This is a genomic window from Roseomonas sp. OT10 (genome assembly GCF_020991085.1).
In the GTDB taxonomy this organism is placed as follows: domain Bacteria; phylum Pseudomonadota; class Alphaproteobacteria; order Acetobacterales; family Acetobacteraceae; genus Roseomonas; species Roseomonas cutis.
The window spans coordinates 4,850,599-4,942,500 of the sequence record NZ_CP087719.1 but is presented as its reverse complement, the minus strand read 5'-3'; the positions used below and the strand labels follow the sequence as shown (position 1 = coordinate 4,942,500).

The window sequence follows — 91,902 nt, the reverse complement described above, 5'->3', positions numbered from 1 at the left end:
CCGCCGCGGTGCTCCCTGCCCCCCCGTGGCCCCGCCTGGCTGCGCCGGCGCAGCACGCGGGGCGGGCGGTGCTTCGTTCCGGGGCGTCAGGGTCTCCGTCCCGATCTCGCTGCTGCTGATCAGCGTCCACTGCCCCGTCATGCTGCCGTTCGGCAGGATGGTGTAGATCGCCACGCCAGGCCGGTTCGCCACGGTGAAGCCCACCGCGAAGGTATTGCCCGAGGACATGCCGTAGCCCTCGAAGCGTCCGCCCTCCGTCTCCCAGAGCACCGCCCAGGAGGCGAGGCCCACCTGGCGCAGCGCCAGCACACCCCGATACGCCTCCCCGCCCGGGGAGACCCCCGCCACGTCGTAGAGTCCCGGCCGCTGGGCCTGCGCCGGTGCCGCCGCCAGGGTGGCGGCCAGCAGCCCGGCGCCGAGAAGGGAACGCAACATCAGCCGGAATCTCCCTGCGGCTCGGTCGAGGCGGCGGAGGGCGCCGCGACGCGGGCCCCGGGCCGCGCCACCGTCGCGACCCGCAGCGCATTCGTGGTGCCGGGGGTGCCGAAGGGCACTCCGGCGGTGACGACCACCTCGTCGCCCGGGGTGACGAAGCCCTCGCTGCTGGCGGCCCGCAGCGCGCGGTTGACCATCTCCGTCATCGTATGGACCGGGGGGCTGACCAGGGGGTGCACCCCCCAGACCACGGCCATGCGGCGGGCCGTCGCCTCCGTATCGGTCATCCCGATGATGGGGGCGGAGGGCCGCTCCCGGGCCACGCGCAGGGTGGTGGAGCCGGTGGAGGTGAAGGTCGCGATGGCCTGCGCCCCGATGGTGGCGGCGACCTGGCGGGCGGCGGCGGCGATGGCACCCGCGCTGGTTGCCTCCGGCTCCGGCCGGGCGGCGTCGGTCAGCGCCCGCCAGCCCGGATCCTGCTCCACGCGATAGAGGATGCGGTCCATCATGTTGACCGCCTCGAAGGGGTAGGAGCCGGCGGCGGTCTCGGCCGAGAGCATCACCGCATCGGCGCCGTCGAACACCGCCGTCGCCACGTCCGACGCCTCGGCCCGGGTCGGGGCGGGGGCGGAGATCATGCTCTCCAGCATCTGCGTCGCCACCACCACGGGCAGCCCGCGGGCACGGGCGGCGCGGACGATGCGCTTCTGGATCAGCGGCACGTCCTCGGCCGGGCATTCCACGCCCAGGTCGCCGCGCGCGACCATGACGCAATCGGTCAGCGCCAGGATGCCGTCGAGGTTATCGACCGCCTGGGGCTTCTCCATCTTCACCATGATCCAGGCGCGGCCGGCGGCGATCGCCTTCGCCTCGGCCACGTCCTCCGGCCGCTGCACGAAGGACAGGCCGACATATTCGATGCCCAGCGGCAGCACGAAGTCGAGGTCGGCGCGGTCCTTGGCCGTCAGCGCCGGGATCGGCAGCACCACGTCGGGCACGTTCACGCCCTTGCGGTCCGACAGCGGCCCGCCCACCACCACCTCCGTCTCCAGGTGGTCCTCCCGCGCGCGGGTGACGCGAAGGCGCAGCTTGCCGTCGTCGAGCAGCAGGGAGGTGCCGATTCGCGCCGCCTGGATGATCTCCGGATGCGGCAGCCGCACGCGGCGCACGTCGCCGGGGGTCGGCGAGAGGTCCAGGCGGAAGGCCTGCCCGGTCTGCAGCTGCACCCGGCCGCCCTGGAACTGCCCGACCCGCAGCTTTGGCCCCTGCACATCCGCCAGGATCCCGATCGGACGGCCGACCTTCTGTTCCAGGGCCCGGATCGTGGCGATGTTGGCCGCGTGCCCGTCATGTGTGCCGTGGCTGAAGTTCAGCCGGAAGACATCGGCTCCGGCGCGGAACAGCCGCTCGATCACCTCCGGGGAGGAGCTGGCCGGGCCGAGCGTGGCGACGACCTTGGTCCGGCGTCGCCGGCGCATGGGGATCCTCGGGGCCATCGGGTCTCCCTAGAGCAGTGGGGGCCGGCCGCGCCGCGGGGATCGCGGGCGGGACGGCCGCCTGCGGCTAGAACACCGCACCGGCCCCGGCGCAACCCCCTGGCCGGGCGGCCCCGGTCGGCGGGCCCGGCCTGGCGGGCCGTCGCGGTGCCGCGGGCAGGAGAGGCTAGGCAGGGGAGGAGCACCGGGCTATGGACCAGCGCGACGCGGCAATGGCGCACCGCCTCGCCCCTTCCGCCCGGAACCCTTCCGTTCCCGGTCGGATCGGCGATGGGGTGGGCCGGACCCACGGCACCGATCCTGGCTTTGTCCCGTTCGTCTAGAGGCCTAGGACACCAGCCTTTCACGTTGGCAGCACGGGTTCGAATCCCGTACGGGACGCCATCAGGAAAAACAGCATCTTAGGAACCGTCTGACTGATCCTCTGTTGGACTGTTGGATGTCTGTTGGATCGAGCGCCGCGCCTTCGCGGCGGCCCGGCCGGTGACGCCCGCACACCGCCGCCCATTCCCGCCGGCGGTGGCGTCGGCCAGCAGCCTGCCGAACCGCTCCGCCAACGGCCGGCCGCCGGAAGGCCCCGCGGCGGCGTCGCATCAGGCGTCGTCGTTGCCCTCGAACGGATCGGGCATCTGGGCCGCATCCTGCTGAAGCCTGGCGACCTGTTGCTGCAACTCCTCCACCCTTTCCCAGAGGTCGAGGACGAGTTGCTTGAGGTCGGCCTCCCCGCTCTCCAAGGCCCGCGCCACCTGATCCCGTCCTTGCCAGTCTCCCGGCATCGCACCCCTCCATCCCATCGGCGACGACTGCTAGGCCATCCCACAGGCCCGGGCCAGCCGGGACCAGGCGCGGGCTCCCAGCCCACCGGGAGCGTGCCGGCCCGGGGCCGAAAGGCCATTCCCCGGCCTGGCATCAACCCGCCCCGCAGGACAACAATCGCCCCGCCCAGCTCGCCCTGCCCAGCCTGCCCCGGCCACCGGCGCGCGCCGGCGGGACGCCTTCCGCGTCACGGGGGAGACGCCCAGATTGGGGCAGCAAGGAGCCAGCCCGATGAGCGACACCACCGTGCCCGTCCCCCCGACCCACCCGGAGGAGATGCGGGCCGAGGTGAACCTCCGGATCGGCGGCAGCGTGTCGCTGACGGCGACCGCCCGCATGACGCCCGCCGGGCTGGTGGCCGCCGGCCTGCTCGTTTCGGCGATCCTGCTCTCCGCCGCCACCCTGGTGCGGGCGGGACGCCGGACGTAGTACCGCCCGTCTCCCGATCCGCCGGACGCACGGCATGGAGCTGACGACGCGCTGATGCACTCCCGCCTCTGGTCTCTCGGAACCTTCCTCGTCGCGCTCGGGGTGGCCGCCTATGTCGTCGGCTGGGATACCCTGCTGTGGCTGCCGCGGGTCGCCTGGGACTCGCTGGCCTGGCTGCCGGCCACGGTGATCGACCTGATCCGCTCCTCGCCCGTCACCTTCGGCGTGATCGCGCTCGGCGTGATGCTGATGGCGGCTGCCCGCGTCATCGGGGGGCGCAGGCCATGAGGAGGTAACGACCCGGAGCCCCGCCCTGGAACGGTGGCGTCCTCCGGCCGGGGGCGCAAAGCCATTCTGCCTGGCGGGACTTGCCGTCCCGCGACGGGCCGTCTGGAATGACCCCGCCCCGCTGCCGTCCCGCCTGCCGTTCCGCGTCCTGCCCTGGGTTGCCATGTCCGATACCCCTGCCCCGCCGCGCCTGGCCATTACCGCCCTTGCCACCGTCAGCGCCCTGGGAACCGGGCTGGAGGCGACCCGGTCGGCCCTGCGCGGGCGCCAGGGCGGGCTGCGCCCCTGCACCCTGCCGGGCATGCCGGAGGGGATCTGGGTGGGGGCCGTGGACGGGGTAGACGCGGTGGCGCTGCCGGACGGCCTGTCCCGCTACGACGGCCGCAACAACCGCCTGGCGGAAATGGCCCTGCGCTCGGACGGCTTCGAGGCCGCGGTCGCCGCCGCGCGCGACCGCCACGGCCCGGCGCGGATCGCCGTGGTGCTGGGCACCAGCACCAGCGGCATCGCCGAGACGGAGGCGGCCTATCGCCGGCGCGATGCCGCGGGACGCCTGCCCGCCGGCTTCAACTATGCCGGCACCCACGACCTGCACTCCCTGCCGCGCTACGTCCGCGCCCGGCTGGGGCTGCGCGGGCCCGCCATCTCCATCTCCACCGCCTGCACCTCCGGCGCGCGCGCCTTCCTGGAGGCGGGGGTGCTGATCGCCGCCGGGCTCTGCGACGCGGCGGTGGTGGGCGGGGTGGACACGCTCTGCCGCATGACGCTGCACGGCTTCCATTCCCTGGAGCTGCTGTCGAAGGGGCCCTCCCGTCCCTGCGCCGCCGACCGCGACGGCATCAGCATCGGCGAGGCGGCGGGCTTCGCCCTGCTGGAGCGGGCGGAGGCGGCCCCCGGCGCCCGGCTGCATCTGCTGGGCGCGGGGGCGAGCAGCGACGGGCACCACATGTCCTCCCCCCATCCCGAGGGGCTGGGCGCGGTCGCCGCCATGCAGGCCGCGCTGGACGCCGCCGGGCTGGGGGCGGGGGAGATCGACTACGTGAACCTGCACGGCACGGGGACGAAGGCCAACGACGCGATGGAGGACCGGGCGGTGTCGCGCCTCCTCGGCACGGGTGTGCCCTGCTCCTCGACCAAGGGCTTCACCGGGCACACGCTGGGCGCCTCGGGGGCGCTGGAGGCGGCGATCGCGGCGATCTGCCTGGAGGAGGGGCTGGTCCCCGGCTGCCTGGGCGTGGAGGAGGCCGATCCCGGCTTCCGCTCCGACATCGCCATCGCCAACCGCGCCGCGCCGCTGCGCCGGGTGCTGAGCAACTCCTTCGGCTTCGGCGGCAGCAACTGCGCCCTCGTGCTGGGGCGGGCGTGATGGCGGCACCCGATGCCGTGCCCGGGGCGGTGCGCTGCACCGTGGCCGGGGTGGCGCTGCTGGGCCCCGGGCTGGAGGGCTGGGAGCGCGGCGCCGCCGTGCTGGCCGGGCGCGCACCCTGGGAGGCGGCGCCGCTCGCCCTGCCGCCGCCGGCGCTGCTCGCCCCCACCGAGCGGCGGCGGACCAGCCAGGCGGTGCGCCTGGCGCTGGCCGTCGCGGCCGAGGCGGCCGCCGCCTCCGGCCTGGCGCCGGATTCGCTGGAGACGGTGTTCGCCAGCTCCAACGGCGACGGCGCCGTGGTGGGGGCCATCCTGGAGGCGCTGCACGCGCCGGACGGGGCGATCTCGCCGACGCAGTTCCACAACTCCGTCCACAATGCCGCCGCCGGCTACTGGGGCATCGGGGCGGGGTCCACGCAGCCCTCCATCAGCCTGGGCGGGCATGACGACGCCTTCCCCGCCGGGCTGCTGCACGCCGCGGCCCAGGTCGCGGCGCGGCGGGTGCCGGTGCTGTTCTGCGCCTACGACATGCCGCTGCCGCCGCCGCTGGATGCGGTGCGCCCGACCACCCAGCCCTTCGCCACGGCGCTGGTGCTGACCCCGGCCGGGGGCGAGGGACCGGCGCTCACCCTGCGCCACGACGCCGGGCCGCTCCCACCCGGGACGCCCGCGCAACCCGGCGCGGCATGCCGCGCCCTGGAGGCGGCGAACCCGATCGCCCGTGCCCTGCCGCTGCTGGAAGCGCTGGCGCGGCGGGAGCCGGCGCGGCTGGTCTTTCCGCTGGCCGAGGAGACATGGCTGGTGGCGGAGCTGGCCCCGTGACGGACGGCCCCGTGATGGATGCGGCGGCTATCGCCCGGCTGGTGCCGCACCAGGGCGCCATGTGCCTGCTGGCTTCGGTGGAGGCCTGGGACGCGGAATCCATCCGCTGCGGCGCGACCTCGCACCGCGACCCCGCCAACCCGCTGCGCCGGGACGGGGCGCTGCCCGCCATCTGCGGCGTGGAGTACGCGTTGCAAGCCATGGCGCTGCACGGGGCGCTGACCGGCGGGGGCGCGCAGCCCGCAGGCTACCTCGCCAGCCTGCGCGGCGTGGCGCTGGAGGCGGAGCGGCTGGACGGGCTCGCCGGCCCGCTGTGCGTCTCGGCCAGCGCGGTGCTGCGGGAGGCGGCGGGCTTCGTCTACGCCTTCGAGGTGTCGGGAGAGGGGCGGGTGCTGCTCTCCGGCCAGGCGGCCATCATCCTGCCGGGCGAACGGGCATGAGGCGCGCCCTGGTCACGGGCGGCGCCAGCCCGATCGGCGCCGCGATCTCCCGCCTGCTGGCGGCGCAGGGCTTCGCGGTCATCGTCCACGCCCATGGCGCGCCGGAGCGGGCGCAGGCGGTCGTGGCGGAGATCGCGGCCGCCGGCGGACGCGCGGAGGCAGTGCGCTTCGACCTCGCCGACGCGCCGGTGGCGATGGCGGCGGCCGAGGCGCTGCTGGAGGGTGGGCCGGTGCAGGCCATCATCCACAATGCCGGCACGCATGACGACGTGCCGATGGCGGGGATGTCGGCAGAGCAGTGGCATTCCGTGGTGGACGTGTCGCTGAACGGCTTCTTCCACGTGGTGCGGCCGCTGCTGCTGCCCATGATCGGCACGCGCTGGGGACGGATCGTGGCGATGTCCTCCGTCTCCGCCATCATGGGCAACCGGGGACAGGCGAACTACGCCGCCGCCAAGGCGGGGCTGGTCGGCGCGGTGCGCGCGCTGTCGCTGGAATGCGCCCCGCGCGGGGTGACGGTGAACGCCGTGGCGCCCGGCGTGATCGAGAGCCCCGCCGTGGCCGCCGCGATGACCCGCGAGCAGGTGGCCAAGCTGGTCCCCGCCCGCCGCGCCGGCCGGCCGGAGGAGGTGGCCGAACTGGTCGCGTTCCTCTGCTCCGACCGCGCCGCCTACATCACCGGGCAGTGCATCTCGATCAACGGCGGGCTGGCCTGAGCCCCGTTCACTGCGAACCGGCGCCCGTGGCCCGGGGGCAAGGCTCCGCCTCGCCCCCGTACCCCCACTCCGCCAGGACCCTGCGGGCCCTGGACCCGATCGGCGCTGCCGGGGGACAGCCTGCGACGGGGTCGAGGCGCCGAGGAGCCATGCTCCTCGGCGGGACCGGCCGCAGCACTCGCTGACGCCTTTGACGCTTTTCCAGAGTCCCGCCTGTCCGCGCGCCGTCAGGGTTCAGCCCGCAGGCGGACATCTACCGGAAGCACCAGACTCCCAGCGGGGACCGGGGCCCGCTTGTGGCCCCGGCAGGGGAGGGTCTGGGAGGGGACGGCGTCCCCTCCCAGTCCGCCGCCGGAACACCACAGCACGACGGATCAGGTCATCGCACCGGCCGGATCGGGGTGTGCCCCGGGCCTGGACGGGCTTGCCATAGCCTGCTGCTGCCGCCGCAGTTCGGCCGCAAGGGCGGGGTCGGGCGTCCTGTCGGCGGCCGTGGGGCCCAGGCGCAGCAGTCCGTTGGGGCAGTAGCGTCCGTCATCCCAGCCGGGATGGTCCAGGATGGGGTAGAGGCAGATGCCCTCCACCGGTACGCCGCGGGCGCGGGCGGCGCGGACCTCGCCCGCGACGTAGGCGAGCCAGGCGGGGCGGCGCTCCGCCTCGATCCCCGTCTCCGCCACGAAGACCGGGCGGCCGTAGCGCGCGTGGACCTCCGCCAGCAGGTCGCGGAAGGGGCGGTAGCCGGGATGGCCGATATCGATCGGCGGGCCGCCGTGGATCCACTGGTTGTTGAAGTAGTAGTTGACGCCGACGACATCGAGCAGGTCGGGCCGCCCGCCGATCTGCGGCCAGGCCAGCCCCGCGATCATGTCCCAGCCCTGGAACTGCGCCTGCCGGTGGCCCTCCGCCTGCGGCACCTCCTGCGGGCGCGACGGGTCGTGCAGCACGTGGATCACCGGGTCGGCATGGACGAAGCGCGCGGCGGGATCGACGAGGCGGATCGCCTCCATCGCCGCGATGGCGGCGCGGGCCAGTTGCACCTTCAGCTCGTGCCCCCGCCCGCGCGCGAAGGGGTTGAGATAGGCCACGTCGCCGCCGCCCCAGGCGAAGAAGGAAATCTCGTTCACGGGGGCGTAGAAGGCGGGGCCATCCGGGCCGGGGCCGATCTCGCGCGCCGCGGCGGCGGCGAAGCGGGCGAAGCGATCCACGAACTCCGGCCGCCAGATGTCGATGTCGTCGGGCCAGCCGTAGTGCAGCAGGTCCCAGACCACCTGCGTCCCCCGCGCCCGCGCCGCATCGCGCTGGGCGCGCAGGCTGGACCAGTCGTAGCGGCCGGGCGCGCGCTCGATCAGGTGCCAGCGCAGCCCGTCGCGCACCGTCAGGATGCCCTCGGCGGCGAGGGCGGCGTAGTCGTGCGCGGCGAGGCGGTCGTGCGCCGTGGCCGCGATCATGTCCAGCCGCGCGCGGTCCTGCGCGCGGCGGTGGGTGGAGCACTCGAAGCCGCCCTGGAAGAAGGAGCGGAACAGACAGGGCGTCGGGGCGGGGCGCCGGCGCTCCGCCAGGACCTCCTCGAACAGCGCCTCCCAGCGCGGCACCAGGGCCCGCACGGCATACGCCGCCCGCACCTTCGCCCGCAGCGCGCCGCCCAGGCGCCGGCCCAGCGCCGGATCGTCCAGCAGCCGCAGCAGCGCGTCAGCCACCGCGGGCGGGTCCTCGTGCGGCACGAAGAGCCCCGTCTCCCCGTCCGCGATCTGCTCCAGCGTGCCGTTGTCGGGGGTGGCGACCACCGGCAGCCCGGCCGCGCCCGCCTCGGCGATGACGTGCGGCATCCCCTCCCCGCGTGACAGCCAGACGAAGGCGTCCAGGGCCGAGAGCAGATCCGGCACGTCCGCGCGGTCGCCCAGGAAGCGCAGCACCCCGTCCAGCCCGAGCGCCGCCGCCCGCTGCCGCAACTGCACCGCATAGTCCGGCAGGAAGGCGTCCGGCCCGCCGATCACCAGGAACCGCGCCTCCGGCCGCGCGAGGTGCAGGATCGCGGCGGCGTCGAGGAAGTCCTCCACCCGCTTCTTGGGGTCGAGCCGGCCCAGCCAGCCGATCAGCGGCACGCCCTCCGCCACGCCCAGCGCGGCCCGCATCGGCGCGCGGTGCGCCGGGTCGAAGGCGTCCGTGTCCACCATCGAGGGGATCTCGATCGCGTCCCGCTCCCGCCCCGGCATGCGCGCGGCGGCCGCGTCGCGGATCGTGGCGCAGACGCCGACATAGCGGGCGGTGAGGTGCTTCGGCCCCGCCTCGGCCTCCGACACCAGCCCGCCATGCTCGATCAGCGGCGGGCGGCGGTGCAGCCGCTCCAGCGCCGGGTAGACATCCGCGACGTTCTGGCAGGACACGACGAGGTCGTAGGCCGGCAGCCGCCCGGCGAGATAGGCGACGGTGTCCTCGAAGGAGAGCTGGTACGGCGCCCGGTCCACGGCGACGCCCAGCGCCTCCAGCTGCGCGTGCGTCTGCTCCGGCATCCCCTCCTTGCGGAAGCAGGCCACCACGTCGATCCGGAACCGCCGGGGATCGAGATGCCGGACGAGATGCCGCACCTCCGTCTCCTCCCCGCCGACGACCAGCCAGGCGAAGACGAACAGGATGCGGGTCGGGTCGCTCACCGCGCTGCCCGTCCCCCGGGGGAGGCGCCGCCTCCCCCGCTACCCCCTCCGCCGGGGCCACAGGCTGGCCCCGGACCCCGCCGGGAGTCCGGCTCCGCGTGGCGGGGGATCGCCCCGTGAACTGAACCCGAGGAGCACGCCGTCAGCAAGCGAGGCGGCGTATCCCGCCGGAGGTCATGGACCTCCGGCGATGCGACCCCGTCGAAGGCTGTCCCCGGCAGACTCGATGGGTCCAGGGCCCGCAGGGTCCTGGCGGAGTGGGGGTACGGGGGAAAGGCGGCGCCTTTCCCCCGGGCCACGGCCACCACGCCTACCCCGCCACCCGGAACACGACCTGGAGGAATTCGGGCCGGTCGGCGACGAGGTGGCGCAGGAAGGCGGGCGCCTCGTCGAAGGGCACGATATGGGTGACGAGCTGGGCGCGCAGCTCGGCGCCGCGCTCCAGCAGCAGGGCGACCGTCTCCTGCGCGAGGCGGCGGCGGTCCCACAGCGTGCCCAGGCCGCGGGGGACGCGGCTGATCTGGGCGCAGCGGAGGCCGAGGCCGTTGTGGTGGAATTCCTCGCCCAGCCGCAGCCGGTCGGCGCCGCCCTGGTAGAAGGCGAGGTCGATCACCGTCCCCTGCGGACGCAGGGCGCGCATCGCGGCGTGCAGGCTGGCGGAATCGGCACGGGTCTGGAACACCACCTCGGCGCCGCGCTCGCCGCCGGAATGCCAGCGGGCCTTGGCGTGCTGCCAGGCCTGCTCCTCCGTCATCGCCGTCAGGCCCAGGGATTCCGCGCGCAGGCGGCGAAAGGGGGACGGGTCGGCGATCACCACCTCCGCGGCCCCGGCACGCCGGGCGAAGAGGGCGGTGAGGAAGCCGACGATGCCCGCGCCGATCACCAGCGCCGGACGGCCGGCGAGGCCCGCCCCCAGGGATGGCACCACGGGGCCCAGCAGCTCCGCATCGGCGTGCAGGATGCCGTTGGCGGCGATGGGTCCCATCTGCGCGACCCAGATGCCCAGCAGCGGGTCCATCCCCGGCGGCAGCGTCACCAGCAGGTCGTGGAAGGGATCGGCGGTGTGGCCCGTCTTGTGGGCGTAGGTGGTGGCGACGACGTCGCCCGGGGCGAAGCCCTCCGCGCGGCTCTCGGTGACGCGGGCGCATTCCATGTAGCCGAGGAAGGGCACGGGGAAGCGCTGCGCCGGCTCGCCCGCGACGAAGACGCCGCGCCCGCCATCCCAGCGGGCGTGCAGGTAGGGGTTGGTGTTCTTGAGGAAGGTCAGCTCCGTCCCGGCGGAGAAGCCGGTGAAGAGCGTCTCCAGCCGCACCTGGCCCTCGCCGGGCGGGCCCTCGTCATAGCTGAAGAAGAAGGGATGGCCCGGCCGCTCGATGCCGAGCGAGCGGATGTGGCGGGGCTCAGACATGCTCGGCCTGCCTCGCCGCCACGGCGCCGGGCCGCACGGGCCGGCCGGTGCGGGCGGATTCCACGATGGCCAGCACCACGCGATGGGTCGCCAGCGCCTCGGCGTAGTCGCAGCGGATCGCCGCGCGCGGGCCGCCGCGCACGGCGTCGAGGAAGGCGCGATCCTCCACGCGCACCGGGTCGTCGCCGGCGCCGCGCACGGGGCGGCCGCGGCCCACGTCCACCATGATGTCGCGGTCCGTCATCTCCATCGCCAGCCCGTCGGCGAAGACGTGCAGCCCGACGCGGTGGTTCCAGCGCAGCAGGCAGGTGGCGGCGAAGTTGCCCACCGCGCCGGAGGCGAAGCGCAGGCTGGCGGTGCTGACGGTGGGCACGTCGAGTCCGGGGAAATCGGGGCGCGGGGTGTGGGTGGCCATGCCGAACACCTCCTCCACCTCGCCGGCCAGGTGGCGGGCGAGGTCGATGATGTGCGTCATCTGCTCCACCATCTGCCCGCCGGAGCGGTCCATCCGCCACCACCAGGGCGGCGGCGGGGTGGCGTCGAGCCAGTAGCCCGACAGCAGCCGCGCCGGGTTGCCGCGCAGCAGCGCCCGCGCCTCCTCCACCGTGTCGAGGGAGCGCAGGTGGTAGCCGACGGAGGTGACCAGCCCCGCCCGCGCCACCGCCGCCGCGACGGCCTCCGCCGTGGCGAGGTCGATGGCGACCGGCTTCTCGACGAAGAAGGGCAGGTTGCGCGCGATGGCGGCGCGCTCCGGCGCGCCATGCGCGAAGGGGGGGACGCAGATGTAGAGCGCGTCCAGCTCCTCCGCCGCCAGCATCGCCTCGTGGTCCGCGAAGGCGCGGGCGCCGAAGCGGGCGGCGGCCTCGGTGGCGCGGCCCATGTCGGGGTCCGCGACGGCGGCGATGGCCACGTCGTCGAACCGTTCCAGCACGCCGAAATGGCGGTGGGCGATGCCGCCCGCCCCCACGAAGCCGATGCGCAGCCTGTCCAAGCGGGTCCTGCTCCTGTGCACGGCCGGCGCATGCGCGGCGTAGAGGGCGCGGGTGTCGCGCAGCATGCGCGCGGCGCCGAAATGCTCCGCGTGGCGGCGCCGCGCCGCCTCGCCCGCCGCGGCACGGGCGCCCGGATCGTCCAGCGCGCGGGCCAGGGCCCCGGCCAGGGCGGGCGCGTCGCCGGGGGGCACCAGCCAGCCGGTGACGCCATCCTCCACCGCGTCGGTCGCGCCGCCCACCCGGGTGGCGACCGCCGGCAGGCCGAGGGCCATCGCCTCCAGCAGCACCAGCGGCAGCCCCTCGAAGGCGGAGGGCAGCACCAGCAGGTCGGCGGCGGCCATGAGGTCCGGCACGTCGCCGCGTCCGCCCAGCAGCCGGACCCGCGCCGCGAGGCCGCGCGCGGCGACGGCGCGGGCGACGTCGCATCCCAGCGGTCCCTCGCCCACCAGCAGGGCCGTCGCGCGGGGATGCCGCTCCAGCAGCCCCGGCAGGGCGTCGAGCAGCAGGGCGTGGTTCTTCTGCGGCGTGAAGCGGCCGACCATCAGCAGCACGGGGCCGTCCAGCCCCAGCTCCGCGCGCAGGGCGGCGGGGTCGCGGGCGGGGCGCGGCACGGGGACGCCGTTGGCGATGGCGACGAGGCGCGCGGGGTCGATCCCCGCCTCCGCATGGCTGCGCGCCGCGCTCTCGGAGACGCAGACGAGCGCGGCGAGGCCGTCCGTCGCGGCCGCATGCTCCGCCCGCTGGGCCGGGTCGGTCAGCAGGTAGGGCAGATGCTCCGTGCGCAGGATGGCGGGGACCCCCGCCTCCCGCGCGGCGGCGGCCAGCCCATGCCCCTCCCAGCCGATGCCGGCATGGACATGCACCACCTCCGGCGCCAGGTCGCGCAGCCAGTGGGCGAGGCCGCCCTCCTCGCCGGGTCCGCAGGACTTCACCCGCAGGCCCAGCGACGCGGCGCGCCGCAGCAGCGGGGAGCCGTGCCGGGCCACCACCACCACCTCGTCGTGCAGCGCCAGCCCCTCGGCCAGCAGCAGCAGGTGCGTGCCCACGCCGGAGGGTTCGGCGCTGTCCGTGGCGAGGCAGACGCGCCGCCGGCCCTCGCCGGGCAGGGAGGTGCCGGGCAAGGCGGTCAGGCCTCTCCCACGGCAGGCCGGGCGGGGCGCCCCGCCTCCCGCTCGCGCAGGCGGCGGTAGGTGGCGAGCGCCTGCCCCACCACCTGGTCCATGTTGTAGTAGCGGTAGGTGGCCAGCCGCCCGACGAAGCTGACATCCGGACGCGCATCGGCCAGGGCCTCGTAGCGCCGGAACATCGCCTGGTTGTCCGGGCGCGGGATGGGGTAGTAGGGATCGCCCTCCGCGCTCGGAAACTCGTAGGTGATGCTGGTGCGCGGGTGCCGCTGCCCGGTCATGTGCTTGTACTCGGTGACGCGCGTGTAGGGCACGTCCTCCGACGGCTGGTTCACCACCGCGACCGGCTGCGCCCATTCGCGATCCAGCGTCTCGTGCCGGAAGCGCAGGCTGCGATAGGGCAGCCGTCCGAAGCGGTGGCCGAAGAACTCGTCGATGGGGCCGGTGAAGACCGTGTGCTCCGCGACGGCCTCGCCCGCCGCGTCGCGACCCGCCACGTCGCGGTAATCCACGCCCAGCTCCAGCGCGATGCCGTCGTGGTCGAGCATGTTCTCGAACATCCGCGTATAGCCGTGCAGCGGCATGGCCTGGAAGCGGTCGAGGAAGTAGCGGTCGTCCGTGCCCGTGCGCGTCGGCACGCGGGCGGTGACGGAGCGGTCCAGCTCCGACGGGTCCAGCCCCCATTGCTTGCGCGTGTAGCCGCGGAAGAAGGTCTCGTAGAGCTCGCGCCCGACCTGGGAGACCACCATGTCCTCGGCGGTGCGGATCTCGGCGGGCGGCGCGGCGCGCGCGGCGAGGAAGGCCGCCGCCGCCGCGTCGTCGCCCAGGTCGAGCCCGTAGAGCCCGTTCAGCGTGGTGCGGTTGATCGGCATGGGCAGCAGCCTGCCGCCCACATCGGCCAGCACGCGGTGCTCGTAGGGACGCCAGGCGGTGAAGCGCGAGAGGTGGTCGAACACCTCCTGGCTGTTGGTGTGGAAGATGTGCGGGCCGTAGCGGTGCACCAGCACGCCCGCCGCGTCGTGGTGGTCGTAGGCATTGCCGGCGACGTGCCGGCGCCGGTCCACGACCAGCACGCGCTTGCCGGAGCCGCGCGCCAGCCGCTCGGCCAGGGTCGCGCCCGCGAAGCCCGCGCCGACCACCAGCACGTCATAGGGCTTCCGCCGCCCGGCGGGGCGGATGGCGGGCGCGGGAGGGCCGAGGTCGTTGGCCGGCGGCGCCACGGGCAGGGCGGCGCGCACCGCGGCCTCGTCCAGCAGCCGTGCCATGGCCTCCTGCGTGCGGTCCCAGGAGGTCTCGGCCAGCAGGGCGTCCGCCGCATCGCGCCAGCGGCCGGTGCGCGGCAGGGCGAGGGCACGGCCGCAGGCGGCGACGAACTCCTCCGCCTCGCCGGCGATGGCGACGCCCTCCAGATGCCCGTAATGCCGCGCCACGTCCGCGACCGGCGTGGAGACCACCGGGCAGCCGGCGGCAAGGTATTCCGGCGTCTTGGTCGGGCTGATGAAGTGCGTCGCCTCGTTGATGGCGAAGGGCATCAGCGCCACGTCCCAGCCCGCGAGGTAGGCCGGCAGCTCCGCATAGGGCTTCGGGCCGAGCCAATGGATGTTCGGCCGGCGCGGCAGGGCGGCGGGATCGATCTTCGCGACGGGGCCGAGCATGACGAAGGACCAGTCCGGTCGCGCGCGTGCCGCCGCCTCCAGCAGCGCGAGGTCGATGCGCTCGTCGATCACGCCGTAGAAGCCCAGGCGCGGCGCGGGGATCGGGGCCTGGTCAGGCGGTTCCGGCCGGTCCGCCGCGCGCGCGGTGGCGAAGTGCGCCACGTCGACGGAGGAGGGGAAGGGATGGATGTTGGCATGCCGGCCGCGCCGCGCCTCGTAGAGGCTGTGGCCGCCGGCGAAGACCACGTCGGCGCGCGCCATTAGCGCCGCCTCGCGCTCGCGCAGGCGCGGGTCCGCGAAGCGGAAGCCCGAGAGCTCGTCCATGCAGTCGTAGGCGACGGCGGGCGCCGCGGAGGCCAGGTGCGCGGCGAAGCCGTACATCATCGGCGTGTAGAACCACAGCGCCGGCGGGCGCGGGCAGGCGGTGGCGACGAGCAGGTCGAGCAGCCCGCGCAGCCCTTCCTCGCGCGCCGCCTCGTCCCACCAGTGCGGCAGGCGCGGGCGCAGCGCGATCACGCGGTCCTCGGGGAAGGGATGGAATTCCAGGTAGGGAAGGTGGTGGTCGCAGGGGATGTGCTCCTCGAAGAAGAACACCTTCCGGTCGGCCGCGAAGCGCCGCATCAGGTGCTGCGGGCGCTGGGTGACGAAGTCCCAGCGCAGGTGGGAGAAGCAGATCAGCGGCGGGATGCTGGCGAGAGGTCCGGCCATGGCTGGCGCGTCGGCGGAGGCCGGCTTCTCTGTGAGCAAGGGATTCTCCTCGCGGCCTGGCAGCCAGGGGCGATGCTGCACGGTGCACCGCAGCAACGTTCTTAGCCCGTTCATGGCGAGGCGGGGGAGGCTTGCCCCCCGTCACTTTTCTGGCAACAGCCCGGCGAGGCGGCGCACGCTGTGCGGCCAGGTCCAGCGCGCGAGGACCTCCCGGCGGGGGTCGAGCGTGCCGGCGCGCTCCAGCAGCGACAGGATGCCCTGTCCGAACCCAGCGGCGGAGGCCGTCATGCCCGTCGCGGGCGTGATGAACTGCAGGCCGCAGCACAGTCGCTCGTTCGCCAGGACCGGCAGGCCGGCGAGCATGTACTCCGTCAGGATCGCGGGCGCGCCGTCGGCCTCCCCGCAGACGACGCCGATGCGGGCACGGTTCATCAGGGCGTTGACCTCGGCGAAGGAAACGCCGGGCGGGCCGATGATGTCCAGGTTGAGCCCGAGCGCGGCCGCGCGCTGCCGCAGCGCCTCGCCCATCTCGCCATAGCCGCAGACGCAGAGCGCGCGGATCCCGCGCGGCAGGCCCGCCAGCGCGTCGAACAGGATGTCGTGGCGCTTGTAGGGCTGCGCGGCGGCGACGTAGATCAGGTCGTAGTCCTTCGGCACCGCCAGCGGATGGAAGGTCTCGGGCGAGGCGAACTCCGGCCCGATCGGCATCACCGCCGTGCGCGTGCCGGGATGGAGCGCCTCGACCTCCGCGGACTGCCACGGCGCGCCGGTCAGGATCAGGTCGAACCGCGCGCTGATCTCCCGCGGCACGCGCAGGGCCGGCGCATCGATGGAGTTGTAGATCCTCACGCTCGGCGCGCAGGCATCGAGGATGGCCCCGTCCACCCCCAGCCCGAGGACCAGCAGAATCCGGGGCGGGCCGAAGGCGGTAAGATAGCCGAGCATGTCGGCGGAGGCGAAGGGCGCCGCCTCCGCATCCAGGGCGAAGGCCCGGCGGCGCAGCAGCGGCCCGTCCCGGCGGGCGGGCGCGGCCCCATCCGCGCGCCAGTGATGCCAGATCTCGGCCCGGTCCACGAGGCCCGCCTTGATGCAGGCCAGCGGCAGCCGCTCCAGGTAGCCCCCGGTGACGGCGAGCGCGGCGCGGGCCTCGTCCAACGCCTCCCCGGACAGGGGCGGCTCGTCCGCCGCCTCGGCCTGCCAGCGCCGCCGGGCCGCCTCCATCCCGGCGGGAGGCCCGTGGCGCGGCGGCCAGCCCTCCACGAGGTCACCGATCACGACGATGGAGCGCGAGGCGGGCGGCATGCGCGCCTCATCTGGCCTTGCGGATCGCCGCCGACAGGGCGGCGCCGCAGAAATTCACGGCCGCGCCCCCGCGGCGCTGCGGGGACGCGGCCGTGACGGGATCAGGCGGCCTGGACCTTCGCCTCCCGCTCCCAGAAGCGCAGCTTGCGGCAGGCCGCGACGAAGGCCTTGGCATGCTCCGGCTTGTCCAGCGGCAGGAACCCCGCATCGGGCTCCGTCAGCCCCGCCTTTTCCAGCAGCGGCTTCGCCGCCTTGGCGTGGCCGATGAACTTCGCGTGGGCGTAGGCGTCGTTGAGGAAGTCCTTCGCCGTCGCCTCGCGCGCCAGCAACGCCGCCCCGTCGGCCGAGGGCAGGACCGCGACGGCGTCGTAGAGCACGGACGGGCCGCCATTCACCTTCTGCTGCGCCGGGTGGTGCTGGCCCTTGCTGTCCTTGACGCCGCCGACCTTGGGGGCAACCAGCTCCAGCATCGCCCCTTCCGCCGCCAGCGCGTCCCGGAGCGCCGCCAGCACGGCGGCATCCACGCCGTCGGTGACGAGCGCGCCGACCTTGCGGCCCCGGAAGTCCTTCGGGCCATTGGCGAGGATGCTGAGCGCCGGGGACGGCGCGAGGTCCGTCACGACGGGCCGCGCCGGATCGGCCGGCTTCGGCATCGCCTCCAGCCCCAGCCCCTCCGCGACCTGCTTCGCCAGCGCCGCATCCACCTGCAGCAGGTGGGAGACGACCCGCGCGCGGATCGCCGGCGTCTCCACCTTGCTCAGCTCGAAGACGAAGGCGTTGCGGATGTGCGTCTGCTCCACGGGCGTCTGGCTGAGGTAGAACTGCCGCGCCTGGCTGTAGTGGTCGGCGAAGAGCTCCGCCCGGACGCGCCGCTTCTCCCCCGCCACCTCGGCCGGGAAGGTGCGGTAGCCCTTCGGGCTCTCACGCGGGCCGCCCGCCGCGCCGCCCCAGGAATTCGGCTCGTAGTTGGCCCGGCCCTTGGGGTTGTGCATCGCCATGTGCCCGTCCTGCTGGAAATGGGCGAAGGGGCATTTCGGCGCGTTGACGGGGATATGGGTGAAGTTCGGGCCGCCGAGGCGCTTCAGCTGTGTGTCCAGGTAGGAGAAGTTGCGCCCCTGCAGCAGCGGGTCGTTGGTGAAGTCGATGCCCGGCACGATGTTCTGGGTGCAGAAGGCGACCTGCTCCGTCTCGGCGAAGAAGTTGTCCACCACCCGGTCCAGCACGAGCCGCCCGACGATGCGGACCGGCACGTCCTCCTCCGGGATCAGCTTGGTGGCGTCCAGGATGTCGAAGGGAAAACGGTCAGCGAAGGCGTCGTCGAAGATCTGCAGGCCAAGCTCCCACTCCGGGAAGTCGCCGTCGCCGATCGCGGTCCAGAGGTCGCGGCGGTGGAAGTCGGGGTCGGCGCCGTTGATCTTCACCGCCTCGTTCCACGCCACCGATTGCAGGCCCAGCTTCGGCTTCCAGTGGAACTTGACGTAGGACGACCGCCCCTCCGCATTGACCAGCCGGAAGGTATGGACGCCGAATCCCTCCATGAAGCGGAAGGAGCGCGGGAGCGTCCGGTCGGACATGATCCACAGCGCCATGTTCAGCGATTCCGGCGTCAGGGAGATGAAGTCCCAGAAATTGTCGTGCGCCGTCTGGGCCTGCGGGAAGCCGCGGTCCGGCTCCTGCTTCGCGGCATGGATCAGGTCGGGGAACTTGATCGCGTCCTGGATGAAGAAGACGGGGATGTTGTTGCCGACGAGGTCCCAGTTGCCCTCCTTCGTGTAGAGCTTCACCGCGAAGCCGCGCACGTCGCGGGCCAGGTCCGCCGAGCCCTTGTTGCCCGCCACGGTGGAGAAGCGCACGAAGGCCGGCGTCCTCTCGCCCACGCGCTGGAAGAGATCGGCGCTGGTCAGGTCGGACAGGCTCTCGGTCAGCTCGAAGTAGCCATGCGCGCCGAAGCCCCGGGCATGCACCACCCGCTCCGGGATGCGTTCGTGGTCGAAATGGAAGATCTTCTCGCGGAAGTGAAAATCCTCGAGCAGGGTCGGGCCGCGTGGCCCGGCCTTCAGCGAGTTCTGGTCGTCGCTGACCGGGACGCCCTGCTGCGTCGTCAGCACCGGCACCTCGCCGCCCGCGACCTGATGCGTCTCCCCACCCTCGCCGCGCAGCACCGTCTGATCGGCGATGCTGGCCTCGGTGTAGCCCCCCCGCTCCGTCTTGCTGGCCATGTCGCCTCTCCTTCGTTTCCGATTCGGCACCGTGGCCGGCACCGGAAGGCGACAGCCGGGACCACAACGCGGGCCGGTGTAGTCCGTTACCGGCCGGTTGCACTTTCCCGCGGAGCGTGGCACCGGACACGGGTGCGCTCCCCGGGGGCTGGGGCGCGGCGCGCAACTGGGGCAGGCTGGGCCGGACCGGCTGCCCGGAGGACGACCCCATGGCCCTGCGCTTCGACGAGATCACTGCCCCCACCCCGACGCGGGAGAGCCTGGCGGCCGAGACGGCGGCGCTGAACGCGCGGCTGGATGCCGGGGACCGGGCGGGGATGGCCGCGGAATGGGACCGGCTGCGGCGGGAGTTCGACAGCTGGGCCGCCCTCACCTACCTGCGCTTCTCGCAGGACACGGCGGATGCGGCGGCCAAGGCGGCCCGGGAATACGCCGACGCCCTCTCCCCCGTCGCCACCGACCATTCCACCGCGCTCAAGCGCCGCATCCTGGCCGACCCGGACCGCGTAGCCTGGGAGGCGATCCTGGGCCCCTATGTGCTGGAACTCTGGGAGATGGACGTCACCACCTTCGACCCGGCCATCGCCGGCGACCTGGAGGAGGAGTCGAAGCTCACCGCCCGCTACACGGAGCTGCTGGCCTCGGCACGGGTGACGGTGCGGGGCAAGGCGGTGAACCTCGCCGGCCTCGCCCCCTTCGCCGAGGATCCGGACCGCGCCGTGCGGCATGAGGCGGAACAGGCGCGCTGGGGCTTCTTCGCCGAGCACGGCGCGGAGCTGGATTCGATCTATGACGGACTCGTCCGGCTGCGCCACGGCATGGCGCGCAAGCTGGGCTACGACAGCTACACCCCGCTGGCCTACCGCAACATGCGCCGCACCGATTACGGGCCGGAGGAGGTCGCGCGCTACCGCGACGCGGTGGCGGAGCATGTCGTGCCGCTGGTCGGCCGCATCCTGGAGGCGCGGCGGCGGGAGAACGGCTGGGACAAGCTGATGTTCTGGGACGAGGACCTGGTGGACCCCGCCGGCAACCCGAAGCCGATCGGCGGGCACGACGTGCTGGTGGCCCAGGCGCAGGCCATGTTCGACCGCATGGAGCCGCGCATGGGCAGCTTCTACCGCATGATGCGGGAGGGCGGGTTCCTCGACCTGAAGAACCGGCCGACCAAGGCGGGGGGCGGGTTCTGCACCAGCTTCCCCAGCGTCGGCGTGCCCTTCATCTTCGCCAACTTCAACGGCACCCACAACGACATCGGCGTCTTCACGCACGAGATGGGCCACGCCTTCCAGAACTGGGAAAGCCGCGACCTGCCGGGCATCGACACGCTCTGGCCGACCATGGAAGCGGCGGAGATCCACTCGATGGGGCTGGAGTTCCTCACCCATCCGCAGATGGGGCTGATGGTGGGCGAGGCGGAGGCCGACCGCTTCCGCCGCCTGCACCTGATCAACAGCCTCGCCTTCCTGCCCTACGGCGTCTGCGTCGACCACTTCCAGCACGAGGTCTACGCCAACCCCGAGGCGACGCCCGAGGAGCGCCACGCGATGTGGCGGGACCTGGAGGCGCGCTACATGCCCTGGACCGACTACGGCGACCTCGCCTGGCCGGCCAAGGGCGGGCGCTGGCAGGCGAAGCGGCACATCTACAACTCGCCCTTCTACTACATCGACTACACGCTCGCCCTGTGCTGCGCCATGCAGTTCTGGGTGAAGTCGCGGCGCGACTACCCGGGCACGCTGGCGGACTACGTGGCGCTGTGCGGCCGCGGCGGCTCCGCCCCCTTCCAGGCGCTGGCGGAATCGGCCGGGCTGGTCTCGCCCTTCAAGCCCGGCGCGCTGGGCGAGGTGGTGCGCGAGGCGGCGGCGGTGCTGGGGGTCTGACCGGCCAGGGAGGGCGGCTTCCCCCCTCCCCTGCATGGCTCGCCCCCAAGGCACAGCACCACCCGTTCAGCGAAGCAGGCCGGCCCGTGTCACAGGCGCGGCGGGATGCGCGGAGTCCACGGTGGCGTGGTGCCCGTGGCCCGGGGGCAAGGCCCTGCCTCGCCCCCGATACCCCCACTCCGCCAGGACCCTGCGGGCCCTGGACCCGATCAGCGCTGCCGCGGGACAGCCTGATACGGGGTCACGGCGCCGAGGAGCATGGCTCCTCGGCGGGTACGGCCGCAGCATTCGCTGACGCCCTCTGAAAGCTTTTTTCAGAGTCCCACCTGTCCACATTCCGTCAGGGCTGAGCCCGGAGGCTGACGCCCACCGGAAGCACCAGACTCCCAGCGGGGTCCGGGGCCCGCTTGTGGCCCCGGCAGGGGAGGGTCTGGGAGGGGACGGCGTCCCCTCCCGGTCCCCCGCCGGACCACCACAGCCCGACCGGTCAGGTCATCCCGCCGGCCGGATCAGCCTGCGCCGGCCAGTTGGCTCAGCCCTGCCAGCAGGGCGTGCGCCCGTGCGGCGGGCAGGGGCGGGCTGAACAGGTAGCCCTGGCCTTCGTCACAGCGTTCGGCCAGCAGCATCAGGCGTTGTTCCTCGGTCTCCACCCCTTCCGCCAGGGTGACCATGCCCAGGCTGGCACTGAGGGCGATCACGGCGCGCACGATGGCGGCGCAGTCGCTCCGCTGCTCCATGTCGCGCACGAAGGACTGGTCGATCTTCACCTTGTCGAAGGGGAACTTCCGCAGGTAGCTCAATGAGGAATAGCCGGTGCCGAAATCGTCCAGCGCGATCCCCACCCCCAGGGCGCGGATCTGGTGCAGGGCGTTCAGCGTCTCCTCCGTCTCCTCCAGCACCACGGTCTCGGTCACCTCCAGCTCCAGCCGGCCGGGATGCAGGCCGGAGCGTTCCAGGGCCGAGCGGACGTGCCCGACCACGGCGTTGCCCCGGCTGAACTGGGCCGGGGAAAGGTTCACCGCCACCTTCACCTCGCGCGGCCAGGCGGCCGCCTCGATGCAGGCCCGTTCCAAGGCCCAGGCGCCCAGGGCGACGACCAGCCCGCTCTCCTCGGCGAAGGGGATGAACTCGGCGGGCGAGACCAGCCCCCGCTGCGGGTGGCGCCAGCGCAGCAGCGCCTCGAAGCCGGTGATCTCGCCGCTGCGCAGCCGCAGCACCGGCTGGTAGAACAGCTCGAACTCCTGCTGGCTCAGGGCGCGGCGGAGATCGGCCTCCAGCTGCCGGCGGGTCTGGATCGCCGCCTCCATCTGCGGCTCGAAGAAGCGGATGCGGCTGCGGCCTTCGCTCTTGGCCCGGAACAGCGCCAGGTCCGCCTTGCGCAGCAGCGTGTCCTCGTCCCCGTCCTGGCCCGGCGCCAGCGTCGCCACGCCCAGGCTGACGCTCATCGCGACCGGCCGTCCGTCGAACTCGAAGGGCAGGCTCAGCTCCGCCAGCAGCCGCTCGGCCAGGGCCGCCACCTCGTCGATCCGGCTGACCGCGGCCTGCAGCACCGCGAACTCGTCGCCGCCGAGCCGGGCGACCGTATCCGTCTCCCGCACGCACCGCCGCAGCCGCTCCGTCACCGCGCGCAGCAGCGCGTCGCCGAGCGGATGGCCCAGCGTGTCGTTGACCTCCTTGAAGTGGTCGAGGTCGAGGCAGAGCAGCGCGCAGCCCTCCCCCCGGGCCGCGCGCGCCACCGCCTCGCGCAGGCGCTCGCCGAACATGATGCGGTTGGGCAGGCCGGTCAGCTGGTCGTGGTAGGCCAGGTGCGCGATCCGCTCCTCCGCCTGCTGCCGCTCCGTCACGTCGTCCAGGTTCGCCATCCAGCCGCCATCGGCCATGGGCCAGAGCGCGAGGGACAGGATCCGGCCGTCGTCCACCTCCCATGTGTCGGAGGCCGGCTCGCGGCGCGTCATGGCCAGGCCGAGCCAGCGCGTGAGGCGGCGCCGGTCCGCGGCGGCGATGGCGCCGCCGGCCACCGCCTGCACCCCCAGCGCCCGCAGCGGCCGCCCGATCACCGCCTCCTCGGATGGCAGGCGCAGCATCGTGGCAAGGTGCCGGTTCAGCACCTGCACCCGGCCGGCGGCATCCACCATGCACAGGCCCTGCCGCATGGTGGCGAGCGTGTGCCCGAAGCGCATGTCCTGCAGCTGCAGCGCGCGCTCCGTCGCCGCCTCGGCCGCCATGGCCTGGGCCAGCCGCCGCCCGCTGCGGAGCTGCCGCACCCCCAGCAGGACGATGCCCGCCAGCCCCAGCTCGCCCAGCAGGGCCCCGCCGCCCAGGATCAGCCGCTGCTGCCGCCAGCCCCGCAGCAGCTCGTCCTCGTTGCGGCTGGCCGCGAGGAGCAGCGGCTGGAGCCTCAGGCCGCGCATGGCCACGAGGCGGTTCTGCTGGTCGATGGGACTCTGCAGCCAGGTGATCCGCGCCTCGTCGGAGGGGGGGATACGCGACAGCCCGGGCAGGTGGCTGACGTCGCGGCTGTTGGAGGAACTGAGGGGGGGATGGCGGGCCAGGAGGGTACCGTCGCGCCGGAGCAGGACGATGGCCTCGCCGGGGCTGGTGGCCACCCTGCCGTAGAAGCTCTCGAAGTGGCGGAGCTGGATCGCGCCCATGACGAAGCCAGCGAAGTCCCCGTCCGGGTCCGCGATCCGGCGGGCGAGGTAGATCGTCCAGAATCCCGAGCTTCGGCTCAAAACCGGATCGCTTACATGCGTCTCCGGCCCGCCCTTCTGGCGCATCGCCGCGAAGTACTCCCGGTCGGCGAAGGTGACGTCGGGCACCGGGTGGCGGTTGGACGAGGCCACCGGCCGGCCCTCCTGGTCGAAGATGGCCAGCGCGCCCACCTGCGGCAGGCCGGAGATCCGCTCCTGCAGGGTCCGGCGCAGCTCCGGGGAATTGCGGGCCTCCCGCAGGGCACCGGGCGCCGCCAGCCCCGTCTTGCGCAGCAGTTCGACCAAGCCGGCCTGGACCAGATCGAGCGACTGGAAGACCTGGTCCGTCTGCTCGGCCAGGGCGACGGACAGGCGGTCGAGGTCCTGCCCGGCGGTCGCGACCGTGCGCGTGCGCAGGTCCAGGATCACCCAGGCGGTGCCGAGCGCCACCAGCAAGGCCAAGGCGATCCCGCTGCCGACCAGCCACCGGATGGGCTGGCGCAAGACGACGCCCTCGGTGGCTGGTGGGTCCGTCATCATTCCTGCAGCTGCCCCCGTGCCATCCGGGCCAGGGATACTATCCTCGGTTGTGTCGCGTTCAACAGTTCTGCCACCACGCCGCCCATATCTCCACCCTCCTGTGAGCAAGGGGGAGAGGAAGCGCTCACCTTGGCGTCATACGATCTGCCACCGGGAACACGGAGGCCGCAAGCAGTCTGAGGCTGCAGGCGTCGCCCGATGCCGGGTCGCGCCAGGCCGGTTCCGGCAGGGCATCCAGGACCGGGCCCTGCGCCCCGGCCTCCACCTGCAGCCGGATGCCGCGCGCATCGGGCCGCGCCGCGCGCACCCTCCAGCCCCCGGCCGCCGCGGGAGCGGCCAGCAGATCGCCCGGCCGCACGAAGGCGATGCCGGGCCCATCCGGCAGCGTCGTGGCCAGGGGCGCCAGCGGCAGGGCGCCGAAATGCGCCTGGCCACCGCGCAGGGTGCAGTCCAGCCGGTTGGCCTCGCCCAGGAAACCCGCGACGAAGGCATCGGCCGGGCGGCGCAGCAGCATGGCGGGGGTGTCGACCTGGGCCACCCGCCCGTCGCGCAGCACGGCGACCCGATCGGCGATCTCCATCGCCTCGTCCTGGTCGTGGGTGACCAGGACGCTGGTGATGCCCAGCCGGTCGTGCAGCCCGCGCAGCCACTGGCGCAGGTCCTTGCGCACCTGCGCGTCCAGGGCGCTGAAGGGCTCGTCGAGCAGCAGCAGGGCGGGCTCGATGGCCAGCGCCCGGGCCAGCGCCACCCGCTGCCGCTGCCCGCCGGAGATCTGGTCGGGGTAGCGGCGCTCCAGCTGCGGGATCGCCACCAACTCCAGCAGGCGGCGGACGCGCGCGGCGATCGCCGCGGCAGCGGGACGGGTGGCGCGCGGCCGCACGCGCAGCCCGAAGGCCACGTTCTCGAAGACCGTCATGTGCCGGAACAGCGCGTAGTTCTGCGGCACGAAACCAATGCCGCGCTCGCGCGCCGGCAGGGTGGCGACGTCCGTCCCGCCGATCCGCACCGCCCCGGAATCCGGGAAGTCCAGCCCCGCCAGGATGCGCAGCAGCGTGGTCTTGCCCGAGCCGGAGGGGCCCAGCAGCGCGGCGAACTCGCCGGGGCGGACGGACAGGTCCACCCTGTCGAGCGCCAACGCCTCGCCGAAGCGGCGGCTGACGCCCGTCACCTCCACCCCGCCCTGCGCCTCCGCCGCGGACCGGCCGCCCATGCTACCGTCCAAGGGACTCGCCTCCGCCGAAGGTCGGCCAGCCCTCGCGCCGGCCGGAAGCCGCAGGCGCCGGGGCGGGCACGCCGTCTCCCCGGGCCGCGCGCGCCCTCAATGCGCCATCTCCGCCCGGCGCCCGGAGACACGTTCCAGCACCGCCTTCGCCACCAGGGTGAAAAGCGCCAGCAGGGCGAGCAGCGCCGCCACCGCGAAGGCGCCGGCGAACTGGTACTCGTTGTACAGGATCTCGACGTGCAGCGGCAGCGTGTTGGTCTCCCCGCGGATGTGGCCGGAGACGACGGCGACCGCGCCGAACTCGCCCATGGCGCGGGCGTTGCACAGCAGGATGCCCGAGAGCAGCGCCCATTTCACGTCGGGCAGGGTGACGCGCAGGAAGGTCTGCCAGCCCGTGGCGCCCAGCGTCGCCGCCGTCTCCTCCGCCTCGCGCCCCTGGTCCTGCATCAGCGGGATCACCGTGCGGGCGACGAAGGGGAAGGTGACGAAGACGGTGGCCAGCACGAGGCCGGGCAGGGCGAAGATGACCTGGATGTCGTGCGCCTGCAGCCAGGGGCCGAGCCAGCCATGCGCGCCGAACAGCAGCACGTAGACCAGGCCGGAGATCACCGGCGAGACGGAGAAGGGCAGCTCGATCAGCGTCACCAGCAGCCGCTTGCCGGGAAAGTCGAACTTGGCGACGCACCAGGAGGCGGCGAGCCCGCCCAGCGTGTTGACCGGCACGGCGATGGCCGCGACCAGCAGCGTCAGCCGCATGGCGGAGAGCGTGTCCGGCTCGCTCAGCACCGCCCAGGCGGCCGGGACGCCGCGGCGCAGCGCTTCGGTGAAGACGGCGGCCAGCGGCAGCACCAGGAAGACCGCCAGCACCAGCAGCGCCAGCCCGACCAGCAGGCGCCGCGCCCAGGGCGGGTCCTCCGTGGCGGCCGGGGGGCGGCCCGCCGGCCGGGCCTTCGCGAGGCGCGGCCCCTGCGGGGCGGCATCCGGGCGGGCGGCCGTCATGCGGCCCGCCGCAGCAGCCGCTGCGCCAGGTTCAGCGCCAGCAGCACGCCGAAGGAGATCGCCAGCATCGCCAGCCCCACCGCCGCCGCGCCCGCATAGTCGAAGGCCTCCAGGCGGGAGACGATGATCAGCGGCGCGATCTCGCTGACCATCGGCACGTTGCCGGCGATGAAGATGACGCTGCCGTACTCGCCCACGCTGCGCGCCAGCGACAGGCCGAAGCCGGTCAGCGCGGCCGGCGCCAGGGCGGGCAGCACGACGCGCCACACCGTCTGCGCCCGCGTCGCCCCCAGCGTGGCCGCCGCCTCCTCCGCCTCCGGCGGCAGGTCGCGCAGCACCGGCTCGACCGTGCGCACCACGAAGGGCAGGCCGACGAAGACCATGGCGACGAGCACGCCCAGCGGCGTGTAGGCGACCTTGATCCCCAGCCAGGAGAGCGGCGCGCCGAGCCAGCCGTTGGAGGCGAAGAGCGCGGTCAGCGCCAGCCCGGCGACGGCGGTGGGCAGCGCGAAGGGCAGGTCCACCGCCGCATCCGCCAGCCGCCGCCCGGGAAAGCGCACCCGCACCAGCACCCAGGCCAGCAGCAGCCCGATGGGCACGTTCACCGCCGCCGCCAGCAGCGCGGCGAGGAAGGAGAGGCGCAGCGCGGCCAGCACCCGCGGCTCGGTGACGGAGCTCCAGACCCCGGCCGCGCCCAGCTCCCAGGGGCGCAGCACCAGGGCCGAGAGCGGCACCAGCACGATCAGCACCAGCCAGGCCAGGGTGATGCCGAGCGACAGGCCGAAGCCCGGCAGCACCGCCCGCCGACGCGGCCAGGGGCGGCCCGGCGTGGCGGCGGGGCGGTTCAAGGAGAGCGTGGCCGCGCCGGACGGGGCGCCATCGCCGGGGCCTTCACCGTCCGGGCCTTCACCGTCCGGGCCGGTAGATCCGGTCGAAGCTGCCGCCATCGGCGAAGTGGGTCTTCTGCGCCGTGGCCCAGCCGCCGAACTCGGCATCCACCGTCACCAGCTCCAGCTTCGGGAAGCGCTCGCCGGCCGCGGCCAGCGCCGCCGCGTCGCGCGGGCGGTAGAAGTGCTTCGCCGCGATCTCCTGTCCCTGGCGGCTGTAGAGGTGGCGCAGATAGGCCTCGGCGACGGCCCGCGTGCCCTTGCGGTCCACGATCTGGTCCACCACCGCCACGGAAGGCTCGGCCAGGATGGAGAGGGAGGGGTAGACGATGTCGAACTTGCCCGCGCCGAACTCGGCCAGGGCCAGGTGCGCCTCGTTCTCCCAGGCCAGCAGCACGTCGCCCTGCTCGCGCTGGACGAAGGTGGTGGTGGAGCCGCGCGCGCCCGTGTCCAGCACGGCGACGCGGCGGAACAGGTTCGCCGTGTACTGCTCGGCCGTGGCGTCGGAACCGCCGGGCTGGCGCCGCGCCCAGGCCCAGCCGGCGAGGTAGTTCCAGCGCGCCCCGCCCGAGGTCTTGGGGTTGGGCGTGATGATGGACACGCCCTCCCTCACTAGGTCGCCCCAGTCGCGCAGGCCCTTGGGATTCCCCTTGCGCACCAGGAAGACGATGGTGCTGGTGTAGGGCGCGCTGTTGTCCGGCAGGCGGGCGATCCAGTCCTTCGCGATCAGCCCGCGCTCGGCGATGGCGTCCACGTCGTAGGCGAGGGCGAGCGTCACCACGTCCGCCTGCTGCCCGTCGACGACGGTGCGCGCCTGCGCACCCGAGCCGCCGTGCGACATGCGCACGCTGACCCGCTGCCCGCCGCCCTGCTGCGCCCAGTGCTGGGCGAAGACGGCGTTGTAGTCGCGGTACAGCTCCCGCGTGGGATCGTAGGAGACGTTGAGCAGCTGCACGGACGACTGCGCGGCGGCGGGGCGGGCGACGGTTCCTGCCAGGGGCGCGGCGGCCGCGGCGGCGAGGAGGTTGCGTCGGGTCTGGACAAGCATGGGTCTGTCTCCGGCGAACGGTTCAGGATGGCGGGCGGGGCCGGGTCGGCGCAAGGGCAACCGCCCGGGCTCGCGGAAGCGGGAAGCAATCCTCCGGGCCGCGCGGCCGTGCGGGCGCGCTCCGGGGCCCCGGCGATGCCGCCGGGGGCGGGGCTCAACAGGCCGCCGTGCGCCCGGCGCCGCGCCCGGCCAGGCCGCCCCGGCCGCCGACGCCGCCCGCCTCCGGCCGGTGCCGGGGGACCGCCCGCTCAGGCACGGGCGAGCCGCAGCCCGGCGGCGCCGGCCGCCTCCGCGAAGCGCCCCACCGTCTCCGACAGGCGGGCGGCGAAGGCGGCGGGGGGTGCCGCCGGCACCTCGAAGCCCAGCCCGGTCAGCCGGTCGCGCAGCGCCGGGCGCGCCAGCACCGCGGCGATGGTGGCGTGCAGGTGCTCCGCCTGCTCCGCCGGGACGCCGGCGGGCAGCAGGACCCCGATGAAGGAGAGGTGGTCGAAGCCCGGCGCCACCGTCCCGTGCAGGGTGGGGATGGCCGGCGCCAGGGGCGAGCCGTCCCGCGAGGTGAGGGCCAGGGCCTTCAGCCGCCCGTCGCGCAGATGCTCCAGCGCCACGCCCAGGGTCAGCATCCCCGCCTGCACCCGGCCCGCGGCCAGGTCGGCCAGAACCTGCGGCGCGCCGCGATAGGGGATGTGCTCCACCTTGCCGCCCACGGCGCGGTTGAGGGATTCGCTGGTCAGGTGGTGCGCGGTGCCCCAGCCGGGGATGGCGACGTTGACCTCCCCCGGGCGGGCGCGGATGCGCTCCGCATAGGCGGCGATGTCCGGCAGGCCGGAATCCGGATGGGTCAGCAGGATGTTCGGCGCGGCGATGGCGAGCGTCACCGGCCGCAGCCCGGGCAGCAGCGGCTCCGCCCCCGGCGGCGGCAGCGCCTCGGTGGCGGCCAGGCTGTCGTTGGTGACCAGCAGGGTCTGCCCGTCCGGCGCCGCGCGCAGCACCGCCGTCGTGCCGAGGCGGGAGGCGGCGCCGGACTGGTTCTCCACCACCGCCGGCTGGCCCAGCACCTCGGACAGCGCGGGAGCCAGGAGGCGGGCGAAGACGTCGGGCAGGCCGCCCGCCTCGAAGGGCACGACCAGCCGGAGCGGCCGGGACGAGGCGGCGGCGCGGCCGGCCAGCAGCAGGGCGGGGGCGGCCAGCAGCGCGGCGCGGCGGGAGAGGAGGGGCATGGGGCCAGGCATTCCGGTCAGGCGGCGGCGTGGGCCGGGGCGTCGAGGGCGAGCAGCGCCTCCACCCCCAGCCGGTGGCAGAAATCGCCGAAGCCCTCGCCCTCGCGCCGGTCCCCGGCGAAGGCGGCGAGGAGCGGCTCCAGCCGGGCGGCGATCTGCGCCTGCGGCACGCGCTCGTGCAGCTTGAAGGACAGGCGCGTGCCCGCGAAGTCGCCGCCGACGAAGATGGCGAACTGCCCCGGCACGCGGCCGACCAGCCCGATATCGCCGGCATAGGGACGGGCACAGCCGTTCGGGCAGCCGGTGATGCGCAGGCTGATCCGCTCGTCCAGCAGGTCGTGCCGGTCCAGCGCCGCCTCGATCTCCGCCACCAGCGGGTCGCGCACGCGCTCCGCCTCGGTCAGCGCCAGGCCGCAGGTGGGCAGGGCGGGGCAGGCCAGGGCCCAGCGCGCGAGCGGCGAGAGGTCCTCGTTCAGCGCCACGCCATGCGCGCGCAGCACGTCCTCCACCGCCGCCCGCGCGTTGCGCGGCAGGTCGGAGAGGATCACGTCCTGCTGCGGCGTCAGGATCGGGTTGGCGCCCCAGCGGGCGACGATCTCGCGCAGCGCGCTGCGCAGGCGCACGCCGCCCGCATCCTGGATGCGGCCCGAGGGCACGGGCACGCCCAGCCAGAAGCGGCCGTCGCCCTGCTCGTGCCAGCCCAGCAGCTCCGGCACCTCCAGCCTCGGCAGCGGGCCGGGATCGGCGAGGGGATGGCCGAAATATTCGGGCCGCGCGAGCTGCTCGCGCACCCAGTCCACGCCGTTATCCTCGATCACGTATTTCAGCCGGGCGCGCTTGCGGTCGGTGCGGTCGCCATGGTCGCGGGTGAAGCGCACCACCGCCTCCACGGCGCGCAGCAGGTCGTCCGCCGCGACCACCGTGATGGGCGTGGCGAGGCGCGGGAACGTGTCGGCGCGGTTGTGGGTCAGGCCCAGCCCGCCGCCGATGCAGAGCTGGTAGCGGGTGATCCGGTCGCCCTCGGCGAGCGCGATGATCCCCAGGTCGTTGGTCAGCACGTCCGGCGTGTTGTCCGACGGGTGGGCGAGGGCGATCTTGAACTTCCGCGGCAGGTAGGTGGCGCCGTAGAGCGGCTCGGCCTCCGGCGCCGCGCCGGCCGGCTCCCCCACGGGCTCCTCGTCCAGGAAGATCTCGTGATGCGCCCGCGTGCGCGGCAGCAGGCGGGAGGAGAGCAGGACCGCATCGTCCCGCAGCCGCTGGTGGATCGCGTCGCGGCGGGGCGCCGGGGTGGTGACGACGTTGCGCACCACGTCGCCGCAGGCGGCCAGCGTGGTCAGCAGCATCCGGTTGATGTCACCGATCAGCGGCTTCAGGTTCTCGCGCAACACGGCGTGGAATTGCAGCGCCTGCCGCGTCGTCACCCGCAGCGTGGCGTTGGAAAGCCGGTCCGTCAGCCCGTCCAGGGCCAGGTACTGCTCCGCCGTCAGCACCCCGGCGGGGATGCGGACGCGGGCCATGAAGCTCCATTCCTTGTCCAGCCCGGCCTGCTTGCGCGGGGTCGCCGTGTCACGGTCGAACTGCTCGTAGGTGCCGTGGAACTTCAGGAGGTTGTAGGACGCCTCGCTGATCCCGCCGCGCGCGTCGGGCGCCGCCAGCTCGGCCGCGATGGTGCCGCGCAGGCCGTGGCTGCCGGCCTTGGCCGTCTCGACGCCGGTGGGGCCGGCCGCGGGCTTGCGCGGTTGCGCCATGGAAGCACCATCCACGAATTCACTTGCAGGAGGTACGGCGCCAATCTACGACTTGTCAAACGCACATATCAAATAGTGCGATTTTTATGAGTGATATGTGCGGATCGCCCGCGGCAGCGCTGAGGGGAGACAGGTCGATGAGCGGACAGGGTCAGGCCATCCCGACCGGGCCGGAAGCGTATCGGGCGGCTCCCGCGACTCCCTGCGCCCCCGCCGTGCCGGAGATGTGGGACGTGGACGAGCCGGACGAGCCGCCCGTCCAGCTCGCCCTGGCGGCCGCGATCCTGCTGGTGATGGTGCTGCTCTCGCCCCTGTTCTGAGCGGGCCGGCCCCTACCGCAGCGGGATGTCGGCGGCGACGTGCGCCCGCAGCGCCGGGTCCACCGCCGGCATCACCCCGAACCAGGCGTGGAAGCCGGGCCGCGCCTGGTGCAGCAGCATGCCCAGCCCGTCCACGGCGCGCAGGCCGCGGGCCCGGGCCGCGGCCAGCAGCGGGGTCTCCAGCGGCACGTAGACGATGTCGGCGACCACGGCGGCGGCCGGCAGCGGCGCGAGGTCGATCTCCAGCGGCGGCTGCCCGGCCATGCCGAGCGAGGTGGTGTTGACCAGCAGCGCCGTCTCCTCCAGCGGCGGCGCCTCGGCCACCGCGATGCGGCCCCGCGCCAGCCCGTCCAGGTCTTGCGCCAGCTGCTCCGCCCGTCCGACGGAACGGTTGGCGAGCACCACGCGCGGGCAGCCCTCGGTCAGCAGCGCCGCCACGATCGCCCGCGCCGCGCCGCCCGCGCCGAGCAGCACGGCGGTGCCGTCCGACGCGGCCCAGCCCGGCGCCTGCTCCCGGATGCTTTCCAGGAAGCCCCAGCCATCGGTGTTGGAGCCGTGGATGCGCCCGTCGCGGAAGACCATCGTGTTCACCGCCCCGGCCTGGCGGGCGCTGTCCTCCACCGCGTCGCAGCAGGCGAAGGCGTGCTCCTTGTTGGGAATGGTGACGTTGCAGCCGGCGAAGCCCGCCAGCAGCAGCCCGCGCACGGCGGCCGGCATGTCCTCCGGCGCCACGGCCAGGGGAACATAGGCGCCGTCGATCCCGTGCCGGTCCAGCCAGAAGCCGTGCAGCTGCGGCGAGCGCGAATGGGCGACCGGCCAGCCGATCACGCCCGCCACCCTGCCCTTGCCCGTCAGCCGCATGCGCCCCGCCCTCCCGTACCGTTCCGGGAGCGGGTAGGGCCCCCTTCTCCCCGCCCCGTCAAGGGCGGGCGCCGCCCCGGCCGGGCCGCCGGAGGCCGGGGTCCCGCGGCGCCCGCCGGGCCGGGGCGCGCCGCCGCCTTCCATCTCCCCCCTGGCGCCCGGGCGCGGGGAATGCGACCACATCGGCCGACACGGACAGGGGATGGCCGGCATGACGCGCGCGCTGAGGGTGGCGGTGCAGATGGACCCGATCGGCTCCATCGACATCAAGGGCGACAGCACCTTCGCCCTGATGCTGGAGGCGCAGAAGCGCGGCCACGCGCTGTGGCACTACCACCCGCGCGACCTGGCGCTGCATGGCGGGCGCGTGACCGCCTGGGCCCAGCCGGTCGAGGTGCGGCGGGAGGCGGGCAACCACTTCACCCTGGGCACGGAGGAGGAGCTGGACCTCGGCGCCGTGGACGTGGTGCTGATGCGCCAGGATCCGCCCTTCGACATGGCCTACATCACGGCCACCCACATCCTGGAGCACATCCACCCGAAGACCCTGGTGGTGAACGACCCGGCCAGCGTGCGCAACGCGCCGGAGAAGCTGTTCGTCACCCATTTCCCCGAGCTGATGCCGGAGACGCTGGTCACCTCCGACAAGCGCCGCATCGCGACGTTCCGCCAGAAGCACGGCGACATCATCGTCAAGCCGCTGTTCGGCAACGGCGGCGCCGGCGTCTTCCACTTGCGCCCCGACGACCCCAACATCGCCGCCCTGCTGGAGATGTTCACCGAACGCTCGCGCGAGCCGCTGGTGGTGCAGAAATACGTCCCCGCCGTGCGCCAGGGCGACAAGCGCATCATCCTGGTGGACGGCGAGATCGGCGGCGCCATCAACCGCGTCCCCGCCGAGGGCGAGGCGCGCAGCAACATGCATGTCGGCGGCAAGGCGACCCAGACGACGCTGACCGACCGCGAGCGCGAGATCTGCGCCGCCATCGGCCCCGAGCTGAAGGCGCGCGGGATGATCTTCGTCGGCATCGACGTGATCGGCGGCTTCCTGACGGAGATCAACGTGACCTCCCCCACCGGCCTGCAGGAGGTGGCGCGCTTCGACGGCATCCACCTGGAGGAGATGATCTGGGACGCCATCGAGGCGCGCGTCCCGGCCCCCTGAGGGCGGCGCGGCCCGGACGGGCCGGAGGGAGGGCGGGCCCGGGGTGCCCGGCCCCCTTCAGGTGAAGAGGTAGTCGCCCGCGGCGAGGGCGACGCCGCCGCTGCTCACCAGCAGCCGCCCCAGCGCCACGCCGTCCCCGCCCACCACCTCATAGGCCAGGCTGTGGGGCAGGCTGCCGGCCAGGCGCAGCGTCGCGCCCTCGCCGAAGCCGTCCAGGCGCAGCACGTCCCCCCCGGCACGGCCCGCGCCCTGGAAGTCCACGATATGGTCGGTGGCGTTGCCGAGGCCGAGCGTGCCCGGCGCGAAGACGAAGGTGTCGTCGCCGGCGCCGCCCGCCATGCGGTCCCGGCCCGCCCCGCCGACCAGCGTGTCGTTGCCATGGCCCGCGTTGAGGATGTCGTCGCCCGCGCCGCCCTGCAGCGAGTCGTCGCCGGCCCCGGTGACGATCCGGTCGTTGCCGGCGCCGCCGTCGATCCGCAGGGAGATGGGGGATGGCCCCGTCGCCCGCAGCAGCAGCGTGTCGTCGCCATCGGCGGCAGTGACGATCAGCGCGCCGGTCCCGGCGATGTCCGCCTGGGCCTTGCCCGAGGTGGTCAGGACGAGGGAGACGGGAAAGAAGGGCAGGAGGTTGGTCGGGACGTTCACGGTGTCGAAGCCGTCGAGCTGCCCGGCGGTGAGCAGCAGCCGGGAATGGACCTGCAGCTCCAGCCGCTCCACCCCCGTCAGCGACAGCTCGCTGATGTCGCCGTTGCCCAGGCCGCCCTGCCGGCGGAACAGCTGTACCGGCGCCTGCAGGGTGTCCACCCCCTCGCCGCCGTCGATCCGCGCGCCGGGCGCGGCCGGGCCGAGGTTGAGGAAGCTGTTCGCCCGCACCACGAAGGTGTCGTTGCCGGTCCCGCCCTCGGCACGGTCGCCCGCCCGCACGGTGATGCTGTCGTCCCCCTGGCCGCCCAGGAGGAGGTTCGGCATCCCCCGGTAGTCCTCGGCCGGATTGCTCCCGGCGCCGCCGTCGATCGTATCGTTGCCGCCGCCCGCGTAGATCACGTCCGACGAGAGGCCGGGGAGGCGCGGCCCCCCCGCCGGGAGGACCGTCACGCTGCCGGAGACCCCTCCCGAGGTGATCGTCTCGTCGGCAGCGGTGCCGAGGAAGAGGGCCATCGCAATCCTCCGCTGGATCCGGGCAGGCCGGCCCGGAGGTCAGGCTAGCGGGGCGGCTGCTCGGCCCGCCCTTAAACTCCTGTCATCTCCTTCCCGTGGCCGCCCCACCCCGGCCGGGATGCCGCATCAGGCGAAGACGTAGTCCCCGGCGGCCAGGGCGATGCCGCCGCTGCTCACCAGCAGCCGTCCCACCGCCACCCCGCCGCTCTCGACGTCATAGGCCAAGGCGTTGGGCAGGCTGCCCACCTGCTGCAGGCTCGCCCCGGGCCCGAAGCCGACGAAGCGCAGGACGTCGCCGCCCGCGGCCCCCGCGCCCTGGAAGTCCACGATCAGGTCGGTGGCGTTGCCCAGGGCGAGGTCGCCCGGCGCGAAGACGAAGCTGTCCTCGCCGGCCCCGCCGGCCATGCGGTCGACCCCCGCGCCGCCGGCCAGCGTGTCGTTGCCGCCGCCGCCGCTCAGCGTGTCGTTGCCGCCCTCGCCGTGCAGGGTATTGGCCGAGGCGTTGCCGTCCAGCCGGTTCGCCAGCCCGTTGCCGCCGCCATGCACCGCCGTGCCGGTGAGCACGAGGTTCTCCAGCCCGGCGCCCAGGGTGAGGCCGATGCCGCTCCGCACCGTGTCGATGCCGGCATTCGCCGCCTCGACCACGCTGTCCCCCGCCTGGTCGACGACATAGGTGTCGTTGCCCGTCCCGCCGCGCAGCGTGTCCGCGCCGGTGCCGCCATCCAGCGTGTCGTTGCCCGCGCCGCCGTCGAGCAGGTCGTTGCCGCCGCCCGTGGTGACGCGGTCCGCGCCGCCGCCGGCATGGACCTGCAGGCTCACGGGGGTGCCTCCCCCGGAGGTGAGGGTCAGGCTGTCGTCGCCGTCGGCGGCGTCGATCCGCAGCCGGGTCGGCCCGATGAAATCGGCCGTGGCCGTGCCGCTGGTGGCGAGGGTGAGGGAGTTGGTGTTGCCGAAGCCCTGCGCGGCATTGGTCACCACGGTCGTGAAGCCGTCGAGCTGGGCCGCGGTCAGGCGCAGGTTGGCGTTGCCCGCCAGCTCCAGGCGCTCCACCCCGGTGATGCTCACCTCCGTGATGCTGCCGACGCGCTGGGAGGTCGGGCGTATCGCGATCGAGGCCGGGGCGACCAGCGTGTCCACCCCGCTGCCGCCGTCGATGGACGCACCCGGGGCGGCGGGCAGGACGCCGAGCGGGTCGTTGGGCGCGCGCAGCAGGAGGAAGGTGTCGTTGTCCGCCTCGCCGAAGGCCTGGTCGCCCGCGCCCACGCGCAGGGTGTCGTTGCCCACCCCGCCGCGCAGCGTGTCCGCCCCGGCGCCCCCGTCGAGCGTGTCGTTGCCCGTGCCGCCGTCGAGGAGGTTGGCGCCCGCCCCCGTGGTGAGGCTGTCATGGCCCTCATGGCCGAGCAGGACGAGATCGACGGGCGCCGCATCGGCGGAGGTCAGGGTCAGCGTGTCGTTGCCGGAGGAGCCGTGGAACTCCGGCGCCCCGGTGCCGGTGACCTCCACCGTGGCGGTGCCCGCCGTGACCAGGAAGACGCGCACGGCGCTGATGAGGCTGGCCGGCGCATCCACGGTGTCGAAGGCGTCGAGCTGGGCCGCGGTCAGGCGCAGCGCATGGCGTGGCAGGAGCTGGAGATGCTCGATGCCGGTGAAGCTGATCTCGGTGATGTCGCCCACCAGGGGCGTGAAGGCGCCGGGGACGAAGGACGGCACCGGGCCGACCAGCGTGTCCCGCCCGGCGCCGCCGTCGAGATGGGCGCCGGGGGCGGCCGGCCCCGTGTTGTTGAACCCGTCCGTGCGCACGCGGAAGACGTCGTCGCCATCCTCGCCGAAGGCCGTGTCGCCCGACCAGGCGGTGAGGCTGTCGTTGCCGCTGCCGCCATGGAGGATGTTGGAGCTGCCCTGGCCGCCATCGACGGTATCGTTCCCGCCGCCCGCGAAGATGGTATCGGACCCCGCCCCCGGCGGGCCGCTGCCGAGGGGGAGGCGCAGGACGCCGCCCGATACGGCCGTAGGCGTGATGGTGTCGTTGCCGCTGCCGCCGACATAGGTCGCCACGGAGACCTCCCGTCCTGGGGCCGGCACGCAGGGGTGTCCTGATGCGGCCGGGCGGGGACCCTGCGCCTAATCAATTCGACTTAGCAATAATAACGTTCGGCCCCGGATCGGCAAAGCCCCCGGGGCAACCAGCCCGGGCCGTGCCCCAGGAGGCCGGCCGCTCAGGGCCGCAGGATGGTGCTGCCGGTGGTCAGCCGCGCCTCCAGCGCGCGGTGGGCGTCGGCGGCGTCGCGCAGGGACCATTCCTGGTTGATGCTGATCTTCACCTGGCCCGAGGCCACGGCGGCGAAGAGATCCTCGGCGCTGGCCATCAGGTCCTCGCGCTTGGCGGTATAGGTCGCCATGGTCGGGCGGGTGAGGAAGAGCGAGCCCTTGGCCGAGAGCAGCCCCGGATCGACCGGCGGCACCGGGCCGGAGGCGTTGCCGAAGGTCACCATCATCCCCAGCGGCGCCAGGCAGTCGAGCGAGGCCATGAAGGTGTCCTTGCCGACGCTGTCATAGACCACGGGCACCATGGCGCCGCCGGTGATCTCCTTCACCCGGGCGGGCAGGTCCTCATGGGTCAGGACGACGTGGGCGGCGCCGTTCGCCCGCGCCAGCGCCGCCTTCTCCTCCGTGCTGACGGTGCCGATCACGGTGGCGCCCAGGGCCTTGGCCCACTGGCAGAGGATCAGCCCCACCCCGCCGGCCGCGGCATGGACCAGGATGGTCTGGCCCGGCTGCACCCGGAAGGTGCGGCGGATCAGGTACTGCGCCGTCATGCCCTGGAGCATCATGGCGGCGGCGGTGTCGTCGGTGATGCCGGCGGGGATCCTCACCAGCCGGTCCGCCTTCATCACCCGCGCCTCGGCATAGGCGCCGATCGGGCCGCCGGCATAGGCGACGTGGTCGCCGGGGGCGACCTCCTTGACGCCCTCGCCCACCGCCTCGACCACGCCCGCCGCCTCCATGCCGATCACGGCCGGCAGGGCGGGGGCCTTGTAGAGCCCGTTGCGGAAGTAGACGTCGATGTAGTTCAGCCCGACGGCCGAGTGGCGCACCAGCGCCTCGCCGGGCTTGGGCGCGGGGAGCGGAACCTCCTCCCAGAGCATCTTCTCCGGGCCGCCGTATTCGTGGATGCGCAGCGCATGGTTCATAGGAAGCTGTCCCGGAAGGCCGCGGCTTCGAGCCGCAGCAGGTGGCGCTTGGTCGCGGGGCCATCCCCGCCCGAATAGCCTCCCAGCCCTCCGTCGCTGGCGAGGACGCGGTGGCAGGGGATCAGGATGGGCAGCGGGTTGGCGCCGCAGGCCATCCCCACCGCCCGGGGCGAGCTGCCCAGCTCGCGGGCGATCTCGCCATAGGTCCGGGTCTGCCCGCGCGGGATGGCGGACATGGCCGCCCAGACCCGCTGCTGGAAGGCGCTGCCATGCGGGTTCAGGGGCAGGCGGAAGCCCGCCCGCCGGCCGTCGAACCAGTCGTGCAGCTGCTCCCGCGCCTCGGCCAGCAGCGGCGTGACGGCCTGGTCGCGCCCACGCCCCCAGTCGAGGGCGACCAGGGCATCGTCCTCCTCGGAGAGGGTGATCTCGCCCAGGGGCGTGTGGAGGGAGAGCTGGGGCATGGGCGTTCCGGGATGATTGGCCCCCGACCGCCCGCGACCGTCAAGCGCCGCATCCGTGCAGCCCCGGCTCGTTCGCAAGTCGCAACAGGGGCCGGCGGCCCTCACCCCGGCCGCCGCCACAGGCCGCGGACCACCTCCGCCTCGCCCTGATGCCTCGGACCCTCGTCCAGCCGCACGGTGCCTTCCAGGCATTCCAGCAGCTCCAGCCCGGCGAAGAGCCGCCGCGCCTCCGCCCCCGTCCAGAGCAGCGCCGGATCGCGCGGCCCGCCCGAGCGCCGCCCCTCCTGCGCCGGCGAGAAGCCCTCCAGCGCCAGCAGCCCGCCCGGGGCCAGGGCCGCGGCCGCCCGCCCCGCCACCAGCGCCCGGTCGGCGGGCGGCAGGTGGACGAAGATCCAGGCCACCAGGTCGAAGTCGCCCGCCGCCGCATCCCCCCGGGGCCAGTCCCAGGCGGCCAGATCCGCCACCACGGTCCGCAGCGCCACGCCACGCCGCCCCGCCAGCGCCGCGGCCTTGGCGAGCCCGGCGGCGGACCAGTCCACCGACGTCACCGCCAGCCCGCGCTCCGCCAGCCAGGTGCCGTTGCGGCCCTCGCCATCGCCCAGCGCCAGGGCACGCATCCCCGGCCGCAGCCGCGGCGCGAGGCTTTCCAGGTAGCGGTTCGGCGCCTCGCCGAAGGCGAAGCCGCCCCCGGCATAGCGCGCGTCCCAGGCGGCCGCGTCGCTCATCGGGTGGGCGCGGGGCGCCAGCCCGGCGGCGCCAGCTCGAAGCCGGCGAAGGAGAAGGCCGGCGCGACGGTGCAGGCCGCGAGCGACCAGCCGCCCTTCACCGGCGCCGCCGCCTGCCACCAGCCCTTCGGCACGGTGGCGACCAGCCGCTGCCCGGCGGAGAGGTCCGGCCCCAGCAGCAGCGGCAGCTCGTCATGCCCGTCCGGCGACATGACGAGGGAGAGCGGCACCCCCGCCTGCCAGTGCCAGATCTCGTCCGCATCCACCCGGTGCCAGTGGCTGCGCTCGCCCGCCTCCAGCAGGAAGAGGATGGTGGTGGAGGCCCCGCGCGACCCGTCCGCCGGGGCGTCGCGCCAGATCTCGCGGTAGCGCCCGCCCTCCGGATGCGGCCGCAGCTCCAGCGCCGCCGCCACCGCCGCGGCGGGCTGGGCGGCGTCGCGGAGGTCGAGGCTCACCGGAAGCGGTCCTTGGCCGCCCGGCGCTCCGCCAGCGTCGCCACGTCGGGCGCGCGGAGGAAGGGGTTGGTCGCCAGCTCCTCCGCCAGGGTGGTGGGCACGGTCGGCTCGCCCCGGGCGCGCTGCGCCTCGGCCTGCGCGAAGCGGGCGCGCAGGGCGGCATTGTCCGGCTCCACCGTCAGGGCGAAGCGGCCGTTGCTGATGGTGTACTCGTGCCCGCAGCAGACCAGCGTCTCGGGCGGCAGGGCACGCAGCCGCTGGAGGGAGAGGAACATCTCCTCCGCCGTCCCCTCCAGCAGCCGGCCGCAGCCCAGGCTGAACAGCGTGTCGCCGCAGAGCAGGAGGCCCGGCTCGGCCGCGCCCGGCCCGCGCGGCTGTTGCACGTGGAACGCGACGTGGCCGCGGGTGTGGCCCGGCGTGTCGATCACCACCGCCCGTCCGGCGCCCAGGGCGAAGCCCTCGCCCGGGCCGACGGCGATGTCCAGCGGCGGCAGGCGGCGCGCATCGGCGGGGTTGCCCACCACCTTCGCCCCGGTGGCCGCCACCACCGCCGCCACCCCTTCCACATGGTCGCCGTGATGGTGGGTCAGCAGCACCAGGTCGCAGCGGCCCTCCGGCAGGGCCGCCAGGCAGGGCGACGCCTCGCCGGGATCGCAGAGCGCCACCGTCCCCGTCGCCCGGTCGAGCAGCAGCCAGGCGTAGTTGTCCTCCCGGCACGGCACGGCCTGTACCTCGATCGCCATCGGCGTCTCCTCGCGCGGCCCCCGGTTCCCCCGGCCGGCGGGGCGGGGGGAAATGCCGGGCGGAATGCTCTATATCCACCCCATGAGTTCCGAGGTCCACGGACCGGACGCCTTCTACGCCACCGCCACCGGGCAGATGGTGCGCCGCCTGCTGCGGACCCGCCTGCGTGCCCTCTGGCCCGAGCTGGCGGGGCGGGAGGTGCTGGGAATCGGCCATGCCGGGCCCTACCTGCGGCTGTGGCGGCGCCGCGCCGCCCGGCTGGTGGCCGCCCTGCCGCGGGCCGGGACGGGGCCGGCCGGGATCCTGCCCTGGCCCGCGGACGGCCCCTGCGCCGCCACGCTGGTCGAGGGCGAGCGCCTGCCCTTCGCCGACCTGTCCTTCGACAACGTGCTGATGGTGCACGGTCTGGAGCATGCGGACCACGCGCGGCGCCTGCTGCGCGAGGTCTGGCGCGTGCTGCGCGACGACGGGCAGCTGCTGGTGGTGGTCCCGAACCGGCGCAGCATCTGGGCGCATCTGGAACGGACGCCGCTGGGCTTCGGCCAGCCCTATACCCCCGGCCAGCTCGCGCACCTGCTGGAGGCGGCGCTGTTCGAGGTGGAGCGCCGCGACGGGGCCCTGTTCATCCCCCCCTTCCGCGCCCGTGCCCTGCTGCGCGGGGCGCGGATCTGGGAGCGCGCCGGCCAGGCCCTGGTTCCCAACCTCGCCGGCCTGGCCATCATCGAGGCGCGCAAGGCCGTGCTCGGCGCCATCCCCGCCCAGCCCGCGGCCGTGGAGGCGCGGCGCCGCGTGCTGCTGCCGCATCCCGCCCGCCTGCCCGCGGCCCGCGGCGCCCGCGCGGCCGCCCGGGACGGGGTGGGGACGTTCGAGGGGGAGGACCGGGACTCCCTGGCGTGACGGCGGGCGGCCCCAGGGTGCGCGACAGGTTGACGGGGCGCGGGCCACCCTGGATGCCGATGTCCAGGCGATGATCCAGGGAGCACGATGATGGGCGCCGACTACGATCTGGTGGTGCGCGGCGGCACGCTGGCGACCGCGGCCGAGGTCTTCGAGGCGGATATCGGCATCCGCGACGGCCTGATCGCCGCGCTGGGCCGGGGGCTGGGACGCGGCACGGAGGAGATCTCCGCCAAGGGGATGGTCGTCACCCCCGGGGGCCTCGATTCCCATTGCCACCTGGAGGAGCTGGGCCAGGACGGCTCGGCGCAGGAGGAGAGCTTCGCCTCCGGCTCCGCCGCCGCCCTGGCGGGGGGCACCACCTCCTTCCTGTGCTTCCTGCCGCAGTGGAAGGGCCGCAGCCTGGCGGACAGCGCGCCGGGCTACGAGGCGCGGGCCCGGGCCTCGCGCGCCGACTACGGCTTCCATCAGATCATCACCGACCCGACGCCGGAGGTGATGGAGCGGGAGGTGCCCGCGCTCGTCGCGCGCGGCATCCGCAGCCTCAAGGTCTTCCTGACCTACGACCCGCTGATGCTGACCGACCGGCAGTTCCTGCAGGTGCTGGCGGCGGCGCGGCGGCTGGGCGCCTTCGTCACCGTCCATTGCGAGAACTACGACGCGATCGGCTGGCGGATCGAGGCGCTGCTGAAGGCCGGGCTGACCGACCCGCTGCAGCACGCCTGGTCCCGCCCGCCGGTGGTGGAGCGCGAGGCGACGCACCGCGCCATCGCGCTGGCCGAGCTGGTGGACCAGCCGATCCAGGTCTTCCACGTCTCCTGCGAGGCGGCGGCGGCCGAGATCGCCGCGGCCAAGGCGCGCGGGCTGAAGGTCTGGGGAGAGACCTGCCCGCAGTACCTCACCCTCTCCCATGACGACCTGCAGGGTCCGGACTTCGCCGGCGCCAAGGCCGTCTGCTCCCCTGCCCTGCGCGAGAGGGCGGAGAACGAGCGGGTGTGGCGGCGCATCCAGGACGGCACGCTGGACGTCGTCACCTCTGACCATTGCGGCTTCTCCTTCGCCACCCAGAAGCGGGTCGCCGGCAGCAGCGCCTACGGCACCGGGGCGGCCGCGGCGCGGCCCGACGGCACGCCGATGTTCAACGCCATCCCCAACGGGGTGCCGGGGATCGAGACGCGGCTGCCCGTGCTCTTCTCCGAAGGCGTGTCGAAGGGGCGCATCGACCTGCCCACCTTCGTGCGGCTCAGCTCGGCCAATGCGGCGCGGCTGTTCGGGCTGGCCGGGCGCAAGGGCAGCCTGGCGCCGGGGGCGGATGCCGACCTGGTGCTGTGGGACCCGGATGCCGAGCGCACCATCCGCAACGCCGGGCTGCACCACGCCATCGACTACACGCCCTGGGAGGGCATGGCGGTGAAGGGCTGGCCCGAGGTCACGCTGCGCCGGGGGGAGGTGGCGGCCCGCGGCGGCGAGGTGCTGGCGCAGCCCGGCAGCGGCCGCTTCCTGGCCCGCGGCCCCTACGACCTCGCCCGGCCGCGCGGGGTGGTGCCGGACGGGTTCGACGCCGCCGCCCAGGGCTGACGGGCCGCATCCTCCGGCCCCGGCCCGCCGCGCCACGGCCGGAGCGGCGCCGGAGCCCCCCGCGTCGCGGGGGGCCTACCGGCCTGCCGCCGCCGGGTCGAAGCGCCCGTGGCGGAGGAAGTGCAGCGTCTGCCGGATCACCTCCGGATGGCGCATCATCAGCGTGTGCGTGACGTGCAGCACCAGGTGGTCGGCCATGCCCTCCACCCGCGTGCGCGCCACGCAGACCCGGCCGTCATTGGGCCCCGGCAGCAGCAGCCAGGAGGCGATCGGGTCCAGCGAGCGGTCGCCCGCGATCACCCCCAGCGGGTAGTCCACCGGACCCAGGGCGGCGCGCAGGCTCGCCTCCGGGCAGGTGACCAGTTGCGCCCCGGCCGGGCCGAAGAAGCGCCGGTACAGCAGGTTGCGGCTCAGCAGGTCCGCGACCTCGCTGCCGCCATTGGGCGTGCCCAGCATCACCACGCGGCCCAGGGCCGGCGGCCGGTGCCGGGTGGCGAGGATGCGGGCCAGCAGGCCGCCCATCGAATGCGCCACGATGTGCAGCGCCCCGTCCGGCCGCGCCAGGAAGTCCCGCGCCTCCCGCGCCACCTCCTCGGCCAGGGCCTCCAGCGGCCGGTGCCGGGCGGCGTAGTCCAGGTTCAGCGTCCCGTAGCCGGCCGCGCGCAGCGCACGCTCCATCCGGCCCATCGAGGCGGCGCGGCGCGCGATGCCGTGCAGCAGCAGCACGCGCCCGCCCCCCGGCGGCACCGCATCCGGCATCCGGCTCAACCCGGCCCGCGGGCCGGGGGCGGGTCAGGTGGCATCCTCGTCTCCCTGCCGGTCGCGGACCGGGGCGTTGCCGCCCGGGGACGGCCCCCTGCCCTGGCGCGGCGGAGGACAGGGATGGCGCCCGCGGCGAGGGCGATCAAGTCCATCGGCCGGCGGGTGCGGTGGCGGGCGGCGTCACGTCAGGCCGGTCGCTCCATGCCGCCACACGAAACGATCGGGCGAGGCGCGCGGCAGCCCCTGCGGCACCGGCGCCCGGCCGGCGCGGGACGGGGCCGGCGCGACCAGGCGTTCCGCCTCGGGCGATTCCAGCAGCAGCCTGTTGCCCCAGTACAGCCGTCCCCAGCGCTGGCCGTCGGTCTCCTCGTCCTGGTACTTGCAGGCGAAGCCGAGCCGGAACGACAGGGGCCATGCGCCGCTCTCCTTGTACAGCAGCATGGCGACCCTGGCGTGATGGCTGTGCCCGGGGCGCAGCAGCCTCTCGTAGGGCACCCGCCCCTCCTCCGAGACGATGGGCTGCACCTGGCTGTTGTCCGACAGCCAGGCCCATGCCTCCTGCCGCCAGAGCGTGATCGGGATGGTCCTGGCCGTGATGTTGCGCACGCAGGCGTCCACGAAGAAGACGCTGCCCGGACGCAGCCCGGTCTCGGGCAACGTGGTCCGGTCGAGCGCCGTCGTGATCCGCAGCTCCGTCCTGGAGCGCCGCTGCGGCGCAGGAACCGGCTCATGCAAAAACACGTTCGTCACTCCCTTTCGGTGTCGACGGCGGCCGTGGGACACCGGATGCGCCCGCTCACCGCACCCGGGCCACGCCCTGTGCGGCATCCCGTCCGGCGCGACGCGCGGGACCACCGGCACGCCGGCTGCCCCGTCGACCCGGCCGCAGCAGGGGGGACCGGATCCTCGACGGGACAGGCGGCAGCCTAGCGGCCCGGGGCACGCGGCGTCTTTGCACCCTGTCCCAGCCGGCTTGCTCCTGCGTCCCAAACTCCCACCCCGGCGTGCCGGCGGTGGCGCGGGCGACGCCGGGGGGGCGCAGCCTGTCGGAGACGGCGCTGGCCCTGACCTGCCGCTTCTGTTAGGACGGCGTCGGAATGAAACAATTCTGCTGGACGCCGCCACTCCGCCACCCATGACTCCCGAGATCTTCGACACCGCGCAACTTGCGCCGGAGCAGCAATTCGAAGACTGGATGGAATGGTGGTCGGGCTTCACCGCGCAGACACCCGTCGCCACCGACAAGGGCTTCCGTGCCTCCAGGCGGACGTGGCACCTGGGTGACTTCGGCCTGGCCCGGGTCAGCGCGCCGCCCCTGCGGGTGGTGCGGTCCAGGGACCATATCCGGCGCGATCCCTACGACCACTGGAACATCTGCATCGGCCTGGGCGCCGCGACGCAGCTCACCTACCGGAGCGGCGCCATCATCGTGCCGCCGCGCATCCCCTTCGTCGTCTCCCTGGGCGAGGAGATGGTCAGCGAACGCGCGCAGGATGACCGCGTGCAGCTCTATCTGCCGCGCGACCGCTTCCGGGAGCTGGCCCCGCTGCTGGATTCCTCGACCGCCGATGCCCTCGGCTCGCCCATGCGGGGCATGCTGGCCGACTTCATCCTGGCCCTGGAAGGCCGGCTGCCGGAACTGGCGGAATCGGACCTGCCCCGGCTCACCCAGGCCATCAGCGCCATGGTCGCGGCCTGCATCGAGCCCTCGAAGGGCCGTCTCGGCGCATCGGCGGGGCAGATCGACTTCACCAGGATGGAGAAGATCCGGCGGGTCGCACGCGCCCACCTGCGCTCGCCCGATCTGAGCCCGGACCTGCTCTGCCGCCTGGTCGGCGTCTCCCGCTCGCATCTCTATCGCCTGCTGGAGCGCGAGGGCGGGGTGTCGCGCTGGATCCGGCGCCAGCGCCTGCTCGCCAGCCATGCGCTGCTGAGCGACGTCAGCCAGACCGGCACCATCAGCGCCATCGCCTACGAGTTCGGCTTCGCCGACGCGGCGACCTTCAGCCGCGCCTTCCGGCGCGAGTTCGGCGTCTCCCCGCGCGACGTGCGGACGGCGGCCCTGGCCGGTACCGCGGTCCCGATGACCGACCGGGGGAACCCTCCGGCGGTCCATTCCCTCGACGACCTGTTGCGCGCCGCGTGATGCCGCACGGCCGCGTGGCCCGCCGCGCCCCGGGGCGTCCCGGGGCGCCGGACCGCTTGCATGAAGGCCGACGCCCGGTCTTAAGCAGGGGCGGAACATCCTCGGGCCGCCACATGGATCGCCGCCACGCCTCGGGCCTCTGCTCTTTCCTGCTCCGGGGAGCCCTTTCCCTGCCGCTCCTCCTGGGCGCGCTGGCGGGCTGCGCGCTGCCGGTGTCGGTCGAGCTGGTGGACCAGCGCTCGGAGTACCGGCGGCTGGCGCGCAACGCCATGTCCTCGTGGTCGATCAGCGAGGAGACGCGCAACGTCCTGCGGCGCCGCGCCCTGCTGGAGACCTTCGAGTTCTTCCCCGATGCCGGCATCGCGCAGATGCACGCCCTGGTCGCGGCCGGCCGCGACGAGCCGGGCGAACTCTTCGCCCTGGCGGAGATGTCCTATCTCCATGGGCGCGGCCGGGGCGGGGCGCCGCACCTGCTGGCCGCGGCGCTCTACGCCTACGGGCACATCTTCCCGGCCATCGCCTCCGACGCCACCGACGCCTTCGACCCGCGCTTCCGCCAGGCCCTCGACCTCTACAACCTTGCCCTCTCCGAGGCGCTGACGAGCCCCGATGGCGAGCATGTCGCCCTCGCCGCGGGGCGCTATCCCCTCCCCTTCGGCAGCATCGACATCGCCGTGGACGAGGCCAGCCTGGAATGGGGCAGCGGCCGGCTGACGAACTTCCTGCCCGCCACCCGGCTGCGTGTCAGCGGCCTGCAGAACCTGTACCGCCGCGCCGGGCTGGGGGCGCCGCTGGCGGTCGCCACCCCCGCCCCCTCCGCCCGGACGGACACCGCCCCCGCCGGCGGCGACGTGCCCGAGGCGCAAGCCGATTCCGGTCGCGCCCCGCCACCGCCGCCCGATGCGTCGGACGAGGCGCGCGCCGTGCAGCTGGCCGGCCGCTTCCGCATCCCCGGCACGGCGGTGCTGGCGATGGAGAACCCCACGCAGCAGCTGCGCGGCACGGCGCTGCGCGGCACGCTGAGCCTGCACATGATGTTCGACACCGACGCGGTTCGCATCGCCGGGCGCCGCGTGCCCCTGGAGTACCGTCCCAGCGCCGCCTTCGCGCTGGGGCTGCAGGAGTCGAACCTCTGGTCGCAGGAGTTCCGCGCCTTCCTGTTCGGAGACCTGCTGGACCGGCAGCGTTCGAACCTGATCGCGCTGGCGCCGCACCGGCCGGGGCGGATCCCCGTGGTGCTGGTGCACGGCACCGCCTCCAGCTCCAGCCGCTGGTCCGACCTGGTGAACGACCTTGTCTCCGATCCCCGCATCGAGTCGAACTACGAGTTCTGGTTCTTCACCTATGCCACCGGCAATCCGGTGGCGTACTCCGCGCTGCAGCTGCGCGAGGCGCTGACGGCGTCGATCCGCACGCTGAACAGCCCCGAGGCCGACCCGGGCCTGTCGCAGATGGTGGTGATCGGCCATAGCCAGGGCGGGCTGCTGACGAAGATGATGGCGATCGACCCCGGCGACCGGCTCTGGCAGTCGGTGAGCCACCGCCCGCCGGAGGCGCTGCGGCTGAGCGCGGACTCGCTGGACCTGGTCCGGCGCGCCTTCTTCTTCCGGCCGGTGCCCGGGGTGCGGCGGGTGGTCTTCATCGCGACGCCGCATGGCGGCAGCTTCCTGACGGAGTTCGGCGTCACGCGCCTGCTCTCGCGCCTCGTCACCCTGCCGGCCGCCATCCTCCAGGTCAGCGGCGAGGTCCTGTCCGGCGACCCCGAGGCCGCCGCGCTGGTGCCCAACGGCATGCGCATCGGCAGCCTGCACGGCATGCTGCCCGGCAGCCCCTTCCTGGAAGCCCTGCGGGCGACGCCGCTAGCGCCCGGCGTCACCGGCCATTCCATCATCGCCGTGACCGGCAACGGCCCGCCGGAGCGCGGCAGCGACGGCGTGGTGCGCTTCGAGAGCGCCTACCTGCCCGGCATGGAGTCGACGAAGGTCGTCCGCTCCGGCCATTCCACCCAGTCGGACCCGCATACCGTGGCCGAGGTGCGGCGCATCCTGCTCGAGCACCTCGACCAGGCCTGCCGCACGGCGATCCGCTGCGGCACGCCGGCGGCCGCCCCGGCGGTCGCGGCACGGCAGTAGTGTTACGGCAATCTGTTACAGCCGGCCTTCCCTTCGGCCAGGCGACTTCGATATCGCGAAGCCGCCGCTCCACGGACGGGCGCCTGCAACACTTCTGCCGGGTCCCTTCGATGAGGACACGCGCCGGGCGCTGTTAAGTCTCGCTCCAGCCGCCGGTGGAAGCACCAGAGGCGGAGCATCGAAGGAACGGCATGCCATGACACTGCGTCACAAGATCCTCGCCGCAGCCCTGCTCGCCACCGCCGCATTCGGCCAGGGCGCGATGGCCCAGGGCTCCGCGGCCTACAACCAGGCCCTGCTGGCGGAGCTGAGCCCGGAGAAGCGGGCCGAGGTGCAGGGCCGCGCCACCCAGGGCAACTCCGTGCAGGAGGTGCTGGAGGTGATCCTGCTGAACAACATCAAGCTGCGCTATCCCGCCAACCGCATCGTCGCCCTCGACTTCGGCCGCGGCACCGCCGTGGTGGAGCTTCCGGAGGGGAATGCGATGCGCATCGTCACCTTCAACAAGAGCACCCTGGAGATCCAGGGCTGACACGCGGCGGACGGGCGCCACCCGCGCCCGTCCGCGACATGGATGACCCGGCGCGACCCGGCTCTCCGCCTGCGGGCGGGAGCGGTGGCGCCCGGGCAGCGCCCGCTTGACGGAGAGAGTGCGACACGATGCAGAAGATCTTCGGGGTGGCCGCGGCGGCAGCCCTGCTCGGCCTGTCAGGGGCTGCCTCGGCCCAGACGCCGGTGCCCACCGCCGCGACCACGGCGGGGGAGCTTGGGGCCATCTGCCTGGCGGAGACGACGGGCGTGCCCCGGCTGGAGGCCATTGCCTATTGCCAGGGCTACCTGACGGCGATGGGCCAGTACCATGCGGCGCTGCACCCGGCGGGGGGGCGGCAGGCGCCGCTGTTCTGCCTGCCCAACCCGCCGCCGACGGTGGCGCAGTCGGGCGTCGCCTTCGGGCAGTGGATGCGACAGAACCCGCAATACGGCTCGGAAGCGCCGCTGGACGGGCTGCTGCGCTGGGCCCAGGCCACCTATCCCTGCCCCGCGGCGGCCGCGCCGTCGCGCCGTGGCCGTTGAGGGGGGGCCGAGATGAGGAGCATGATGAGCATCCGCACCACCCGCCTTGCCCTGCCGCTGCTGGCGGCCCTGTCGCTGGGGGCCTGCGAGGGCATGAACGACAGCCAGCGCCGGGTCGGCACGGGCGCCCTGGGGGGCGCCGCCATCGGCGGCATCGCCGGTTCCTTCAGCGGCAATGCCGGCTGGGGCGCGCTGATCGGGGCGGGGGCCGGCGCCGCCGGCGGCTACCTGTGGGACCAGTCGCAGCGCGCCCAGGACCGCGCCTTCGAGCAGGGCTACCGGCAGGGTCGCCAGAACCGCCGCTGAACCCCGCCGTCGGCGACAGCCGCCGCGGCCCATGCGGCGTCTGATACGGACGGGGCGATGCCTTGATCCGTGCCGGCATGGGGGCGCCCGTGGCCCGGGGGCAAGGCTCTGCCTCGCCCCCGTACCCCACTCCGCCAGGACCCTGCGGGCCCTGGACCCGATCAGCGCTGCCGCGGGACAACCTGATACGGGGTCACAGCGCCGAGGAGCCATGCTCCTCGGCGGGACCGGCCGCCGCACTCGCTGACGCCTCTGAATCTTTTCCAGGGTCCCGCCTGTCCGCGCTCCGTCAGGGTTCAGCCCGCAGGCTGACGGCAGCAGCCAGCACCAGACTCCCAGCGGGGACCGGGGCCCGCTTGTGGCCCCGGTGGAGGGGGTCTGGGGGAGGCGGCGCCTCCCCCGGGGGACGGGTCCGCCTTCGCCACGGATCGGGGCCGCACCGTGCCGGTTGCGGCGCCCCGGGCACGCCCGGCCGGATTCCGGCGGGCCGGGGGGATACGGCCGGGGGTGACGTTGACGCTTGCTCGCCCCGTGGGCAAAGAGATCGATCTTCCCCTGTCTCCAGGTTGCAACCGCGATGATTGATACGCCGGCCGATGTGAAGGCATCGATCGCGGTGTTCGTCCATGCCCACTACCCGGACATCTGGCGGGAGATGAGCAAGGTGCTGGCCCGGCGCCTCACCCTGCCTTTCCATCTGGTCGTCACGACCTCCGCCCCGGTGGAGGAGATCGTTCTGCCGCAGACCCCCGCCCTGCTCTCGGCGCGGGTGCTGCCGGTCGAGAACCGGGGTCGGGACATCCTGCCCTTCCTGCGGGCCCTGGAGGTGCTGCCGGACTTCACCTTCGGCCTGAAGCTGCACACCAAGAAGTCGCCGCAGCGCGAGGACGGGGCGCAGTGGCGCGCCGCGCTGCTCGACTCCCTGCTGCCGGGCCAGGGTGGCGGCCGGGCGATCATCGAGCGCCTGCGCGCCGACCGGCGCATCGGCTTCGTCACCCCGGCCGCCTTCTGCCTCAGCGTGAAGCCCTGGATCCTGGTCAATGCCGAGGGCATGGACCGTGTCCTCACCACCCTGGGCGGCGAGATGACGGAGGACGACCTGGAGGACGCCTATTTCGCCGCCGGCTCCATGTTCTGGTTCCGCCACGAAGCCCTGGCCGGGCTGGTGGACGAGCGGGTGACGGCGCTGTTCGAGGCGGAGGCCGGGCAGCTCGACGGCACCACCGCCCATGCGATGGAGCGGCTCTTCCCCGTGGTGGCGCGGCGCCGCGGCTACGTCTCGCTCGCCATGCCGGCGCTGCTGGCCTCGCGCCCGACCATGACCCTGCCGGAGCTGCAGGCCCTGGCCCGGCGCCACGCCGACGTGCCCAGCACCTACTTCCCCGCGCCCTACGTCCCTGCCCTGCCCCCGCGGCGCTCGCCCCTGCGCGGCCTGTTGTCCCGGGCGGGCGGGCGGCACCTGCGGGCGATCGGGCACCGCATCCTGCGCCCCTGGGCACATCGCTGACCGGCGCATGGGCGCGATGCCGCCCGGCCATGCCGGGGCGCCGGCCGGGGTCTGGTCACCCGCGCCCGGCTTCGGCATCTTGCCGCCCTCAGTTGGCCCCTGCGGCGGGACCCGGGCGCCGCAGCCGTGGCAGGCCGCCCGCCGCGGCGGGCCGCCCCCGAGGATGCACGGCCCGGTGGCTCCGGACCGCCTCCCCCGGCGGCACGGGCCCGGGAGCCTGCCGCACGGGACGCCATCCACAGTCGAGGACACTCCATGATCGATAAATTCGTCCGCTCGGTGGCCGAGGCGCTGGACGGGATCCAGGACGGTGCCACCGTGCTGGTCGGCGGCTTCGGGTCCGTGGGGCAGCCCAACGCGCTGATCGAGGGGCTGGCCGAGCAGGGCGCGAAGGACCTCACCGTCGTCGCCAACAACGCCGGCACGGGACACACGGGCTTGGCCCGGCTGATGGAGCTGGGACGGGTGCGCAAGATCATCTGCTCCTTCCCGCGCTCGGCCGGCTCGGTGGTCTTCGAGGAGCTGTACAAGGCCGGGAGGATCGAGCTGGAGATCGTGCCGCAGGGCACGCTGGCGGAGCGGATGCGCGCGGCGGGCGCGGGCGTCCCCGCCTTCTTCACCCCCACGGGCGCCGGCACGCTGCTGGCCCAGGGCAAGGAGGTGCGGGAGTATGGCGGCCGCCCCTGCATCCTGGAGGAGGCGCTGCCCGGCGACGTGGCGCTGGTGGAGGCCTGGCGGGCGGACCGCTGGGGCAACCTGACCTACCGGGAATCCGGGCGGAACTTCAACCCGGTGATGGCCGCCGCCGGGCGGCGCACCATCGTGCAGACCCAGCATGTCTGCGAGGCCGTGGACGGCATCGACCCGGAGGTCGTGGTCACGCCCGGCATCTTCGTCGACCGCGTGGTGCACGTCCCCTACGGCGACCCGCAGGGTTGAGCCGGCAAGCGGAGGAGCGAGACATGTCCGAGACCCTGGGCTTCAAGCCGCTGAGCCGGCCGCAGATGGCGGCGCGCGTGGCGCGGGACATCCCCGAGGGCTGGTACGTGAACCTGGGCATCGGCGTGCCGACCCTGGTGGCCGACCAGATCCCCGCCGAACGCGAGGTGATCATCCATTCCGAGAACGGGCTTCTGGGCATGGGCCCGGCGCCGGAGGAGGGCAAGGCCGATCCCTGGCTGATCAACGCGGGCAAGCAGCAGGTGACGCTGCGCCCGGGCGGCAGCTTCTTCCACCATGCCGACAGCTTCTCGATGATCCGCGGCGGGCACCTGGACCTCTGCGTGCTCGGCGCCTTCGAGGTGGCGCAGAACGGCGACATCGCCAACTGGGCGACCTCGGCCAACGACAGCGCCCCCGCCGTGGGCGGGGCCATGGACCTCTCGGTGGGCGCCAAGCGCCTCTGGGTGGTGATGGAGCACACCACCAAGGACGGGCGGCCCCGCCTGGTGGAGGAATGCTCCTATCCGCTGACCGCCGGGCGCGCGGTGACGCGGGTCTACACCAACCTCGCGGTGATCGACATCACGGAGCAGGGCTTCGTGGTGCGCGAGATGGTGCCAGGGCTGGATTTCGAGACGCTGCAGGCCAGGACCGGCGCGACGCTGCACAAGGCAGGCTGAGAGGGGAGCGAACCATGGCTGACGCTTACATCTGCGACTTCGTCCGCACCCCGATCGGCCGCTATGCCGGCGCGCTGAAGGATGTGCGCCCGGACGACCTGCTGGCCCATACCTTCCGCGCCCTGGTGGAGCGCAACACGGGCGTGGACTGGGCGGCGGTGGACGACTGCTATGTCGGCTGCGCCAACCAGGCGGGCGAGGACAACCGCGACGTGGCCCGCATGGCGGTGCTGCTCGCCGGCCTGCCCGTGGTGGTGCCGGGATCGACGCTGAACCGGCTCTGCGGCTCGGGCCTCGATGCCGTGGGCACGGCGGCGCGCATGATCCGCTCCGGCGACGCGGAGCTGGTGATCGCCGGCGGCGTGGAGAGCATGACCCGCGCGCCCTTCGTCATGGGCAAGGCGGCAACGGCCTTCTCGCGCGACGCGAAGGTCGAGGACACCACCATCGGCTGGCGCTTCGTCAACCCGATGATGAAGAAGACCTACGGCACGGATTCCATGCCCGAGACGGGCGAGAACGTGGCGGAGCAGTTCGGCATCTCGCGCGAGGACCAGGACGTCTTCGCCTACCGCTCGCAGCAGAAGGCCAAGGCGGCGCAGGAGGCGGGCTTCTTCGCCCGTGAGATCGTCCCCGTCACCATCCCCGGCCGCAAGGGCGACACGGTGGTGGAGCTGGACGAGCACCCGCGCCCCGAGACGACGCTGGAGGGCCTGGCCAAGCTCAAGACCCCCTTCCGCAACCCCGGCACGGTCACGGCGGGCAATGCCTCGGGCGTGAACGACGGTGCCGCGGCGCTGATCATCGCCAGCGAGGCGGCGGCCCGGAAATACGGCCTCACCCCGCGCGCCCGGGTGGTGAGCATGGCCACCGCCGGCGTCGAGCCGCGCATCATGGGCTTCGGCCCGGCGCCCGCGACCAAGAAGCTGCTGGCCCGCACCGGGCTGTCGATCGGCGAGATCGACGTGATCGAGCTGAACGAGGCCTTCGCCAGCCAGGCGCTGGCGGTGACGCGCGACCTCGGCCTGCCCGACGACGCGCCGCAGGTGAACCCGCATGGCGGCGCCATCGCGCTGGGACACCCGCTGGGCGCCTCCGGGGCGCGCATCGCCCTGACCTCGGTGAACGCCCTGGAAACGCTGGGCGGCAAGCGTGCCATCGCCACCATGTGCATCGGCGTCGGCCAGGGCATCGCGGCGCTGATCGAACGGGTCTGATCCCGATGGCGGGATGAGCTGACCCGTTGTGCTGTGGTGTTCCAGCGGGGACCGGGAGGGGACGCCGTCCCCTCCCAGACCCTCCCCTGCCGGGGCCACAAGCGGGCCCCGGACCCCGCTGGGAGTCTGGTGCTCCGTGGTGGGTGTTAGCCTCCGGGCTGAACCCTGACGGCGCGCGGACAGGCGGGACTCCAGAAGAAATCCAGAAGGTGTCAGCGAGGGCTGAGGCCGGTCCCGCCGAGGAGCATGGCTCCTCGGCGCCTCGACCCCGTATCAGGCTGTCCCGCGGCAGCGCTGATCGGGTCCAGGGCCCGCAGGGTCCTGGCGGAGTGGGGGTACGGGGGCGAGGCAGAGCCTTGCCCCCGGGTCACGGGCGCACCCCGCGCCGGCACGGATCAGCGCCTCCCGCCATCCGTATGGCGCCGCGGGGCGCGGCCCTGGGGCCGGCACCTATCCTGGCGTCACCAGGCGTGTGACGTCCGCCCCGGCCCGGGTCGCGAAGTGTCCCTCGATCCGGTGGGTTTCCAGGTCCAGCAGGGCGATGCGGTCATTGGCCAGGGAGACGAAGGCCAGGGGCCGCGACGGGTGCAGCGAGGCCGCGCTGGGCTTGGCGTCCAGCGGGATGGCGGCGATCTCCTCCAGCCGCGGGCCCAGCAGCACCATGCGGGCGCGTTCCAGGTCGGCCAGCAACAGCCGCCCGTCCGGCAGGGCATAGAGGCGCAGCGGGTCGCCGCTCACCGGCCTGGTCTCGGTGACGCGCATGCTGTCCGCCGCGATGGCGGCCACCGTGCCGCTGCGCCGGTTGGCCACGTAGAGCGTCCGCTCGTCCGGGCTCAGGCACAGCCCCTCCGGCATGCGCCCGGTGGTGACCGTGACCGGCGCGATGGCGGCGTCACGGGGCCGGACGAGGCTCGCGGTGTTGGAGAGCAGGCCGGTGACGTAGGCGCGCTCCCCGTCGCGCGTCAGCGCGAAGAGATGCGTCTTGATGCCGCCCGCGGCGACGGCGATGGAGGGCTGCCGCGCCTCCGCCGGCTCGTCGAAGGTCAGCAGGGTATTGCGCCCCTCGCTGAGCACGGAGAGCCGCCCGCGCGCGTCGATCGCCATGCCGTGCGGCCGGTTGAAGGGCGCGATGTCGATGCGGTGCGCGATTTTGCGTTCGCGCAGATCCACGACCAGCACGGCATGCCCGCCCTCGGCGGTGGCGGCGGAGGTCTCCACCCCGTAGTGCCCGACGAAGGCGAGGCGGGACTGCGGATCGACCACGAACTCGTGCGGGTACTCGGCCAGCGCCACCTCGCCGAGGCGACGGCCGGATTCAGGATCCAGGAAGCCCAGCGTGCCGGCGTTCTTCTCCATCACCAGCAGCGCCGGGGCGTCGCCCTGCGCCCGGGCAGTGGTCGCGGAGGCCATGGCGGCCGCCGCGCCGGCCAGGGTGGTCCGTCGGTTCAGCATGGGCGGCTCCTGTCGTGGCACGGGTTGCCTCCGTTCGACGCCCGGGGCCCGGAAGGGTTGCCCGCCCCGGCCGATGGCCCGGCTCCCCGCGGCCCGGCCGGCGCCACCTCGCCGCCCCGCCCCCTGCCGCGGGGTGGCGCCGGCGCGGCCGGAGGGTGCTAGGGAGCGTGCCGGACACCGCAGACGGAGACCCCCCAGCCATGACGTCGGATGCCAGCGGCCTGCGAGGGGCAGTCGTGCCCGTCACCCCCTTCCACCAGAACTGCCTGATCCTCTGGGACGAGGCGACGAAGCGCGGCGCCGTCATCGATCCCGGCGAGGCGGCCCCCGTCCTGGCCGCGCTGGAGCAGCTGGGCGTGACGGCGGAGAAGGTGGTGCTGACCCATGGCCACCTGGACCACGCCTCGGGCGCGGCCGAGCTGGCGGAGCGGCTCGGCATCCCGGTCGAGGGGCCGCACGAGGCGGACCGCTTCCTGCTCGACGGCCTGCCGGAGGCGGCGGCGAAGTACGGCTTTCCCGCCCGGGCGGTCACGCCGGACCGCTGGCTGTCCGAGGGCGACACGGTGGAGATCGCGGGCCGGCCCTTCGCGGTGCTGCACGTCCCCGGCCATACCCCCGGCCACCTGGTCTTCTTCGACGCGGCCCAGCGCCTGGCGCTGGTGGGCGACGTGCTGTTCCGCGGCTCCGTCGGCCGCAGCGACTTCCCCTATGGCGACGGCCCCGGCCTGATCGAGGGCATCCGCGGCAAGCTCTTCCCGCTGGGCGACGACGTGCAGTTCCACTGCGGCCACGGCCCCGGCGGCACGCTGGGCGAGGAGCGCCGGACCAACCCCTATGCCGGCGAGGCGGCACGCTAGGGCCCGTTCCGCAGGGCGCCCCGCCCCCGGCAGGATGGCATCATCCTGGCGGCAGCTCGATGTAGCTTTCCCAGGCGGGGGGTTCCCAGGTGGCGCTGTCCCAGGCGGGCCCCTTCCCCCGGCCCCCGTGGGCGGCCATGGCCCGGTCCCGGGCGGCCCGCCAGCCGGTCAGGTCCAGCCGCCGCGCGCCGGGCTCCCCGCCGCCCGGCGGCCCCTCCCCGGGCAGGGCGTAGCCGAGCCGCCGCAGGCCGAGCCCCGCCGCCGCGGCCAGCCCCATGGCGCGCAGGGCGGCCCGGTCGCCGGCCTCCCCCGGCGGCAGCAGCAGCGTGTCCAGCGCCGCCTCCCGGCGCAGCAGCCCGGCGACGACGGTGACCATGGCCGCGAAGCCCGGCCCGGCCTCCGGCACGCCGCCGGCCGGCTGCCCCAGCAGCACCAGCATGCCCGCGCCCAGCCCCAGCGCCGCCAGCCCCTCCACCGCCTGGCGGCGCCGCAATGCGGGCTGGCCCTGGCCATCGGTGGCGATGACCACCCGCACCGGCCGCCCCGCGGCAGCCATCGCCGCGAGCAGCCCGCCGCAGCCCCGGATCTCGTCGCCCGGACGGGCGGAGAGCAGGAGCAGGCCGCCCTCACCCGGCAGCATCGCCTCCAGGGACAGGGTGGCCGGGGGCAGGGCCTCCGGGGTGCCGCGCGGGGCCTTGGTCATGCGGGTGTCCTTTCCGGCAGGCAGCGGGCCCAGGCGGTTTCCAGGCGCGGCCGATCCGCTCTATGCCTGTCCCGGAGACAAGCGGGGAGACGATCCATGGCCGGGGCAGAGCGTGTCACCATCAGCGACGTCGCCCCCCGCGACGGGCTGCAGTCCATCGGGCCCTTCGTGCCGACGCGGACCAAGGTCGCGCTGGTCCAGGCGCTGTACGCGGCGGGGGTGCGGCGGATGGAGATCGGCTCCTTCGTCTCGCCGAAGGCCGTGCCGCAGATGGCCGACACGGCGGAGGTGCTGGCCGAGGCGAAGCGCCTCCCCGGGCTGGAATGCACCACCCTCGTCCCCAACCGGCGCGGCTTCGACGACGCGATCCGCCATGGCGCCGACCGGCTCGGCCTCTTCATGTCCGTCACCGAGAGCCACAACCAGGCCAACCTGAACCGCTCGCGCGCGGCGAGCTTCGAGGACCTCGCCGCCATCGTGCGCGATGCCCGCGCGGCCGGGGTGGCGCTGCGCTTCAACCTCTCCTGCGTCTTCCACTGCCCCTTCGAGGGCGTGGTGCCGGAGGCGGAGGCGCTGGACTGGATCGAGCGCGCCGTGGCGCTGGACCCGGAGATGGAGATCGCGCTCGCCGACACCACCGGCAACGCCGCCCCCGACCAGGTGGCGCGGCTGTTCCACCGGGTCCGCGCCGGCTGGGGCGAGCGCTTCGCCTTCCACGGCCATGACACCTACGGCATGGGCGTGGCCAATGCGGCCGCCGCCTTCGAGGCGGGCTGCCGCGTCTTCGACAGCGCCGCCGGCGGGCTGGGCGGCTGCCCCTTCGCCCCCGGCGCCACCGGCAACGTGGCCACCGAGGACCTCGCCTGGCTGTTCCGCCGCCTGGGCGTGGAGACGGGGCTGGACTGGAACCGCCTCCTCGCCGCCGCCGACCTCGCCGCCGCCGTGCCGGGCGGCCAGCCGGGCGGGCGGCTGCGCGGCGTGCCGGCGGCGCGGCGGATCGCGGCGTAGGGGCAGCCCGGGCCGGATGCCCGCGCCGCCCGATCCGCCCAAGGACGGGTCAGGACCGGCGACGCGGGCGGCTGCGGGCCCGGTTTTTGCTCAGTGCGCCGCACGGGCCTGGCACAGGAACGCCCAATGGCCCTTGCGGCCGCGCGTCCGCGGTGCGCCTGTGGCGGCAGGGCCGCGAGCCTTCGGCCCGGTGGTCCAGAACGCTTCACGGTCGCGGTCATGTCCATGAACCCATCGTACCGGCATCGCCAGGAAGGGACGGGAAGCCTCCGTCGCGCGCTCCACCTCCTGCAGGAACTCGGCACCGCGGACGAGGCGGGGCTGCGGCTGACCGAGCTTGTCGGCCGCACGGGGCTGGAGCCCTCCACCGTCCATCGCCTGCTCGCCTGCCTGGTCGAGGAGGGCTTCCTGCAGAAGTCGGCCGGCAAGCGCTACATGCTGGGGGCCCAGCTCTTCGAGCTCGGCCTTGTGGCCGGCGCCCGCATGGACCGCTTCGCCCCGGCCGAGGAGCCCCTGCGCCGGCTCGCCGCGCGCGTCGGCGCCGTCGCCGCCCTGAACCGCCGCAGCGCCCGGGAGACCATCTACCTCAAGCGGGTGCAGTGCGCGGCGCCACGCCTGGCCGTCGGCGGCACGGTCGGGATGCGCCTGCCCATCGGCATCGGCGCGGGCGGCGTCGCCCTGCTCGCCAGCATGGGCGAGGACGAGGCGGAGGAACTCCTGCGCGCGAATGACGGCCGCTACCGCCGCTATGACCGCCACGCGCCGGACCTGCTGCGCCGCCGGCTGAGCCGGGCCCGGGAGGATGGCTTCGCCGTGACCGAGAGCTTCCGCCACCCCGGGGTGAACGCGCTCGGCCTGGTGATTCCCGTGTCGGCCGGCGTCCCGGAGCTGTCGCTGGGCCTGGCCGGGCCGGATGTCGATCCCCGCCGGCCGGAGTCCCTGGTGCGCGAGATGCGGCGTACCGCCCAGGAGATCGCGGCCGCCTGCCAGCTCTGACCGGGGGCGGGCCCTGCGGCCCCCCCGCGCGTCCTACCAGAAGACGCGGGCAGAAAGGGCCGTCTGGTAGATCAGGCTCAGCAGGTCGCGGGCGATCTGGAAGCTCTTGGCGTCCAGCTTGGGCAGGGCGATCAGCTCGTCCCCCGGGGAGGGGGCGTTGCGCGGCTCCAGGATCAGCTCCCCGCTCGCCTTGCGGATCATCATGGTGGACAGGTCGCCACGCTCGGCGAAGCCGCCGGCGGAGCGGACGTAGTCCGCGATGGTCATGTCCTGGCGCCAGACGACGGCGGTGGGGGAGAGCACCTCGCCCGCCACCAGCACCGTCTGCACCCGGTCGGGGATGACGATGGTGTCGTTGTCCTCCAGCCGGACGTCGGCGCAGCGGCCGGTGCGGTCGGAGACGACCAGCCGCCCCTCCGGCTGGGTGCGCCGGGCGCGCTGGATGTAGGAGGAGACGAGCTGCGCCTCGGTCGCCCGGATCTGCGCCACGCCGGTGGTGGAGGAGACGGCCATGAACAGCTGCCGCTCCAGCCGGTCCATCGCCTCGTTGATGGTGCGGCGCTGCTGCGCGGCGATGCGCGGCCGCAGCAGGTAGACGGAGGCGGTGTCGGCCAGCAGCGGGTCCACCGCCACGTGGTCGAGGAGCTGGCACAGCCCCATGTCGCGATCCGTCACCAGCACGGAGGGGCCGATGCGGCTGCCCTCGATGGTCACGCGCACCGTCTGGGCGGGCGCGTCGGTGATGAAGCTGACCACGTCCTGGTCGAGCAGGGAGACGCTGCGCAGCTGCGCCGTGGTGACGTAGCGCGAATAGGGCTGGCCGCCGCGGGTGCCGCGCACCACGGCGTTGGTCGCCGCCGGCAGCGGGGCGGCGAGCTGGATCAGCTCCTCGCCCGACATGGCGCGGCCGGGCACCTCGAACAGGTAGTTGTTGCGCACGGCGCCGTCGACGCCGACCAGCGCGCCCTGCCTGGCGACGACCAGCGTGTCGCCCTCCTGCAGCAGCATGTTGGGCAGGGTGCCGCGCAGCAGGAAGGCATAGAGGTCGATCGTGGTCACCGTCCGCCCGCCGCGGCGAAGCTGGATGTCGCGGAAGGAGCCGCGCGCGGGATCCACGCCGCCGGCCCGCAGCAGGTAGTCCAGCACGCTCTCCGAGGCGGAGCCGGTGTGGCGGCCGGGGGAGCGCACGAAGCCGGTGACGAAGACGCCGATGCGGTTGGTGTTCAGCAGCACGGCATAGACCTGCACCTGCTGGGTGTAGATCCGCCGCACCTCGCTCTCGACCACCCGCTGCAGGTCGCCGGCGCGGGTCCCGGCCACGCGGATCGGGCCGATGGAGGGCAGGAAGAGGTTGCCGTCGGGGTCCACCTGCCCGACCGCCTCCGCCTCCACCGCGCCCCAGACCCGGACGGAGACGCGGTCGCCGGGGCCGAGCCGGTAGTTCGCGTTGGGCGCATCGGTCGGCGCCGGGGCGGGGCGGTTGAACAGCGCCGCGCCGAAGACGGCGCGCGAGGGGCCTGCGATGCGGTCCGGCTCGCCCAGCGGGCCGGGGACGACCGGGCCGCCCTCGGCCTCCGTCGTCGTGCCCTGGCGGGTGATCGGGACGTCCTGCTGCAGGATGGTGCTGGCGGGGTCGTCCACGTTCACCATGGGGGTGAGGCGCCCCGGGGTGCCGGGCTGCACCTGCTGCTGCCCCGTGCCCTGCGCCGCGGCCGGCAGGGCCAGCGGCAGCGCGGCCGGCAGGCCGGCCAGGATGGCCAGCGCCGCAGCGTGGATCAGCGCACGCATGTGAACCCCCTTCCCCTCCAGGCCCGGCGCCCCCCCGGCACCGGACCCTATGCGTTGGGCCGCCGCGGCCCCATCGCGGCGTGGCCCGGATCCCCCCTCCGCGGCGTCAGGCGGCGTGCTCGCGCACGCCGGCCAGCAGCAGCCAGCCGATACCGTAGACGACGCACAGCACCGCGAACAGGCTGCCCAGCAGGAACAGCACCCGCGGGTACTCGGCATACTCGGCCAGGTTGGGCTGGACCACGCGGGAGACGAAGAGCTGCTGGCGCTGCGACTCGATGCGCGCCTGCTCCAGCGAGGCCGTGGCGGAGGCGAGCTGCTTGTCCGCGAAGTCCCGCTCCAGCATCAGCCGCTCGTAGCCCGCGATCTGCGCGGGCAGCGCCTGGCGCGCATCGGATGTCATCTTGGCCCGGTCCGCGGCGATCTGCCGCTCCAGCGCGTTGATCCGGTTCTGCACGTTGCGCAGCGCCGGGTTGTCGGCGCGCAGGAAGGCGGACTTCTCCGCATGCTCGGCCCGCGCCTCGGTCAGCGCGTTCTCCAGCCGGGCGACGATGGCCTGGCTCGCCTCCGCCTCCCGCCCCGGATCGACGGCGCGCTCGCGCACCCGGAAGTTCGTCAGCGCCTCGCGGGAGGCGAGGACGCGCTGCTCGGCCAGGGCGACCTCCTCGCGGGCGACGCGCAGCGTGTCGCCGCGGGCCCGTTCGCTCAGCCGGTTCACCAGGTTCTCGGACTGGCGCAGCAGGGCCTCTGTCAGCTCCTGCGCGTCCTCGGGCCGGAAGGCGCGCGTCGCCACCGTCAGCGCGCCGGAGGAGCTGTCGTAGCCGATCGTCACCATGCGCCGGTAGTAGCGCAGCAGCTTCTCCATCGGCGGGTCCTCCTCCCAGAGGCGGGCCAGCCGGTCCGCCTCCGGGCGGCGCCAGATCGCCACCACGTCCACCGTGCCCTCCAGCCCGCGCAGCGCGTCCCGGGACTGCAGGAATTCGCGCACCGCCATCGCGTCCTCCTGGCTCGCCCTGAAGCCGGCCGCCCCCAGCATCTCGCCCAGCGCGCCGCTCGGCGCGGTGCCGCTGCCGCCGCGCGAGCGGATCAGGAAGCGCGTCTCGCTCTCGTACTGCGGGGCGGCGACGCCCAGCAGGTAGCCGCTGGCCAGGAGCATCGGCAGCACCACGATGAGGAGGAAGCCGCGGTAGCGCCGGATCAGACGCCCCAGCCGTGACGGCCGCCTGGGCAGCGGGCCGGCACGGCTCGACACCTCGAGGTCGGCCTGCGCGTCAAAGGGTGTTATAGACGGCGATAGCTTCATCGAGATCCTCGTGGAACTCCAGCCGTCCCTGGTGGAGCACGGCGGCGGTGCGGCAGTACTGGCGGAGATGCTCGGCGCTGTGGGAGACCATCAGCATCGCCGCGCGGCTCAGCCGTTCCTGCAGCATGCGGTGGGTGCGCTCGACGAAGCGGGCATCGCCGGCGGAGACGGCCTCGTCGATCAGGTAGCAGTCGAAGTCGACCGCGAAGGACAGGCCCAGCAGCAGCCGCCCCATCATGCCGGCCGAATAGGTGCGTGCCGGCTCGCGGAAATACGGGCCCAGCTCGGCGAAGCTCTCCACCGCCTCCAGCACCTCCGGCACCGGCAGGCCGTAGATGCGGGCGATGAAGCGGGCGTTGTCGGCGCCGCTCAGGCTGGCCTGGATGCCGAAGCCCGAGGCCAGCGGCCAGGAGACGCTCATTTGCCGTATGACGCGCCCTGCGCTGGGCACCTCGACCCCCGACAGGATCCGCAGCAGGGTGGACTTGCCAGCGCCGTTGCGCCCGAGGATACCGACCGCGTCGCCGGGGCGAATGACCGCATTCACCCCTTCCAGCACCGAGCGCAGGCCGGAGCGTGTCGGATAGCTCTTCCAGACATTGTCCAAGACCAGCACCGGGCGAACTCAGAACAGCGTCAGCTGGCGCCGGGCCGACCGCAGCGCGGCCATGCCCAGCAGGTTGGTGGCGGCGATCCACGCGATGATGTATCCGACACTGTAATAGGCCGGCAGCCGAGAGCCGAAGTAGCCGTCCCGGATCATCTCATGGATGTTCACCAGCGGCACCCAGAGCAGCGCCTCGCGCACGTCCGGCGAAAACCAGTGCAAGGCGAAGAACGCACCGGAGATCGGCATCGTCAGGTAGGTGACGGGATGGATGAGCCGGTCGAAGCTCTCCCAGCGTATGCCACCGGCCGCCAACAGCATGGCCAGCCCGTGGCTCAGCAGCAGCATGCAGAGCACGCCCATGATTATCAGCCGGACATCTTCCGGCCACTCGTCCCATACCAGCCCTGCGAAGCCGAGGACCAGCATGATCACCATGGTGATGGAGGCGGCTTCCAGCAGGTTGCGCGCCGTGACGATGTCGAACAGCGTCACCTGCCGGTGGAACAGCAGGGTCAGGTTGGAATGCACGGCGCTGGGAGCGCGGTTGACGATGGCCCGGAAGACGAAGAAGGGCACGTAGCCCACGATGCTGAACATGAAGGGGTTCAACCCCCCCGGCAGGCTGTGGCCGCGGAGGGCATGGATCGTCCCCAGCACGGTCCCCAGCATCAGCGGCTCCAGGAACAGCCAGAGGAAGCCGAGGTTGTGCCGCCCGAAGCGCGTCTGCATCTCGCGCATGATCAGCGCGCCGATCACCCGGACCTGCACGACCAGGGGCGAGCGTTGTGCCGGGCGGCCGACCGGCTGGAGGCTGGCGCTCATCCGGGCTCAGGAGCGGCCCAAGGCCCCGCCGCGCAGCAGCGGCCGCGCCGGCACCCAGCCGGCGACCGGGTCCTGGCAATAGAGCGCGCCGCGCCCTTCCGCGGCGCCGCCGATCTGCAGCTCCCGGCACTCCCGCCCCGAGGCGGCGCTGTAGGCCCGCACCAGCCGCACCACCGCGGCCCGGCCGCTGTCGGGCAGGGTCACGCTCTCCTGCTGGCCCGGGGCGGCGCGACCCGCGAAGGCCGCCAGCGAATCAGCGGGACGGGCGGGCGTCGCCGCCACGGGGGCCGGCGCCGCCGCGGCGGGGGTGCTGCGGAAGGCGTCCCAGGGCATGACCACGTTGTTCTGCCCGCTGCAGGCCGCCAGGCCGAGCGGGGCCAGAAGGGTCAGCAGCCGGATCGTTCCGGCACGCTGCCCGCGGGGGTTGCAGGGGCGGTCATGGTGGTCCATCGGGGCACGCTAGCCCAATCCGCTCCGTCCGACAAAATGATTGCGACATGAAGGATTTGCGAGGCCTCGCCGTCCTGGCCCCGCGCCTGCGGCAATGGCCGCACCTGCCGGCCTTCTGGCCGGAGGCCCGGCTGGTGCCCTGGCCCGCCCCGGCCGCGGCGCTGCTGCTGGCCGAGGACGACGTGCCGCCGGCGGGCTGGGCCGGCCCCGTCCGCCGCGTCACGACCGGTCCCTTCGCGCCGCCCGCCTTCGCCGGCCGCAGCCTGCCGCCCATTCTGTGCGAACCCGACCTGCCCGATCCCGGCGCCATGGCCGTGCCGCCCGGAATGGCGGAGCGCATCCGGGCCGGGCGGCTGGGCGGCCCGCCTGGCCTGCCCGATCCCGGCGGGGCCGCGCTGGGCGGGGCAGGGGGAGCGGAGCCGGGCGCGGTCCTGGCGCTGACCACCGCGGCGGCGCAGGAAGCCCTGGCGGAGGGCCGGCGGGTCCTGCTGGCCCGCGATCCCTGGGCCCAGGTGGCACCGGAAGGCCTCCCCGGGGCCCGCCTCCTCCCTGGCCACTGGTCGCCCTGGACCCTGCTGGACCTGGCCGCGGAGGTCCGGGGGGCGGGCTGGAACATGGCCCTGCTGGCCGGGGTGGCGGGTCGGCCCTGCCCGGGGGCGCCGCTGGCCACCCTGTCCATGCTGCGCTGGGCCGACCCCTTCCGTCGGCGCCCCTGCGACCCTGGCGAGGCGCTCGACCTGCTGCGGCTCTGGCGCGACCGGGCGGAGGAGAACCGGCGGGTCGTCGCCTGCCTCGGCGTCGCCCGCTGGAAGCGCCCGCAGGTGGGCGCGCTGCTGGGGCGGGAGGCAGCGGCGCCGGCCTTCGCCGGCTCGGCCGCCGCGGCGCTGCGCCTGGCGAGGCGGGAGGGCGGCGGCGTCGCCGTCTGGGCCTCCCGCGAGCGTCCCGGGCTGCGCGGACAGGGCGTGCCGGTGCTGGCGCTGGAGGACGGCTTCCTGCGCTCGCGCGGGATCGGCGCACGGTTCCGGCCGGGGGCCTCCTACTGCCTGGATTCTCGGCGCGCCTATTACGACCCCTCGGAGCCCTCCGACCTGGAGGCGCTGCTGCAGGCGGGGATCGACGACCCCGCGCTGCTGGCCCGCGCGGCCCGGATGCGGGAGGCGGTCGTCGGGCGCGGGATCGGCAAGTACCATCTGCCGGGCGAGGCGCCCGCCCTGCATGCCCCGGCCGGCCGGCCCGTCCTGCTGGTGCCGGGGCAGGTGGAGGACGATGCCTCCGTCCGGCTGGGCGGCGGCCCGATCCGCTCCAACCTCGCCTTGCTGCGCCAGGTCCGTGCGGCGCATCCCGGGGCGTGGCTGGTCTACAAGCCGCACCCCGACCTGGAGGCGGGCTTCCGGCGCGGCCGCATCCCGCGCGCCGCCCTGGCCGAGGTGGCGGACGAGGTGGTGGCGGGCGCGCCGCTTTCCGGCCTCTTCCCGCAGATCGACGGGCTGCACACCCTGACCTCGCTCTCGGGCTTCGAGGCGCTGCTGCGCGGCGTGCCGGTCACCGTCTGGGGGCGGCCCTTCTATGCCGGCTGGGGACTCACCGAGGACCGCTCGCCCGACGGCTTCCCGCCGGGGCGGCGCGGCGTGCGGCGCAGCCTGGACGAGCTGGTGGCCGCGACGCTGCTGGCCTATCCGCGCTACCTCGATCCGTTGACGCTGCTGCCCTGCCCGGCCGAGGTGGTGCTGGACCGGCTGGACGACCCCACGGCCTGGCCCGTGGCGCCGCGCACCTGGCACCGCGGCGTGGAGGGGGCGCTGCGCCGCTGGCTGGCCCGCCTCTCGGGCCGGCGCTGACAGGTCCGAAGCCGTCTTCCGCCGATCGCCGCGTTCCCGGCGACGGGCCGTTTGACGGCCGCACGGGCGCGGATGATCCTGCCGCAAAGGGCGACCGGAACGGGCCGGCCGACGGGGGGATGGAGACGGTCCGATGCTGCTGGGCACGCAGGTTCCGGCGCGCGACGACGACGACTACCGGATGTTCGCGCAGCTGGGGGTACGCCACGTCTGCGCCGACCCGCCGGGCAACCCGCATGACTGGTCGCTCGACGAGCTGCTGCGCTTCCGCGAGAAGATCGAAGGCTTCGGCCTGTCGCTCGACATGGTGCAGCTCCCGCTCTCCTCCCGGCCGATCGAGGAATCGCGGAGTCCCGACATCCTGACCGCCGGGCCGGACCGCGACCGGCAGATCGACAGCATCTGCCGGTTGATCGAACGCCTCGCCGCCGCGGGCATCCCGGCGGCGAAATACAACCTGAACATCATCGGCATCCCGCGCACGCCGATGGAGGCGGGGCGTGGCGGCGCAATGGCCGAGGCGTTCCGCTGGGACAAGGCGGATCACGACGCGCCGCCCGGGCTCGCCGGCATCCTGCCGGAAGAGGAGAACTGGGCGCGCATCGACTACTTCCTGGAACGCGTGGTGCCGGTGGCGGAGAGCAGCCGCGTCCGCCTCGCCTGCCATCCGCACGACCCCTACACGCCGCCGGGCTATCGCGGCGTCACGCGCGCCCTCGGCACGGTGGAGGGGCTGAAGCGCTTCGTGCAGATGCGGGAGAGCCCGTATCACGGGCTGAACTTCTGCCAGGGCACGCTCGGCGAGATGCTGGAGAACCCGCGCGAGGAGATCGGCGACGTCATCCGCTGGTTCGGCGAGCGCGGGAAGATCTTCAACGTCCATTTCCGCAACATCGCGGGCGGGCGGCTCAGCTTCCGCGAGACCTTCCCGGAGGAGGGCGACATGGACATGTGGGCGGCGCTGAAGCTCTACGAGGCGGTCGGCTACCGCTACATGATCATGCCGGACCACGTGCCGACGATCAGCGGCCGCGATCCCAAGGGCACCGCCTTCGCCTTCTGCTACGGCTACATCGCCGCGCTGCTGCAGGCGCTGGGACGGCCGCCGGAGCCGGGCCCGGCGGCCGTGGCGACGGCCTGAGGACAGCGCAGGGCTGGCGCCAGGCTACGGCATTTTCACCTTTGCCTGGGACGACAGAATCTCGCGTACTGCCACAAGATATGTGATATTGCAGTTTAAAGGGCACCGGAAACCGGGCCACATCACGAAGCCCGGGGCCCTGGCCCAGGGCCTGGAGGGAAAGATGTCCGAGTCTGATCGCCGCCCCGGGGCGGCTCGTGACGCGTCCGGTGCGCTCGACCGCCGCCGCCTGCTGCAGGGCGGTGCCGGCGCCGTGGCGCTGGCGCTGGGCTTCCCCGGCGTCCTGCGGGCGCAGGGGGCCGGCAAGGAAGCCCCCGACCTCGCCAAGCTGGTCGCCGACCGCAAGCTGCCGCCGCTCGCCGAGCGCCTGCCCTCCAGCCCGCTGGTCGTCCAGGTGGAGAAGGTCGGCAAGTACGGCGGCGCGCTGCGCCGCGGCCTGCGCGGCTCGGCCGACCACAACGGCATCCTGCGCATCGTCGGCAACCAGGGGCTGGTGCGCTGGAACCTGGCCTTCACCCAGGTGCTTCCCGGCGTCGCCGAGCGTTGGGAGGTGAACCCCGACGCCACCGAATTCACCTTCCACCTGCGCCCCGGCATGCGCTGGTCGGACGGGCACCCCTTCACCGCCGACGACGTGGTCTTCGCCATCGAGGATTGCTGCAAGAACACGGAGCTGTTCCGCTCGCCCCCCAGCGCCATCGTCATCGACAACAAGCCGGGCACGGCGACCAAGATCGACGACGCGACGGTGAAGTTCACCTTCGCCGCCCCCTATGCGCTGTTCCTGGAGACGCTGGCGACGCCGCTGGGCCAGTACCCGACGCTGTTCCCCAAGCACTACGCCTCGCAGTTCCATCCGAAGTTCAACCCGGAGGTGGCGAAGCTGGTGCAGCAGGCCAACCTGTCCGACTGGCCCTCGCTGTTCCGGATCAAGCTGGGCGACGTGGAGATCCCCTCGCGCTGGGGCAACCCGGACAAGCCCGTGCTCGATCCCTGGGTGATCAAGGAGCCCTATACCGGCGGCGCCACCCGCGTGGTGATGGAGCGCAACCCGTACTTCTGGCAGGTCGACCAGGCGGGCAACCAGCTTCCCTACATCGACCGCCTCACGCTGGGCATCTCCCAGGACGTGGAGAGCCTGATGATCGACGCCGTCTCCGGCCGGCTCGACCTCCAGGACCGGCACATCGATTCGCTGCAGAACAAGCCGACCCTGTCGCGCTCCATGCAGCGCGGCGGCTACCGGCTGGTGGAGCTGGTCGCCTCCGGCGCGCAGCAGATGCAGATCTACCTGAACATCACCCACAAGGACCCCGCCATGCGGGCGATGTTCGCGAACAAGGACTTCCGCCAGGCGCTGTCGCTGGGCATCAACCGGGCGGAGCTGATCGAGCTGATCTACCTCGGCCAGTCCGAGCCCTACCAGATGGGCCCGCGCCCGGGGCACCCGTGGTACCACGAGAAGCTGGCGCGGCAGTTCACCCAGTTCGACCAGGCCCAGGCCAACGCCATCCTCGACCGGCTGGGCTACAACCGCCGCGACGGGCAGAACTTCCGCCTGCGCCCGGACGGGCAGAAGGTGTTCTTCGCCATCGACGTGATCCCCGTGCTTTACCCCGACCAGGTGGACGCGCTGGAGCTGGTGAAGCGCCACTGGGCCGCGATCGGGGTGGACATCAAGGTCAACACCATCGAGCGCGCGCTCTACTACACGCGCGGCGACAACAACGACCACGACGCGGCGGTCTGGCCGGGGCCGGGCGGGCTCGACCCCATGCTCGACCCGCGCGACGCCTTCGCCCAGCACACCCAGGGCACGCGCTACGCCATCCCCTGGGCGCAGTGGTACGTCTCGGGCGGCCGCGAGGGGCAGGAGCCGCCGGAGCACCAGAAGCAGCGCATGCGGCTGTTCGACCAGGCGCGCGGCACCGCGGACATGGAGAAGCGCGGCGCGATCATGAAGCAGATCTTCGACATCGCGGCCGAGCAGTTCGAGCCGATCGGGATCTGCCTCGCCGTCAACACCTTCGGCGTCGTCCGCAACAACCTCCAGAACGTGCCGGCGAAGTACCCCAACTCCTGGGCCTGGCCGAATCCCGGCCCGTCCCTGCCGCAGCAGTTCTTCTTCTCCTGACGAGGGACGCCCGGCCGGCGCGGTGAGCGCCGGCCGGGCGGCACGCCATGCTCCGCTTCACGCTCAAGCGCCTCGCCTGGATGATCCCATCGCTGCTGGTGGTGTCCTTCCTGGCCTTCGTGCTGATCCAGCTTCCGCCCGGCGACTACGTCACGACCTATATCGCGACGCTCGCCGCCTCCAACGAGGTGGTGGACCAGAATACCGCCGCCGAGCTGCGCACCCGCTTCGGGCTCGACCAGCCGATGATCGTCCAGTACTGGAAGTGGATCAGCAACATCGTCTTCCGCGGCGATTTCGGCCTGTCCTTCGAATGGCAGCAGCCGGTGAGCGGGCTGATCTGGGAGCGCATGGCGCTGACCCTGGTTCTGACCTTCGCCTCCCTCCTCGTCACCTGGGCGATCGCGCTGCCGCTGGGCGTCTTCTCGGCGGTGAAGAAGTACTCCATCGCCGACTACGTGCTGACCTTCATCAGCTTCGTGGGGCTGGCGGTGCCGTCCTTCCTGCTCGCCGTGGTGCTGATGTACTTCGCGGCGGTCGAATGGGGGCAGGAGGTCGGCGGGCTGTTCTCCGAGGCCTATGTCAACGAGCCCTGGAGCCTCGCCAAGGTCTGGGACCTGATGACCCACCTGTGGATTCCCGTCATCATCCTGGCGGTCTCCGGCACGGCGAGCCTCGTGCGCGTGATGCGGGCGAACATGCTGGACGAGCTGCACCGGCCCTACGTGACCACCGCCCGGGCCAAGGGGCTGTCGGAGTTCCACCTGCTGGTGAAGTACCCGATGCGCCTCGCGCTCAACCCCTTCATCTCCACCATCGCCTGGCTGCTGCCCAACCTCGTCTCGGGCTCCATCATCGTGGCGATCGTGCTGAACCTGCCCACCGCCGGGCCGATGCTGCTGCAGTCGCTGATGAGCCAGGACATGTACCTCGCCGGCGCCTTCGTGCTGCTGATCTGCGCCCTGACCCTGCTGGGCTCGCTGCTCAGCGACATCCTCCTCGCGCTGGCCGACCCGCGCATCCGGCTGGAGTAGCGCCGCCATGTCCGACGCCGTCCTGGATACCGCGAGGCCCGAACGCCTCGCCGTCGCCTCGCAGTGGCAGCTGCTGTGGTGGGCCTTCCGCAAGCACAAGCTCGCCATGGTCGGGCTGGTGGTGACGGTGATCTTCTACATCATCGCCATCATCCCCGGCTTCTTCGCCATCAACGACCCCTCGGCGCAGAACACCCGCGCCGCCTTCCATCCGCCGCAGCGCATCCACTTCATCGACAACGCGGGCAGCTTCGGGCCCTTCGTCTACCCCTCCACGCTCAAGCGCGACCCGGAGACGCTGGAGATGGGCTACGTGCCCGACACGACGCGCAAGGTACCGCTGGTCTTCCTCGGCCGCGGCTATGAATACAGCGTGCTCGGCCTGTTCAGCACCAACATCCACCTCTTCGCCCCCGCCGAGCCCGGGCAGGTGGTGCTGCCGCTGGGGGCCGACCGGCTCGGGCGCTGCGTCTACTCGCGCATCATGCAGGGGGCGCAGATCTCGCTTTCCGTCGGCCTCGTCGGCGTGTTCCTGTCGCTGACGCTGGGCATCCTGCTCGGCGGCATCTCCGGCTACTATGGCGGGCGGGTGGACACGGCGATCCAGAAGGCGATCGAGTTCGTCATCGCGCTGCCCTCCATCCCCATCTGGCTCGCGGCCTCGGCCGCCCTGCCGCATGACTGGCCGGCGACGCTGAACTACTTCATGATCACGGTGATCCTTTCGCTGACCGGCTGGGCCCAGCTCGCCCGCGTGGTGCGCGGCCGCTTCCTGTCGCTGCGGACGGAGGATTTCGTGGCGGCCGCCCGGCTCGACGGGGCGTCGGAGGGGCGGATCATCTTCCGCCACATGCTGCCCTCCTTCGCCTCGCACATCATCGCCTCCGTGACGCTCGCCATCCCCGCGATGATCCTGGCGGAGACCTCGCTCTCCTTCCTCGGCCTCGGCCTGCAACCGCCCACCATCTCCTGGGGCGTGCTGCTGCGCGAGGCGCAGAACATCCGCTCCATCGTCACCGCGCCCTGGCTCTTCGCGCCCGGCGCCGCGGTGGTGCTGGCCGTCATCGCGCTCAACTTCCTGGGGGACGGGCTGCGGGATGCCGCCGACCCGTACAACAAATGAGCAGCATCGCCCTCGACCCGCGTCCCGACGTGCTGCCCGCCTCCGGCCCCAAGGTGGTGCTGGAGGTGCGCGACCTCGTCACCCACTTCCCCGTCCGCAACGGCGTGGTGAAGGCGGTGGACGGGGTCAGCTTCACCCTGCGGCGCGGGCAGACGCTCTGCGTGGTGGGGGAATCCGGCTCGGGCAAGAGCGTCACCGCGCGCTCCATCCTCCAGATCGTGGACCAGCCGGGGAAGATCGTCGGCGGGTCCATGGTGCTGCACCGGCCGGACGGGACATCGGTGGACCTCGCGAAGCTCGACCCCCGCTCCCGCGCGATCCGCGCGGTGCGGGGCAAGGAGATCGCGATGATCTTCCAGGAGCCGATGTCCTCCCTCTCGCCCATCCACACGGTGGGCGACCAGATCATCGAGGTGCTGCGCCTGCATCTCGGCCTGGGCAAGAAGGAGGCGCGCGCCCGCTGCGTCGAGCTGCTGCGCCAGGTGGAGATTCCCAACCCCGAACGGGCGGTGGACCGCTACACCTTCGAGTTCTCCGGCGGCATGCGCCAGCGCGCGATGATCGCCATGGCGCTGGCCTGCAACCCGGACCTGCTCATCGCCGACGAGCCGACGACGGCGCTGGACGTGACCACCCAGGCGGAGATCCTGGACCTCATCAAGCGGCTCCAGACCACGCACGGCATGGCGGTGATGTTCATCACCCACGACATGGGCGTGGTGGCGGAGATCGCCGACGAGGTGCTGGTCATGTACCACGGCAAGGTCGTGGAGAGCGGGCCGGTGGACCAGATCTTCCACGATGCGCGGCACGACTACACGAAGATGCTGATCGGCTCCGTCCTCAAGCTGGAGCACAAGGCGGCGCTGCGGGCCAACCGGCCGCCGGTGGACGACGCGCAGTTGCCCGTGATCCGGGTGAAGGACCTGCGCATGGTCTTCGGCCCGGTGAAGTCGCCCGTGCTGGCGGTGGACGGCGTCTCCTTCGACCTGCGCCCCGGCGAGACGCTGGGGATCGTCGGCGAATCCGGCTCCGGCAAGACGACCATGGGCCGTTGCCTGCTGCGCATGTACGACCCGACGGGCGGGTCCATCGAATACCGCCGCGCCGACGGCTCGGTGGTGGACCTGGTCACCGCGGGCCAGGGCACGCTGAAGCAGATGCGCCGGGAGATCCGCATGATCTTCCAGGACCCGATGTCCTCGCTGAACCCGCGCATGACCGTGGCGCAGATCGTGGGCGAGCCGCTGCTGGTCAACGGCATCGCCAAGGGGCGGGAGCTGGACGAGCGCGTCTCCGCCCTGCTGGAGCAGGTGGGGCTGAAGCCGGAGTGGCGGGAACGCTATCCGCACGCCTTCTCCGGCGGGCAGCGCCAGCGCATCTGCATCGCCCGCGCCATCGCCCTCGACCCGCGGGTGATCGTGGCGGACGAGGCGACCTCCGCGCTCGACGTCTCGCTGCGCTCGCAGATGCTGGACCTGATGATCGGGCTGCAGGACCGCATGAAGCTGAGCTACGTCTTCATCAGCCACGACCTGGGCGTGATCCGCTACATGTGCGACTACGTGGCCGTCATGTACCGCGGCAAGGTCGTGGAGTACGGGGCGACCGAGAAGGTCTGCAACACGCCCGAGCACGCCTATACCCAGGCGTTGCTCTCCGCCATCCCGCGCCCCGACCCGCGCGAGCGGCGGATGCACCAGCGCTTCCGCTACGCGGCCTGACGCCCATGCGCATCGACCGTCTCCGCACCTTCATGACGCGCGACAAGGACCGGCCGCGCGTCATTCTCGCCATCGACACCGACCAGGGCCTCACCGGCTGGGGCGAGTGCTACAACCATGGGCCGGACAAGGCGCTGATCCCGCTGCTGGACTACCTCTCCGGCTTCCTGGCCGGGCAGGACCCGCGGCGGGTGGAGTTCCTGACGCACCACCTGTTGCAGCAGGCGCGCTTCCCGCCGGGGGCGCTGGGGCTGGCGGCCATCTCCGCCATCGACCACGCGCTGTGGGACATCTCGGCCAAGGCGCTGGGCATGCCGGTGTTCCAGCTCCTCGGCGGGCATGTGCGCGACCGGGTGAAGGTCTATGCCGGGGTCTATACCGCGCCGGACCCGCTGCTGGCCCGCGACGAGCTGGCGCGGCTGCGCGAGGCGCACGGCTTCACCGCCTTCAAGCTCAGCCCCTACCGCAACGACATCCACGCCACCCGCTGGGGCGAGGTGGTCCGCACCAGCGCCGAGTACTTCCGTGCCCTGCGCGAGGCGGTGCCGTCGGACACGGAGATCGCCTTCGACGCGCATGCCAAGATCTACGAGCCGGTACAGGCGGCCCAGCTCGGCAACGCGCTCGCCCCCTACGACCCGCTCTTCTTCGAGGAGCCGATCCGGCCGGAGAACTTCGAGGCCTGGGGCGAGCTGAAGCGGGCGCTGACCTGCACGCTGGCGACCGGCGAATCCCTCTACAGCCGCTTCGAGTTCCTGCGGCTGTTGCAGGTGCGCGGCTGCGACATCATCCAGCCCGACATCTGCGTCGTCGGCGGCATCACGGAGATGCGCCGCATCGCCGCCCTGGCCGACGCGCACTACGTCTCCATCGCGCCGCACAACCCGATGGGGCCGCTGGCGACGGCGGTGAACCTGCATTTCTGCGCCAGCCAGCCGGGCTTCCGCTTCCTGGAATACCGGCTGCCGGAGGGCGCGCCCTATGTGCGCGATCCCTACCTGCCGGTCGGCGGCTATCTGGAGCTGCGCCACGACCGCCCGGGCTGGGGCGTGGAGATGGACGAGGCGGTGCTGGCACGCGACGACTACATCCACTGGCAGCGCAAGGTGCCACTGCGCCCGGACGGTTCCACCGGCTACGCGTAGCGGTACCGCGCCATCCCCCGGGGCGGCGTTGCCGGGACACAGCCGCCCGCCCCGGCCGCCTCCCTGGCGGGAATCAGGCGGCCGCCGCGCATCGGTCACAGCATCGCCAGGGCCTGCTTGCGCCTCGGCGGCGGGAAGGCGGTGTCCAGTTCACGCAGATCGGCCTCGGTCAGCGCGACCGCCGGCGCCGCGGCATTGTCGCGCAGGTGGGCGGGATCGCTGGCCTTGGGAATGGCGATCACCCCCGGCCGGCGCAGCACCCAGGCGAGGGCGATGCGGGCGGCGGAGCAGCCATGGCGTGCCGCGACGCGGCGCAGCGCCGCGTCGCGCAACAGCGCACCGCCCTGGCCGACGGGCGAATACGCCATGACGGGCATGCCGCGCCCCTCGCAGAAGGGCAGCAGGTCGAATTCCGGGCCGCGGGCCTGCAGGTTGTAGAGCACCTGGTCGGTGGCGCAGTCCGGCAGGGCGGCGCCCAGCTCCTCCAGCTCGTCGGCATCCAGATTGCTGACGCCCCAGCGGCGGATCAGCCCGCGCTCGCGCAGCCGCTCGAAGCCGGCGACCGTGTCCGCCAGCGGGATGCCGCCGCGCCAGTGCAGCAGGTAGAGGTCCAGCACCGTCACGCGCAGCCGCCTCAGGCTGGCCTCGCAGGCCTGCGTCAGCCGGGCGCCGCCGGCATTGTGCGGGTAGACCTTGCTGACCAGGAAGACCTCGTCGCGGCGGCCGGCGATCGCCTCGGCCACCACCTCCTCGGCGCCGCCATCCGCGTACATCTCCGCCGTGTCGATCAGCGTCAGGCCAAGGTCGAGCCCCAGCCGCAGCGTGGCGGCCTCGGCGCGGCGATCGGCCCCGCGCTCACCCATCTTCCAGCTCCCCTGCCCCAGCGCCGGGACCTTCGTCCCGTCCGGCAGCGTGACGTGTCGCATGGCGAACTCCCCTTCCGCTCCCCACATGGGGGCACATGCGCGCGCCTGTCACCGCCCTCCTCGCCCTGGGCCTTGCCGCCCTGCCCCCCGGCGCGCGGGCGCAACCCGCGCTGGAGGAGGTCGGCTCCTGGCTCACCGGCTGCTCGACCGACCGCATGACCGACCGCGCGGAGTGCCGGATGCTGCACCGCCAGCCGGTGGAGCCGGCCTCGGCCGGCCAGGCGGCGCTGACGCTGGAGGTGATGGAGCGGTCGGGTACGCTGGTGCCGGTGGTCGCCGCCCGCGATCTGACGCTGGAAGGCGCGGCGCGCGGGCTGCTGGCCTTCACCGGCACGGCCCAGCTCCGCTTCCCGCCGAATCGCCTGTTCGAGATGCCCTGCGCCCTGGAAGGCCGCTCGGTGGTCTGTGCCCCGAAGGCCGAGGATGCCGCGCGCGCCGCGGCGGAGCTGGCCGCCGCCGACCGTGCCCTGGTGCGGATGACCGGGCTGCTGCCCGGCGAGCAGGCGCGGGCGGAGCCGGTGGAGCTTCGCCTCTCCCGCACCGGGGACGCCCTGTCGCGGCTGCGCGCCCGCCTGCCGCAGGGTGTCGCCACCCCGCCGCCCGCCCCGGGCTTCGACCTGCGCGACCTGCTGGGGCGCCTGCTGCGCTTCTTCCAGGAATAGGCGGCGGGGCCCGCGTCCGCGGCCGGGCGATCCGCGCGCGTCCCATCGCCAACCGCCTCGGCCCGCGCCATGCTGCCGTGCCCGGCGCGGGCGCAGCGGAGGGGACGGGGCGGATGACCGGCATCCAGGCGGGGCGGCGGGGCTGACGGGCATGGCAGGACCCTTCCGGCTGATCCAGGTCAGCGACACCCATCTCTCCCCACGCCATGCGGGGTTCAACGCGAATTTCGACGTCGTCGCCACGCGGCTCCGCGACGCCCGGCCCGATCTGGTGGTCCATACCGGCGACGTGTCCGCCCATGGCGAGCGCGGCGAGGATCTGGACTTCGCCCGCGCGCGGATGGACGGGCTGGGCCTCGACTGGCTGGCCGTGCCGGGGAACCACGATGTCGGCGACGATCCGGCGATCGCCGTGCGGGACCCGGCGGAATCGGCGCAGGTCACCCGCTGGCGGTCGGCCTTCGGCCCCGATCTCTTCGTGCGCGACGTGCCCGGCTGGCGCCTGGTCGGGCTCGACAGCCTGATCTCCGGCGCCGCGGCGCCGGAGGCGGAGGCGCAGTTCGCGACCCTGGCCGATGCGCTGGCGGGCGCGGGGGACCGGGCGCTGGCGCTCTTCCTGCACAAGCCGCTCTGCTACCGGAGCCTGGACGAGGTCCCGGCCAATCCCTGGTCCGTCCCCCCTGCCCCGCGCCGCCGCATCCTGGAGCTGCTCCGCGGCCACCCGCCGGCCTTCGTCGCCTCCGGCCATGTGCACCAGTGGTGGGACCGCGGCGTGTTCGACGGGCTCCGCCAGATCTGGGCGCCCGCCACCGCCTTCCTGGTCGGCGACCCCTGGCAGCAGCGGGTCGGGGACAAGGTGCTGGGCTATGTCGAGCACGATCTGCACCCCGATGGCCGGCACGAATGCCGGCTGGTGCAACCGGCGGGGCTGGCGGCCCACGACCTGGGGCTGATGCCCGAGGTGTACGGGCCGCAGGCGCATTACGGGCTGGAGGCGGGCTGACCGCCGCCGCTCAGCCCTTCGCCGCGCGCCCGGCGGGCGGGACCAGCACCTTGTCGGTGTAGTTGCAGAAGGCCCGGGCGACGCAGCGCCAGCATTCGGGCAGGCGCGCCTTGCAGACGTAGCGCCCGTGCAGGATCAGCCAGTGGTGCGCGTCGCGCAGCCAGTCCGGCGGGCAACGCTTCACCAGCAGGTCCTCCACCTCCCGCACGTTGCGGCCGGGGGCAAGGCCGGTGCGGTTGCCCAGCCGGAAGATGTGGGTGTCCACGGCCATCGCCGCCTCGCCGAAGGCGACGCTGAGCACCACCGAGGCCGTCTTGCGCCCCACCCCCGGCAGCGCCTCCAGCGCCTCGCGGTCGTCGGGCACCTGGCCGCCATGGCGGTCGAGCAGCATCTGCGACAGGGCGACCACGTTGCGCGCCTTGCCCTGCCACAGCCCGATGCTGCGGATGTGCCGGCCCACCCCCTCCACCCCCAGGGCCACCATGGCGGCCGGATCGCCCGCCGCGGCGAAGAGGCCGCCACGGCTAGGATCGGTCGCCCGGTTCACGGCGGCATCCGTCGTCTGGGCGGAGAGCACCACGGCCACGAGCAGCGTATAGGGGCTGGTGTAGTGCAGCTCCGTCTGCGGCGCGGGATTGGCCGCCCGCAGCGCGCCGAGGAACTCGACGGCCTGTGCAGCGGACATGCGCCGGGCACGTCGCGGCGCCAGGGCGCTGCCGTGCAATGCGGGCACGGGCTTGCGGGGGCGCGCGGCGGGTCCGGCGGTGCCATCGGGGGCCGCGCCGGCCCGGCGCCGGCCGGGCGGGGCCTGCACCGGGCTGGGCCTCTCCGCGGGGGGCGCTTCTCCGGAGGGCGCCTCCGCGGGCGGGGCGGCGGTCCGGGATGCCATGGCGGGCGCGGTCTTCGGGGTTTTCGCTGGCACGGTGCGGCGGGCACCCTATCATGGCGGCGTCATGCCCGTCGATGCGACGACCGAGGAGGCGGCCAGTTTCGAGCCGGTCCTGTTCGAGGCCATCTGCGTGCCGCAGCGCTCCTGGACGCCGCGCGGCTTCGCGATCCTGTCCGGGCTGCTGCTCGGCGCCTCGGGCAGCGCGGCGACCGTCTTCGCCCTGCTGGGCGCCTGGCCGGTGCTCGGCTTCCTCGGGCTGGAGGTGCCGCTGGTACTCGCGCTGGTCGCCCTGCATCACCGCCGTTCCGGCCGCGTCTCGGAGGTGCTGCGGCTGAGCGGCGGCCGGCTGCGGATCAGCCGCACGGACCCGCGGGGACGGCGCGAGGAGGCGAGCCTGGAGCCGTACTGGACGCGGGTCGAGCTGCGGGAGCAGGGCGGCACGGCCGGGCGGCTGCGCCTCACCTGCCGCGGGCGGGCGATCGAGGTGGGGCGCTGCCTGTCGCAGCCGGAGAAGCAGGATCTGGCCCAGGCGCTGGTCGCGGCGCTACGGCTCTATCGCGAGCCCCGCTTCCACAATCCGCAGCTGGAGGGATAGGGACCGGGCAGCCGTTCCGCCGCCGGGCGGCCCACCGTGCTGCGGGGCATGACGATGCGGTCATGCGGCTCGTGGCGGTCTGGCTGGCGCGTCGCGTGCTGCGCCATCCTGTTTGCCGCGTCCCACCTGCCCCGTCCCACGGGGACGAAGCCTTCACGCCCACCCCTCGCTCGCCGGGCGAAGGCGCCCAGGGGCGTGGATCGGGCCGCCTCGGCTAATCCGTCGGGGTGAGGCTCTTGATCAGGTCGAAGACCCGCTTGCGCACCGACGGGTCGGTGATGCGGTAGTAGGCACGCACCAGCTCCAGCGTCTCCCGCCGGTTCAGCGCGTCATCCTCGAAGCCTTCCTGCGCCTCGGCGAAGCCCAGGGCGCGGCTGCGCAGCGCGCCGCCGCTGCCGCCCATGCTGTTGGGCATGTCGTCGAAGAAGAAGCCGATCGGGACGTCGAGGACACGGGCCAGATCGAAGAGGCGCGAGGCGCCGATCCGGTTCACGCCACGCTCGTACTTCTGCACCTGCTGGAAGGTGAGGCCCAGCGCCTCGCCCAGCTTCTCCTGGCTCATCCCGAGCAGCGTGCGGCGCAGGCGCACCCGGCCGCCGACATGGACGTCAATCGGGCTGGGGCGGTGCTCCCGCTCGGTGCGCTCGGCTCCGGTGTCGCTCGGCATCCGCCTCTCCTCTACTCCAGCGGCAAGACCATTCCCGGATCGGGCCAGCTCCGGCCGACGCGTGTCCTTCGTGCCGCGGCTGAACGCAACGGATGTTGTCACGCCGCATTCCTTCCCTTCGTCGTGCACGGAATCTGCAACCGCGCAAACTCTTTGTCAACTCTTTCGAGAAATCTAAATAATGATCCGAAAAGGGCTCAGGTATCGGGGTGGCGCCGCAACCCTGGCGCGAAAGACAGGGCCGTCATCAGAAGGACGAGTGCCCCGGGCAGCCAAAGCCCGTATCGCGAGAAAGGGGTAGCCGGCATTGCCCGTGGCAATGGTGCTACCAGCACCCCGGTCTGGCCCAGCCCAAGCCGGCCCACGAAACGTCCCCGACCGTCCATCACGGCCGAGATGCCGGTCTGGGCCACCCGGGCCATTGGCAATCCCTCCTCGACACTCCGCAGCCGCGCTGCAGCCAAGTGCTGGTAGGGGCCAGCCGAGGTACCGAACCAGGCATCGTTCGTGATGTTGGTGAGCCACTCTGGGCGACTGGCGGACACGACCGCGCCGGGAAAGATCACTTCGTAACAAATCAGCGGCGAAAAGCCTGGTAGCCCTCCCACGTCGACAGTGACCGGTCCCGCACCGGCCGTGAAATCCATGCCACCACGAATGACACGGAGAGGTAACAATCCGGAGAGCGGCATGTACTCGCCGAACGGGACAAGATGGCTCTTGTCGTAGCGCCCGAGAATATCCCCCGTCGCATCGAGGGCCACCAGGCTGTTGAACACTGCGCGAGCCCGGCCATCCGGCTCCAGTTCCGCCCGCACCGACCCGGCGAGCAGCACGCCGTCCGCCGGCAGGGCGGCGGCGGCGAATCGCCGTGCCTCCGCATCCTCGTTCAGCAGGAAGGGGCTGGCCGTCTCCGGCCAGATCGCCACCGCCCGCGTGCCCGGGGCCTGCGCCGCCGCCTCGGCCACCCCGTCACGCGTCAGCTCCAGATAGCGGCGGAAGATCGGCCAGCGCGTCTCCGGCCGCCACTTCATCTCCTGGCCGATGTTGCCCTGCACCAGCACCAGGGAGATCGGGTGGGGCGCCGGCTCCTCGGGCCACAGCCGCGCCAGGCCGAACAGGCCGAAGGCCACCAGCCCCGCCGCGGCCCCCAGCCAGCCCCGCCTCCCCCCCAGCGGCGCGCAGGCCAGCAGCACGGTGACCAGGGACAGGCCATGCACCCCGATCCAGGCCGCGCCCTGCAGCGGCAGCGCATCAAAGGCCCAGGCGGTGCCCAGCAGGTTCCAGGGGAAGCCCGTGAAGGCCCAGCCGCGCAGCATTTCCGCCCCGACCCAGGCCGCCGCGAAGCCCGTCACCCGCCGCCAGCCGGCCGGCGCCCCCCAGGCGGCCAGCGCGGGCAGCACGGAGAAGGCGCCCATCGGCAGCGCCAGCGCCGGGACGGCCAGGGGCACCAGCCACCAGAGCCGGTCGGCCTCCGTCAGGATCGCCTCGGTGATCCAGTAGAGGCCGGCGAGCTGGAAACCCCAGCCCCAGGCCAGCCCGACCAGCGCCGCCCGCTTCCGGTCCGGGGCATGCGCCGCCAGCCACAGGAAGCCCGGCAGCGTCAGCCAGAGCACCGGCAGCAGATGCACCGGCGGCATGGCGAGCGCGCTCAGCGCCCCCAGGCCGACCGCGGTGGCCGGGGCGCGCCAGCCGCGCCGCCCCTCGAGATGTCGAAGGATTCGGGAGAACACGCGCCGCACCTGCCGGGATTGGATGGGCCGGGAATGGTGGGGTCGCACCTACCGGTGGGTGGCGAGAGCGGCAAGCCATGGCGGGCCGGCCCCCGCCACCGCGCGCATGGCGGACAGGTGGCGCGCGGGCCCTGCAACCCGTCCGCCCCGTCACCATTTCTGCTGGCCATGAGCCAGACCCTGCCCACCCCCCTGCCATTGACCGCGGAGGCGCGCGCGGAACTCGCCGAGGCCGTCCGTGTCCTGGAGAACCCCTCCCTCGCGGCCCGTCTGGCGGCGCTGGCCGGCACGCCGGTCGAGGCGCTGAAGTCCCGCCTGCCGGACTTCCTGCAGCGCGGCGTGGAGGGAGCGGTCCAGCGCGCCGTCGAGGCGGCCTGGAGCGCGGCGGTGCGCAGCCATCCCGGCCGCGCGCCGCATGGCCTGACGCCGGACTGGCTGCATCGCGGCCTGGCAGCGGCCGCCGGCGCGGCCGGTGGCGCCTTCGGCCTGCCCGGCACCCTGACCGAGCTGCCGATCTCCACCACGATCCTGCTGCGCCAGATCGCGTCCGAGGCGGCCGACCAGGGGGAGGACCCCTCCACCCCGGCGGTGCGGGCCGAATGCCTGAAGGTCTTCGCCCTGGGTGGGGAATCCTCGGCCGACGACATGGCCAAGGTGGGCTACTTCGCCTCGCGCCTCGCGCTCGCGCAGTTGCTGCCCAACGCGGCGGCCAACCTGACCGCCACCGTGCTGCCCGGCTTCCTGGCCAGCATCGCCGGACGCTTCATGGGCGCGGTGGGACTGAAGCTCTCGGCCCAGTCCGTGCCGGTGATCGGCGCCGCGGCCGGGGCCGCCATCAACCTCGCCTTCCTCGAACACTTCCGCAGCATCGCGCGGGCCCACTTCACCGTGCGTCGGCTGGAGGCAACCTACGGGAGCGACACCATCCGCGCCGCCTACGACAGCCTGCAGGACGCCCGCATGGCAGCCTGATCCAGGCCAGGACCCCCGGCCGGCGCGGCCGACCGGAACGCTCCGCCATCCACGCGGTGTGTCGTCTACCCCATACCTTATATTCATTGCGCGTGGCGTAATGCATCGCCGTCTGCCGGCGTGGGACCCGTTCCCCGGGGGCAAGGCGCTGCCTCGCCCCCGGTCCCCCACTCCGCCAGGACCCTGCGGGCCCTGGACCCGGTGGGCGCTGCCGCGCGGATGACTGCGACGGGGTCGAGGCGCCGAGGAGCCATGCTCCTCGGCGGGTACGGCCGCAGCATTCGCTGACGCCCTCTGAAAGCTTTCTTCAGAGTCCCGCCTGTCCGCGCTCCGTCAGGGTTCAGCCCGCAGGCTGACACCCACCGCGAAGAGCCAACTCCCAGCGGGGTCCGGGGCCCGCTTGTGGCCCCGGTGGAGGGGGCTACGGGGGAGGCAACGCCTCCCCCGGGCCACGGCCGCTACGTTCCGCCAACGCGGCGCCGCGTGCGGCGGGCCGCAGGGCGCGACGGGGTGTTGAGTGAGCCGAGCCAGGCGGCCAGCGGGCGCCACAGCGCCGCCTCGGCGTTGCGGCCGGCGACCATGCCGATATGGCCGGCCTCCGCCTCGTGGCGCACGGCCTGGGGCAGGCGGTCGGCCAGGGCGCGGGCGCTTTCCGGCGGCACCAGCCGGTCGCGGTGGGGGATGGCCACGAAGGTGGGGCCGTGCCAGCCGGCGGGATCCACCGTCGCGCCGGCCACCCGCCATTGCCCCCGTGCCGGGGTATTGGCGCCGTACCAGCCGCCCAGCGCCTCCCGCGCCACGGGAGCCGGCAGCGGCACGCCGTCGTTCAGCCAGTCCTCCAGTGCCACGAAGTGCCGGGCTGCCTCGCTCTGCGGGTCGAAAGCGGCGAAGGCGCGGAACTTTGCGGCGATGCCGAAGGGGTCGAGGCTGGCGAACATCGCCTGCAGCATCGCGTCCGGCAGGGCGCCGGTGGCGCGCAGCACCGGCTCCAGAACCGGCAGCAGCGCCGCGGCGAGGCGCGCCCGCTCCTCCGCCCCGCCGGCCCAGAAATCCCAGGGCGTGGCGAGCAGGGCCAGGCCGCGCACCTGCCGTGGCTGCCGCAGCGCCGCGGCCAGGGCCAGCATCCCGCCCATGCAGTAGCCGGCCAGGACCACCGGGCCGCCTGTCGCCGCCACGGCGGCGGCGATGGCCTGTTCCAGCCGGCCGGCGATCCAGCCGGTCAGGTCCAGCCCGCGCTCGACCTCGCCCGGCTCGCCCCAATCGAGCAGCAGCGGATGGATGCCGGCCTCCGACAGCCAGCCGAGCAGGGAATGGCCGGGCATCAGGTCCAGCACCTCCGCGCGGTTGACGAGGGACGGCACGACCAGCAGCGCGGGCCGGCCGCGCTGGGGCCCGCCACCGGGGAGGGCGCCCGGGGGGCCGTGATCCAGCAGGCGGCTGGCGCCCTCATGCCACAGCACCGGCCGCTCCGGCGCGGCACGGCGATAGGGGTGGCGCTGGTAGGCAGCGAGGCCCTGGAACAGCGCCGCATCCTGCGCGGCAAGCCGCTGCGCCACCGCGGCCTGCAGCTCGGCGACGCTATGTCCCGCCGCGTCCAGGGCGTCGAGCAGGCGCCGCGCCTCCGTCCGGCCCTGGGGCGAGACGGGCCAGCCGCTGCTCCAGCTCTGCCACGCGGCCGAGGAGCTCGTCGATCCGCCGTTCCATGCCAGGCTGCCCGGCGGCAGCAGCCCCGGCGCCAGGGTCCCCAGCGCCGTCCAGTTGCGCAGCGTCGACAGGCCCAGATGCAGCGGCAGCGGCGCGCGGCGGGGCCTCAAGACCTGCCCCCCGCGGCATCGGCGGGACCCCCGCGCCCCCCAGCGACGCCATCAGCCGCGACAGTTCCATGCGAGTCGCCCAGCCCGTGATCTCCGACTGCCACAACGCGATCCATTCCTCGGCGAGGCGCTCCAGCGGCGCGTCCCCTTCCCGCGAGCCGGTCATGCCTCTCTCCCTGCCCCCCTTCGTCCGACGCTGGCTTCCGGCGCCGGCACCCTGGCGCAGGCCTGCCGGAACGGCACCCTTTCGCAGTGCGGCGAGGCGGGGCTAGCATGCCGCAGCAAACGCTGGGAGCCGCTCCGATGGTCGAGGATACGAAGTCGCGGGCCAAAGGCGAGCCAGCCGAGAAGGTTGCGGCAGACGCCCCGGCGATGCCGCCGGTGGTGGTGAAGAAATACGCCAACCGCCGCCTCTACAATACCGAGAGCAGCAGCTACGTCACGCTGGAGGATCTGGCCGGCATGGTCCGGCGCGGGCGCGACTTCGTCGTCTACGACGCCAAGTCGGGCGAGGACATCACCCGCTCCGTGCTGACGCAGATCATCGTCGAGGAGGAGGCCAAGGGCCGCAACCTGCTGCCCACCCCCTTCCTGCGCCAGCTCATCGGCCTGTACGGCGACAGCCTGCAATCGCTGGTGCCGCGCTACCTGGAATTCGCCATGGGTGGCTTCGCCCAGCAGCAGGAGCAGATGCGCCGCGCCATGACCACGCCGATGGCCGGCGCCATGACCAGCCCGATGGGCGGTCTGAACCCCTTCAGCGGCCCCTTCGGCAATCTCGAGGAGCTGGGCAAGCAGAACATGGCGATGCTGGAGCGGGCCATGAGCCTGTTCAGCCCCTTCCCGGTGTCGCGGCGCGAGAACGAGCCGGCCGAGGCGGCCGAGGGCGAGGTCGCGGCGCTGCGCCAGGAGATCGCGGCGCTGAAGGCGGAGCTGAACGCGGTGCGCGCCGCCCGCAAGGACTGACGCCCGGACCGCCGCCGCCCGCCCTTGCTGGCAGGGCGGCGTCCGCTCGCCTAGGATGCGGCCAGGATCGCCCCGGCCGGCAGGGCCGGAGGTCGCGCCGAGCGAAGGAAATGCCATGTCCAGCCAGACGGAAGAACCGGCCCGCCCCTCCATCCGGCCGGATGGCCTGACGACGACGCGCCGCGCGACGCTGGGCCTGCTGGCCGCCGGCGGAACCCTGCTGGCCGCGCCCGCCCTGGTCCGCGCCGAGGTGCCGGGCAACCTGGTGAAGGTCGGCGTGCTCTCCGACATGTCCGGTCCCTTCGCCGACCAGGCCGGGCCGGGCTCCGTCGTCTCGGCGAAGCTGGCGGCGGATGACTTCGCCGCCGAGGCGGGGGGGCTGAAGGTCGAGATCGTCTCGGCCGACCACCAGAACAAGCCGGACATCGGCGTCGCCACCGCGCGACGCTGGGTGGACACGGAGGGCGTCGGCGCGGTGGTCGACCTCGCCAACTCCGCCGTGGGGCTCGGCGTCTCCGACCTGATGCGCGAGAAGAAGCGCGTCGCGCTGGCCTCCTCGACCGCCACCTCGGACCTGACCGGCCGCGCCTGCTCGCCCAACACGGTGCAGTGGGTGACGGACACCTGGGCGCAGGCGAACGGCGTCGTCACCGGCACCATGCGCCAGGGCGGCGACAGCTGGTTCTTCCTGACCGTGGACTACGCGCTGGGCCACACGCTGGAGCGCGACGCGGCCGAGGCGGTGAAGCGCCAGGGCGGCAAGGTGATGGGCCAGGTGCGGCACCCGCTGAACACCGCCGACCTCTCCGCCTTCCTGCTCCAGGCGCAGTCCTCCGGCGCCAAGGTCTTCGCCCTGGCCAATACCGGCTCGGACGTCATCAACGCCATCAAGCAGGCGGCGGAGTTCGGCGTGCTGCGCCGCGGCCGCTCGCTGGCGGCACTGTTCATCCAGCTCTCCGACATCCACGCGCTGGGGTTGCAGGCGGCGCAGGGGCTGCTGCTGTGCGAGGCGTTCTACTGGGACCTGGACGCGAAGACCCGTGCCTGGAGCGACCGCTTCTCTGCCCAGATGGGCGGGCGACGCCCCACCATGAACCACGCCGGCGTCTACTCCGCGACCCTGGCCTACCTGCGCGGCGTGCGCGAGGCGAAGACCCTGGACGGCGAGACGGTGGTGACGGCGATGCGCGCCAAGCCGATCGACGATCCGCTGTTCGGTGAGGTCACCATCCGCCAGGACGGCCGCGCGGTGCACGCCATGCACCTGTTCCGGGTGAAGAAGCCCGCCGACAGCCGTGGCGCCTGGGACTACTACGAGAAGCTGGAAACCATCGCCCCCGACCAGGCCTTCCGCCCCCTCGACCAGGGCGGCTGCCCGCTGATCCGGAGCTGACGGGCACGCCGACCGCCTTCGCAGCCTCATACCAGCGGCTGGATGACCTGGCCTGTCTGTCATGGTCCGGCGGGGGACCGGGAGGGGACGCCGTCCCCTCCCAGACCCTCCCCTGCCGGGGCCACAAGCGGGCCCCGGACCCCGCTGGGAGTCTGGTGCTGCGCGGTAGGCGTCAGCCTGCGGGCTGAACCCTGACGGCGCGCGGACAGGTGGGACTCTGAAGAAGCTTCAGAGGGCGTCAGCGAGTGCGGAGGCCGTGCTCGCCGAGGAGCCAAGCTCCTCGGCGCCTCGACCCCGTGTCAGGCTGTCCCGCGGCAGCGCTGATCGGGTCCAGGGCCCGCAGGGTCCTGGCGGAGTGGGGGTACGGGGGCGAGGCAGAGCCTTGCCCCCGGGCCACGCGCACACCCCGCGCCGGCACGGATCACGGCATCCCACCGCCCGTATCAGTTCGGGTGTCCGGGGAAAGGCTCTGTCTTGCCCTGATCCCTCTCATCCGGCGGGAGCAGGGTCCCTGCGCCCCCGTTCATGAAGGCGGGGCATGCCGTGGGGCGTCGCTCTCCTGGCGGATACGGCAGTGGCGTGGTGCCGACCCTCCGCGGCGCTCCGGACCGGGTCAGCGCTGGGTCAGGGAGAAGCGGATCGGCACGGTCAGGGTGATCGGGTCGCCATCCACCTCGGCCGGGACGCCGGGCAGCGAGGCGCGCTGCACGGTGTTGACCGCGGCGCTGTCCAGTTCCTCGTCGCCGCTGGAGCGTGCCAGGCGGGCGGAGACCAGCTCGCCGTCGCGCCGCATCACGAAGGTGACCTGGGCGATGCCCTCGGCCCGGCGCTGGCGGGCGCTCAGCGGATAGAACTGGGCCCGCCGCAGGGCGGCCGCGATGGCCGAGGTCCAGCTGGGCGGGGCGGAGGCCAGGCTGCCCGAGGCGGCACGGCGCGGCGCCGGCGCCGCGGCGACGGGGGCCTGGGGTGCCGGCGAGGCGGCGGGCGCCTCTGGTGCGGCGGCAACCGGCGGGGCGGGGCGCGGCGGGGCCGGCCGGGGTGGCGCGGGGCGGGGCGGCGGCGTGGGGGCCGGGCGCGGCGGCGGCGGGGGTGGCGGGGGCGCGGGGGGCGGCGGGGGCAACGGCTCCAGCGCCTCGGCCATCTCCGGCTCGGGCTCCGGGGTGGGCTCCGGCGGCGGCGGCTCGACCGCGGCAACCGTGTCGGGCGGCGGGGGCGGCGCCAGCGGGGGCGGTTCGACCGGCTGCACCGGGGGCGGGGGCTCCGCCGTCTGGACGGGGGGCGGCGGCTCGGTCCGCTGCATGGGGGGCGGCTCCGCCGTCTGCACCGGCGGCGGGGGCTGCGCCGGCTGGACCGGGGGCGGCGGCTCGGCGGCGCTGGTCGTCGCCGGCGCCGCGGCGGCGGCCACCTCCTCCGCCACCGGGGCCGCATCCGCCGGCGTGGCGGCCTCGGCCGCGGGTGCGGCGGCGATCTCGACCGGCATCTCCTCCGCCACCGGATCGGCCGGAGGTGGGGGCAGGAACAGGGCGCCGGCGGCCGCCCCGTGCAGCAGCACGGAGACGCCCCAGCCGATGGCGCGGGCGCGGCCGGACATGGCGTCCCGGTTCAGCGCGCCTGGACGGCGGGGCCGCCCGGCTCGGCTTCGGCGATCAGCGAGACCTTGGTGATCCCCGCCTGGGTGACACGGCCCATCACCCGCAGCACCTCGCCATAGGGCGCGGCGCGGTCGCCGCGGACATAGACGGGCATGTCGGGGTCGCCGCCCTGGGCCGCCTGCAGGCGCGTGGCCAGCTCCGCCTCGGGGATCTCCTCGCGGGCGATGAAGACCTTGCCGTCGCGCGCGACGCTGAGCACCAGGGGCGGGCGCGGCGGCGCGGCGCGCGGGGCGGAGGTCTTGGGCAGGTTCACGGGCACGCCGACCATCATCATGGGCGCCGCGACCATGAAGATGATCAGCAGCACCAGCATGACGTCCACCAGCGGCGTGACGTTCATCTCCGCCATCGGGGGCGCGTCGTACTCGTCGTCGTCGTGCGAGCCGCCGCCGCCCATGCCCGCGAAGGCCATGGCGCCTACTCCGCCGCCGGGGCGGCCGCGCCGCTGACGGGCGAGCGCTTGACCAGCGCCGCGGCGAGCTCGCCGGCGGCGGCGTTGCCCTCGGCGCGCAGGCGCGACAGGGCGACGGTGAAGCGGTTGTAGGCGAGCACGGCGGGAATCGCGGCGGCCAGGCCGATGGCCGTGGCGAAGAGCGCCTCGGCGATGCCGGGGGCGACCACGGCCAGCGAGGTGTCGTTGCTCTGCGCGATGCCGGTGAAGCTGTTCATGATGCCCCAGACGGTCCCGAACAGCCCGACGAAGGGGGAGACGGAGCCGGTCGTCGCCAGGACGGGCAGGCCGGGCTCCGCCCTGCGCAGCGTCGCGCCGACGGCGGCGCGCATCGCATGCTCGATGCGCTGGCGGTACTCGCCGCGGCTCTCGGAATGGTCGCGGCCCTCGCGCCATTCGCGCACCCCGGCGCGCAGGACCCGGGCGGCGAGCCCCTCGCCCTGCGGGCCGGTGGTGGTGCCGCCGGCATGCACGGCCTCGGCGAAGCGACGGATCTCGCGGCGCAGCCGGCCCAGGGTGATGACCTTCTCCACCATGATGGCCCAGCAGGCGACGGAGGCCAGGATCAGCAGGATCATCACCGATTTCACGACGATGTCGGCCTGCAGGAACAGGCCGAGCATGGAGAGGTCGTGAACGGCTTCAGCAGGCACCGGGTTCATGAGTTCATTCTAACTCGCATTCTCACTTATCGAAACCGACTCCCGCCACCCGCGACGAGGTGTTGATGCGGGGCAGGCATGCGGTGCGGCCCTCCGGCGCGGGGCCGCAGGCCAGCAGGTCGTTCAGCAGCAGGGACCCGATCTGGTCGCAGGGCAGGGCCGAGAGGTCAAAGATCCGGGCCAGGGTCTTGCTCGCCGGCAGGGGGCCGACATCCAGGGCCAGGCGGCGGGCGATCACCCCGTCCTTGCCGAAGATCAGCAGATCGAGGCGCAGCGGATCCACCGCCTCCTCGCCTGGGTTGCGCAGCAGCAGCCAAGCGCGGCAGCCGCCGCCCGCACCCAGGCTGGGCTGCGGTTCCAGCCGGTTCAGTTCCAGCCCGATCTGGCCGGCGGCGAGGGTGGGGGGTTGCGCCGCCGTCGTCTGAGCAGCCGTCGTCTGGGCCGCCGCCGTCTGGGCCGCAGCCAACTGGACCGAGGCGAGCAGGCCGAGGCCTGCCAGGGTGGCGCGAAGGGGGGCGGGGAGACGGGGCAGGGGCAGGGTCCTCCTCAGATCGTGGGCCGCCGGGGGCGGCCGGTGGTGGTCGGTGCCGGGAGCCGGGCCCGGCATGGCAAGCCCCGCCGGCCCGGGCGGGCAAGGCGGGGCGCAGCGATCCCGCATCCGGGCAGGAGGATGAGACTCTCCTTGGGTCATGGGGCTGTAACGTCGTCTGAGAATGAGAGGCAATAGAGGCTCAGGGCGGGTGGCCGGAATGCCCCCTGCCCGGCCCCCGCGCCACCAAGCCTGTTGCCTCCGTGCAACAGGCGGCCGGTCCGGGCGTCGCCAAGCGCCGTCCGGGCGCCGGCAGGCCACGGCGGCGCGCCATGCGCTTCCGACTGGCCCGTGGCCTCCGAAAGGGGCTTCCGGCCGCCGCGCCACCGGGCCATCACGTTTCAGGATCGAATCTCCCGCGGAGGTGCTACGCCATGGATGGCCTGACCGGCACGACCATCATCCTGGTCGTTATCCTGCTTCTGGCCGTGCTGACGGCCTTCAAGGGCATCCGCACCGTGCCGCAGGGGCAGGTCTGGACGGTGGAGCGCTTCGGGGCCTTCACCCGGCTGCTGTCGCCGGGGCTGAACTTCATCATCCCCTTCATCGACGGCATCGGCCACCGGCTGAACGTGCAGGAGGTGGTGCTGGACATCCCCGAGCAGGCGGTCATCACCAAGGACAACGCGACCGTCACGGTGGACGGCATCGTCTATTACCGGGTCATGGACCCCGCCAAGGCGGCCTATCAGGTGCAGAACCTGACCATGGCGCTGACGGCGCTGGCCATGACCAACATCCGCGCCGTGATCGGCGAGATGGACCTGGACCAGACGCTCTCCTCGCGCGACCGGATCAACTCCTCCCTGCTCACCATCCTGGACGGGGCGACCGATCCCTGGGGGGTGAAGGTCAGCCGCGTCGAGATCCGCAAGATCGAGCCGCCGGAGAACCTGATCCGCGCCATGAACCTGCAGATGACGGCCGAGCGGGAGCGCCGCGCCACCGTCGCCCGCGCCGAGGGCGAGCGGGAGGCGGCGGTGAAGCGCGCCGAGGGCGAGAAGTCGGCCCAGGTTCTGGAGGCGGAGGGCCGGCTGGAGGCCGCCCGGCGCGACGCCGAGGCGCGCGAGACCCTGGCCCAGGCGGAGGCGGCCGCGACCCGGATGGTGGCCGAGGCTGCCGCCGGCGCGGGGCAGGAGGCGCTGCGCTACTTCATCGCCGACAAGTACGTCGCCGCCTTCCGCGACCTGGCGGCCAACCCGGCCTCGCGGCTGGTGGTGGTGCCGATGGAATCCGCCGCCCTGGCCGGCAGCGTCACCGGGGCGCTGGAGCTGCTGCGCGGCCCCGGCGGGCCGATCGGACCGGCCACCCCCGCGCCGCCGCGGCGGGAGCCGCCGCGCGGCCCGGTGCCGGAAAGCGGGGCGGGGCCATGGGGGCAGGCGTGATCTGGATCCTGGCCGGGCTGCTGCTCCTGGTCAGCGAGCTGCTGCTGCCCGGGGCCTACCTGCTCTGGATCGGGCTGGCCGCGGCCGGAACGGGGCTGGTGGTGCTCGGCCTCGACCCGTCCTTCGGCGTGACGGTGACGATCTTCCTGCTGCTGCTGGCGGCCAGCATCGCCGTGGCGGTCCGCCGGCACCGCCGGCGCCCCGCCTCCACGCTCAACACCCCGGCCTCCGGCCTGGCCGGGCGCAGCGGCATCCTGCTGCCGCCCGATGCCGGCAGGCCAAGGGTGCGCGTGGGCGATTCGGACTGGCCGGCGCGGCTCTCCGGCCATGGCCCGATGCCGCCACCCGGGACGCCCGTGCGGGTGCAGGCCGTGGACGGGCTGGTGCTGGTGGTCCGCCCGGAGGAGGCGGGCTGAGGGGCCCCTGCCCCCAACGGTTTCCGGGGCGGCTTCCAGGGCGCGTTCCGGGGCCGGCGCTCACCCCGGGCGGCGGCAGGCCTCGGGCGGGTCGTCCAGCCCTGCCGGCGGGTCGGCGGCCTCGGCGCGACGCAGCAGTTCGGCGTCGTTCTCGCTGAACCGGTTCACGCGCTTGTCCACCGGCCAGATACGCAGCGCCTCCTGCGGGAAGGGGCGCAGCAGATCGAGCAGCGCGTCACGCCCGGCCTCCTCCTCGCCGAGCCAGGCGGCCCAGGCATCGCGCGGCAGGATCACCGGCATGCGGTGGTGCAGCGGCTGCATCAGCGCGTTCGCGTCGGTGGTGACAATGGTATAGGTGCGCAGCCACGTCCCGTCCGGGCGCTTCCAGCCCTCCCACAGCCCGGCCAGCGTCATCGGCTCGCCGGACCGCAGCGCGATGGCGTAGGGCTGCTTCGGCCCGGCGCCCTCCTGCCGCCATTCGTAGAAGCCGCTGGCCGGGACGAGGCAGCGGCGGCGGGCGAAGGCGTCGCGGAAGGAGGGCTTGTCCGCCACCCCGTCGGCGCGGGCGTTCATCAGCCTCGCGCCGCCGCTGTCGTCCTTCGCCCAGCGTGGCACCAGCCCCCAGCGGAGGAGGCCGAGATGGCGCGCCCCGGTTTCCGGATGGCGGCGCACCACGAGGCTGTCCTGGGTGGGCGCGACGTTCCAACTGGCGGGGTGGTTCGGCGTATCGTGGTCGCAGCCGTAGAAGGTCCGGAGCCCGGCCGGATCGTCGACAAGGAAGTATCGCCCGCACATCCCCCGCATCTGGCGCCGCCCCGGCCTTCTGACCAGCCCCGCAACCCGACGCGCGGCAGCCCGTTATTCCCGCACACCCTCTGAGGGAGACATGACATGGTGGACAGCGATCGCGTCGAAGGCGCCTGGAAGCAGACCAAGGGCGCCGTGAAGGAAGCGGCCGGCAAGGTGACCGGCGATGCCAAGCTCGAGGCGGAGGGCAAGGCCGACAAGGTCGAGGGCAAGGTCCAGAACGCCGTCGGCAGCGCCAAGGACTCCGCGCGAGATGCGATGAACAAGCCCTGATCCACGACGGATCATGGCGATGGGCGCCCGGGCGAAGGCCCGGGCGCCTTTTTCGTTTCTTGATCAGAAAGGACCCGATCAGAAGGGCAGGATCGCGTCCAGGATCTGCTGCCCGTAGCGCGGCTGCTGCACGTCGCTGAGCGTCCCGCGGCCGCCATAGGCGATCCGTGCCTCCGCCAGCCGGTCGTGCCTGATGGTGTTGTCCGAGGCGATGTCCTGCGGCCGGATCACGCCGCCGATCGCCAGATCCCGCATCTCGTGGTTCACGCGCACCTGCTGCCGGCCGGTGATGACGAGGTTCCCGTTCGGCAGCTGCTGCGTCACCGTGGCGGCCACGCGCAGCGTCACCGTCTCGTTCCGCTTCACCGTGCCGGCACCCGTGCTGCTGTTGCGGGAGCTGGCCGAGACCAGGGAGCTGGGATCGACCCCGTTCGGGAAGAACCGGGCGTAGGAGGCGTCGAGTCCGAGCAGCCGCGGGATGCCCAGGTTCTCGCTGTT

83 protein-coding genes and 1 tRNA gene (2 of these 84 cut by a window edge) are annotated in these 91,902 nt (G+C 73.6%); 40 read left to right on the top strand and 44 right to left on the bottom strand.

The window, feature by feature from the left end; all coding sequences use genetic code 11:
* Together LPC08_RS22505 and pyk are read right to left on the bottom strand one after the other, a co-directional pair.
* Positions 1-435: the 5' portion of a hypothetical protein gene (locus tag LPC08_RS22505; protein ID WP_230450458.1), read on the bottom strand. 6 nt of this gene lie to the left of the window's left edge; the window shows 435 of its 441 coding nt (coding positions 1-435); its start codon is at positions 433-435; its stop codon lies off the left edge, out of view.
* Positions 435-1,913 carry a pyruvate kinase gene (gene pyk / locus LPC08_RS22500; protein ID WP_370643266.1) on the bottom strand — a complete coding sequence of 493 codons (1,479 nt, stop codon included), beginning with the start codon at positions 1,911-1,913 and terminating at the stop codon, positions 435-437. The genes LPC08_RS22505 and pyk overlap by 1 nt, the downstream gene beginning before the upstream one ends.
* 326 nt (positions 1,914-2,239) lie before the next feature.
* Here pyk and LPC08_RS22495 point away from each other — a divergent pair.
* A tRNA-Glu gene (locus LPC08_RS22495) sits at positions 2,240-2,315 on the top strand.
* A 209-nt stretch (positions 2,316-2,524) separates the two neighbouring features.
* On the opposite strand, the gene LPC08_RS22490 is transcribed toward LPC08_RS22495, so the two are convergent.
* Positions 2,525-2,707, bottom strand: coding sequence for a hypothetical protein (locus tag LPC08_RS22490; protein WP_230450456.1), 183 nt, complete (start codon positions 2,705-2,707; stop codon positions 2,525-2,527).
* A gap of 271 nt (positions 2,708-2,978) precedes the next feature.
* Here LPC08_RS22490 and LPC08_RS22485 point away from each other — a divergent pair, with 271 nt between their 5' ends.
* The 6 genes from LPC08_RS22485 to fabG all read left to right on the top strand — a co-directional run bounded on the left by LPC08_RS22485 (position 2,979) and on the right by fabG (position 6,807).
* Positions 2,979-3,176, top strand: a complete 198-nt coding sequence (locus LPC08_RS22485) for a hypothetical protein (RefSeq protein ID WP_230450455.1) — start codon at positions 2,979-2,981, stop codon at positions 3,174-3,176.
* A gap of 54 nt (positions 3,177-3,230) precedes the next feature.
* Entirely contained in the window at positions 3,231-3,464 is a 234-nt protein-coding gene (locus LPC08_RS22480; protein WP_230450454.1) for a hypothetical protein, read from the top strand.
* A 163-nt stretch (positions 3,465-3,627) separates the two neighbouring features.
* Complete coding sequence (locus LPC08_RS22475; RefSeq protein WP_230450453.1) at positions 3,628-4,830, top strand: beta-ketoacyl-[acyl-carrier-protein] synthase family protein; 1,203 nt, start codon at positions 3,628-3,630, stop codon at positions 4,828-4,830.
* On the top strand, positions 4,830-5,651 hold the full coding sequence (locus LPC08_RS22470) for a beta-ketoacyl synthase chain length factor (protein WP_230450452.1): 822 nt from the start codon (positions 4,830-4,832) through the stop codon (positions 5,649-5,651). The genes LPC08_RS22475 and LPC08_RS22470 overlap by 1 nt, the downstream gene beginning before the upstream one ends.
* On the top strand, positions 5,648-6,091 hold the full coding sequence (locus LPC08_RS22465; RefSeq protein ID WP_230450451.1) for a hotdog family protein: 444 nt from the start codon (positions 5,648-5,650) through the stop codon (positions 6,089-6,091). Before LPC08_RS22470 ends, LPC08_RS22465 begins: the two co-directional genes overlap by 4 nt.
* Positions 6,088-6,807: a 3-oxoacyl-ACP reductase FabG gene (gene fabG / locus LPC08_RS22460; RefSeq protein ID WP_230450450.1), complete on the top strand. Its 720-nt coding sequence runs from the start codon at positions 6,088-6,090 to the stop codon at positions 6,805-6,807. The genes LPC08_RS22465 and fabG overlap by 4 nt, the downstream gene beginning before the upstream one ends.
* A gap of 374 nt (positions 6,808-7,181) precedes the next feature.
* Here fabG and LPC08_RS22455 read toward each other — a convergent pair whose 3' ends face one another.
* The 6 genes from LPC08_RS22455 to katE form a co-directional block, all read right to left on the bottom strand.
* A complete protein-coding gene (locus LPC08_RS22455) occupies positions 7,182-9,458 on the bottom strand; it encodes a glycosyltransferase family 4 protein (RefSeq protein ID WP_230450449.1) in 2,277 nt (758 codons plus the stop codon).
* A 310-nt stretch (positions 9,459-9,768) separates the two neighbouring features.
* Positions 9,769-10,866, bottom strand: coding sequence for a zinc-dependent alcohol dehydrogenase (locus LPC08_RS22450; RefSeq protein ID WP_230450448.1), 1,098 nt, complete (start codon positions 10,864-10,866; stop codon positions 9,769-9,771).
* Positions 10,859-12,979: a glycosyltransferase gene (locus tag LPC08_RS22445; protein WP_230450447.1), complete on the bottom strand. Its 2,121-nt coding sequence runs from the start codon at positions 12,977-12,979 to the stop codon at positions 10,859-10,861. Before LPC08_RS22445 ends, LPC08_RS22450 begins: the two co-directional genes overlap by 8 nt.
* Before the next feature lie 5 nt (positions 12,980-12,984).
* The gene (gene glf / locus LPC08_RS26250; protein ID WP_304622043.1) at positions 12,985-15,384 is read right to left on the bottom strand and encodes a UDP-galactopyranose mutase; all 2,400 of its coding nucleotides are present in this window, start codon (positions 15,382-15,384) and stop codon (positions 12,985-12,987) included.
* A gap of 102 nt (positions 15,385-15,486) precedes the next feature.
* Complete coding sequence (locus LPC08_RS22430; RefSeq protein ID WP_230450446.1) at positions 15,487-16,647, bottom strand: glycosyltransferase; 1,161 nt, start codon at positions 16,645-16,647, stop codon at positions 15,487-15,489.
* Positions 16,648-16,748: 101 nt separating this feature from the next.
* Positions 16,749-18,866, bottom strand: a complete 2,118-nt coding sequence (katE, locus tag LPC08_RS22425) for a catalase (RefSeq protein WP_230450445.1) — start codon at positions 18,864-18,866, stop codon at positions 16,749-16,751.
* Positions 18,867-19,075: 209 nt separating this feature from the next.
* Between katE and LPC08_RS22420 the strand changes: the two genes are divergently transcribed.
* Positions 19,076-20,749 (top strand): M3 family oligoendopeptidase, encoded by a 1,674-nt coding sequence (locus tag LPC08_RS22420; protein ID WP_230450444.1) that lies wholly within the window; start codon positions 19,076-19,078, stop codon positions 20,747-20,749.
* A gap of 509 nt (positions 20,750-21,258) precedes the next feature.
* On the opposite strand, the gene LPC08_RS22415 is transcribed toward LPC08_RS22420, so the two are convergent.
* From LPC08_RS22415 to LPC08_RS22385, 7 genes are all read right to left on the bottom strand, one after another.
* The gene (locus LPC08_RS22415) at positions 21,259-23,943 is read right to left on the bottom strand and encodes a bifunctional diguanylate cyclase/phosphodiesterase (protein ID WP_230450443.1); all 2,685 of its coding nucleotides are present in this window, start codon (positions 23,941-23,943) and stop codon (positions 21,259-21,261) included.
* A 160-nt stretch (positions 23,944-24,103) separates the two neighbouring features.
* Positions 24,104-25,189 (bottom strand): sulfate/molybdate ABC transporter ATP-binding protein, encoded by a 1,086-nt coding sequence (locus tag LPC08_RS22410; protein ID WP_230450442.1) that lies wholly within the window; start codon positions 25,187-25,189, stop codon positions 24,104-24,106.
* A gap of 108 nt (positions 25,190-25,297) precedes the next feature.
* Positions 25,298-26,200, bottom strand: coding sequence for a sulfate ABC transporter permease subunit CysW (gene cysW / locus LPC08_RS22405; RefSeq protein WP_230450441.1), 903 nt, complete (start codon positions 26,198-26,200; stop codon positions 25,298-25,300).
* Positions 26,197-27,048: a sulfate ABC transporter permease subunit CysT gene (gene cysT, locus LPC08_RS22400; RefSeq protein ID WP_230450440.1), complete on the bottom strand. Its 852-nt coding sequence runs from the start codon at positions 27,046-27,048 to the stop codon at positions 26,197-26,199. The genes cysW and cysT overlap by 4 nt, the downstream gene beginning before the upstream one ends.
* A 58-nt stretch (positions 27,049-27,106) precedes the next feature.
* Positions 27,107-28,135 (bottom strand): sulfate ABC transporter substrate-binding protein, encoded by a 1,029-nt coding sequence (locus LPC08_RS22395; protein WP_230450439.1) that lies wholly within the window; start codon positions 28,133-28,135, stop codon positions 27,107-27,109.
* Between the two features lie 248 nt (positions 28,136-28,383).
* Entirely contained in the window at positions 28,384-29,352 is a 969-nt protein-coding gene (locus LPC08_RS22390; protein ID WP_230450438.1) for a tripartite tricarboxylate transporter substrate binding protein, read from the bottom strand.
* 17 nt (positions 29,353-29,369) lie between these two features.
* Positions 29,370-31,100, bottom strand: a complete 1,731-nt coding sequence (locus LPC08_RS22385; protein ID WP_230450437.1) for an NADPH-dependent assimilatory sulfite reductase hemoprotein subunit — start codon at positions 31,098-31,100, stop codon at positions 29,370-29,372.
* A gap of 137 nt (positions 31,101-31,237) precedes the next feature.
* Here LPC08_RS22385 and LPC08_RS22380 point away from each other — a divergent pair, with 137 nt between their 5' ends.
* The gene (locus tag LPC08_RS22380) at positions 31,238-31,420 is read left to right on the top strand and encodes a hypothetical protein (protein WP_230450436.1); all 183 of its coding nucleotides are present in this window, start codon (positions 31,238-31,240) and stop codon (positions 31,418-31,420) included.
* A gap of 12 nt (positions 31,421-31,432) precedes the next feature.
* On the opposite strand, the gene LPC08_RS22375 is transcribed toward LPC08_RS22380, so the two are convergent.
* Positions 31,433-32,281 carry a shikimate dehydrogenase gene (locus LPC08_RS22375; protein WP_230450435.1) on the bottom strand — a complete coding sequence of 283 codons (849 nt, stop codon included), beginning with the start codon at positions 32,279-32,281 and terminating at the stop codon, positions 31,433-31,435.
* 211 nt (positions 32,282-32,492) lie between these two features.
* Here LPC08_RS22375 and gshB point away from each other — a divergent pair, with 211 nt between their 5' ends.
* On the top strand, positions 32,493-33,446 hold the full coding sequence (gene gshB / locus LPC08_RS22370) for a glutathione synthase (protein WP_230450434.1): 954 nt from the start codon (positions 32,493-32,495) through the stop codon (positions 33,444-33,446).
* Between the two features lie 57 nt (positions 33,447-33,503).
* On the opposite strand, the gene LPC08_RS22365 is transcribed toward gshB, so the two are convergent.
* The 7 genes from LPC08_RS22365 to gloB all read right to left on the bottom strand — a co-directional run bounded on the left by LPC08_RS22365 (position 33,504) and on the right by gloB (position 40,179).
* Entirely contained in the window at positions 33,504-34,604 is a 1,101-nt protein-coding gene (locus tag LPC08_RS22365) for a calcium-binding protein (protein WP_230450433.1), read from the bottom strand.
* 126 nt (positions 34,605-34,730) lie between these two features.
* Positions 34,731-36,686, bottom strand: coding sequence for a calcium-binding protein (locus LPC08_RS22355; RefSeq protein ID WP_304622042.1), 1,956 nt, complete (start codon positions 36,684-36,686; stop codon positions 34,731-34,733).
* Between the two features lie 134 nt (positions 36,687-36,820).
* Entirely contained in the window at positions 36,821-37,795 is a 975-nt protein-coding gene (locus LPC08_RS22350; RefSeq protein WP_230450432.1) for a quinone oxidoreductase family protein, read from the bottom strand.
* Positions 37,792-38,256, bottom strand: coding sequence for a methylated-DNA--[protein]-cysteine S-methyltransferase (locus tag LPC08_RS22345; RefSeq protein ID WP_230450431.1), 465 nt, complete (start codon positions 38,254-38,256; stop codon positions 37,792-37,794). Before LPC08_RS22345 ends, LPC08_RS22350 begins: the two co-directional genes overlap by 4 nt.
* A 101-nt stretch (positions 38,257-38,357) precedes the next feature.
* Positions 38,358-38,981 carry an SAM-dependent methyltransferase gene (locus LPC08_RS22340; protein WP_230450430.1) on the bottom strand — a complete coding sequence of 208 codons (624 nt, stop codon included), beginning with the start codon at positions 38,979-38,981 and terminating at the stop codon, positions 38,358-38,360.
* A complete protein-coding gene (locus LPC08_RS22335; RefSeq protein ID WP_230450429.1) occupies positions 38,978-39,436 on the bottom strand; it encodes a cupin domain-containing protein in 459 nt (152 codons plus the stop codon). Before LPC08_RS22335 ends, LPC08_RS22340 begins: the two co-directional genes overlap by 4 nt.
* Positions 39,433-40,179: a hydroxyacylglutathione hydrolase gene (gene gloB, locus LPC08_RS22330; RefSeq protein ID WP_230450428.1), complete on the bottom strand. Its 747-nt coding sequence runs from the start codon at positions 40,177-40,179 to the stop codon at positions 39,433-39,435. Before gloB ends, LPC08_RS22335 begins: the two co-directional genes overlap by 4 nt.
* Before the next feature lie 64 nt (positions 40,180-40,243).
* Between gloB and LPC08_RS22325 the strand changes: the two genes are divergently transcribed.
* Together LPC08_RS22325 and hydA are read left to right on the top strand one after the other, a co-directional pair.
* Positions 40,244-41,077: a class I SAM-dependent methyltransferase gene (locus tag LPC08_RS22325; RefSeq protein ID WP_230450427.1), complete on the top strand. Its 834-nt coding sequence runs from the start codon at positions 40,244-40,246 to the stop codon at positions 41,075-41,077.
* A gap of 87 nt (positions 41,078-41,164) precedes the next feature.
* Complete coding sequence (hydA, locus tag LPC08_RS22320) at positions 41,165-42,655, top strand: dihydropyrimidinase (protein ID WP_230450426.1); 1,491 nt, start codon at positions 41,165-41,167, stop codon at positions 42,653-42,655.
* A 75-nt stretch (positions 42,656-42,730) separates the two neighbouring features.
* On the opposite strand, the gene LPC08_RS22315 is transcribed toward hydA, so the two are convergent.
* Together LPC08_RS22315 and LPC08_RS22310 are read right to left on the bottom strand one after the other, a co-directional pair.
* On the bottom strand, positions 42,731-43,414 hold the full coding sequence (locus LPC08_RS22315; RefSeq protein ID WP_230450425.1) for an alpha/beta hydrolase: 684 nt from the start codon (positions 43,412-43,414) through the stop codon (positions 42,731-42,733).
* A 183-nt stretch (positions 43,415-43,597) separates the two neighbouring features.
* Positions 43,598-44,158, bottom strand: a complete 561-nt coding sequence (locus LPC08_RS22310) for a hypothetical protein (RefSeq protein WP_230450424.1) — start codon at positions 44,156-44,158, stop codon at positions 43,598-43,600.
* Between the two features lie 394 nt (positions 44,159-44,552).
* Between LPC08_RS22310 and LPC08_RS22305 the strand changes: the two genes are divergently transcribed.
* The 9 genes from LPC08_RS22305 (at position 44,553) to pcaF (ending at position 53,421) form a co-directional block, all read left to right on the top strand.
* Positions 44,553-45,563, top strand: a complete 1,011-nt coding sequence (locus LPC08_RS22305) for a helix-turn-helix domain-containing protein (RefSeq protein ID WP_230450423.1) — start codon at positions 44,553-44,555, stop codon at positions 45,561-45,563.
* A gap of 113 nt (positions 45,564-45,676) precedes the next feature.
* Entirely contained in the window at positions 45,677-47,695 is a 2,019-nt protein-coding gene (locus tag LPC08_RS22300) for an esterase/lipase family protein (RefSeq protein WP_230450422.1), read from the top strand.
* Between the two features lie 196 nt (positions 47,696-47,891).
* Positions 47,892-48,227 (top strand): hypothetical protein, encoded by a 336-nt coding sequence (locus LPC08_RS22295; protein WP_230450421.1) that lies wholly within the window; start codon positions 47,892-47,894, stop codon positions 48,225-48,227.
* A 128-nt stretch (positions 48,228-48,355) separates the two neighbouring features.
* Complete coding sequence (locus tag LPC08_RS22290; RefSeq protein WP_230450420.1) at positions 48,356-48,769, top strand: Rap1a/Tai family immunity protein; 414 nt, start codon at positions 48,356-48,358, stop codon at positions 48,767-48,769.
* A 21-nt stretch (positions 48,770-48,790) separates the two neighbouring features.
* Positions 48,791-49,075 (top strand): YMGG-like glycine zipper-containing protein, encoded by a 285-nt coding sequence (locus LPC08_RS22285; protein WP_230448543.1) that lies wholly within the window; start codon positions 48,791-48,793, stop codon positions 49,073-49,075.
* Between the two features lie 577 nt (positions 49,076-49,652).
* Complete coding sequence (locus tag LPC08_RS22280) at positions 49,653-50,582, top strand: rhamnan synthesis F family protein (protein ID WP_230450419.1); 930 nt, start codon at positions 49,653-49,655, stop codon at positions 50,580-50,582.
* A 255-nt stretch (positions 50,583-50,837) separates the two neighbouring features.
* The gene (locus LPC08_RS22275; protein WP_230450418.1) at positions 50,838-51,521 is read left to right on the top strand and encodes a 3-oxoacid CoA-transferase subunit A; all 684 of its coding nucleotides are present in this window, start codon (positions 50,838-50,840) and stop codon (positions 51,519-51,521) included.
* Positions 51,522-51,544: 23 nt separating this feature from the next.
* On the top strand, positions 51,545-52,204 hold the full coding sequence (locus LPC08_RS22270; RefSeq protein ID WP_304622041.1) for a 3-oxoacid CoA-transferase subunit B: 660 nt from the start codon (positions 51,545-51,547) through the stop codon (positions 52,202-52,204).
* Between the two features lie 14 nt (positions 52,205-52,218).
* Entirely contained in the window at positions 52,219-53,421 is a 1,203-nt protein-coding gene (pcaF, locus tag LPC08_RS22265; RefSeq protein ID WP_230450417.1) for a 3-oxoadipyl-CoA thiolase, read from the top strand.
* Between the two features lie 450 nt (positions 53,422-53,871).
* Here pcaF and LPC08_RS22260 read toward each other — a convergent pair whose 3' ends face one another.
* Positions 53,872-54,873, bottom strand: coding sequence for an NHL repeat-containing protein (locus tag LPC08_RS22260; RefSeq protein ID WP_230450416.1), 1,002 nt, complete (start codon positions 54,871-54,873; stop codon positions 53,872-53,874).
* Between the two features lie 200 nt (positions 54,874-55,073).
* On the opposite strand from LPC08_RS22260, the gene LPC08_RS22255 reads away from it, so the two are divergent.
* Entirely contained in the window at positions 55,074-55,730 is a 657-nt protein-coding gene (locus tag LPC08_RS22255; RefSeq protein ID WP_304622040.1) for an MBL fold metallo-hydrolase, read from the top strand.
* Between the two features lie 40 nt (positions 55,731-55,770).
* On the opposite strand, the gene LPC08_RS22250 is transcribed toward LPC08_RS22255, so the two are convergent.
* On the bottom strand, positions 55,771-56,433 hold the full coding sequence (locus LPC08_RS22250) for a hypothetical protein (RefSeq protein ID WP_230450415.1): 663 nt from the start codon (positions 56,431-56,433) through the stop codon (positions 55,771-55,773).
* A 96-nt stretch (positions 56,434-56,529) separates the two neighbouring features.
* Between LPC08_RS22250 and LPC08_RS22245 the strand changes: the two genes are divergently transcribed.
* Together LPC08_RS22245 and LPC08_RS22240 are read left to right on the top strand one after the other, a co-directional pair.
* Complete coding sequence (locus LPC08_RS22245) at positions 56,530-57,441, top strand: hydroxymethylglutaryl-CoA lyase (RefSeq protein WP_230450414.1); 912 nt, start codon at positions 56,530-56,532, stop codon at positions 57,439-57,441.
* 225 nt (positions 57,442-57,666) lie between these two features.
* The gene (locus LPC08_RS22240) at positions 57,667-58,437 is read left to right on the top strand and encodes an IclR family transcriptional regulator (RefSeq protein ID WP_230450413.1); all 771 of its coding nucleotides are present in this window, start codon (positions 57,667-57,669) and stop codon (positions 58,435-58,437) included.
* Positions 58,438-58,470: 33 nt separating this feature from the next.
* On the opposite strand, the gene LPC08_RS22235 is transcribed toward LPC08_RS22240, so the two are convergent.
* The 5 genes from LPC08_RS22235 to LPC08_RS22215 all read right to left on the bottom strand — a co-directional run bounded on the left by LPC08_RS22235 (position 58,471) and on the right by LPC08_RS22215 (position 63,410).
* Complete coding sequence (locus tag LPC08_RS22235) at positions 58,471-60,225, bottom strand: polysaccharide biosynthesis/export family protein (protein ID WP_230450412.1); 1,755 nt, start codon at positions 60,223-60,225, stop codon at positions 58,471-58,473.
* 106 nt (positions 60,226-60,331) lie between these two features.
* A complete protein-coding gene (locus LPC08_RS22230; protein WP_230450411.1) occupies positions 60,332-61,528 on the bottom strand; it encodes a KpsE/RkpR family capsule polysaccharide export protein in 1,197 nt (398 codons plus the stop codon).
* On the bottom strand, positions 61,497-62,144 hold the full coding sequence (locus LPC08_RS22225) for an ABC transporter ATP-binding protein (protein WP_230450410.1): 648 nt from the start codon (positions 62,142-62,144) through the stop codon (positions 61,497-61,499). The genes LPC08_RS22230 and LPC08_RS22225 overlap by 32 nt, the downstream gene beginning before the upstream one ends.
* A gap of 9 nt (positions 62,145-62,153) precedes the next feature.
* Positions 62,154-62,960: an ABC transporter permease gene (locus LPC08_RS22220; protein WP_230450409.1), complete on the bottom strand. Its 807-nt coding sequence runs from the start codon at positions 62,958-62,960 to the stop codon at positions 62,154-62,156.
* Between the two features lie 6 nt (positions 62,961-62,966).
* On the bottom strand, positions 62,967-63,410 hold the full coding sequence (locus LPC08_RS22215) for an RT0821/Lpp0805 family surface protein (protein ID WP_230450408.1): 444 nt from the start codon (positions 63,408-63,410) through the stop codon (positions 62,967-62,969).
* Positions 63,411-63,457: 47 nt separating this feature from the next.
* Here LPC08_RS22215 and LPC08_RS22210 point away from each other — a divergent pair, with 47 nt between their 5' ends.
* The 7 genes from LPC08_RS22210 to LPC08_RS22180 all read left to right on the top strand — a co-directional run bounded on the left by LPC08_RS22210 (position 63,458) and on the right by LPC08_RS22180 (position 73,549).
* Positions 63,458-65,248, top strand: coding sequence for a capsular polysaccharide export protein, LipB/KpsS family (locus LPC08_RS22210; protein ID WP_230450407.1), 1,791 nt, complete (start codon positions 63,458-63,460; stop codon positions 65,246-65,248).
* A 133-nt stretch (positions 65,249-65,381) separates the two neighbouring features.
* Positions 65,382-66,389, top strand: a complete 1,008-nt coding sequence (locus tag LPC08_RS22205; RefSeq protein ID WP_230450406.1) for a mannonate dehydratase — start codon at positions 65,382-65,384, stop codon at positions 66,387-66,389.
* 163 nt (positions 66,390-66,552) lie between these two features.
* Positions 66,553-68,523, top strand: coding sequence for an ABC transporter substrate-binding protein (locus LPC08_RS22200; protein ID WP_230450405.1), 1,971 nt, complete (start codon positions 66,553-66,555; stop codon positions 68,521-68,523).
* A 47-nt stretch (positions 68,524-68,570) separates the two neighbouring features.
* Positions 68,571-69,557 carry an ABC transporter permease gene (locus tag LPC08_RS22195; protein WP_230450404.1) on the top strand — a complete coding sequence of 329 codons (987 nt, stop codon included), beginning with the start codon at positions 68,571-68,573 and terminating at the stop codon, positions 69,555-69,557.
* Positions 69,558-69,564: 7 nt separating this feature from the next.
* The gene (locus tag LPC08_RS22190) at positions 69,565-70,680 is read left to right on the top strand and encodes an ABC transporter permease (RefSeq protein WP_230450403.1); all 1,116 of its coding nucleotides are present in this window, start codon (positions 69,565-69,567) and stop codon (positions 70,678-70,680) included.
* Complete coding sequence (locus LPC08_RS22185) at positions 70,677-72,404, top strand: ABC transporter ATP-binding protein (protein WP_230450402.1); 1,728 nt, start codon at positions 70,677-70,679, stop codon at positions 72,402-72,404. The genes LPC08_RS22190 and LPC08_RS22185 overlap by 4 nt, the downstream gene beginning before the upstream one ends.
* A gap of 5 nt (positions 72,405-72,409) precedes the next feature.
* Positions 72,410-73,549, top strand: a complete 1,140-nt coding sequence (locus tag LPC08_RS22180) for a mandelate racemase/muconate lactonizing enzyme family protein (RefSeq protein ID WP_230450401.1) — start codon at positions 72,410-72,412, stop codon at positions 73,547-73,549.
* Between the two features lie 95 nt (positions 73,550-73,644).
* Here LPC08_RS22180 and LPC08_RS22175 read toward each other — a convergent pair whose 3' ends face one another.
* Positions 73,645-74,475 carry an aldo/keto reductase gene (locus LPC08_RS22175; RefSeq protein ID WP_230450400.1) on the bottom strand — a complete coding sequence of 277 codons (831 nt, stop codon included), beginning with the start codon at positions 74,473-74,475 and terminating at the stop codon, positions 73,645-73,647.
* A gap of 35 nt (positions 74,476-74,510) precedes the next feature.
* On the opposite strand from LPC08_RS22175, the gene LPC08_RS22170 reads away from it, so the two are divergent.
* Positions 74,511-75,137 carry a hypothetical protein gene (locus LPC08_RS22170; protein WP_230450399.1) on the top strand — a complete coding sequence of 209 codons (627 nt, stop codon included), beginning with the start codon at positions 74,511-74,513 and terminating at the stop codon, positions 75,135-75,137.
* A gap of 151 nt (positions 75,138-75,288) precedes the next feature.
* Positions 75,289-76,140: a metallophosphoesterase family protein gene (locus LPC08_RS22165; RefSeq protein WP_230450398.1), complete on the top strand. Its 852-nt coding sequence runs from the start codon at positions 75,289-75,291 to the stop codon at positions 76,138-76,140.
* Positions 76,141-76,150: 10 nt separating this feature from the next.
* Here the strand turns inward: LPC08_RS22165 and nth are convergent, their stop codons facing one another.
* Positions 76,151-76,825: an endonuclease III gene (gene nth / locus LPC08_RS22160; RefSeq protein WP_230450397.1), complete on the bottom strand. Its 675-nt coding sequence runs from the start codon at positions 76,823-76,825 to the stop codon at positions 76,151-76,153.
* A gap of 268 nt (positions 76,826-77,093) precedes the next feature.
* Between nth and LPC08_RS22155 the strand changes: the two genes are divergently transcribed.
* The gene (locus LPC08_RS22155; protein WP_230450396.1) at positions 77,094-77,624 is read left to right on the top strand and encodes a DUF2244 domain-containing protein; all 531 of its coding nucleotides are present in this window, start codon (positions 77,094-77,096) and stop codon (positions 77,622-77,624) included.
* 214 nt (positions 77,625-77,838) lie between these two features.
* Here the strand turns inward: LPC08_RS22155 and LPC08_RS22150 are convergent, their stop codons facing one another.
* Positions 77,839-78,291 (bottom strand): helix-turn-helix domain-containing protein, encoded by a 453-nt coding sequence (locus LPC08_RS22150; protein WP_230450395.1) that lies wholly within the window; start codon positions 78,289-78,291, stop codon positions 77,839-77,841.
* 197 nt (positions 78,292-78,488) lie between these two features.
* Complete coding sequence (lnt, locus tag LPC08_RS22145) at positions 78,489-80,024, bottom strand: apolipoprotein N-acyltransferase (protein ID WP_230450394.1); 1,536 nt, start codon at positions 80,022-80,024, stop codon at positions 78,489-78,491.
* Between the two features lie 168 nt (positions 80,025-80,192).
* Between lnt and LPC08_RS22140 the strand changes: the two genes are divergently transcribed.
* A complete protein-coding gene (locus LPC08_RS22140; protein WP_230450393.1) occupies positions 80,193-80,996 on the top strand; it encodes an EcsC family protein in 804 nt (267 codons plus the stop codon).
* A gap of 458 nt (positions 80,997-81,454) precedes the next feature.
* Here the strand turns inward: LPC08_RS22140 and LPC08_RS22135 are convergent, their stop codons facing one another.
* Positions 81,455-82,810 carry an alpha/beta fold hydrolase gene (locus tag LPC08_RS22135; protein WP_230450392.1) on the bottom strand — a complete coding sequence of 452 codons (1,356 nt, stop codon included), beginning with the start codon at positions 82,808-82,810 and terminating at the stop codon, positions 81,455-81,457.
* A 303-nt stretch (positions 82,811-83,113) separates the two neighbouring features.
* Here LPC08_RS22135 and phaR point away from each other — a divergent pair, with 303 nt between their 5' ends.
* The gene (gene phaR / locus LPC08_RS22130; protein WP_370643265.1) at positions 83,114-83,776 is read left to right on the top strand and encodes a polyhydroxyalkanoate synthesis repressor PhaR; all 663 of its coding nucleotides are present in this window, start codon (positions 83,114-83,116) and stop codon (positions 83,774-83,776) included.
* Positions 83,777-83,891: 115 nt separating this feature from the next.
* Positions 83,892-85,169 carry an ABC transporter substrate-binding protein gene (locus LPC08_RS22125; protein ID WP_230450391.1) on the top strand — a complete coding sequence of 426 codons (1,278 nt, stop codon included), beginning with the start codon at positions 83,892-83,894 and terminating at the stop codon, positions 85,167-85,169.
* Positions 85,170-85,782: 613 nt separating this feature from the next.
* Here the strand turns inward: LPC08_RS22125 and LPC08_RS22120 are convergent.
* From LPC08_RS22120 to LPC08_RS22105, 4 genes are read right to left on the bottom strand one after another with little or no spacing between them, the layout of a single operon-like run.
* Positions 85,783-86,760, bottom strand: coding sequence for an energy transducer TonB (locus tag LPC08_RS22120; protein ID WP_230450390.1), 978 nt, complete (start codon positions 86,758-86,760; stop codon positions 85,783-85,785).
* 11 nt (positions 86,761-86,771) lie between these two features.
* Positions 86,772-87,233, bottom strand: coding sequence for a protein TolR (gene tolR / locus LPC08_RS22115; RefSeq protein WP_230450389.1), 462 nt, complete (start codon positions 87,231-87,233; stop codon positions 86,772-86,774).
* Between the two features lie 5 nt (positions 87,234-87,238).
* Positions 87,239-87,934: a MotA/TolQ/ExbB proton channel family protein gene (locus LPC08_RS22110; RefSeq protein WP_230450388.1), complete on the bottom strand. Its 696-nt coding sequence runs from the start codon at positions 87,932-87,934 to the stop codon at positions 87,239-87,241.
* A 22-nt stretch (positions 87,935-87,956) separates the two neighbouring features.
* Entirely contained in the window at positions 87,957-88,541 is a 585-nt protein-coding gene (locus LPC08_RS22105; protein ID WP_230450387.1) for a Tat pathway signal protein, read from the bottom strand.
* A 356-nt stretch (positions 88,542-88,897) separates the two neighbouring features.
* Here LPC08_RS22105 and LPC08_RS22100 point away from each other — a divergent pair, with 356 nt between their 5' ends.
* Positions 88,898-89,908 carry an SPFH domain-containing protein gene (locus LPC08_RS22100; protein WP_230450386.1) on the top strand — a complete coding sequence of 337 codons (1,011 nt, stop codon included), beginning with the start codon at positions 88,898-88,900 and terminating at the stop codon, positions 89,906-89,908.
* On the top strand, positions 89,905-90,324 hold the full coding sequence (locus LPC08_RS22095; RefSeq protein ID WP_230450385.1) for an NfeD family protein: 420 nt from the start codon (positions 89,905-89,907) through the stop codon (positions 90,322-90,324). The genes LPC08_RS22100 and LPC08_RS22095 overlap by 4 nt, the downstream gene beginning before the upstream one ends.
* 60 nt (positions 90,325-90,384) lie before the next feature.
* Here LPC08_RS22095 and LPC08_RS22090 read toward each other — a convergent pair whose 3' ends face one another.
* Complete coding sequence (locus LPC08_RS22090; protein WP_230450384.1) at positions 90,385-91,119, bottom strand: SOS response-associated peptidase; 735 nt, start codon at positions 91,117-91,119, stop codon at positions 90,385-90,387.
* A gap of 96 nt (positions 91,120-91,215) precedes the next feature.
* Between LPC08_RS22090 and LPC08_RS22085 the strand changes: the two genes are divergently transcribed.
* The gene (locus LPC08_RS22085; protein ID WP_370643264.1) at positions 91,216-91,404 is read left to right on the top strand and encodes a CsbD family protein; all 189 of its coding nucleotides are present in this window, start codon (positions 91,216-91,218) and stop codon (positions 91,402-91,404) included.
* Between the two features lie 78 nt (positions 91,405-91,482).
* On the opposite strand, the gene flgH is transcribed toward LPC08_RS22085, so the two are convergent.
* On the bottom strand, positions 91,483-91,902 hold the 3' portion of the coding sequence (flgH, locus tag LPC08_RS22080; RefSeq protein ID WP_230450383.1) for a flagellar basal body L-ring protein FlgH. It continues 321 nt past the right edge of the window; the window shows 420 of its 741 coding nt (coding positions 322-741); its start codon lies beyond the right edge, outside the window; it ends in the stop codon at positions 91,483-91,485.

Bases quoted from the DNA above. Each gene is read 5' to 3' on its own strand.
- LPC08_RS22090 (WP_230450384.1), bottom strand. From the start codon at position 91,119: ATGTGCGGGCGATACTTCCTTGTCGACGATCCGGCCGGGCTCCGGACC.
- LPC08_RS22255 (WP_304622040.1), top strand. From the start codon at position 55,074: ATGACGTCGGATGCCAGCGGCCTGCGAGGGGCAGTCGTGCCCGTCACC.
- LPC08_RS22180 (WP_230450401.1), top strand. From the start codon at position 72,410: ATGCGCATCGACCGTCTCCGCACCTTCATGACGCGCGACAAGGACCGG.
- LPC08_RS22315 (WP_230450425.1), bottom strand. From the start codon at position 43,414: ATGCCGGATGCGGTGCCGCCGGGGGGCGGGCGCGTGCTGCTGCTGCAC.
- LPC08_RS22375 (WP_230450435.1), bottom strand. From the start codon at position 32,281: ATGCGGCTGACGGGCAAGGGCAGGGTGGCGGGCGTGATCGGCTGGCCG.
- LPC08_RS22150 (WP_230450395.1), bottom strand. From the start codon at position 78,291: ATGCCGAGCGACACCGGAGCCGAGCGCACCGAGCGGGAGCACCGCCCC.
- LPC08_RS22240 (WP_230450413.1), top strand. From the start codon at position 57,667: ATGAACCCATCGTACCGGCATCGCCAGGAAGGGACGGGAAGCCTCCGT.
- LPC08_RS22100 (WP_230450386.1), top strand. From the start codon at position 88,898: ATGGATGGCCTGACCGGCACGACCATCATCCTGGTCGTTATCCTGCTT.
- LPC08_RS22325 (WP_230450427.1), top strand. From the start codon at position 40,244: ATGCTCTATATCCACCCCATGAGTTCCGAGGTCCACGGACCGGACGCC.
- LPC08_RS22295 (WP_230450421.1), top strand. From the start codon at position 47,892: ATGACACTGCGTCACAAGATCCTCGCCGCAGCCCTGCTCGCCACCGCC.
- LPC08_RS22280 (WP_230450419.1), top strand. From the start codon at position 49,653: ATGATTGATACGCCGGCCGATGTGAAGGCATCGATCGCGGTGTTCGTC.
- LPC08_RS22195 (WP_230450404.1), top strand. From the start codon at position 68,571: ATGCTCCGCTTCACGCTCAAGCGCCTCGCCTGGATGATCCCATCGCTG.
- LPC08_RS22485 (WP_230450455.1), top strand. From the start codon at position 2,979: ATGAGCGACACCACCGTGCCCGTCCCCCCGACCCACCCGGAGGAGATG.
- LPC08_RS22245 (WP_230450414.1), top strand. From the start codon at position 56,530: ATGGCCGGGGCAGAGCGTGTCACCATCAGCGACGTCGCCCCCCGCGAC.
- LPC08_RS22290 (WP_230450420.1), top strand. From the start codon at position 48,356: ATGCAGAAGATCTTCGGGGTGGCCGCGGCGGCAGCCCTGCTCGGCCTG.
- LPC08_RS22165 (WP_230450398.1), top strand. From the start codon at position 75,289: ATGGCAGGACCCTTCCGGCTGATCCAGGTCAGCGACACCCATCTCTCC.
- LPC08_RS22125 (WP_230450391.1), top strand. From the start codon at position 83,892: ATGTCCAGCCAGACGGAAGAACCGGCCCGCCCCTCCATCCGGCCGGAT.
- LPC08_RS22210 (WP_230450407.1), top strand. From the start codon at position 63,458: ATGAAGGATTTGCGAGGCCTCGCCGTCCTGGCCCCGCGCCTGCGGCAA.
- LPC08_RS22395 (WP_230450439.1), bottom strand. From the start codon at position 28,135: ATGCTTGTCCAGACCCGACGCAACCTCCTCGCCGCCGCGGCCGCCGCG.
- LPC08_RS22380 (WP_230450436.1), top strand. From the start codon at position 31,238: ATGAGCGGACAGGGTCAGGCCATCCCGACCGGGCCGGAAGCGTATCGG.
- LPC08_RS22190 (WP_230450403.1), top strand. From the start codon at position 69,565: ATGTCCGACGCCGTCCTGGATACCGCGAGGCCCGAACGCCTCGCCGTC.
- LPC08_RS22305 (WP_230450423.1), top strand. From the start codon at position 44,553: ATGACTCCCGAGATCTTCGACACCGCGCAACTTGCGCCGGAGCAGCAA.
- LPC08_RS22085 (WP_370643264.1), top strand. From the start codon at position 91,216: ATGGTGGACAGCGATCGCGTCGAAGGCGCCTGGAAGCAGACCAAGGGC.
- fabG (WP_230450450.1), top strand. From the start codon at position 6,088: ATGAGGCGCGCCCTGGTCACGGGCGGCGCCAGCCCGATCGGCGCCGCG.
- LPC08_RS22120 (WP_230450390.1), bottom strand. From the start codon at position 86,760: ATGTCCGGCCGCGCCCGCGCCATCGGCTGGGGCGTCTCCGTGCTGCTG.
- hydA (WP_230450426.1), top strand. From the start codon at position 41,165: ATGATGGGCGCCGACTACGATCTGGTGGTGCGCGGCGGCACGCTGGCG.
- phaR (WP_370643265.1), top strand. From the start codon at position 83,114: ATGGTCGAGGATACGAAGTCGCGGGCCAAAGGCGAGCCAGCCGAGAAG.
- gshB (WP_230450434.1), top strand. From the start codon at position 32,493: ATGACGCGCGCGCTGAGGGTGGCGGTGCAGATGGACCCGATCGGCTCC.
- LPC08_RS22450 (WP_230450448.1), bottom strand. From the start codon at position 10,866: ATGTCTGAGCCCCGCCACATCCGCTCGCTCGGCATCGAGCGGCCGGGC.
- pyk (WP_370643266.1), bottom strand. From the start codon at position 1,913: ATGCGCCGGCGACGCCGGACCAAGGTCGTCGCCACGCTCGGCCCGGCC.
- LPC08_RS22200 (WP_230450405.1), top strand. From the start codon at position 66,553: ATGTCCGAGTCTGATCGCCGCCCCGGGGCGGCTCGTGACGCGTCCGGT.
- LPC08_RS22385 (WP_230450437.1), bottom strand. From the start codon at position 31,100: ATGGCGCAACCGCGCAAGCCCGCGGCCGGCCCCACCGGCGTCGAGACG.
- LPC08_RS22345 (WP_230450431.1), bottom strand. From the start codon at position 38,256: ATGCCCCAGCTCTCCCTCCACACGCCCCTGGGCGAGATCACCCTCTCC.
- LPC08_RS22155 (WP_230450396.1), top strand. From the start codon at position 77,094: ATGCCCGTCGATGCGACGACCGAGGAGGCGGCCAGTTTCGAGCCGGTC.
- LPC08_RS22205 (WP_230450406.1), top strand. From the start codon at position 65,382: ATGCTGCTGGGCACGCAGGTTCCGGCGCGCGACGACGACGACTACCGG.
- LPC08_RS22220 (WP_230450409.1), bottom strand. From the start codon at position 62,960: ATGAGCGCCAGCCTCCAGCCGGTCGGCCGCCCGGCACAACGCTCGCCC.
- LPC08_RS22170 (WP_230450399.1), top strand. From the start codon at position 74,511: ATGCGCGCGCCTGTCACCGCCCTCCTCGCCCTGGGCCTTGCCGCCCTG.
- LPC08_RS22260 (WP_230450416.1), bottom strand. From the start codon at position 54,873: ATGCTGAACCGACGGACCACCCTGGCCGGCGCGGCGGCCGCCATGGCC.
- LPC08_RS22480 (WP_230450454.1), top strand. From the start codon at position 3,231: ATGCACTCCCGCCTCTGGTCTCTCGGAACCTTCCTCGTCGCGCTCGGG.
- LPC08_RS22270 (WP_304622041.1), top strand. From the start codon at position 51,545: ATGTCCGAGACCCTGGGCTTCAAGCCGCTGAGCCGGCCGCAGATGGCG.
- LPC08_RS22300 (WP_230450422.1), top strand. From the start codon at position 45,677: ATGGATCGCCGCCACGCCTCGGGCCTCTGCTCTTTCCTGCTCCGGGGA.
- LPC08_RS22275 (WP_230450418.1), top strand. From the start codon at position 50,838: ATGATCGATAAATTCGTCCGCTCGGTGGCCGAGGCGCTGGACGGGATC.
- LPC08_RS22285 (WP_230448543.1), top strand. From the start codon at position 48,791: ATGATGAGCATCCGCACCACCCGCCTTGCCCTGCCGCTGCTGGCGGCC.
- LPC08_RS22105 (WP_230450387.1), bottom strand. From the start codon at position 88,541: ATGCCGGGCCCGGCTCCCGGCACCGACCACCACCGGCCGCCCCCGGCG.
- LPC08_RS22350 (WP_230450432.1), bottom strand. From the start codon at position 37,795: ATGAACCATGCGCTGCGCATCCACGAATACGGCGGCCCGGAGAAGATG.
- pcaF (WP_230450417.1), top strand. From the start codon at position 52,219: ATGGCTGACGCTTACATCTGCGACTTCGTCCGCACCCCGATCGGCCGC.
- LPC08_RS22185 (WP_230450402.1), top strand. From the start codon at position 70,677: ATGAGCAGCATCGCCCTCGACCCGCGTCCCGACGTGCTGCCCGCCTCC.
- LPC08_RS22390 (WP_230450438.1), bottom strand. From the start codon at position 29,352: ATGCCCCTCCTCTCCCGCCGCGCCGCGCTGCTGGCCGCCCCCGCCCTG.
- tolR (WP_230450389.1), bottom strand. From the start codon at position 87,233: ATGGCCTTCGCGGGCATGGGCGGCGGCGGCTCGCACGACGACGACGAG.
- LPC08_RS22420 (WP_230450444.1), top strand. From the start codon at position 19,076: ATGGCCCTGCGCTTCGACGAGATCACTGCCCCCACCCCGACGCGGGAG.
- LPC08_RS22140 (WP_230450393.1), top strand. From the start codon at position 80,193: ATGAGCCAGACCCTGCCCACCCCCCTGCCATTGACCGCGGAGGCGCGC.
- LPC08_RS22110 (WP_230450388.1), bottom strand. From the start codon at position 87,934: ATGAACCCGGTGCCTGCTGAAGCCGTTCACGACCTCTCCATGCTCGGC.
- cysW (WP_230450441.1), bottom strand. From the start codon at position 26,200: ATGACGGCCGCCCGCCCGGATGCCGCCCCGCAGGGGCCGCGCCTCGCG.
- LPC08_RS22365 (WP_230450433.1), bottom strand. From the start codon at position 34,604: ATGGCCCTCTTCCTCGGCACCGCTGCCGACGAGACGATCACCTCGGGA.
- LPC08_RS22340 (WP_230450430.1), bottom strand. From the start codon at position 38,981: ATGAGCGACGCGGCCGCCTGGGACGCGCGCTATGCCGGGGGCGGCTTC.
- LPC08_RS22175 (WP_230450400.1), bottom strand. From the start codon at position 74,475: ATGCGACACGTCACGCTGCCGGACGGGACGAAGGTCCCGGCGCTGGGG.
- katE (WP_230450445.1), bottom strand. From the start codon at position 18,866: ATGGCCAGCAAGACGGAGCGGGGGGGCTACACCGAGGCCAGCATCGCC.
- nth (WP_230450397.1), bottom strand. From the start codon at position 76,825: ATGTCCGCTGCACAGGCCGTCGAGTTCCTCGGCGCGCTGCGGGCGGCC.
- LPC08_RS22490 (WP_230450456.1), bottom strand. From the start codon at position 2,707: ATGCCGGGAGACTGGCAAGGACGGGATCAGGTGGCGCGGGCCTTGGAG.
- LPC08_RS22470 (WP_230450452.1), top strand. From the start codon at position 4,830: ATGGCGGCACCCGATGCCGTGCCCGGGGCGGTGCGCTGCACCGTGGCC.
- LPC08_RS22235 (WP_230450412.1), bottom strand. From the start codon at position 60,225: ATGCGTGCGCTGATCCACGCTGCGGCGCTGGCCATCCTGGCCGGCCTG.
- LPC08_RS22250 (WP_230450415.1), bottom strand. From the start codon at position 56,433: ATGACCAAGGCCCCGCGCGGCACCCCGGAGGCCCTGCCCCCGGCCACC.
- LPC08_RS22215 (WP_230450408.1), bottom strand. From the start codon at position 63,410: ATGGACCACCATGACCGCCCCTGCAACCCCCGCGGGCAGCGTGCCGGA.
- LPC08_RS22430 (WP_230450446.1), bottom strand. From the start codon at position 16,647: ATGCCGCCCGCCTCGCGCTCCATCGTCGTGATCGGTGACCTCGTGGAG.
- LPC08_RS22475 (WP_230450453.1), top strand. From the start codon at position 3,628: ATGTCCGATACCCCTGCCCCGCCGCGCCTGGCCATTACCGCCCTTGCC.
- gloB (WP_230450428.1), bottom strand. From the start codon at position 40,179: ATGGCGATCGAGGTACAGGCCGTGCCGTGCCGGGAGGACAACTACGCC.
- LPC08_RS22410 (WP_230450442.1), bottom strand. From the start codon at position 25,189: ATGGGCGGCCGGTCCGCGGCGGAGGCGCAGGGCGGGGTGGAGGTGACG.
- LPC08_RS22230 (WP_230450411.1), bottom strand. From the start codon at position 61,528: ATGAAGCTATCGCCGTCTATAACACCCTTTGACGCGCAGGCCGACCTC.